Source organism: Pseudonocardia sp. ICBG1034 (assembly GCF_020131375.1).
Taxonomy (GTDB): Bacteria; Actinomycetota; Actinomycetes; order Mycobacteriales; family Pseudonocardiaceae; genus Pseudonocardia; species Pseudonocardia alni.
Map to the genome: position 1 here is coordinate 1,072,713 of NZ_JAHLEK010000015.1, position 115,343 is coordinate 1,188,055.

Genomic DNA, 115,343 nt, shown 5'->3' on the forward strand with positions numbered 1-115,343 from the left:
CACCGGGCTGGTCGCGGCCCGTGAGCTCGCCCGGGCGCACGCGGCGGGGGAGTCCGACGTCGCCGTCATCCACAACCTGATCACCTCGCGGGCGGTCCCCGAGCTGGTCGCCGAGCACGGCGGTCGTGCGGTCCGCACCCGGGTGGGCCACTCGTTCATCAAGCAGACGATGGCCGAGACCGGCGCGGTGTTCGGCGGCGAGCACTCCGCGCACTACTACTTCCGCGACTTCTGGAAGGCCGACTCCGGCATGCTCGCGGCGCTGCACCTGCTGGCCGCGCTCGGCGAGCACCGGGCGGCCGCCGCCGGCGCGACGGTGTCCGGGCTGATGGCGGGCTACGACCGCTACGCCGCCTCCGGGGAGATCAACTCGACGGTCGACGACCAGGCCGCGCGGGTCGCCGAGATCGAGGGCGTCTTCGGCCCGCGCGACGGCGTCGAGCTCGACCGGCTCGACGGCCTGACCGTCTCGCTGCCGGACGGATCGTGGTTCAACCTGCGGGCCTCGAACACCGAGCCGCTGCTGCGGCTCAACGTCGAGGCGGCCGACGACGCGGCCGTCCGTGCCCTGGTGGACGAGGTGCTGGCGGTCGTGCGCGCCTGATCGCGCGGCCCCGCACACCTGCGGTGATGGCGTCCGTACCCGGTCGGCTGCCGCGGAGTGTCGGTACCGGGTGGCAGCATCGAGAGCGCGACATGACGACGAGGAGAACCGTGGCCCTACAGCTCGACCCCCAGCTGCTGGAGATCCTGGCCTGCCCGTGCGACGCGCACGCGGTACTGACCCCGGGTGAGGACCGGCTGACCTGCACGACGTGCGGTCGCGCGTTCCCGGTGACCGACGGGATCCCGGTGCTGCTCCTCGACGAGGCGCTGCCCGGGACCGGGCCGGCGGGGGACGGACGGGACGACGGGTGAACGGGGTGCTCGACGACACGCTGCTGGCCGATCCCGAGGGGCTGGCGGCGCGGGACACCACGGGCGTCCTGCGGGCCGCCGCGACCGCGGGCGCCCAGGTCCGTTCCGCGCTGTACACCGCGGGCCAGGCCGGGCTGGACCGGCTGCGCGGGCACCGTCCGCGTGCGCTGGTGCTGCTGCACCGGCCCGGTGTCTCCGGGGTGGTGGCCGACCTCGTCACGGCCCTGCTCACCGACCGCTGTCCGGTGCCGGTCGTGGCCGCCGAGCGGATGCCGGGCTGGATCGGGCCGCTGGACGTCGTCGTCGCGCACTCCGCGGACCCCACCGACCCGGAGCTGGCCGAGTCGGTCGCCGTCGCGGTGCACCGCGGCGCCGAGGTCGTGCTGTCCGCGCCGGACTCCGGGCCGGTCGCCCAGGCCGGCGCCGGGCGCGCCCGGCTGGTCGAGCCGCGCATTCCGCTGCCGGAGGGGCTCGGGTTCGCCCAGGCGCTGACGGTGGCGCTGGTCGCCGTCGCCGAGCTGGACCTGCTGCCCGGGATGCGGAGCGAGGAGGTCCCGGCCCGGCTCGAGGCGCTGGCCGACGCGCTGGACGCCGAGGCCGAGCGCTGCCAGCCCGCGCACGAGCCGTTCGTGAACCCGGCGAAGGCGCTCGCGCTGCGGCTGGCCGAGCGGACGCCGCTGCTGTGGGGCGTGGACCCGGCCGCCGCCGCGGTGGCCCGGCACGGCGCGCTGGCGCTGGCCACCCACGCCGGTGTCGTCGCGCACGCCGACGGGCTCGCGCAGGCGGGCACCCTGGCCGGTCTGCGCGTCGCCGTCGACCTGTCCGAGCGGGGCGGGGGCGACATCTTCCACGACCCGTTCGACGACCCGGCCCCCGGTGGCGACGCGCCGCCGCCGCGGCTGGTGCTGCTCGGCACGGGGGAGGAGGACCCGCAGTCGGTGAGCCGCCGGGTGCTCGGCCGGGAGTGGCCGAACGCCGATCTGGCGCACCCGGTCGACGAGATCCCGCGCGGCACCCGCGACGCGGCGCTGCTGCGGGCCGGTGTGCTCGCCCTGCGCGCCGACATCGCCGCCGTGTACCTCGGCCTGGCGACCGGCGCCACCCTGATCACCTGACCCCGCGCACCTGACACCGGGAGACCCGTGGAACTGCTGGAGAACCCGATCCGCACCTACGCCTGGGGTTCGCGGACGGTCATCGCCGAGCTGCTCGGCGAGCCCGTCCCGTCACCGCACCCGCAGGCGGAGCTGTGGCTGGGCGCGCACCCGGCCGCCCCGTCGACGGTCGCCGGGGGCACCCGCCCGCTGCACGAGCTCATCGCCGCCGACCCGCTCGCCGCGCTGGGCCCGGGCCGCGACCGCTGGGAGGGACGGCTGCCGTTCCTGTTGAAGGTGCTGGCCGCCGAGGAGCCGCTGAGCCTGCAGGCCCACCCGAGCCTGGAGCAGGCCCGCGAGGGATGGGAGCGGGAGAACGCCGCGGGGATCGCGGTGGACGCGCCGGACCGCAACTACCGCGACGCCCACCACAAGCCGGAGCTGATCTGCGCGCTGACCGAGTTCGTCGCGCTGGTCGGGTTCCGCGAGCCGGCCCGCACGGTGGAGCTGCTGCGCGCCCTGGACGTCCCCGAGCTCGCCGCCTACACCGAGCTGCTCGCCGGCCAGCCGTGCCCGGACGGGCTGCGCGCGCTGTTCACCACCTGGATCACGCTGCCCCAGTCGGTGCTCGACGGGCTCGTGCCGGCCCTGCAGGACGGCGCGGTCCGGCTGCTGGAGCGCGGCACCGCCCAGGAGTGGACCGGCGAGGCGAAGACCGCGCTCGACCTGTCCGAGCGCTACCCCGACGACGCGGGCGTCCTCGCCGCGCTGCTGCTCAACCGGATCACCCTGGCCCCCGGTGAGGCGCTGTACCTGCCGGCCGGGAACCTGCACGCGTACCTGTCCGGGGCGGGCATCGAGGTGATGGCCAACTCCGACAACGTGCTGCGCGGCGGGCTGACGCCCAAGCACGTCGACGTGCCGGAGCTGCTGCGCGTCCTCGACTTCACCGCCCCGCCGCCGCCGGTCCGCGCCCCGGTCCCCGACCCCGGCGCCGACGGCTGGCACCGCTACGACGTGCCGGTCGAGGAGTTCCTGCTCCGCCGCGCGGTCACCGACGGCCGGGACAAGCTCGACGTCCCCGGCACCGGCGCCCGCATCCTGCTGTGTGTCGACGGTGACGCCGCGGTCGACGCCGGCGGTGTCACCGTCGAGCTGCCCCGCGGTCGCGCGGTGTTCCTCTCCGCGGCCGACAGCGGCGCCGTGCTGACCACCGGTGAGGACGGGGCCACCGTCTTCCTGTCCGGCGACGCGCTGTAGCCCACCGGCGCCGGCGGACCGGGTGCTGGCGCACGGCGTCGGGATCCCGCCGCTGCTGCGCGAGCAGGCGGGCCGGGCCCGCGAGCACCTCGACGCGGCGTTCGCCCCGCTCCGCCACGGCTACGACGGGGCTCAGTAGGTGTCGGGTGCGCGGTGGTGCTCGAAGATCAGCGATGTCCGGGTGCCCGCGACCTCCGCCCAGGCGTTGAGCGTCCCGACCAGGTCACGCAGTGCCACGGTGTCGGCGGTCGCGACCCGGATCATGTAGTCGTCGTCGCCGGCGAGGAAGTAGACGTCGCGCACCTCGGGGCGGCGGGACACGCGGGTCACGAACTCGGCGAGCCGGTCGCGGGCGTCGGACTGCAGGCGGACCGAGATCATGGCCTGCAGGGGGTGTCCGGTCGCCGCCGGGTCGACGTCGGCGTGGTAGCCGCGGATCACCCCGCGCTCGCGCAGGGTCCGGATGCGGCCGAGGCACGTCGACGGCGCGATCCCCGCGCCCGCGGCGAGTGAGTTGTTCGGTGTGCGGGCATCCCGCTCCAGCTGGCGCAGCAGGGCCCGGTCGACCCCGTCGAGCCGAACAGGGTTCGACGGTGACGGCCTGATCCGCCGCGGTTCCGAAGAATCATCGCTCATGAGAACCCTCCGAGAATCTTGTTCAGTTCTGTTGGAAGCCTATCGATGTTTCTTCACCATTGATGCAGTTGGCGGGCCGAGTGGAGGAGAGGGACATGCGCGTCGCGGTGCCGAAGGAGACCAAGGACAACGAGTTCCGGGTGGCGCTCACGCCCGCCGGGGTGCACGAGCTCGTCGGGCGGGGGCACGAGGTCGTCGTCGAGCACGACGCCGGCGCCGGGTCCGCGATCTCCGACGCCGACTTCAAGGAGGCCGGGGCGCAGATCGCGTCCGACGCCGCCGAGGTGTGGGGCTCGGCCGAGCTGCTGCTCAAGGTGAAGGAGCCGATCTCCTCGGAGTACGGCCACCTGCGCCCGGACCTGACGCTGTTCACCTACCTGCATCTGGCCGCGTCCCGTGCCTGCACCGACGCGCTGCTGTCGGCGGGGACGACCTCCATCGCCTACGAGACCGTCACCGACTCCCGCGGCCGGCTGCCGCTGCTCGCCCCGATGAGCGAGGTCGCGGGCCGGCTCGCCCCGCAGGCCGGCGGCTACCACCTCATGCGCTCGGCGGGCGGGCGCGGCATGCTCCTGGGCGGCGTCCCGGGCGCGCCGGGCGCCGACGTCGTCGTGCTCGGTGCCGGGGTCGCGGGGGCGAACGCCATCGCCATCGCCGCCGGCATGCGCGCGAAGCTGACCGTGCTCGACGTCGACGTGGACAAGCTCCGCGTGATCGACGAGCAGTACGCCGGTGCCGTGCGCACCCAGTACTCCACCGCGCTGTCCGTGCGCGAGGCGGTGACCGGTGCCGACCTGGTGATCGGTGCGGTCCTGCTGCCCGGGGCCAAGGCGCCCACCCTGGTGTCGAACGAGCTCGTCTCCCAGATGCGGCCCGGCGCCGTACTCGTCGACATCGCGATCGACCAGGGCGGATGCTTCGAGGACTCGCGGCCCACCACCCACGCCGACCCGACCTACCGGGTGCACGACACCGTCTTCTACTGCGTCGCGAACATGCCCGGTGCGGTGCCGCACACCTCGACCCGCGCCCTCACCAACGCGACGCTGCCCCACGTGCTGCGCCTGGCCGACCAGGGCTGGCGGGCCGCGACCGATGCCGACCCGCACCTCGCCGCGGGCCTGTCGACCCACGCCGGCACGCTGCTGTCGCACGAGGTCGCGCAGGCGCACGGGCTGCCGCACGGCACCCTCTGACCGACCCGGTTCGACGGCGCAACAGCATCGTGACCTCAAATCTGTGCACGGAGACGTGACGCAGGACGCAACGACGTCGTAGCTTCACCGCCCATGACGGTCACGAGCCGTGGTGGCGGCATGTTCCGCACCAAGACGGTCGAGCAATCCATCCGGGACACCGACGAACCGGACACCCGGCTGAAGAAGGACCTGGGGACGATCGACCTGATCGTCTTCGGGGTCGCGGTGGTCATCGGTGCCGGCATCTTCACCCTCGCCGCCAGCACGGCCGGCAACATCGCGGGTCCCGCGGTGTCGCTGTCGTTCGTGCTGGCCGCGGTGGCGTGTGGTCTGGCGGCCCTCTGCTACGCGGAGTTCGCCTCCACGGTGCCGGTCGCCGGCAGCGCCTACACCTTCTCCTACGCCACCCTGGGCGAGTTCATCGCCTGGATCATCGGCTGGGACCTGGTCCTGGAGTTCGCGGTCGGCTCGGCCTACGTGTCGAAGGGCTGGTCGGAGTACCTCGCCCAGACCCTCGGCCTGATCGGCATCGACATCTCGACCTCGTTCGAGCTGGGGAGCTTCTTCTCCTTCGACTGGGGTGCGCTGCTGCTCGTCGTCGTCCTGGCGTTCCTGCTCTACCGCGGTACGAAGCTGTCCAGCCGGGTCAGCCTGGTGATCACCACGATCAAGGTCGCGATCGTGCTGTTCGTGATCATCCTGGGCGCCTTCTTCATCAACGCGGCGAACTACACCCCGTTCGTCCCGGAGCCCGCGCCCGGCACCGTCGAGACCGGCACCGGCATCCAGCAGTCACTGCTGTCGTTCTTCGGGGGCGCCTCGTCGAGCGTGTTCGGCGTCTACGGCGTGTTCGCCGCCGCCGCGATCGTGTTCTTCGCCTTCATCGGCTTCGACGCCGTCGCGACGACCGCGGAGGAGACCAAGAACCCGTCGAAGGCGCTGCCGCGCGGCATCCTCGGCTCGCTCGCCATCGTGACCGTGCTCTACGTCGCGGTCGCCCTGGTGATCACCGGCATGGTGCCCTACACCGACCTGGCCACCCAGCCCGACGGCACCCGCGCCACCCTGGCCACGGCGTTCGCCTCGCTCGGCATCAACTGGGCGGCGACGATCATCGCCGTCGGCGCGCTGCTCGGCCTCACCACGGTCGTCATGGTGCTGATGCTCGGCCAGATCCGCGTCATCTTCGCGATGTCGCGCGACGGGCTGCTGCCGACCGCGCTGGCGAAGACCAACCGCTTCGGCACCCCGGGCCGCGCCACCTGGCTGATCGGCGTCGTCATCGCGCTGGTCGCGACGTTCTTCCCGGCCCAGGACCTCGAGCAGATGGTCAACATCGGCACGCTCTTCGCGTTCGTGCTGGTCGCGATCGGCGTGGTGGTCCTGCGCCGGACCCGGCCGGAGCTGCCCCGCGGCTTCCGCACCCCGCTGGTGCCGCTCGTGCCGATCCTGGCCGTGCTCGCCTGCGTCTGGCTGATGCTGAACCTGTCGGTCGAGACCTGGCTGCGGTTCATCATCTGGATGGTCATCGGCGTGATCGTGTACTTCGCGTACTCGCGGAAGAACTCGATCCTCGGCCGCCGCGAGCGCGGCGACCTGCCCGCCCAGGCGACGTCCTCCGACTGAGCTCACCCGCGACGGCGGCGTACCCGATCCCCGGGTGCGCCGCCGTCGCGCGTCGGACGGACAGAACGTCTCCCGGCCTCATGCGGTCGGCAGGGTGTAGTCCGCGAACCGCTCGCGCAGGGTCCTCTTGGAGAACTTGCCGACGCTGGTCTTCGGCACCTCGTCGACCAGCTCCAGGGCGTCGGGGAGCCACCACTTCGCGACCCGGTCGGCGAGGAACTCCCGCAGCTCGTCGAGGGTGAGGGACTGCCCGTCCTCGACGACGACGCAGGCCAGCGGCCGCTCCACCCACCGCGGGTGCGCGACGCCGATCACCGCGGCCTCGGCCACCTTCGGGTGCGCCATGATCTCGTTCTCCAGCTCGACGGTGCCGATCCACTCGCCGCCGGACTTGATCAGGTCCTTGGTGCGGTCGACCAGCCGGAACGAGCCGTACGGGTCGACGGTGGCGACGTCGCCGGTGCGCAGCCTGCCGTCGTCGGTGAACTGGGCGCCGCCGCCCTCACCGCGGTAGTACTCCTTCGCGATCCACGGCCCGGACGCCTGCACCTCCCCGGTGGCGTGGTCGTCCCAGGGCATCTCCTCGCCGGTCCCGGGGTCGGCGATCCGCATCTCCACCAGCGGCATCGGCCTGCCCTGGCGGACGCGGGCGGCGGCGAGCTCGTCGTCGGAGGCGCCGTCGAGGTGCGAGCCGAGCACGCCCATCGTGCCGATCGGCGAGGTCTCGGTCATGCCCCAGATCTGCAGCAGCGGCACCCCGAGCCGGACGCGGTACTCCTCGCACAGCGCCTTCGGCACCGCCGAGCCGCCGCAGAAGATCGTGCGCAGCGACGACAGGTCGTGGTCGCCGAGCAGCGGCAGGACGTTCATCCAGATCGTCGGGACCCCGCCGGTCACGGTGACCCGGTGCCGCTCGACGAGGTCGACGATCGCGCCGGGGGACAGGTCCGGGCCGGGGAAGACCAGGTCGGTGCCCGCGAGCAGACAGCCGTAGGGCAGGCCCCAGGCGTTCGCATGGAACATCGGCACCACCGGCATGACGACGTCGCGCTCGGCCAGCGCGGGACCGTCGGCGATCAGCGTGACGAGCGAGTGCAGCATCGTCGAGCGGTGGCTGTAGACCACGCCCTTCGGGTTCCCGGTGGTCCCGGACGTGTAGCACATCGCGGCGGCGGTGTTCTCGTCGTCGACGACGAACCGGCCCGCGTACGGCTCGGCCGCGGCCAGGAGCTCCTCGTAGGACCGGATCCGCGGGTCGTCGGGGACCGCGACGTCGGCGCCGTCGTCGAGCACCACCACGTGCGCGACGCCGGGCAGCCGGTCGACGTGCGGCCAGAACAGCGGCAGCAGGGACCGGTCGACGAAGACGACCTCGTCGCCGGCGTGCTCGGCGACGTAGACGAGCTGGTCGGGGTGCAGCCGGATGTTGAGCGTGTGCAGCACCCGGCCGGTGCACGGGGCGGCGAGGTACAGCTCCAGGTGCCGGGAGGTGTTCCAGCAGAACGTGCCGACCCGGCCGTCCGCGGAGACGCCCAGGGTGTCCAGGACGGTCGCGAGCCGCCGCACCCGTTCGGCCCACTGGGCCACCGTGACGACGTCCTCGGTGCCGTCCGGCCGAGCGGTCACCATCCGTTTGCGCGCGAACAGCTGCTCCGCGCGGTGGAACACGTGCGGCAGGGTCAGCGGGCGGTCCTGCATCAGTCCGAGCACGTCGATCAACCTACCTGCGGAGGTGACCGCGATCACCCACCTCTCGGGCAGGTGCGGGTCGCAACGGATCTGCTGCGGACACTCCCTGTGACCGCCCGACCTCGGTACGCTCGCCGTCCATGACCGACGCGTCGCCGGACGACCCGCACTCGCCCGCGGTCTGCCTCGACGTCGGCTCCTGCTGGACCAAGGCCGTGCTGGTGCTGCCCGACGGGACCCCGGCGGGGTTCGCCGAGCACCCCACCACGCCCGACGTGCTCACCGGGGTCGACGCGGCCGTCGCGGCCGCAGCGGCCGCCGCGGGCCGGGGCAGGCGTGCGGCGCCGCGGGTGCTGGCCTGCTCCTCGGCGGGCGGGGCGCTGCGCCTGGCCGTGGTCGGGGCCGAGACGTTGATCGCCACCGAGGCCGGGCACCGGGTCTGCCGCTCCGCGGGGGCCCGGGTGGTCGGGGTGCACCCCGGACCGCTGGAGACCGACGCGGTGCTGGAGCTGTCGAGCCGCCGCCCCGGGGCGGTGCTGCTGCTCGGCGGTGCAGATGGTGCCGACCCGGCGGTGCTGCTGCACAACGCGGGCAGGCTGGCCCGCACCCGAGGGCACTGGCCGGTGCTGCTCTCGGTCGACGACGACGACGCCCGCGCCGACGCGCTCGGCCTGCTGCTGGCCGGTGGGCGGGCGGTCACGACCTGCCCCAACGTCACGCCGCAGCCGGGCCGGATCGTCGCCGGGCCCGCGCGGGACGCCGTCGCCGCGCTCTACGCCCGGCACGTCCTCGGTGCGGGCACCGGCCGGTTCGGCGCGCTGGTCCACTCCGCCACGCACGCCGCGGTCGGCGCCGGGGCCGGGGTACTGGCCCGGCTGACCGGGACCGGTGTGCTCGTCGTCGACGTCGGGTCGGCGACCACCGACGTGCACCGCGGCGGTCCCGGGCCCGGCCCGGCGGCCGCGACGGTGGAGGGCGACCTCGGGGTGCGCGACGGCGCCGTCGGCGTCCTGACGGAGGCCCAGACCGAGGGCGTCGTCGACCCGGTGGAGGCCGACCTGCTCGGCCCGGCCGTCGCCGCGCTGCAGGAGTCGCGGGCCACCGTGCCCGCCGACCGGGGCGCGGCCGCCGAGGACCGCAGGCTGGCCGCGATCGCGGCGGTGGTCGCGCTGCGCAGGCACCTGCGCCACACCGGCGTCCTGGCCGACCCCGCGCACCCCGGGGCCGGCCCGGACACCCCCGGCGACGCGGGTGAGATCGGTCTCGTCGTGCTCACCGGGGGCGTGTTCCGCCAGCGCGACGCGGCCGGGCTGGCCGCGGCGGCCCGCACGGTGCGCCACGACGCCGTCCTGGCCCCGCTGCTGGCCCGGGCGGAGGTGCGGGTCGACAGCGAGTCCGTGCTGGCCCCGGCCGGGCTGCTGGCCGCGCACGGCCGCGAGGTCGCGGCGGGCGGGCTGCTCGCCGAGCACCTGACGGGCTGATCACCCCTGAGTTGACACCCCCGCGGTGGCTCGGAACCATGGAGGTCGCGACATCGCCGGGCGCCGAGAGGCGCTGCAGCGGCCGTCACCGGCCGCCACGCTCGGGCCCGGCCGGCACGGACGAGAAAGGGCGCCTGTCTCCGACGAGGAGGGAGGACGCCGTGACCCGTGTACGCCGCTCCTCCTCCCGGCCGGACCGCACCCGTCGTGCCGACGAGTACGACTCTTACGCCTGAGGAGGCGCACCCACCCCATGACCGATCACCCGAAGCTGCAGCACGCCGGCGGCCTGGACTTCGCGATCGCCGACATCTCCGAGGCGGAGTACGGCCGCAAGGACATCCGGCTCGCCGAGAACGAGATGCCGGGCCTGATCGACCTGCGCCGTGAGTACGGGGAGTCCAAGCCGCTGACCGGCGCGCGGATCGCCGGCTCGCTGCACATGACCACCCAGACCGCGGTCCTCATCGAGACCCTCGTCGCGCTCGGCGCCGACGTCCGCTGGGTGTCCTGCAACATCTTCTCCACCCAGGACTACGCGGCCGCCGCGACCGTCGTCGGCCCGCACGGCACCGCGGAGAACCCGCAGGGCGTCCCGGTCTTCGCCTGGAAGGGCGAGTCGCTGGAGGACTACTGGTGGTGCACCGAGCAGCTGTTCAAGTTCCGTGACGCCGACGGCAACGTCGTCGGCCCGAACATGATCCTCGACGACGGCGGCGACGCCACCCTGCTCGTGCACAAGGGCGTCGAGTTCGAGAAGACCGGCGTCGTGCCGAGCTTCGACGACGACGACCTCTCGGTCTCCGACGAGGAGCGGGTCGTGTTCGACACCCTGCGCCGCAGCCTCGCCGAGGACCCGCAGCGCTGGACGACGATCAACTCCGACATCCGCGGCGTCACCGAGGAGACCACCACCGGCGTCAACCGGCTGTACCAGCTGGCCGAGCGCGGCGAGCTGCTCTTCCCGGCGATCAACGTCAACGACTCGGTCACCAAGTCGAAGTTCGACAACAAGTACGGCATCCGCCACTCGCTGGTCGACGGCCTCAACCGGGCCACCGACGTGCTGCTCGGCGGCAAGGTGGCCGTCGTGGCCGCCTACGGCGACACCGGCAAGGGCTCGGTCGAGGCCCTCGCGGGCCAGGGCGCGCGCGTCATCGTCGCCGAGGTCGACCCGATCTGCGCGCTGCAGGCGCTGCTGGAGGGCCACCAGGTCGCGACCCTGGACTCGGTCATCGAGCAGGCCGACATCATCGTGACGGCGACCGGCAACAAGGACATCCTGACGGTCGACCTGCTCAAGCGGGCCAAGCACCAGGCGATCGTCGCCAACGTCGGTCACTTCGACAACGAGATCGACATGGCGGGCCTGGCCCGGGTCGAGGGCATCAAGAAGATCAACATCAAGCCCCAGGTCGACGAGTGGATCTTCCCGGACGGGCACTCGGTCATCGTGCTGTCCGAGGGGCGCCTGATGAACCTGGGCAACGCGACCGGCCACCCGTCGTTCGTGATGTCCAACAGCTTCTCGAACCAGGTGATCGCCCAGATCGAGCTGTTCACCAAGCACGAGGAGTACAACAAGGACGTCTACCGGCTGCCGAAGCACCTGGACGAGAAGGTCGCGCGGATCCACGTGCAGGCCCTCGGTGGCGAGCTGACCAAGCTCACCAAGGACCAGGCCGAGTACATCGGCGTGGACGTCGAGGGTCCGTACAAGCCGGAGCACTACCGCTACTGAGTTCTCCGTTCCGACGGCGCGGTGGTCCCTTCCCGGGGCGCCGCGCCGTCGGCGTACCAGGGGGTCACCGTCGGGATGACGATCGAGATCGGGTCGGGTGACGGCTGGGTGCACTGCGCCCGGGGTCACCGGCACTGGGGCCTGTTCGGCGCGGCCGGGCTGCTCGTGCGCCACCGCGACGACGCCGACCCGGCGGGCGTCGACCGGGTGCTGTTGCAGCACCGGGCGTCCTGGAGCCACCACGGCGGCACCTGGGGGATCCCCGGCGGCGCCCGGGACCGGGGGGAGTCCGCGGTGCGGGCGGCGCTGCGCGAGGCGGCCGAGGAGAGCACCCTCGCCGTCGCCGGGCTGGCGCCGGTGGAGGAGTTCGTCGACGACCACGGCGGCTGGAGCTACACCACGGTCGTCGTGCGGACGCCGGACGCGCCGCCGGTCCGGGTGCGCGGCGCGGAGAGCACCGAGCTGCGCTGGGTGCGCACCGACCGGCTCGATGAGCTGGACCTGCACCCGGGCTTCGCGACGACCTGGCCCACCGTCTCGGAGCTGGGTGCCTGACCTAGGCTCGACCGCCGTGGGGGAACTGGTGGTCGTCGAGGGACTGGACGGTGCGGGCAAGCACACGTTCACCACGGGGCTCGTCGCCGAGCTGCGCGCACACGGCGCCTCGGTCACCACGACGGCCTTCCCCCGCTACGACGACGACGTGCACGCCGAGCTGGCCCGCGACGCGCTCTACGGCCGGATGGGCGACCTCGCCTCCTCGGTGCACGCGATGGCGGTGCTGTTCGCGCTCGACCGCCGGGCCGCCGCGGCCGGGCTGCGTGCGGCGCTCGCCGCGCACGACGTCGTGCTCGTGGACCGCTACGTCGCCTCCAACGCCGCCTACAGCGCCGCCCGGCTCGGCCAGGACGCCGGCGGCGAGGTCGTCGGCTGGGTCCGGGCGCTGGAGATCGACCGGTTCGGCATCCCGGTGCCCGGCCACCAGCTGCTGCTGGCACCGCCCCGGGAGGTCGCCGCGGAGCGGGCGAGGTCGCGCGCGGCCACCGAGCCCGGCCGCGCCCGCGACGCCTACGAGAGCGACGACGGCCTGCAGGCCCGCACCGACGCCGTCTACCGGGAGCTGGCGGCGCGGTCCTGGCTGAGCGGCTGGACGGTGCTCGACGACCCCGCCGCGGCACCGTCGGCCCTCGTGCCCGCCCTGCTGCACCGGTGCTGATCACGGGGCTGGGATAGTGACGTCCATGAAGTCGCGCGTACTGGTGGTCGACGACGACCCGGCCCTGGCCGAGATGCTCACCATCGTGCTGCGGGGCGAGGGCTTCGAGACAGCGGTCGTGTCCGACGGGACGCGGGCACTGCCCGCCGTCCGGGACACCCAGCCGGACGTGGTGCTGCTCGACCTGATGCTGCCCGGCATGAACGGCATCGACGTGTGCCGGGCGATCCGGGCGGAGTCCGGCGTCCCGATCGTCATGCTGACGGCCAAGAGCGACACCGTCGACGTCGTGCTCGGGCTGGAGTCCGGCGCCGACGACTACGTCGTGAAGCCGTTCAAGCCCAAGGAGCTCGTCGCGCGGATCCGGGCCCGGGTCCGCCGCAACGACGCCGAGCCCGCCGAGCAGCTGTCCATCGGCGAGATCGACATCGACGTGCCCGCGCACCAGGTCACCCGGGAGGGCCGGCCGATCGCGCTGACCCCCCTCGAGTTCGACCTGCTCGTCGCGCTGGCCCGCAAGCCGCGCCAGGTGTTCACCCGCGAGGTCCTGCTCGAGCAGGTGTGGGGCTACCGGCACGCCGCGGACACCCGTCTGGTGAACGTGCACGTGCAGCGTCTCCGGTCGAAGGTCGAGCGCGACCCGGAGCGCCCCGAGGTGGTCCTGACCGTCCGCGGGGTGGGGTACAAGGCCGGTCCTCCGTGACCGGCGCGCCGCGGGTGGTGCACCGGCCGTGGTGACGCGGCGCCGCGGACTCCGCACCCGGCTCGCCCGGCTGCCCGGCGCCCGGCGGGTCGCCCGCGCGCTGGGCCCGCTGCGGGCGCAGGCGCACGAGCTGGGCGTGCTCATCGCCGCGGCCTGGCGGCGGTCGCTGCAGCTGCGGGTGGTCACCTCGACGCTGGCGCTGTCGTCGGCGGTCGTGCTGGTGCTCGGCCTGGTGCTGCAGAGCGAGATCGCCGAACGGCTGCTGCAGAGCAAGCTCGACGCCGCGATCTCCCAGTCGGACGCGAACCGGCAGGTCCTGGAGGGGCAGCTGGCGAGCGTCGACCCGGACCGCGAGGGCGTGCAGGAGACACTGGACACCGCCCTGGAACGGCTCACCGACACCACCGGCCCCGGCCGGGCCGGGACGGCCGGGGAGTTCAGCGCCGCGCTGACCACCGGGTCGGCGAACGGGCCCGAGGTGTCCGCCGGCGACGTCGGCCAGATCACCGCGCGCCAGCAGGACATCACCGCCCGCGGGTCGCTGGACAGCCTGAACCGCCAGTACACGACCGTCGACGGCGTCCCGAACCTCGTCATCGGGCAGAAGATCGCCACCGCGGGCCGGGAGCTGCAGTTCTACCTGCTGTTCCCGCTCAACGGTGAGCAGCTGACCCTCGGGCTGGTGCAGAGCACGCTGATCGTCGGCGGGCTGGTGCTGCTGGTGCTGCTGGCCGCGATCGCCAGTCTCGTCACCCGGCAGGTGGTCCGCCCGATCCGGCACGCCGCCGACGTGGCCGAACGCTTCGCCGGGGGACATCTCGACGAGCGGATGGCCGTGCGCGGCGAGGACGAGGTCGCCCGGCTCGCCGAGTCCTACAACGAGATGGCGGGCAGCCTCGCCGCGCAGATCGCCCAGCTCGAGGAGTTCGGGGCGCTCCAGCGGCGGTTCACCTCCGACGTCAGCCACGAGCTGCGTACGCCGCTGACCACCGTGCGGATGGCCGCCGACGTCCTCTACGCCTCCCGCGACGAGCTGCTCCCGGCGCTGCGCCGCAGCTCCGAGCTGCTGGTCACCGAGCTCGACCGCTTCGAGGAGCTGCTCGCCGACCTGCTGGAGATCTCCCGCCTCGACGCCGGCGTGGCCGAGCTGGGTGCCGAACGGGTCGACCTGTCCGCGGTGGTGCGGCGGGCGACCGACGCGGTGCGCGGCATCGCCGCCGACGCCGGTACCGACCTCGTCCTGGACCTGCCGGCGGGCGAGCTGATCGAGGCCGACCCACGCCGGGTGGAGCGCATCGTGCGCAACCTCGTCGCGAACGCGATCGACCACGGCGAGGGCCGCCCGGTGGAGGTGACGGTGGCCGGCGACGACGCCGCGGTCGCCGTCGTCGTGCGCGACCACGGCGTCGGGCTGCGGCCCGGCGAGGCCGACCTGGTGTTCAACCGGTTCTGGCGGGCCGAGGAGTCGCGGGCCCGGCGCAGCGGCGGAACCGGGCTCGGGCTGTCGATCAGCATCGAGGACGCCCGGCTGCACGGCGGCTGGCTGCAGGCCTGGGGCGAGCCGGGCAACGGCTCGGCGTTCCGGCTGACCCTGCCGCGCGAGGTGGGCGGGCACATCAGCGCCTCGCCGCTGCCGCTCGGCCCGCCCGCCGCCGCGGCCGGGGACCGGCGCAACGGCAGCTCGGTGCCGACCCCGCCGCAGGGGATCGGCCGCGACCTGCGCGAGGAGGACCTGTGGCGGCTGCGCCCCGAGGAGCACGCGCCGATGCAGCCCGCCGAGCGCGCCATCATCGACCCGGGCGGCGACCGGTGACCGCCCGCCGTGCGCTGGCGGCGCTGGTCGTGACGGTCGCCGCCGCCGTCGTCGCCGGGTGCGCGACGGTGCCCCAGCAGTCCGACGTGCAGGTGCTGCGCCAGGGCGAGCAGGCCGCCGAGCAGAACCTGAGCGGTCCGATCGAGGACGACGAGCCGCTCGGCCTGGTCCGCGGGTTCGTCTACCGTTCCGGCTCGCCCGACGACCGGCACGCGCAGGCCCGCCGCTACCTGTCGGCGTCGGCGTCGGACTGGGACGACGCGGCGTCGCTGACCGTCCTGGACGAGCGGTTCGACACCGTCGTGTCGCCGGACAACGGCACACCGGGCCCGGACCGGATGACGGTGCGGGTGCGGGGCACCCGGCTGGGCACGGTCGGGCCGGGCGGGGCGTTCGAGTCCTCCCCCCAGCGGGTCGAGGTCGACGTCGGCGTCGTCCGGGAGGGCGAGCGCTGGCGGATCGACCGGCCACCGCCCGGGGTGATGGTCCGGCTGTCGGACTTCCGCTCGCACTACCGCGAGCTGCAGGCCTGGTTCGTCGACCCGGTCCGCCGGATGCTGCTGCCCGACGGGCACTACATCCGCAGCGGGCGTCCCGGTGAGCTCGCGATGGACGCCGTCGACGTGCTGTTGCGCGGGCCGTCCACCGGCCTGGCCGGGGCCGCGGTGACGATGTTCCCGGCGACCGCGCGGATCCGCTCGGCCACGACCGACCCCGCGGCGGGCACCGCGTCGATCGAGCTGACCGGGGTGTCGGGGCTGTCCCCGCAGGACCGGGAGCTGCTCGCCGCGCAGGTCGCGCAGACCCTCGGCGGGGTGGGCGTGCCGCGGGTGGAGCTGCTGGCCGACGGCGGACCGCTGGTCCCCGCGACGCCGACGGTGTCGGCCGCGGACCAGGCCGACCTCGTCGCCGGCCCCGGCCGGGCCCCCGCGTTCCCCTACGTCGTCGACGGCGGCCGGGTCCGTCAGCTCAGCGCGACCGGCGTGGCGGCACCGGTCGCCGGGCAGGCCGGGAACGGCTCGTTCGACATCACCGAGGCCGCCGCCTCCGCGCGCAGCGGGCGGATCGCCGTCGTGTCCCGGGAGTCGACGGGCACCCAGCGGCTGCTCACCGGCCCGCTCGGCGGGGAGCTCACCGCCACCCCGGTGTCCGGCGCCGACGTCCGCTCGCTGAGCTGGAACGGGGCGGGTGACGAGATCTGGGCGGTCGTGAACGGCAGGCTGCGCCGGGTCCTCGTCCCGCCGTCCGGGCCGCCGGTCGAGGGCGCGGTGGACGCGGGCCGGCTGACGCCGCTCGGCCGGATCGGGGACATCGTGCTGGCGCGTGAGGGCGGCCGGATCGCCGTCGTCGCCGACGGTGCGCTCCTCGTCGGCCCGATCGTCCCGCTCGACGACGGCGAGGTCGCCGTCGGGCCGCTGCGGCGCCTGCGCCCCGGGGACCTCGACGACGTGGTGTCGATCGACTGGCACTCCGCGGACCGGATCGTGGTCGCGTCGGACTCGGACCGGCCCATGTCCGAGGTGAGCGCCGACGGCCTGCGGCTGGACCAGATCCCCGGCACGAACCTGACCGCGCCGCTGGGGGCGCTGGCCGCCGCCGAGGGGCGCCCGCTGTACGTGACCGACCGGACCGGCCTGTGGAGCTACTCCGGCGGCGAGTTCGACGCCTGGCAGCAGGCGGGCGGGACCGGAGCGGCCGCACAGCCGTTCTACCCCGGCTGAGCGCGTCCCAATGGCCGGGTCCCCGGCCTGTGGACAACTCCGGTGGTTGTGGACAACTCGGCCCGGGCGGGCTCCGGCGGGGCCGCGGCGACGGTGCCGGGGGCGAGTATCGGAGCCGTGACCCCGACCCGAGCCCCGTCCCCGGCCGCCGCCCTGCTGGACCTCCTCCTGCCCCGGACCTGCGGTGGCTGCGGTGCCGGGCCGCCCGGCAGCGGGGGCTGGTGCCCGGCCTGCGCGCAGGACACCGCGGGCCCGGTGCCGGTCCGCGTGCCCGGCGCCGGCCGGGTCGCGGCGGCCGGGCGCTACCGCGGGCCGCTGCGCCGGGCCGTGCTGGCCTACAAGGAGCGCGGCCGGCGGGACCTGGCGCCGGACCTGGCCGGGCTGCTGGTGGGCCCGGTGTCGGCGGTGCTCGCGCCGCGGGCCGACGGGACGCCGGACCCGGCCGCGGTGCGCCTGGTGCCGGCCCCGTCCCGGCCGTCGGCGGCCCGGGTGCGCGGTGGCGACCACGTGCTGCGGCTGTGCCGGGCGCTGGCGCCGCTGCTGACCGCTGCCGGGCTGCCCGCCCGCACCGACGCGGTCCTGGCCCTGCACCGCCGCGCCCGGGACTCCGTGGGGCTCGACGGTGCGGGCCGGGCGGCGAACCTGGCCTCGGCGCTGCATCCGGTCCGGGGCCGCGAGCCGGTGCCCGCGGCCCGGGGTGAGGCGGTGCTGCTGGTCGACGACGTCGTGACCTCCGGGGCGACCCTGCGGGCCTGCGGGGCGGTGCTCGCCGCATCCGGACTGCCCGCCGTGGGCGCCGTGGTGCTCGCCGACGCCTCGGCCCGCCGGCGCCGACCCAGCGACCGAATGTGATGGCGGTCACATATCTCGGCGGGTCCGCCGATCTCCCGGTCAGTCGTCCACAGTGGTCACCGGAAGCGCGATCCGGAGGTGAGCGCGCCGCTCCGCGGGTGACGGGTCACCCGGGTGCCGCAGGGTCGTCGCACACCGCGTCCGATGGCACCAGGGTGTCCACCCGACGGGTCGGCGAACGACCTGTCCCGGAGGCGGATTTCCCGATAACGTCCGCTGAACTCCGACCGCTACCACATCAGGAGGAACGACCGCGAGCCCACCCCCCGGGGCCGTCGTCGGGTCCCGGGTTCAGCACGACTGAAGCGAGGGATGTTCGAGTGGAGATCGTCGTCACCGGCCGGAACGTCGAGGTGCCGGAGCACTTCCGTGGCCTGGTCCAGGACAAGCTCAGCCGCCTGGAGCGCCACGACCACAAGATCGTCGGAATGGAGGTGGAGCTCTTCCACGAGCCGAACCGCCGTCAGCAGAAGTCCTGCCAGCGCGTCGAGATCACCGGGCGTGGCGGCTGCGGAGCCGTCGCCCGCGCCGAGGCCTCCGCCGCCGACTTCTACGCCGCGCTCGACATGGCCGTCGGCAAGCTCGCCGAACGGCTGCGTCGCTCCCACGACCGCCGCAAGCCCAGCCGCCGCGACCGCGTGGCCGCCTCCCGCGCCGCCGCCGACGCCTCGGCCGTCGCGCTGATGGAAGCGGCCCCTCCCGTCACCGACACCATCCCCGCACCGCGCAGCCACGACGAGTCGCTGACCGACGACGAGCTGGTCCGCCTCGAGCAGCAGTGGGAGGCCGAGTACCGGCCCGGACGCATCGTCCGCGAGAAGTCCCACCCGGCCACACCCATGAGTGTCGACGAGGCGCTGTCACGGATGGAGCTCGTCGGCCACGACTTCTACATGTTCGCCTGCAGTGAGACCGGCCGTGCCTCGGTCGTCTACCGCCGCCGCGGCTACGACTACGGCGTGATCCGGCTCGACGGCTGACCACCCGCGCCCGACGGTGCCCGTACCGCGGCGGGGAACGCCTCCCCGCCGCGGCGCGGGCCACCGTCGCCGGTGCCCGTACCATGGACGACGGGGTCGGCCCGCCGTGCGCGCCGGTGCCGTGCCGGTGCCGCCCGCGGCACCGGGTCGCGGCGCGGAGACCGTGGTGGGAGGCCCCGTGTCCTGACCGCGACGTGAATGAGGTCGGCAGTGCCCTTCCTGAGTCGACTCCTCCGGGCCGGCGAAACCAAGCTGGTGAAGCGGCTCGCGAAGATCGCCGCGCACATCGACGGACTGGAGCCCGATTTCGAGGGCCTCACCGACACGCAGCTGCGCGCCAAGACCGACGAGTTCCGCCGTCGCCACGCCGACGGCGAGTCACTCGACGACCTGCTGCCCGAGGCCTTCGCCACGGTGCGCGAGGCCGCCCGGCGCACGCTGGGCCAGCGCCCGTTCACCGTGCAGCTGATGGGTGCCGGGGCCCTGCACATGGGCAACGTGTCGGAGATGGGAACCGGTGAGGGCAAGACCCTGACCTCGACGCTGGCCGTCTACCTCAACGCGCTGCCCGGCGACGGCGTGCACGTGGTCACCACGAACGACTACCTCGCCAAGCGCGACTCCGAGACCATGGGCCGCATCCACCGCTGGCTCGGTCTCACCGTCGGCGTGATCCTGTCGGAGATGACCCCGGCGCAGCGCCGCGAGCAGTACGCCTGCGACGTCACCTACGGCACGAACAACGAGTTCGGCTTCGACTACCTGCGCGACAACATGGCGTGGAACACCGCCGACATGGTCCAGCGCGGGCACAACTTCGCCATCGTCGACGAGGCGGACTCGATCCTCATCGACGAGGCCCGCACGCCGCTGATCATCTCCGGCCCGGCCGAGCAGAGCGCCCGCTGGTACCAGGAGTTCGCGCGGCTCGCGCCGATGCTGTCCAAGGACATCCACTACGAGGTCGACGAGCGCAAGCGCACCGTCGGCATCACCGAGGAGGGTGTCGCGCTGATCGAGGACCAGCTCGGCATCGACAACCTCTACGAGTCCGCGAACACCCCGCTGGTCGGCTACCTGAACAACGCGGTCAAGGCCAAGGAGCTGTTCAAGAAGGACAAGGACTACATCGTCAACGACGGTGAGGTCCTGATCGTCGACGAGTTCACCGGCCGTGTGCTCGCCGGTCGCCGCTACAACGAGGGCATGCACCAGGCGATCGAGGCCAAGGAAGGCGTCGAGATCAAGCCGGAGAACCAGACCCTGGCGACGATCACGCTGCAGAACTTCTTCCGGCTCTACGACAAGCTCGCCGGCATGACCGGTACGGCCCAGACCGAGGCCGCCGAGCTCCACGAGATCTACAAGATGTCGGTCGTCTCGATCCCGCCGAACCGGCCGCGGGTGCGCGCCGACCAGGCCGACCTGATCTACAAGACCGAGCCCGCGAAGTTCGAGGCGGTCGCCGACGACATCGCCGAGAAGCACGAGAAGGGCCAGCCGGTCCTGATCGGTACGACGAGTGTCGAGAAGTCCGAGTACCTGTCGAAGCTGCTGCTGCGCCGCGGCGTGCCGCACGAGGTGCTCAACGCGAAGAACCACGCGCGCGAGGCGCAGATCATCGCCCAGGCCGGGCACGCGGGCGCCGTCACCGTCGCCACGAACATGGCCGGTCGCGGTACCGACATCATGCTCGGTGGCAACCCCGAGTTCCTCGCCGACCTGGAGCTGCGCAGCCAGGGCCTGGACCCGGTCGAGACCCGTGAGCAGTACGAGGCCGCGTGGGACGCGGTGCTCGACCGCATGCGCAAGCAGGTCAAGGCCGAGGCCGACGAGGTCCGCGCCGCGGGCGGGCTCTACGTGCTCGGCACCGAGCGCCACGAGTCCCGCCGCATCGACAACCAGCTGCGCGGCCGGTCCGGCCGGCAGGGCGACCCGGGCGAGTCCCGCTTCTACCTGTCCCTCGGCGACGAGCTGATGCGCCGCTTCAACGGCCAGGTCGTCGAGTCGATCATGAACCGGTTCAACCTGCCGGACGACGTGCCGATCGAGGCGGGGATGGTCACCCGCGCGATCCGCAGCGCGCAGACCCAGGTCGAGCAGCAGAACTTCGAGATCCGCAAGAACGTCCTCAAGTACGACGAGGTGCTCAACCAGCAGCGCAAGGTCATCTACGACGAGCGCCGCCGGGTCCTCGACGGCGAGGACGTGCAGCGCCAGACCCGCAACATGCTCGAGGACGTGATCCACGCCTACGTCGTCGGCGCCACCGCCGAGGGCTACTCCGAGGACTGGGACCTCGAGAAGCTGTGGACGGCGGTCAAGGGTCTGTACCCGATCCAGCTCGACTGGCGCACCGTCGCCGACGACATCGACGACCTGTCGGCCGAGGAGCTCGAGCGGATCATCCTGGCCGACGCCGAGACCGCCTACGCCCGGCGCGAGGCCGAGATCGACGCGCTCATCGGCCCGCAGGGCGGCATGCGCGAGCTCGAGCGCCAGGTCCTGATGCAGGTCATCGACCGCAAGTGGCGCGAACACCTCTACGAGATGGACTACCTCAAGGAGGGCATCGGGCTCCGGGCCATGGCCCAGCGCGACCCGGTGATCGAGTACCAGCGCGAGGGCTTCGACATGTTCTCCGCGATGCTCGAGGGCATCAAGGAGGAGACGATCGGGCACCTGTTCAACGTCGTCGTCCAGGTGCAGCAGCCGGCCGCCCCGGTCCAGGAGGCCGAGCCGGAGACGACCGAGATCCCGGTCGTGCGCCGGGTCCCGGCCGAGGACCCCGCCGAGTCCACCGTGGTCCTGCCGAACCTGTTCCGCACCAGCCCGCCGCAGAACCTGCAGTACAGCGGCCCGGGCGAGGACGGCGGCGTCGCGCGTCGCGGCGAGGGCGGGGCGGCCGCCCCGGGCACCGGTCGTACCGGTCGCCACCAGGTCCCGGCCCGTGGCCACGGGGCGTCCCCGAACGGCGACGACGGCGTCAACCGCGCCGAGCGGCGCCGCGCGGAGAAGGCCCGCCGGCGGCGCTGAGCTCCGGGCGCCGTCCGGCCGGGCTCGGTCGCGTCGCGCCTCACACGAGCCGGACGGCGGTGGCGAGCCACCGGCCGTCCGGCGCCCGGTCCAGCCGCAGCGCCAGGGCACGCACCCGCCCGGCGACGCTGACGGTCGCGCAGACCTCGGCGACGTCCGGCCGGGGCAGACCCACGTGCACCCGCGGCGCCCGGCGTGCGGTCGAGCCGCCCGGGCTCCCGCAGCCGGGGGCGCCGACCCGTCCTCCGGGACCCGGGCGGCCACGGGACGGGCGCGCCGGGTGCACGATCCGGGCCGCGGTCAGGTAGCGGCGCACCGCCGGGGTGGTGACGGCGGTGACCCCGTCCGGCGGGCGGCGCCCGGCGAGCACCTCGGTCAGCAGCCGGACGATCCCGTGGGCCGGGGCCCGGACCCGCTCGGCGTCGGCCGGGGAGGTGTCCTCGGGCACCGTCGGCGCCGGGACGGGTCGGACCGCCTCGCGCGGTGCGGGCGCCGGTCCGGAGGACATCCGGAACCCGCCCGGCAGGACGACGACGACCCCCGGTGCGAGCGGTTCCGGCACGTCGGCGGGGGTGCGGACCAGGAGTGCCCCGGGCCCGGGCGGTGGCGGAGCCTGCCCGGCGACGGCCCCGGCCTGCGCGGACGTGACCGGGGACCCGGACGCGTCGACGGCACCGGTGTCCGCGTCCGGTGCCGGGGCGACGGCGGGCGCCGCCGTCCCCACCTGCGAGGACGCGTGCCGCGCGTGGCCGGCCGTAACCGGGGCGGGGCGGGGCCGGTCACCGGGAGGCGGTGGCACGGGCGCGGCCTGTGTGCCGGGGGCGGTGTCGGTCCGCGGGCCGGAGGCACCCCCCGCCGGGGCGGTGCCGGTCGTCGTCGTGGTCACGGCGCCAGACTGCGACGGTCCCGGTGGCCGCGACGGGGCCCGGCCCGGATCCGCCACCGGATCGTCCGGTGCCGCACGATCCGGTGCCGCACGATCCGGCGCAGCACGAGCCGAGGGCGCACGTGCGGCCGGCGTGGTCCGGCGCCCCGACGGAGCCACGACGGAGCCACGGAGGCGAGCGGCGCCTGCGCCGCGGTCGTGAGCCGCCCTCCGGTGGGGGCCGGTGTTCACGAACGCGACCGGCCCCGCCCGACCGCCCCCGCCGGGCCCCGCCGCGTCCTACCCTCCCGCGATGCCCGCACCCCACCCACCGGGACGCATCGACCTCACCCCGCCCCGTCTCGTCGCCGCTCCCGACCCGGTGGACGGCCCCGCGGAGTCGCTGGCCGACCTCATCGTCCGGGCCGGGGCGGCGGTGCTCGCCGAACGCCGGCGGCGGACCGGGGGCCACGGCCTCGGTGTCACCGGGTTCGCCGTCCTCGACGTGCTGGAGCGGTGCGGCGGACTGGCCCAGCGCGAGCTCGCCGCCCGGGTCCGGGTCGCCCCGACCAGCCTGACCCCGGTCGTCGACGCGCTGGAGGCGGCGGGGCTGGTGGCCCGCCGCGGGGACCCGGCGGACCGGCGGGTCCGGCTCGTCACGCTCACCGACGCCGGGCGGGACCGGTGGCGCGACGCCCGCCCCGACGGGCGCGGACCGTGGCTGCGGGAGCCGGCGGACGGGCTCGACGACGCCGTCCGGGCCTACCTGCTCGCGGTGATCGCCGACCTGGAGCAGGATCGGCCCGACGTGACGTGATCGGCGGGGGAGTGCGATGGGACGGACCGCGGTCGAGGTGGTCGACCTGGTGAAGCGGTACCCGAAGGCGAAGGGCAACGCCGTCGACGGCCTGTCGTTCTCGGTGGCCGAGGGTGAGGTGTTCGGGCTGCTCGGGCCCAACGGCGCCGGGAAGACCACGACCGTCGGCGTGCTCACGACCCGCGTGGTGCCGACCTCGGGCACGGCCCGGGTCGCCGGGCTCGACGTCCGCGCCGACGCCGTCGCCGTCTGCGCGAAGCTGGCCGTCGTCCCGCAGCGCCAGAACCTGGACCGTTCCCTCGGTGTCCGCGACAACCTGGTCTTCCACGCCGCCTACCACGGCGTCGGGCGGGCGGAGCGCAACCGCCGCGCCGACGAGCTGCTGGAACGGATGGGGCTGACCGACAAGGCGAAGGCCGTCGCCGACGACCTGTCCGGCGGCCAGGCCCAGCGCGTCATGATCGCCCGCGGGCTCATGCACTCCCCGGAGGTGCTGTTCCTCGACGAACCCTCGACCGGCCTGGACCCGCAGGCCCGGCTGTTCGTCCACGACCAGATCAGCGGGCTGCGCGACGAGGGCGTGACCGTCGTGCTCACCACCCACGACATGGACGAGGCGCACAAGCTGTCGGACCGGATCGGGATCGTCGACCACGGGCGGCTGCTCGCGCTGGACACCCCGGACGCGCTGGTCCGGTCGCTGCCGGGCAGCGCGACCGTCGAGATCGTCGCCGACCACGGGGCCGGTGCGGCGGAGACGCTGCGCGTGGCGCTGGCCGGGTTGGGCGGTGTCGCGCGTGCCGAGACCCCGCCGGGCCGCGGCCCGGGGGAGAACGGCACCGTGTCGGCGTTCCGGCTGTCGGTCACCGCGGAGCCGGCGGCGCTGCTGGCGCCGGCCGTCGACCTGCTCGGGCGGCACGGCGCCACGGTGCGCGACGTCAGTCTGGGGCAGGCGACGCTGGAGGACGTCTTCATCGACCTGACGGGCAGGGACCTGCGATGACCGGGCGTGCCTTCCTGGCGGTGCTGCGCCGCGACCTGTTCGTCACCGGCCGGGAGCTGCCGTCGTTCCTCGCCCAGACGCTGGTGCAGCCGTTCTTCTTCCTGCTGGTCTTCGTCGTGGTCCTCGGCCGCGGCGGCTTCGTGTCGCCCGAGTACGGGCAGATCATGCTGCCCGGCCTGATCGCGCTGAACGCGATGTTCGGCGCCCTGCAGGCGGTGACGCTGCCGCTGGTGTTCGAACTGTCCTGGACCCGGGAGATCGACGACCGGCTGCTCGCGCCGATGCCTGTGTGGGCCGTCGCCGTCGAGAAGATCGCCTTCGCGGGGCTGCGCGGCCTGCTCGCCAGCCTGCTGATGGTGCCCATCGGTTTCGCGATGATCGACATCCGGTGGCCGGCCGAGGGGTTGGCCCCCGCGCTGCTGATGGTGGTGCTCGGGAGCCTGCTCGGTGCGGCGATGGGGCTCACCATCGGCACCGCGGTGCCGCCGCGGCGGATCAACATCCTGTTCGCCGTGATCTTCACGCCGCTGCTGTTCACCGGCTCGGTGCAGTACCCGTGGCTCACCCTGGCCGACCTGCGCTGGTTCCAGGTGCTGTCGGCGGTGAACCCGCTGACCTACGTCAGCGAGGGGATCCGCGCGTCGCTGGTGCCGCAGGTCCCGCACATCCCGCTGTGGGTGTGCGTGCTCGTCCCGGTGGCGGCGATCGTGCTGTTCACCCTGCTGGGGATCCGCGGCTTCCTGCGCCGGGCCCTCGACTGAGCCGCGGCGGTCGGGCGGCGACGCAGCAGCACCCCGCCGCGGAGCGCCCCGGGAGGCGGCGACACTCGGTACCGTCGGCCGGGTGGCGGACACCCGGACCCTGCGTGGCCTGATCGTCGACTACGGCGGGGTGCTCGACGACCCCGCCGACGGTGCCCTGCTGCTCGCCTATGTCCGTCGCGCCGCGGCGGCGGGGATCCGCACCGCACTGTTCTCCGGCGCGCACGCGGTGCCCGACGAGGTCGCCGCGGCGTTCGGCACGGTGCTCCTCGGTGCGGTCCGCGGGGCCCGCAAGCCGAGCCCGGACTCCTTCGCCGCCGCCGCGGCGGAGCTGGGCCTGCCCGCGGGGGAGTGCGTCGTCGTCGACGACATGGGGGCGTGCGTGCGCGGCGCCGCCGCGGCCGGGGCGGTCGGGGTGCGCCACACCGGCGCCGAGACCACCCTCGGCGAGCTGGAGGTCCTGCTCGGGGTGCCCGCCCGCGACTGAGCCCCGGGCGACCCGCGGCGCAGCCGGGGCGCCCCGGACATGCGGAGGCGCCGCCCGCAGCGTGCGGACGGCGCCTCGTGGGCTGCCCGGCGGTGGCCGGACCGGTCGTGCCCTGCTTACTGCTGCGGGGGCGGCGGCGGGGCCTGGCCCGGCGCGGGCGGCGGCGGGGCCTGGCCGTCCGGACCCGGCTGACCGGGGGGCGGCGGCGCGGCGGTGTCACCGGTGCCGGTCCGCTCGCGGGCGAACTTGGTCGCGGTGTCGATCTGACCGTCGTGACCGTACTTCTGCTTGGCCGCGTCGCCGACCTTGTTCAGGGCCTGGTCGACCTTGTCGTCGTGCTTGCCGAGCAGTTCCTTGGCCTTGTCCAGGAAACTCATGCGCCCCATGCTGGCCCCGTCAGCGCCGGGGCGCAGTGCCGGGCCGTCGCTCGTTCGGGTGGTGGTGGCCGCCGGTCGCCGAGCGGAGCCGGGCGTGCTCCGGGCGGAGGTCGTCCACCCGGGTGACGCCGAGCAGCTGCATCGTCCGCTCCACCTCGGCGCGCAGGATCTCCACCGCGCGGGACACCCCGGCCTCGCCACCGGCCATCAGCCCGTACAGGTAGGCGCGGCCCACCAGCGCCGCGCGGGCGCCGAGCGCGACGGCGGCGACGGCGTCGCCGCCGTGGGTGATCCCGGTGTCCACCAGGACCTCCGCGTCGTCGCCGAGCTCCTGCACCACCGGCTCGATCAGCTCGGCGGGCACCGGGGCCCGGTCCAGCTGCCGTCCGCCGTGGTTGGACAGCAGCACGCCGTCGGCGCCCGCGTCGGCGACGCGGCGGGCGTCGGTGACCGACTGGACGCCCTTGACCACCAGCTTCCCGGGCCAGGCCCCGCGCAGCCAGGTGACGTCGTCGAGGGTCAGCGCCGGGTCGAACACCCGGTTGATCACCTCGTAGGGGCTGCCGCCGCCCGCGGCGAGCGACTCGAACGTCAGCGGCTCGGTGGTGAGCAGGTCGAACCACCAGCGGGGGTGGCGGGCGCCGTCGACGAAGGTCCGCAGCGACAGCGCGGGCGGGATGGACAGGCCGTTGCGGGCGTCGCGGCGCCGGTTGCCGCCGACCGGGGTGTCCACGGTCAGCAGCAGCGTGTCGTAGCCGGCCTCCCGCGCCCGGGAGACGAGCTCGTGGGCGACCGAGCGGTCGCGCCACAGGTAGAGCTGGAACCAGTGCCGCCCGCCGCGGCCGGCCTCGGCGACGCCCTCGATCGTCGTCGACCCCATCGTCGAGAGCGCGTAGGGGATCCCGGCCCGCGCGGCGACGGCGGCGACCGCGCGCTCGCCCTCGGTGTGCATCATCCGCGTGAAGCCGGTCGGGGCCAGCGCGAACGGCAGCGACGAGCGACCGCCCAGGATGTCCCGGCCGGTGTCCACCCGCGAGACGTCGGTGAGCACGGTCGGCGAGAACTCCACCGAGGCCCACACCTCGCGGGCCCGGCGCAGGCTCACCTCGTCCTCGGCGGCCCCGTCGGTGTAGTCGAACACGGCCCGCGGCGCGCGCCGCCGCGCCAGCTCGCGCAGGTCACCGATGCTCGACGCGCGGGCGAGCCGGGCCGCCGTGCGGTCCAGGGTGAACGGGGCCGGCCGCAGCAGCGGCGCCAGCTCGGACGGGCGGGGAATGCGACGGCGCACCATCGCCCCGACACTAGGTGACCGGTCAGCGTCGGCGCAGCAGCTCGTAGGCGGCGACGGCTCCGGCGGAGGCGACGTTGAGCGACTCCACCCCGCCGTACATCGGCAGCGAGAGGATCCCGTCGAGCCGGGAACGGACGTCCTCGGTCAGGCCGTCGGTCTCGTTGCCCAGCACCAGCGCGACCCGGGGCGGGAGCGACGCCTCCAGCAGCGAGTCGCCGCCGGCGTCGAGCCCGAACACCCCGAACCCGGCGGCGTGCATGAGGTCGACGCCCTCGGTGGCGGTGGCGCAGCGCAGCACCGGCGCGGCGAACGCCACCCCGGCCGACGCCTTGATCACCAGCGGGTCGATGGCGGGCACCCCGCGGCGGGGCAGCAGCACGCCGTCCAGACCGGCGGCCGTCGCGCTGCGCAGGATCATCCCGACGTTCGACGGGTTGGTGACGGCGTCGAGCACCAGCACCGACGCCGGCCGCCGGGTGCCCAGGTCGGACAGGAAGTGCTCCAGCGGCGACATCCGCGGGGCGACGACGTCGGCCAGCACGCCCTGGTCGTGGCGGCCGTTGCCGGCCAGCACCTTCACCCGCTGCGCGGTCGCGCGCTGCACCGGCACACCGCGGCCGCGGGCGGCCGCGGTGATCTCGCGCTCCCCGCCACCGCGCACCGTGTCGGCCAGCACGACCTTGTCGACCTCCAGGTCGGGGTCGGCCAGCGCCTCCAGGACGGGCTTGCGGCCGTAGACCGTGATGAACCGGTCCTTCGGGGAGACCGCACCTGCATCGCTCACGGGGAGAAGCGTCGCACGTAGGATCGCGGCCATGCCGTCCCGGCTCTCCGCACTCGACGCGTCCTTCCTGTACCTGGAGGAGGCGACCACACCGATGCACGTCGGCGGGGTCGCCGTGTTCGACCGCCCCGACGACGGCTTCGACTACGACCGGCTGGTCGAGCTCATCGAGCAGCGCATCGCGCTGGTGCCGCGCTACCGGCAGAAGGTCCGCCACGTCCCGGGCAACCTCGCACGCCCGGTGTGGGTCGACGACCCCGAGTTCGACATCGCCTACCACGTGCGCCGCTCGGCACTGCCCCGTCCGGGCAGCGAGGAGCAGCTGACCGAGCTGGTCGGGCGCCTGATGTCGCGTCCGCTGGACCACACCCGCCCGCTGTGGGAGATGTACCTCATCGAGGGCCTCGCCCCCGCAGCGGACGGCCGCGGCGGCGACGGCGGCCGCGTCGCGATCCTCACCAAGACCCACCAGGCGATGGTCGACGGCATCTCCGCCATCGACATCGGCCAGGTCATCCTGGACGTGTCCGCCGAGCCGCGGGACACCCCGGACGAGCTGTGGATGCCGCGCCCGGAGCCGACCGACGGCCAGCTCGTGCTCGACGCGATCTCCGAGGCCGTCACCCGCCCCACCGAGATCGTGGACAACGTCCGGGTCGCCGCGGGCGACGCGCTGGCCACCGTCGGCAAGCTCGCCGGGGCCGCGGGCAAGGTCCTGAACATGGCCCGCACCGCGGGCCGCCGCGCGCCCGGGCTCCCGTTGAACGCCGAGATCTCCACCCAGCGCCGGTTCGCGATGGCCCGCACCGACCTGGAGGACTACCGCAAGGTCCGCGCCGCCTACGGCTGCGACGTCAACGACGTGGTGCTCGCCGTCATCGCCGGTGCCCTGCGCACCTGGCTGATGTCGCGCGGCGAGCCGGTCGCCGGGTCGTCGTCGGTGCGGGCGCTGGTGCCGCTGTCGGTGCGCGGGGAGGGCGACGTGCCCAGCTCGGCGACCGGCGGGTCGCTCGGGAACCGGGTGGCGTCGTTCCTGGTGGACCTGCCCGTCGGCGAGCCGAGCCCGCTGGTGCGGCTGCACCAGGTCACCCACCAGATGCGCGAGCACACCGACACCGGCGACGCCGTCGGCGCCGACACGCTGGTGCGGATCGGCGGGTTCGCCCCGCCGACGCTGCACGCCGTCGGCGCCCGCGCCGCGAACGGCATGGCCCGGCACTTCTTCAACCTGGTCGTGACCAACGTGCCCGGCCCGCAGTTCCCGCTCTACGCGGCCGGGGCGCGGATGCTGGAGATGTTCCCGGTGGTGCCGCTGGCGAAGGGTCAGGCCGTCTCCATCGGCCTGACCAGCTACGACGGTGGTGTGTACTACGGGCTGAACGGGGACAGGGACGCCATGGGCGACCTGGAGGTGCTCGCCGGGATGGTGGACGAGTCACTCGAGGAGCTCCTCGAGACACTGCGACAGACACCGATGACACCCGTCAGAGGAGACGACCGTTGAGGATCTACCTCCCCGCGACCTGGCCGATGCTGGCCCGCACGGTGAAGACCGGGAACTTCGAGCCGCTGGGCGGCACCGCGTTCGCACTCACCCCGAAGCTGCGCGAGTCCTACACCGCGGGCGACGACGAGGAGCTCGAGTACGCCGCGATGAACGAGGCGGCGAGGGCGTCGCTGCGGCTGCTCTCGGTCGAGTTCGGGCTGGGTGAGGACGACACCCCCGCCCGCCGGGTCGTGGTGTCCGCCGACACCGACGACGTCACGCTGCGCCCCGACCTCGACGACGGCGCGGTCCGGGTGACCGGCCCGGTGCCGATGTCGAAGATCGCCGCCGTGCACGTTGACCTGCCGGAGGCCGAGCACGCCGTCCGGGAGGCGGCCGGCGCGGTCGACAAGGCCGACCTGGGCGACATGGACGCCGAGTTCCTCGTCGGCGAGGCCGAGGACCACGAGCTGGCCTGGTACGACGGCAGCGAGCTGCCGTTCCTCGTCGAGCTGGGCTGAGCCCCGGCGGGCGGTCAGCCCGTCCCGGCCGGCGGCCCCGGTGCGGGATCGGCGAACACCGGGTCCCGCCCCTCCAGCCGCGCGGTCACCGCCTCGCGCTGGTTCGGGCTCGCGATCAGCGCACCGATCTCGGCCTGTTCGGCGGCGAGCTGCTCGGCGGGTGGGCGGGGCGCCGCGAGCAGCCGCTTCGCCGCACGCACGGCGTGCGGGTTGCGGGCGGCGATCTCGTGCGCGGTCGTCAGCGCGGCCGCCCGCGGGTCCTCGGCGGTACGGGTCGCGAGCCCCAGCGCGACGGCCTCGGTGCCGGACACCGTGCGCCCGGTGAAGGTCAGGTCGCGGGCGACGTCACGCCCGACCAGCTGCGGCAGCAGCAGCGTGCCGCCCATGTCGGGCACCAGGCCCCACACGATCTCCAGCACCGACAGCGTCGCGGTGGGCGCGACGATCCGCAGGTCCGCCCCCAGCGCGATCTGCAGCCCGCCGCCCAGCGCGTGCCCCTGCACGGCGGCGATCACCGGCACGTCCAGCTCGGCCCAGACGTGGGCTGCGCGCTGCCCGGTCGCGTGCGCCGGGGAGCCCTCGCGCGGCGGGGGCAGCTCGGCGGTGGCCGAGAGCCGTTCACCGGAGCGCATCGCGCGGAACATGTCGCGGTCCAGCCCGGCGCAGAAGTCCGGCCCGTCCGCCGAGAGGACCACCGCGCGGACGTCCGTGCGGTCGCGCAGCGCCTCCGCGGCGTGCACGATCGCGGTGAACTGGACGACGTCGAGGGCGTTGCGGCGCTCCGGGCGGGTGAGCCGCACCTCTGCGACGCCGTCGTCCACGGTGGTCCGGACACGCTCGCTCATGCACCGGACCGTAACCCGGATCGGAGGCCGGTATGGCGTTCGTCGCGCCGCAGCTGCACGAGGTGACCCGTGGGCTCGCGTTCCCGGAGGGCCCGGTGGCGCTGTCCGACGGGTCGGTGCTCGTCGTCGAGATCGCGGCCGGGCGGCTGACCCGGGTGCTGCCCGACGGCGGCCACGTCACCGTCGCCGAGACCGGGGGTGGCCCGAACGGCGCCGCGATCGGCCCGGACGGCGCCGTCTACGTCTGCGACAACGGCGGCTTCACCTGGCACACCCGCCCCGACGGCACCGTGTACCCGGGCAACCAGCCCGAGGACTACCGCGGCGGCGCGATCCTGCGCGTCGACCCCGACACCGGCGGCTCCGCGGTGCTCCACGACGGCCTGCGCGGCCCCAACGACATCGTCTTCGCCGCCGACGGCACCTTCTGGTTCACCGACCTCGGCAAGCGCCGCCCCCGCGAGGTCGACCTCGGCGGGCTGTACCACGCCCGTCCCGACGGCTCGGCGCTCACCGAGGTCGTGCACCCGCTCATGACCCCGAACGGCGTGGGCCTGTCCCCAGACGGGTCGCGGCTCTACGTCGCCGAGACCGCCACCGGCCGTGTCTGGTGCTGGGCGGTGACCGGACCCGGCACGCTCGCCGCGCCGCCGGAGCTGCCCGGCCCGCCCGGCCCCGGCGACGCCCGGCTGCTGCACGGCTTCGCCGGGTTCCGCAACCTCGACTCGCTCGCCGTCGACGGCGACGGGAACGTCTGCGTCGCCACCCTGGTCTCCGGCGAGGTCAGCGTGCTGTCCCCGGCCGGGGAGCTGCTCGGCACCGTGGCGCCGCCCGAGCACGACCCGCACGTCACGAACATCTGCTTCGCCGGCGCCGGGTCGCGCGAGGCCTGGGTCACCTCGTCGGGGTGGGGGCGGCTCTACCGCTGCACCTGGCCGGTCGACGGCCTGGACCTGGCGTTCCGCCGCTGAGGGCCCGGGTCAGCCGCGGACCGGCGGCTCGATGGTGATCGGGACGCCCCAGCCGTCGTAGCGGACGAGGACGTCGAGCGCCGCGCCGTCGGGGAGCTGCTGGCGGACCCGGCTGCGCAGTGGCCTGCGCTCGGCGTCGACCCAGATCTCCGCGCTCAGCCGGGTCAGCCCGGCCCGCTGCTGGGCCTGCAGCGCCGTGCGGCGCGCCGGGTCGGTCTCGGTCGCCGCGGCCCGGACCAGGTCGACGACCAGTGTGTAGTGCACGGTCGGGGTGCCGTCGACGGCGTCGTCGGCGGCCTCGGCGACGAGCACCGCGTCCGGGTAGCGCGCGACCGCCCCCAGCGGGTCCAGTCCGGCGGCGACGTTCGCGGCCAGCGTCGCGTGGGACATCTGCTCCGGGGGCAGCGCGACCCGGCCGGCCTCGCCCCAGCCGCGGTCGCCGGGGCGCAGCCAGGTCCGGCCGTCGATCCGGATGAGCTCCGTGCTCCGGGCGACCGCGCCGGACGGGCCGGAGCGCAGCAGCAGCCGCACCGCGGGGGCGTCCCCGTCCTGGTCGACCCGCAGGGCGCCGTCGCCGGTCACCGGGACGGTCGTGCCGTCGTGGGTCAGGGTGCCCGCCACCGACAGCGTCGAGCCGCCGTCGAGCCGGGTACGGGCCCGGACGTCGGTGATCAGCGGTGCCGGGTCGTAGTACTTCGGCAGGGCGGCGGGCGCGGCGGCGGGCGGTGCGGGGGTGTCACCGAGGGAACCGGGCCAGGCGCAGCCGGTCAGCCCGGGCACCAGCACCGCCCCGCACAGCAGCAGCGTCATCGCGCGCCGTCCCGGCACTACCCGCTCCCCGGCCGTCGTCGTGATGGTCAGAACCTGTCGCTCGCCAGCGCCACCAGCACGCGGCGCAACGCCTCGAGTCTGCCTCCTCCGAGTGCGCCGGAGGCGACCAGGTCGTCCAGTGCGCATTCCGGGTCGGCGGGCGGCCCGAGGTGCCCGCAGCCGCGCGGGCAGTCCTCGATCGCGGTGGCCAGGTCGCCGAACGCGGCGACGACGTCGTCCGCGCCGACGTGCGCCAGCCCGAACGAGCGCACCCCGGGGGTGTCGACCACCCAGCCGTCGGCGTGCGGGAACGCGAGCGCGGCGGTGGTCGTGTGCCGTCCCTTCCCGACACCCGACACGACCCCGGTGGCCTGCTCGGCGGCCGGGACGATCGCGTTGACCAGGGTGGACTTGCCGACCCCGGAGTGCCCGACCAGCGCGCACAGCCGTCCGGACAGCTCCTCGCGCAGCGCGTCCAGCCCGGACGGAGGCCCGGACTCCGAGCGCCCGGTCACCAGCACCGGCACGCCGAGCTCGCGGTACTGCGCCGCGAACGGCTCCGGGTCGGCGAGGTCGGACTTGGTCAGGCACAGCACCGGCTGCAGTCCACCGGCGAAGGCCGCGACCAGGCAGCGGTCGACGAACCCGCTGCGCGGCACCGGGTCGGCGACGGCGGTGACCACGATCAGCCGCTGTGCGTTCGCGACGACGATCCGCTCGTAGGGGTCGGTGTCGTCGGCGGTGCGGCGCAGCACGGTGTCACGCTCGGCGACCCGCACGATCCGGGCGAGGGTGTCCGGCTCTCCGGACAGGTCCCCGACGAGGTCCACCCGGTCCCCGACGACGACCGGCGTCCGGCCCAGCTCGCGGGCCCGCATGGCGACGACCTGGGGCAGGCCCGGGTCGGCGTCGACCGCGCAGGTCCACCGTCCCCGGTCGACGGCGGTGACCATCGCGCGGGTCGCGTCGGCGTGGGCGGGCCTGCGCTTGCTGCGCGGCCTGCTCCCGCGCCGTCCGGGGCGGACACGGACGTCGGACTCGTCGAGCCTGCTGATGTCGCGGGGCATGTCAGTTCCCGACCAGCGCCGCCCACCGCCCGGGGAAGTCCGGGATGGTCTTGTCGGTGCTCGCGACGTCGTCGATCTCGACGCCCGGCACCACCAGCCCGATGATCGCGCCCGCGGTCGCCATCCGGTGGTCGGCGTAGGCGCCCCACGGCCGGTCGGACCGCCCGGTGAGCGGCTTCGGCTCGATGACCAGGCCGTCCTCGGTCTCGGTGACGGCACCGCCGAGCGCGGTGATCTCGGTGGCGAGGGCGGCGAGCCGGTCGGTCTCGTGTCCCCGCAGGTGCCCGATCCCGCGCAGCCGCGAGGCGCCCGACGCCAGCGCGGCGACGGCGGCGACGGTGGGGGCGAGCTCGCCCGCGTCGTGCAGGTCGACGTCGACGCCGGTGAGCCGGTCCGGCCCGGTCACGGTGAGGCCGTCGGCCGTGTGCGTGACCGTGGCGCCGAACTGCTCCAGCACCGGCAGGACGTCGACGCCGGGCTGGGTGGTCTCGGCCGGCCAGCCGCGCACGGTGACCCGCCCGCCGGTCACGACGGCCGCGGCGAGGAACACCGAGGCGTTCGACAGGTCGGGCTCGACCGACCAGTCCCGCGCCGCGACCGGGCCGGGCTCGACCCGCCAGGTGTCGGGCTCGGCGTCGTCGACGGCCACCCCGGCGGCGCGCAGCATCTCCACGGTCATCGCGATGTGCGGCAGCGACGGCAGCGGCGCGCCCTCGTGGACCACGGTCACGCCGCGCTCGAACAGCGACCCGGACAGCAGCAGCCCGGACACGAACTGCGACGACGCCGACGCGTCGATCGTGACCTCGCCGCCCCGGACCGGGCCGCCGTCGAGCACGAACGGCAGCGCGTCGGCGGCGCCGTCGTAGGACACGGTGGCACCGAGTGCGCGCAGGGCGTCCAGCACGGTGCCCATCGGTCGCTCCCGGGCGCGCGGGTCGCCGTCGAAGCGGACCGCACCGGACGCCGTCGCCGCGGCCGGGGGGACGAACCGCATGACCGTGCCGGCGAGCCCGCAGTCGACCGCGGCGGGCGCCTCGGGGGTCCCGCCGCGCAGCCCGGGGTGCGCGCCGATCTCCACCGTGTCCCCGAGCGTGGTGACCGGGACGCCGAGCGCGGCGAGCGCCCCGGTCATCAGCGCGGTGTCGCGGGTGGGCGGGGCGCCGTCGACCCGGACGCCGCCGCCGGACAGGCCGGCGAGCAGCAGCGCACGGTTGGTCACCGACTTCGACCCGGGGACGGTGACGGTGCCGGTCACCGGCGACCCGGGCGTGGGGGCGGTCCAGTTGCTCACGCCTCCATCCTTCCCCACGTGGGAGGATGGGGCGCATGTGCGGCCGTTACGCCTCCACCAAGGCCCCCGCGGACCTGGCCGACGAGTTCCACGCCGTCGACGCGACCGAGGAGTCCTCGCAGCGTCCGGACTACAACGTGGCGCCGACCAAGGACATCACCGTGGTGGTCGAGCGCCACCCCCGCGACGAGAGCGGCGAGCCCGACCGGGACACCACCGAGCGGTCGCTGCGCACCGTCCGCTGGGGGCTGGTGCCGTTCTGGGCGAAGGACCCGTCGGCGGGTGCGCGGATGGTGAACGCCCGGTCGGAGACGATCACCGAGAAGCCCGCGTTCCGCCGCGCGGCCGCGTCGCGGCGCTGCCTGTTCCCGATGGACGGCTGGTACGAGTGGCAGCGCCACGACGCCGTCCCGAAGTCGCAGGGAGGGACCGGCAAGCCGACCAAGCAGCCGTACTTCACCCACTACGCCGACGGCGCCACGATGGCGATGGCGGGCATCTGGGAGTTCTGGCGCCCGAAGGGCGACGAGCTGACCGAGAAGTACCCCGACGGGCTCGTCACCGCCTGCGTGCTCACCACCGAGGCGGTCGGCCCGCTGGCCCAGGTGCACGACCGGATGCCGCTGCTGCTGCGCCCCGACGACTGGTCGGACTGGCTCGACCCGGACCGCGGCACCGGCGACGAGGGGGTGACCCGGCTGCTGGTGCCGCCGTCGCCGGAGCTGGTCTCCACCCTGGACATCCGGCCGGTCTCGCCGCAGGTCAACAACGTCCGCAACAACGCGCCCGAGCTGCTCGACCGGCTCCCCGACGACCAGGTGACCGAGCCGATCCAGCTCGACCTGCTCTCGTGACCGCGGCGCGCGAGGTCGACACCCCGCGCGGCCCGGCCCGGGTCACCCTGCACCGGGCGGGGTCCCCGCGCGGGCTGCTGCTGCTCGGGCACGGCGCGGGCGGTGGCGTCGACGCCCCCGACCTGGTCACCGCGACCGCGGCGGCCACCGCCGCCGGGTTCGACGTCGGCCTGGTCGAGCAGCCCTACCGGGTCTCGGGCCGGCGGGCCCCCGCCCCGGCCGGGCACCTCGACGAGGCGTGGCTCGCCGTCGTCGCGGCGGTGCGGCCCGGCCACGACGGCCCGCTGGTCGTCGGCGGCCGCAGCTCGGGCGCGCGCGTCGCCTGCCGCACGGCGACGACGGCCGGTGCCGCCGCGGTGCTGTGCCTGGCCTTCCCGTTGCACCCACCGGGCCGCCCGGAGCGGACGCGGGCCCCGGAGCTCGAGGCGGCCGGGGTGCCGGTGCTCGTGGTGCAGGGCCGCAGCGACCGCTTCGGCGTCCCCGGGGACGGTCCGGACCGCCGGGTCGTCCTGCTCGACGGCGACCACGGCCTGAGAAGGCAGCACGACCTGCTCGGGTCCGCCGTGGGGGAGTGGCTGGCGACACTCACCCGGTGAGTTCGTGAGGGTTGCCTACCCTCGATCTCGGCCTAGGTTCGGTTCGTGATGATCAGACCGTTCGCCCGGTTCGTGGCGGTGCTGCTGGTACTCGGGACGGCCGTCGGCTGCGGTGCGGGCACCGGCACCGGCACCGGGCCCGAGGAGCCGGGTGGCTACACCGTGACCCACGCGATGGGTGAGACCCGCCTGCCCGCACGCCCCGCCCGGGTCGTCGTCCTCGACTCCCCGCACCTCGACGCGCTGGTCGCGCTCGGGACCGTCCCGGTCGGCGCGAGCGTCTCCGCGGCCGGCGCCGGCTACCCGCCCTACCTCGCGGACCGGCTCACCGGCACCGAGCCCACCGGGCTGATCGCCGAACCGGACCTGGAGGCGGTCGTCCGGCTGCGCCCCGACCTGATCATCGGGTCGGCGGTCCGCCACCGCCCGCTCTACGAGCAGCTGTCCCGGATCGCTCCGACGGTGTTCTCCGTCGGCAGTGGCACCGACTGGGAGGAGCAGGCCCGGGTGACGGCCGACGCCGTCGACGCCCGGCCCCGGATGGAGGAGCTGCTGTCGGGCTGGCGCGAGCGCGCGGCCACGGTCGGACGCGAGGTCGGCGCTCCCGGCCGGACGGCCTCGATCGTGCGGTTCCGCCCGGAGTCGTTCCGGCTCTACGGCCCCCGCAGCTTCTCCGGTTCGGTGCTCACCGCGATGGGCTACGACCTCGGCGACCGTCCGTGGAACGAGTACTCGATGATCGAGAGTGCCCCCGAGCTGGCCGGGAGCATCGACGGCGACGTGGTGTTCTTCACCGATCGGGCGCAGGACCCGTCGTCGGGCTCCCGTGCCGCGGTCGCACGGCTGTGGGTCCCGCTGCCCGCGGTGCGCGCGGGAGCGGTGCACGAGGTCGACGACGAGACGTGGATGGTCGGGATCGGCGTGCTGGGCGCCGAGCGCGTCATCGACGAGGTCCGGGAGCGGGCCGCCGCGGGCTGAGCCCCGGGCCGCCGCCGGGCGCGGTGAGCCGGGCGGCGATCTCCGCGGCCGGGACCGGGCAGCCCAGGTGCCAGCCCTGCCCGACGTCGCAGCCCAGCTGGTGCAGCCGCCGGGCCTGACTCTCGGTCTCCACCGACTCCGCGACGACGGAGAGTCCGAGGGTGTGCGCCAGCTCGATCATCGCCGAGAGGATGACCGGGCTGTCGACGTCGCGCGGGGGGCCGCCGTCGTCGTCCGGGCAGGCGCCGCCCCGGCCGGTGACGAACGAGCCGGCCAGCTTGAGCACGTCGACCGGCAGCCGGTGCAGGTAGACCAGGTTGGAGTAGCCGGTGCCGAAGTCGTCGATGGCGATCCGCACCCCGAGCCGCGAGAGCTCCTCGAGCGCCTGCACCGGCCGCCCGGCGGCGGACATGAGGTCGCTCTCGGTCAACTCCAGCTGCAGCGACGACGCAGGCCACCCGGTCCGCTCCAGCACGTCGGCGATGCGGGCGACGGCATCGGGCCTGCGCAGCTGCTGGCCCGCCACGTTCACACTGAGCACGAGCCCCTCGTCGGCGCCCGCACCCACCCAGGAGCGGGCGTCGGTGCAGGCCCGCTCCAGCAGGTGCAGCCCGAGCGGCACGATGAGCCCGGTCTGCTCGGCCAGCGGGATGAACACGTCCGGGCCGAGCCGCTCGCCGTCGGCGGTGCGCCAGCGGGCCAGCGCCTCCACCCCGACGACCGAGCCGTCGTGCAGCGACACCAGCGGCTGGTACTCCAGGTGGAACTCACCGCGCTCCAGAGCGCCCGGCATCCGCCCGGCCAGCTCGAACAGATGCACGTCGTTGGCGTGACGGGCCGGGTCGAACACCGCGATCCGGTCCCGGCCGTCGCGCTTGGCCCAGTACATCGTGGTGTCCGCGGCCTGCATCAGCTCGGCCGCCCCCTCGGCACCGACGGCGCCGGAGTCCACCGCGAACGGCCGGTCGACGATCCCGATGCTGGCCGAGACCACGATCTCCCGGCCGCGCACGTTCACCGGCCGTCGGACGACCGCCAGGGCCTGCTCGGCGACCGCGGTCAGCTGCTCGACGCCGGCGCAGCGCTCCACCAGCACGACGAACTCGTCGCCGCCCATCCGGGCGACGGTGTGCCCGGCCGGGCGGAGCTCGGCGTCGAGGCGGTGTGCGACGGTGCGCAGGAGCTGGTCGCCCGCGTCGTGGCCGAGGGTGTCGTTGACGGCCTTGAAGCCGTCGAGGTCGAGGTAGCAGACCCCCACCGGGGCGGGGGAGCCGTACGGGCCGGCGAGCGCGGACTCGAGCCGGGTGAAGAACAGCGAGCGGTTCGGCAGCCCGGTGAGCGGGTCGTGCTCGGCCTGGTGGCGCAGCCGTGACTGCAGGCGGCGCCGCTCGGTGACGTCGGAGACCATCGCGACGAGGTAGCGGGGCTCGCCGTCGGGGGAGCGGACCAGCGAGACGGTCAGCTCGGTCCACACCTGGTCACCGTCGGCCCGGAAGTAGGACTTCTCCATCCGGGCGTGCCCGATCCGCCCGGCGAGCATGGCCTCGATCTGCGGCCACATCTCCGGGGTGTCCTCGGGGTGGATGAACTCGAACACCGAGCGGCCCACGAGATCGCCCGGCCGGTAGCCGAGCATGGCGGTCAGCGTGCGGTTGGCCTCCAGGATGCGGCCCTCGGTGTCGGCGACGCTGATGCCGAGCACGGAGCTCTCGAAGACGACCCCGTAGCGCGCCTCGGACTGCCATCGGGCGTCCTCGGCGGCGGCGCGCGCCGCGAACGCGGCGGAGCTGATCCGTTCCTGCTCCAACCGGGTGCGGTCGCGCAGCGTCCGGGCGTACCCCGTCGACAGCGCCCCGACCGCCGCGGTCCAGCGGCGGAACCGTTCCGGGTCCGGGGTGGGCCCGGCGAAGTGCCGGGCCAGGACGTCGATCGAGCAGCGCAGCGCGGCCGGGTCGGTGAGGTGCGCGGCGACCAGCTCGGCGCCGACCTCCTCGGCGATCGCCTCCTCCGCCCGTCCCTCGACGACGGCGGTGAACCACCAGGCTGCGCCGGACAGCACCGCGTACAGGTCGGCGCGGGCGGCGGAGACGAAGTTGCGGGCCTCGATGGCGCGCACCCAGGCGTCGGCCAGCGCCGACGGCCCCGGCCCCTGCCCACCGGGCAGGACGGGGACGGGCTTCGCCACGACGGCTCTCCCTCCGACGGTCAGATCCCGGGCTGCCCGGCGTGACGGGCGACGGCGGCGAGCCCGGGGTAGCGCTGCGCCTCGGGGCCCACCGGGGACTCCGGACGCCAGAGCGGGATCCGCACGACGCCGGGCTCGACCAGCTCCAGATCACCCAACAGCGCCGCGACCTCCTCGGTGTCGCGCATCCGCATCCGGTTCGGGGACCTGTCCCTGTTGTAGAGGTTCTGGGCCCGGCTCGCACCGGAGAGGCCCCCCTCGTCACTCGCGTGGCTGACGACCACGTGGCTGCCGGGGGCTGCCGCGCCGGCGTAGGCGGCGATGATCCCGGCCGGGTCCGCCTCGTCCGGGACGAAGTGCAGCACCGAGACGAGCAGCACCGCCACCGGCCGGGACAGGTCGAGGTGGGCCCGGGTCACCGGGTCGTCGAGGACCCGGAGCGGGTCGGTCAGGTCGGCGGCGAGGACGGCCGTCGACGGGTCGCCGTCGAGCAGCGCACGGCTGTGCGCGACGGCGATCGGGTCGTGGTCGACGTAGAGGACCCGGGCGTCGTCGCAGGCGGTCGCCGCGACCTCGTGCACGTTCCCGACGGTCGGGATGCCGGACCCGAGGTCGAGGAACTGGCGGATCCCGTGGGCGCACAGGTGGTGCACGGCCCGGCGCAGGAACGCCCGGTTGGCCTGCGCGACGGCCGCCATCTCGGGCAGCGCGTCGAGCACCTTCTCGGCGAAGACGCGGTCGGCCTCGAAGTTGTGCGACCCGCCCAGGTAGTAGTCGTAGACCCGGGCGACGCTCGGGCTGGTCATGTCCACCTCGTCGGGCGCCCATGCCGGTCGGTCCACGCGTGCTCCCCGTAGCTCGTCTCGGTCGGTGGGGACGGCGTCCTGCTGCCGTCGGTGATCGACCCTACTGGCGCGGTGCCCGGATCGGACCCCGTCCGGATGACCCTCTGCGGTCAGCCGGTTGCGATCGGTGCGACGACGGCGCCGGTGAGCGCCACCAGGTCCGCCGGGGCGAGCTCGATCTCCAGGCCGCGCCTGCCGCCGGAGCAGAACACCGTCGGGTGCTCCTGCGCCGAGGCGTCCAGGACGGTCGGCAGCCGCTTGCGCTGGCCCAGCGGGGAGATGCCGCCCGCGACGTAGCCGGTGGCCCGCTCGGCGTCGGCGACGTCGGCCATGACGGCCTTCTTCCCGCCCGCGGCGGCGGCCAGCGCCTTGAGGTCCAGCTGGGCCGACACCGGCACGATCCCGACCGTCATGGCCCCGTCGACGAGCGCGACGAGGGTCTTGAACACCCGGCGCGGGTCCTGCCCCATGACCGCGGCGGCCTCCTCGCCGTAGCCGGCGCCGTCGTTGTGGGTGTAGGTGTGCAGCTCGTGCGCCACCCCCCGCCTGCTCAGCAGTGCCGTCGCCGGGGTGCCCCTGCCCGCCATCGTCGGTGTCCTCCCGTCCCGCCCCGGGGCCGACCCGGGGGTGACGGCGAACCTACGGGAATGCCGTCCGGCGCCGCACCGTTGTTCCGGGTGTGACGACATCAGTGATGGAGAGGCCCGGGGCCGCGCCGCCGGACGGCCGTGAGCGGCCGGGGCGCGTACCCTCCGACGCGTCCGCCGTGCCGGTGACCCGCACCGGTGCGCGACTCGTGTCACTGGAGAGGGAACCTTTGTCAGTACAGCCGGATCAGCCGGACCAGCCGGAGACGGGCGCGGCAGGGACCGATCCCGCGGAGCTCGCCGCCCTGGTGGGTGTGGCCGACGCCGACGGCAACCGTGCGCCCGAGGACGAGAGCGTCTCCGACCGCACGGCCCGCTTCGAGCGCGACGCGATGCCGCTGCTCGACCAGCTCTACGGCGCCGCGCTGCGCATGACGCGGAACCCGGCCGACGCCGAGGACCTGGTGCAGGAGACCTTCCTCAAGGCGTACTCGGCGTTCGGGTCCTTCCGCCGCGGCACCAACCTCAAGGCGTGGCTGTACCGGATCCTGACCAACACCTACATCAACGGGTACCGCAAGCGGCAGCGTCAGCCCCTGCAGTCGCCGACCGACGAGATCACCGACTACCAGCTGGCCCAGGCCGGTGAGCACAGCTCGACCGGTCTGCGCTCGGCCGAGGTGGAGGCCCTCGACGCGCTGCCCGACAGCGACGTCAAGGAGGCCCTGCAGGGCCTGCCGGAGGACTTCCGCATGGCGGTCTACCTCGCCGACGTCGAGGGGTTCGCCTACAAGGAGATCGCCGAGATCATGGGCACCCCGATCGGCACCGTCATGTCGCGGCTGCACCGCGGCCGGCGTCAGCTGCGCGACATGCTGACCGACGTGGCCCGCGAGCGCGGATTCGTCCGCGACGGGGCCGCCGGCGCGACCGGGGACCGGGAGGTGACGGCATCGTGAGCGCCGCCGAGGGCTCGGGCGCACCGCTCGAGCGCAACCCCATGATCCAGGATCCGCCCGCGAACACCGGGTGCACCGAGGTGCTGGCCGAGGTGTGGCTGTTCCTCGACCACGAGTGCGACCAGGAGCGACGACGCCTGCTCCAGCAGCACCTCGACGAGTGCGCGCCCTGCCTGGCCGAGTACGGCATCGACGAGAAGCTGAAGGCGCTGCTGGCGCGCAAGTGCGGCGGCGAGGCGGCCCCGGCCGGGCTCAAGGACCGGCTGCGGTCGCAGATCCGCTCCGCGGTGCTCGAGCAGGCCCAGGTGACCGTGGAGAGCGGGCCGGACGGCACGAGCGTCTCGGTGTCGCACCAGCGCACCGAGTACCGCCGCTCCGGCGGCTGACCGGCGCCGCCGCTGCGGCGACACACGCGAGAGGGCGGGCACCCCACCGGGGTGCCCGCCCTCTCGCGTCGGTGTCGCCGAACTCAGCAGTTCGGCTTCTTGCCGTGGTTGGCGCCCTTCTTGGCGCGGTCACGGCGCTTGCGTGCACGCTTGGACATCTCGACCCTCCTTCCCGTCCGGGTCACGGTTCCGCGGCGTTGCCGCGGGAGCTTCGTACGCGCGATTCTCGCATGTGGTGGGATGGGCGATCGTGACCACGCTGAGCGAGCTGCTCGCCGAGCACACGACGATGGACGGCGAGACCGCCGATCACCTCCAGCGCGTGGTCGGCGAGTGGCAGTTGTTGGCCGACATGTCCTTCGCCGACTTCCTGCTGTGGGTGCCGCTGGACGACCTCCACGCGGGGACCGGCGGTGCCTCCCGGGCGGCGACCGCGCAGTTCCTGTGTGTCGCCCAGGCCCGGCCGACCACCGCACCGACCGCCCACCCGGACGACGTCGTCGGTCGCCGGGCGGTGCCGGTGGAGGTCGGCCAGCTGCGCCGGGCGGTGCTGGAGGGCCGGATCTGCCGCGACGACGACCCGCGCTGGCACCTGGAGGTGCCGGTGCGCCGGGAGACCATCCCGGTGCGCTTCAAGGGCCGCACGGTGGCGGTGCTGTCCCGGGACACCAACCTGTCCACCCCACGCGTCCCGAGTCCGCTGGAGATCGCCTACCTCGGCAGCGCCTCGGACCTGTGCCAGATGATCGTCGACGGGACGTTCCCGCCGCAGTCCGGTCCGCCCGGCTCGGCCGAGGGCAGCCCGCGCGCCGGGGACGGCCTGGTCCGCCTCGACGTGCACGGCAACGTGGCCTACGCCAGCCCGAACGCGTTGTCGGCGTACCACCGCATGGGCCACGCCAGCGACGTCGCCGGCGCCGACCTCGCGACCGTCACCAAGGCGCTCGTGCTGGATCCGTTCGACGCGAAGGACGTCGCCGGCCGGATCAACGAGGCCCTCGACGGCGCCCCGTCCACGCGGATGGAGGTCAAGGGCCGCCGGGCGACGATGCTCGTGCGCGCGCTGCCGCTGCGGCCCCGCGGCGACGCGGCGGGCGCGCTGGTGCTGGTCCGCGACGTGACCGACCTGCGTCGCCGGGACGCGGCGCTGATGAGCAAGGACGCCACCATCCGGGAGATCCACCACCGGGTGAAGAACAACCTGCAGACGGTCGCGGCGCTGCTGCGGATGCAGGCTCGGCGCAGCGAGAACCCGGAGGCGGGCCGGGCGCTGGAGGAGTCGGTCCGCCGGGTCACCTCGATCGCGCTGGTGCACGAGGCGCTGGCCTACTCCGTCGCCGAGGTCGTCGAGCTCGACGAGCTGCTGCCGAAGGTGCTGCCCGCCATCCGCGACGGCGCGACGACCGAGTCCCGTGCCCGGGTGCGCGTCGACTCCGGGTTCGGGGCGCTGCCCGCGGCGAAGGCCACCCCGCTGGTGCTGGTCCTGGCCGAGCTGACCCACAACGCGCTGGCGCACGCCTACGACCCCGGCACGGCGGGGGAGGTGGTCGTCAGCCCGGTGCGCTCGGCGAGCCGGCTGGAGGTGTCGGTGGCCGACGACGGCCACGGCATGCCGGTCGACTTCGACTTCGAGAGGTCCAAGGGGCTGGGTCTGCAGATCGTGCGGACCCTGCTGACCTCCGAGCTGGAGGCGACGATCGAGGTGCGGGCCCGGGAGGGCGGCGGCACGGTGGCGGTGGTCCGGGTACCACTCGGCGGCTCCTGAACGCCGCGGTGGGAGGGGCGGCGGGGCAACGGGTCCGCCGCCCGCCGTCCCCGGGCGGTCGCTGCGGTGCGGCGGGCGACCGATCCCGGTCACTCCCGGTGACCCGGGGCGTGGACGGGGGCCCGGAGGGCACCGGATACGCTCGTCCCGTGACCGTTGATCCCGGTGCCGTGGTCGCGCCGGCACCGTGGTCGACCCTCACGCCGGGGTGGCAGATCACCCCGAACGCACCTCGGGCCCGTGGCCGGTGGCGTCCGGCTACGGGCCCGAGGTCGGGGAGCTACTTCTTCTGCTGTGCGGAGCCGCTGTCCGGGACAGCCGTTCCTGCCGCATTCCGGGCGAGTGCCCGGGCGGGGCTGCCTACGCGGTGCGAGCGCGCGGACGGGTGCTGCGCCGCTTCAGGGCGCGCCGCTCGTCCTCGCTCATGCCGCCCCAGACACCCGCGTCCTGGCCGGACTCGAGAGCCCACTGCAGGCACGACTCGGTGACCGGGCAGCGCCGGCACACGCTCTTGGCCTCCGCGATCTGCATCAGGGCAGGGCCGCTGGTGCCGACCGGGAAGAACAGCTCCGGGTCCTCGTCGCGGCAGATCGCGTCGTGACGCCAGTCCATGATCACTTTCTCCTCTGGTGCGCGATCGGGGTCGCGCCGATCGTCTGTGCGCTTGATGTTACGTGCGTGTTTCGCAGCTTGTGAATACTTTCACGAGCCACCGCGGTCCTCAATGGGAAACTGCTCGCGGGATGCGTGAGCGCCCTCATAGGGAACGCACGCAGACAGACCAGTGCCCGGGACTTCGAGCCGCCCTGGGCCGGTTCCACGATCCAGTGTCCCTGTCCCACCCGGAATCGGCCACCCGAGAACGATGTCGACCCGGACACCCTCTGAGTGAGGGGGCCGGCCCGGTGGGACGGAACCTCCACGAGCGGCGTTGCTCGTGGCCTCGCTTGCGTAGGGACCACCTTGGATCACCGGTTTGGCCTGGTGTAAGCCCCAACGGGACCGACGGTCCGCTCACATCGGTGAATGGCGCGGTTACTCACTCCGGCGTGTGAGAGCGCCCGCACGATGCGCGACGAACCGTCCGTCTCACACGACGACGCGTAACGCTCCGGGCACGCTGAGGAATTCCACATCGGTGCGCATTCCGAGGTGGTCGCCGTCGAGCTGGAGAGCGAGAGGCTGTTCCGACGTGATCCGCACCCGGCCGACGGCGTCGTGCCGGACGATGTGCCGCCCGTGCGGGTCGCCGTCGGCGGCCAGGATCTGGCGCAGGGTCGAGGCGATCGTGCGCGGGCTCAGCCCGGTGAGCGCGAACAGCCCCAGCCCGCTGCCGAACGACGAGCGGGGGTTGGTCCGCACCGCGCGGCCGGACAGGAAGGTCCACGGGTCGGTGTTGGAGACGAACGCCAGCCGCACCCCGGTCAGCGGCGCCGCGTCGGGGAGCTCCACCGTCATCGACGGCGGACGGCGCAGCTGCGCGAGGTACTGGGCGATCGCGGTCAGCGCGTAGCGGCCGGGGCTGGCCTCGTGTCCCTGCGCGCGGGCGCGCTCGACCGCGGCCACCACCTCGGCGTCCCAGCCCATGCCGGCGTTGAAGGTGAACCAGCGGTCGTCCGCCCAGCCCAGGCCGACCAGCCGTCGCCGCCGGTGGGCCAGCGCGGTGAGCACGTGCCCGGTCGCCTCGACCGGGTCGCGCGGCATGTCCAGGGCGCGGGCGAACACGTTCGCCGAGCCGCCGGGGACCACCGCGAGCATCGCGGTCGCGTCCGGGTCCGGCCGGGGGGCGCCGCTGCCCGAGCCGGTCTGCGCGGCGAGCAGCCCGTTGACGACCTCGTTGACCGTCCCGTCGCCCCCGAGCGCGACGACGAGCTCGACGCCGTCCGCCACGGCCGCCGCGGTCGCCTCCGCCGCGTGGCCCCGGTAGCGGGTCTGCAGGACGTCGAGCTTCAGCTCGCTGGCCAGGGCCTTGGTCAGCACGTCCCGGCCGGCGGCGGTGGTGGACGTGGCCTGAGGGTTGACCACGAGCAGCGCGCGCACGGGGCGACTGTATCGACCGCGCACCGGCCGGTCCGTCGGCCGCCCGGCGGTGGCGGCCGCGGCGGGCGGCCTATCCTCGGTGGGTGGCCGATGACCGCGACGACCGCCCCGTGACGCGGGAGCGACCGCCGGAGAACGTGCGGGTGGCGGGGGTGCTCGTCGCGGCCGAGGGGCTCGTCGGCGCCGTCCTCGCGGTCGTGCTGGGCGTACGCGCCCTGGAGGCCGGTGGCGCCCGCCTCTACTACGGTCTCGCCGAGGCCGGGATCTTCGTGCTCCTGGCGGCCGCCGTGGCCGGTGTCGGCTACGGGCTGGTCCGCGGGGTGCACGGCTGCCGCACCCCGGCGATCGTCGTGCAGCTGCTGCTGTTCCCGGCCATCTACTACGCGCTGGGCCCCAGCCGTCAGCTGGTGTGGGGCATCGTCTGCGGACTGTTCGTGCTGTTCACGTTCCTGATGCTGATCAGCGAGCAGTCCCGGCGCTGGTCGATGGGCGACGAGTACCCCGAGGACTAGCGGGCCGCCGCCCCGCCGTTCCGCCCGGCCAGCGCGACGAGCGGGTCGCCGGTGAGCCGGTAGGTGGTCCACCCCTCGTTCGGCACCGCGCCGACGGAGCGGTAGAAGCCGATGGCCGGGGTGTTCCAGTCCAGCACGTTCCACTCCAGGCGCTTCCAGCCGCGCCGGGTGACCTCGGCGGCCAGCTCGGCGAGCAGGGCCGCGCCGTGCCCGCCGCCGCGGGCGCCGGGGGTGACGTAGAGGTCCTCCAGGTGGATCCCGGCGACGCCCTCCCAGGTGGAGAAGGTCCGGAACCAGATGGCCGTGCCGACGACCGCGCCGTCGTCGCCGGTGGCCACGAAGGCCCCGGCCGAGGGGTCCGGGCCGAACAGCGCGGCGTGCAGCTGGTCCTCGGTCAGCCCGCACTCGTGCGCGGCCTTCTCGTAGTCGGCCAGCTCGTGCACGAGCCGGACCATGACCGGCACGTCGTCGGGGGTGGCCGTACGGACGCTCACTGGTCCTCCGCGGGGGTGGGGCGCTGGTTGACGTGGTCGAGGCGGGGGACCCCGCGCTCGAACCCCAGCACGCTGACCCCGGCCGGGTCCATGCGGAAGTGCACACCGCCACTCGCGGGCAGCCCGATCCAGCGCGCCGTCAGCACCCGGGAGAAGTGGCCGTGTCCCACGAGCACGACGTCGCCGCCGCCGAGCAGGGCGCGCGCGTCGGCGAGCACGGCGTCGGCGCGGGCGGCGACGTCGCCGGGGGTCTCGCCGCCGGGCCACGGCCCGTCCCAGATCGTCCAGCCCGGCAGGGACTCGCGGATCTGCGGCGTGGTCCAGCCCTCGTTGTCGCCGTAGTCCCATTCGACGAGCCGGTCGTCGACCGCGTCCACGCGCAGCCCGGCCAGCTCGGCGGTGTCCCTCGCGCGCGTGCGCGGGGAACAGAGCACCCGGGCGGGCGGGGCGTCGTGGCGGACCAGGGCCAGTGCGTCGCGCACCCGGCGGGCGGCGGCCCGGCCCTCGTCGGTCAGCGGGACGTCGGTGCGGCCGGTGTGCTTCCCGGTGCGCGACCACTCGGTCTCGCCGTGGCGCAGCAGGAGGATCCGTCCGTCCGGATCGGCGTCGGTGCTCACGGGCGGCGACGCTAGTCGCGGACACTGCGGGACGCTCGCGGTGATCAGGTCACCCGGTCGGGTCGGATCCGGACCCGACCGGGCAGTCCGCCGGGCGCGCCGTACCCGCAGGGTGGCCGGATCGGATGGGATCCGTGGCGGACCACGAGCCGAGGAGCGTCATGTCGTCGCAGTTCTCCCGCCGCCCCGCGCGGCGGCGCATCGCCGGGATCGCCGCCGCGGCCGGCCTGGCGGTCACCGCCGCGCTCACCGCGCCCGCCGCCGCGGGCGTCGCGACGGCCGCCCCGTCCGCCCCGGCGGTGCAGGCCGGGGCGATCGGCCCGGGCGTGCAGATCGCCACCCCGGTCACCGGCGGCGCCGAGCTGTGCACGGCCAACTTCCTCTACACCCCGGCCGCCGGGCAGGACGGGCACCGCGACGAGCCCGGCGTCCGCGGTGCCGAGCACCAGGCCGCCCCGGCCGGGGTGCTCTACCTGGGCGCGGCCGCGCACTGCATGGCGGGCGAGGACGCGATGTCCTCGGTCGACGGCTGCCGTGAGCCGGTCATGCCGGAGGGCATCGAGGTCGGCATCCGCGGCCGCGACGGGAAGAACTACACCGGACGGGTCGCCTACAACTCCTGGGCGGTCATGCAGGACCGCGGCGAGACCGACTCGCAGCTGTGCCTCTACAACGACCTCTCGCTGATCCAGCTGAGCCCGGCGGCCGTCGCCGTCGCCGACCCGACGGTCCCCGGCTTCGGCGGCCCGACCGGGCTCGACACGGACGGCACCGAGCAGGGGGAGAAGGTCTACAGCTTCCAGCCCAACCAGCTCGTGGCGACGCCGTACAAGCAGGGCCTGAGCCTCGGGCAGCCGGAGGGGCCGCGCACGCACGTCGTCTCCACCACGCCGCCGGGGGTGCCGGGCGACTCGGGCTCGGGCTACCTCGACGCGCGCGGCCGGGCGTTCGGGCTGCTGTCGAGCCTGATGCTGCCGACCAACACCAACGGGGTCACCGACATCGCCCGGGCACTGGCCTACGCCCAGCGCTACGGCGAGGTCGGCGCCCTGGAGGTCGTCCCCGGCCGGGCCCCGTTCACGCCGGGTGTGCTGCCGCTGACCGAGCTGCCCAGCGGCCCGTCGCTGCCCGCGCTCCCGCTCCCCGACCTCACCCCGGCGCCGCTGCGCTGACCCGCTGACACGGCTCCCGGGACCGGCGTGCGGCGATCCGTACGCCCGTCGGTGTGCGGGTGGCCACTCCGGACGCGCCGGGTGACCGGTTCCCGGCGTCCACCCGGTTAGACTCGTCTCCAGATCCGACAGCTCGTCCCGGCTCGGCGCCCCTATCCCGGCGCTGTGCGCGGGATGGCCGTCCGGCACCGCGAGCAGGTCGACGTCAACCCGCGACGCCCGGTGCAACGGCAGGCGCGTCCGTGCGCCGCTCTCGTACCGCACCACCCGTGGAGTCTTCCCATGACGCTCGCCCAGGACCCGACCACCCGTTCCGCCCCCGACCGGCACGAGGTGTTCGGCGCGCACGAGGGCGGCAAGCTCGCGACCGGCCTGACCGCGCCGCTGGCCGACGAGCGCGACCTGTCGATCGCCTACACCCCCGGTGTCGCCGACGTCTGCCGGGCCATCGCCGACGACGCCTCGCTCGCCGCCCGTTACACCTGGGCGCACCGGCTGGTCGCCGTCGTCAGCGACGGCACCGCGGTGCTCGGTCTCGGCGACATCGGGCCGCGCGCGTCGCTGCCGGTGATGGAGGGCAAGTCGGCGCTGTTCAAGTCCTTCGCCGGGCTCGACTCGATCCCGCTCGTGCTCGACACCACGGATGTCGACGAGATCGTGGAGACCCTGGTCCGGCTGCGCCCGACCTTCGGCGCGGTCAACCTCGAGGACGTCGCCGCGCCGCGCTGCTTCGAGCTGGAGCGCCGCCTGGTCGAGGCGCTCGACTGCCCGGTCATGCACGACGACCAGCACGGCACCGCCGTCGTGCTGCTCGCCGCCCTCGACGGCGCCTGCCGGGTGCAGGGTCGCTCGCTGTCGGACCTGCGCATCGTGATCTCCGGGGCCGGCGCGGCGGGCATCGCCTGCGCCCGCATCCTGTTGACCGCGGGTGCCTCGGACGTCGTGCTGCTCGACTCGCGCGGGGTCGTCGACGCCGGTCGCGGCGGGGAGAAGGCCGCGCTGGCCGCCGTCACCAACCCGCGGGCGGTCACCGGCGGGATCGCCGAGGCACTGGCCGGTGCGGACGTGTTCGTCGGGCTCTCCAGCGCCACGCTGCCCGAGGAGCTGCTGGCCACGATGGCCCCGGACTGCATGGTCTTCGCGCTGTCCAACCCCGACCCCGAGGTGCACCCGGACGTCGCGGCCCGGCACGCCGCGATCGTCGCGACCGGCCGCAGCGACTTCCCGAACCAGATCAACAACGTGCTGGCCTTCCCGGGGATCTTCCGCGGCGCACTGGACGCGCACGCCCGCCGCATCACCGACGACATGAAGGTCGCGGCGGCCCGCGCCATCGCCGACGTCGTCGCCGACGAGCTGTCCCCGCAGAAGATCGTGCCCGGCCCGTTCGACCCGCGGGTGGCACCGGCCGTCGCCGCGGCGGTGGCCCGCGCCGCGGGCGACGCCGGCGTGACCGCAGGCTGACGGACGGCCATAACCCCGGTTACGAAACGTGTGCGACCGGGGTCTGCGCCGAACGGCACGGCGCGCTGTGAGCGGTCGAACACACACGGTCGGATCGGTTGCCACCGCTCGCCGAGCACGTCACACCCTTCACCCTCCGGCGACTACCTGTCACCACCTGTGAGTGACGGTCAGAGCAATGGCGTTGGGCCGAACGGTCCCGTCACTCGCTGTATCGGGTGGCTCGATCGGTCTACCCGCCCGGATCGCCCGGCACGGTGGCTCGTTGTTCCCCACGGAGCTGCCGAACGGAACGGAGGCGGGCGTGTCGGAGCAGGAATCGCGGGCGGGACACCGTCCGGGTGCATCGGTCGGGGACCCGGCCGGTGGACGCGCGGAGCAGGCACCGGGTGCCCGCCGTGACAGGGACCGGGACCCCGGTCTCGCCGGTGACCTCGCCCGGGCCTTCGCCGGTCCCGGTGGCACCCCGGCGGGCCGCGCCCGGCCCGCTCCCGAGAACGAGCCGCTCCTCGGCCGGGCGGAGGCCCTGAACCTCGCCGCCGCGCCGGACGCCGAGATCTCCGGCGCGGGCTTCGGGGAGCCGCCGTTCGGCAGCGCCCGCCGCCTCCCCGGTGCGCCACGCCCGGCCGGCCCGGCCCCGTCGGTCGCCGAGGCGGCCCCCGGCCCGGGGACCCCCGGGTCCGGGGCCGCGGGTGCCGACGGTGCCGACCACTCCGCGGTGCAGCTCCCGCCCTCGCCCGCGATGGTCTGCGACGCCGGGGGCGTCGTCGTCCACACCAACGCCGCGCTCCGCCGCCTCGCCGGCTCCGCCGACCCGACCGGCATGCGGCTCCCGCAGCTGCTCGTCGGCCCGGACTCCGACGCCCGTCTGGTCCGTGCCGACCGCCGTCTGGCCCGGGTCAAGGTCGTCCGCTGGAACCAGCCGGGTGACCGCACCGTCGTGCTGCTCACCCCGTTCCCCGACGCCGCGCCCGCGCCGTCGGACGAGGCCCCCGCGCTCGACCTCGAGCGCGCCACCCGCTCCGGCACCTGGACCTTCGACCTGCAGGCCGGGACGCTGACCCGCAGCGAGGGGCTCGTCGAGCTCTACCGCGCGCTCGGCGTGCGCCCCGACGGCCCCGACGGCCCCATCGAGGGCGAGCAGGTCGAGCGGGTCTGCCGGATGCTGCGCCGCGGCCCGGACGCCGCGCCGGAGCCCACCACCGCGCACAGCTCCGAGATCCGCCCCGAGGGCGGCGCGGTGCTGTCGTGCCGCACCCGGATCGACCGCACCCCCGGTGGTGCCCCGCTGCGCCTGATCGGGACCGTGCAGGACGTGTCCGACCGGCGCCGGGCCGAGTCCCGCGCGCAGCGCTCCGGGCAGCGGTTCGCCGACCTCGTCGCCGCCATCACCACCGGCGTCGCGATGCTCGACGGCCGCGGCCGGATCGTCGACGCCAACCCGGCGCTCTGCCAGCTGCTCGACGCCGACCTGGAGACCCTGCGCGGCGTCCCGGCACGCAGCCTGTCCGCCGAGCCCCAGTCCGACGGTCGCGGCGGCCTGCCGGACTGGCTGCGCGACCCGTCGCACCCCGAGCCGACCTACCGGATCGAGTCGCTGCCGCTGCTGCGCGCCGACGGGACCCGGGTCGACTGCGAGGTCGTGGTCAACGCCGCGCCCTCCGACGACGGCCGCCCCTTCTGGCTGCTCGTCGTCACCGACGTGGGGGAGCGCCGCCGCGCCGCCGACGTGCTCCGCGAGGCCGACACCGTCGACCCGCTGACCCGGCTGCCCAACCGGGCCGGGCTGCTGGAGCTCGCCGACCGGCTGCTGGCCGGGCCGGACGCCGGCCGGGTCGCCGTGGTCTGCGGCGACGTCGACGACTTCGCCCGCGTCAACACCGGCCTCGGCCACGACGCCGGCGACACCCTGCTCGTCGAGCTGGCCGGGCGGCTGCAGCGTGAGCTGCCGTACCACTGCACGGCCGGGCGGCTGTCGGCCGACGAGTTCGCGGTGGTCTGCGCCGACGTCGACGAGGTCGGCGGACCGCAGGCGCTCGCCGCCGTCGTCGCCGGGCTGCTGCGCGGCGACGTCACCGTGGCCGGCAGCCCGATCACGCTGACCGCCTCGGTCGGCGTCGCCGGTCGGGACGCCGCCGTGGCAGGCCCGCAGGCCGACGCCCGCGGCCCCCGCGGCGACGATCTGCTGCGCTCGGCCGAGGTCGCGGTGCGCGAGGCCAAGCAGCGCGGACGCGGCACGGTCGCCGTCGCCGAGCGGGGTGCCGTCGCCCCGGCGCGCCGCCAGCTGGAGCTCGAGGCCGAGCTGCGCGCCGCGATCGAGGGCGACGCGCTGCGCCTGGAGTACCAGCCGGTCGTCGCGCCGGACGGCACCGTGCTGTCCGCCGAGGCGCTGCTGCGCTGGTCGCACCCGGTGCACGGCGAGGTCTCGCCCGGCGAGTTCCTGCCGGTCGCCCAGCGCGGCGGCCTGCAGCGCGAACTGGACCTGTGGGTGCTGCGCACCGCGGCCACCGAGGCCGCGACCTGGCCCCGTGCCGGGCAGGCCGTCGCCGTCGCGGTGAACCTGGCCGGGCTGCTGCCGGCCGACCCGTCGTTCCTGGCCGACGTCACCGCCGTCGTCGAGGGCGCCGGGCTGCCGTGGAACCAGCTGGTGCTCGAGCTCGTCGAGACCAGCCTGGTCGCGCTGCCGCGCCCCGCGCTGGACGCGATGAGCGAGCTCGTGCAGCGCGGCGTCCGCTTCGCCGTCGACGACTTCGGCACCGGCTACTCGTCGCTGGCCCGGCTCAAGGAGCTCCCGGCGCAGACGGTCAAGGTCGACCGCGCGTTCGTCACCGGCGTCGGCACCGACCCGGCCGACTTCGCGCTGGCCCGCGCCGTCGTCGAGGTCGCGCGCGCGATGGGCCGCAAGACCGTCGCCGAGGGCGTCGAGACCGCCGAGCAGTTCCACGTCCTGCGGGGCCTCGGGGTCGACGCGTTCCAGGGCTGGCTGTTCGCCCGCTCGCTGCGCCCCGACGACCTGCACCGGGTGCTGCGCGGCGGCGGTCTGCCCACCCCGGCGACGAGCGCGACCCCGGCCGACGGGGCCCCGGGCGTCTGGTGAGCCGGTCGCGCCCGCCCGCCGCGGGCGCGACCGCCGTCGTCACCGCACGAACGCGCTCTGCCCCGTGATCGCCTTCCCGACGATCAGGGTGTTCATCTCCCGGGTGCCCTCGAAGGAGAACATCGCCTCGGCGTCGGCGAAGTACTTCGCGATCCGGTTCTCCAGCACCACCCCGTTGCCGCCCACGAGCTGACGCCCGAGCGCGACGGTCTCGCGCATCCGGGTCGCGCAGAACTCCTTCACCAGCGACGAGTGCGCGTCCGAGCCCCGGCCCTCGTCGAGCAGCTGGGCGTTGCGGACCGCCATCCCCAGCGAGGCGCTCACGTTGCCGAGCATCCGCACCAGCAGGTCCTGCATCAGCTGGAACCCGCCGATCGGGCGGCCGAACTGCTCCCGCTGGGCGGCGTAGGACAGAGCCAGCTCGTAGGCGGCCATCTGCACCCCGACCGCACCCCAGGCGGCGTTGGCCCGGGTGCGCTGCAGGACCAGGCCGGCGTCGCGGAAGGTGCCCGAGCCGCCGGAGAGCCGGTGCGACTCCGGCACCCGGACCCGGTCGAGCAGGATGTCGGCGTTCTGCACGATCCGCAGCGACTGCTTGCCCTCGATCTTCGTGATCGTCATGCCCTCCGACGGCGACGGCACGACGAACCCGCGGACCGCGCCGCCGGCGTCCGGGTCGGTGTCGCGGGCCCACACGATGATCAGGTCGGCGAAGGTGGCGTTGCCGATCCAGCGCTTCTCGCCGTCGAGGACCCACTCGTCGCCGTCGCGGGTGGCGGTGGTCTCCATGCCACCGGCCACGTCGGACCCGCCGTGCGGCTCGGTCAGCCCGAACGCACCGATCGAGTCCATCCGGGACATCGCGGGCAGCCAGCGCTCGCGCTGCTCGGGCGTGCCGCCGGCGTGGATCGAGCCCATCGCGAGGCCTGTGTGGACGCCGTAGAAGCTGTTGACCGACGGGTCCACCCGGGAGATCTCCGCGTGCAGGAACCCCAGGAACAGCCGCGACGCCGGCGGGTCGGCGTAGCCGGCCCCCGCGAGGTCGAGGCCCGCGAAGCCCTTCACGAGCTGCATCGGGAACTCGGCGCGGTCCCAGGCGTCGAGCACGACGGGGGCGACCTCGGCACGCAGGAACTCCCGCACCCGGCGCAGGTCGGCGCGCTCGGCGTCGGTGAGCAGGTCGGCGTAGTGGAACCAGTCCGCGACGTGCGGGTGGTCCGGGTCGAGGTCCAGTTCGGGCTTCGGCAGGCGCGTGGGCTCCTTCGGCATGACCCCACTGTTGCGCCGCGGCGCACCGGCCGCACGGCAGGGCGCCTACCGCAGGGCACGCAGCAGCGCCGCACCGGCCGCCGGGTCCCCGACCGGGCTGAGCACCACGTGGTCGGCGCCCGCGGCCCGGTGCTCGGCGACCCGGGCGGCGATGTCCTCGACGCCGCCGCGGGCGGAGACGGCGTCGAGCAGCCGGTCGGCGCGGGCGTCGACCTCGGCGTCGGTGAACCCCAGCCCGCGGACGGCGGCGCGGTAGCCCGGCACGCCGAGCAGGAACCCGGCCAGCTCGCGCAGGGCTGTCCGGTCGGTCCCGAGCACGGTCGGCAGCATCACCGCGAGCAGCCGGTCCGGGCCCAGCGCCGCCCGCGCCCGCGCGGTGTGCTCCGGGGTGACCAGCAGGGTCACCGCCCCGGCGCAGCGGGTGCCGGCGACGTCGAGCTTGCGCGGTCCGAGCGCGGCCAGCAGCCGCTCCGAGGAGGGCAGCCCGAGTGCGTCGAGCTCGTCGAGGTGGCGGTGCAGCGCGTCCAGCGCCCGCGGCTGCTGGGGCGCGCCCAGCCCGGTGAGGTAGCGCCCGGGATGACGGCGGGCCGCGTCGGCGTGCACTGCGGCGACGGCCGACGCCGGATACCGCCCGGTCGGCACGATGCCCGGGACGACGACGGCGTCCCGGGTGCCGTCGAGCAGCGCGGTCAGCCGGTCGAGCCGGTCGATCGCGCCACCGGCGAGCCACAGGGTGCGGGCACCGGCGTCCTCCAGGGCCGCGGCGTCGGCGGGAGCGGGTCCGGTGGCGACGCCGAGCGGGCCAGGAGCAGTGGTCAGGGTCATGTGCGCAGCGTCGGTGCTGAACCGGACTGCAGGTCAAGCGCGACGGGGTGCCGGTGACCTGCGGTCGACCGCTCGCCCGTCGCGCACGACCGGGTTAGTGTGCTGCGACCAAGCGGGGAGCAGGGGTCCCGCGCGACGGCAGGGGGAACCGCCGATGATCGAGTTCCGGGGCGTCACGAAGCGCTTCCCGGACGGGACGGTCGCGGTCGACGAGCTCGACCTCGTCGCGGAGCAGGGGCGGATCACGGTCTTCGTGGGCCCGTCCGGCTGCGGCAAGACGACCTCCCTCCGCATGATCAACAGGATGATCGAGCCGACCGGCGGTGAGCTGCGCGTCGACGGGCGCGACGTGCTGTCCGCCGATCCGGCCGAGCTGCGCCGGGGCATCGGCTACGTCATCCAGCAGGCCGGGCTGTTCCCGCACCGCACGATCGTCGACAACATCGCGACCGTGCCGATGCTCGTCGGGAGCAGCAAGAAGGCCGCGCGGGACCGGGCGATGGAGCTGATGGAGATCGTCGGCCTCGACAGCTCGATGGCCCGGCGCTACCCGGCGCAGCTGTCGGGCGGCCAGCAGCAGCGCGTCGGCGTGGCCCGCGCGCTCGCCGCCGACCCGCCCGTGCTGCTGATGGACGAGCCGTTCTCCGCGGTGGACCCGATCGTCCGGGAGAGCCTGCAGGAGGAGCTGCTGCGCCTGCAGTCCGAGCTCGGCAAGACCATCGTGTTCGTCACCCACGACATCGACGAGGCCATCAAGCTCGGCGACAAGGTCGCGGTGTTCCGGGTCGGTGGAAAGCTCGCCCAGTACGACGAGCCGGGCGTGCTGCTGTCCCGCCCGGTCGACGGTTTCGTCGACAACTTCGTCGGCCGCGACCGCGGCTACCGGGGCCTGGGCTTCCTGTCCTCGGACACCATCCCGCTCGGCTCGCTGCCGGTGCTCTCGGTCGGCGACCCCCTCCCCGACGACGGCTGGTCGGTCGTCGTCGACGGCTCCGCGCGGCCGCTGGGCTGGGTCGAGGCCGGTGAGGGCCGGGTGACCGAGGAGGCCATCGTCCCGGGCGGGTCGCTCTACGCCGTGGAGTCGGGCTCGCTGCGCGGCGCGCTGGACGCGGCACTGTCCTCACCGTCCGGTCAGGGCGTCGCCGTCGACGCCGACGGCCGGGTCGCCGGCTCGGTCACCGCCGACTCGGTGCTCGAGGCGCTGCCCGCGGCCCGCGACTCGCACAACGCCGCCTGAGGCCGCCGTGACCTGGGTGTTCGACAACCTCGACTCCGTGCTCGACGCGCTCGCCGAGCACGTCGTGTACGCCCTGATCCCGGTGCTGCTCGGGCTGGTGTTCGCGATCCCGCTGGGCTGGGTCGCCAACCGCAACGCGACGCTGCGCACGATCATGACCAACGCCGCCGGGCTGCTCTACACGGTCCCGTCGCTGGCGCTGTTCGTGTTCATGCCGCCGCTGCTCGGCACCCAGATCCTCGATCCGGTCAACGTGGTCGTCGCGCTGACGGTCTACACCGTCGCGTTGCTCGTGCGGACCGTGTCCGACGCGCTGTCCGCGGTGCCGGGCCACGTCGTCGACGCGGCGAACGCGATGGGCTACACCCCGGTCCGGCGCTTCGTCGGCGTCGAGCTGCCGCTCGCCGTGCCGGTGATCGTGGCCGGCCTGCGGGTCGCCGCGGTGTCCACGATCAGCCTGGTCACGGTGGGTGCGGTGATCGGCTTCGGCGGGCTCGGCCTGCTGTTCACCGAGGGCTTCAACCGCAGCAACGACGCCCAGATCGTCTCCGGCATCGTGCTGGTGCTGCTGCTCGCGCTCGTCGTCGACTCGGCCCTGCTGCTCGGCGGCAGGCTGCTCACCCCCTGGCAGCGGGCCCGTACCGGGAAGGCGGGGGCATGACCTACTTCGGCTGGCTGTTCGACGGGGCGAACTGGGAGGGGCCGACCGGCATCCTCGCCCGGCTCGCCGAACACCTCGGCTACACCGCGCTGACCCTGCTGGTCGCGGTGCTGATCGCGGTGCCCCTGGGCGCCTGGATCGGGCACACCGGCCGCGGCGGCTTCCTCGTCGTCGGCCTGGCGAACGGGCTGCGCGCCCTGCCCACCCTGGGCCTGCTGGTGCTGATCACCACGCTGGTCGGGCTGTCGCTGGTCGGCCCGATCATCACCCTCATCGTGCTGGCGGTGCCCGCGGTGCTCGCCGGCACCTACGCCGGCATCCGCAACGTCGACCCGGCCGTCGTCGACGCCGCCACCGGGATGGGCATGCGCGGGCCCGAGGTGCTGTGGAAGGTCGAGCTCCCCAACGCGCTGCCGCTGATCATCGGCGGGCTGCGCAGCGCGACCCTGCAGGTCATCGCGACCGCGACCATCGCCGCCTACGTCTCGCTCGGCGGGCTCGGCCGGTTCATCATCGACGGCCTCGGCCAGCGCGACTTCGGCATGATGATCGGTGGCTCGATCCTGGTCGCGCTGCTCGCGATCGTCGCCGACCTGCTCCTGGGCGGGTTGCAGAAGCTGATCGTCTCGCCCGGCCTGCAGGCCACCGGCCGGACCGCGCCGCGCCGGCTGCGCGCGGTGCCCACCCGTCCCGAACCCGTCCGCGAAGCGGCCTGACCCACCCCGCACGTCCCCGAGAGGACACCCACCATGAGACGCACCCGTCTGCTGACCGCCGTCGCCGCGACGGTGACCGCCGCGTTCGCGCTGACCGCCTGCGGTGGGGGCTCCGACCCCCTCGCCGGGGGCGGCCAGTCCGGCTCGGGCGACCAGAACACCGTCGTCGTCGGCGCCGCGAACTTCACCGAGAGCCAGATCCTGTCCTCGGTGTTCGCCCAGGCGCTGCAGGCCAAGGGCGTCACGGTCGAGACCCGACCGCCGATCGGGTCCCGCGAGGCCTACGTGCCGGCGCTCAAGGACGGCTCGATCGACCTCATCCCGGACTACAGCGGCACGTTGCTGCAGTACCTGGACAAGAACGCCGCGCAGACCGAGCCGGACGAGGTCTACACCGCACTGCAGTCCACGCTGAACACCGCGGCCCCGACGCTGACCGTGCTGAACCGGGCCGAGGCCGAGGACAAGGACGCCGTCGTCGTCACGAGGGAGACCGCGCAGCGGCTGAACGCGACCTCGATCGCCGACATCGCGTCGCGCTGCGGTGAGCTCGTGTTCGGCGGCCCGCCGGAGTTCCAGACCCGTCCCGACGGCATCCCCGGCATCCAGAAGACCTACAACTGCTCGTTCAAGTCCTACCGCTCGCTCGACGCCGGCGGCCCGCTGACCGTCGCGGCGCTCAAGAACGGCGACGTGCAGGCCGCGGACCTGTTCACCACCGACGCGGCGATCCCGGAGAACGACTTCGTGGTCCTCACCGACCCGCAGAACAACTTCGCCGCGCAGAACGTCGTACCGCTGATCAACAAGGAGAAGGCGACCCCGCAGGTCACCGAGATCCTGAACGCGGTCTCGGCGAAGCTGACCACGCAGGAGCTGCTCGGCCTCAACGAGGCCGCCGCCGCGCCGGACAAGCCGTCGGTCGACACCGTGGCGAAGAACTGGCTGACCGCACAGGGCCTGCTCTGATGGCCGGCGAGGTCCTGTCACTGCACCGCTACCCCGTGAAGTCGATGCTGGGGGAGGACCTCGCCGCCCTCGATCTCGACACGCACGGCGTCGTCGGCGACCGGGCGCTCGCCCTGACCGACCCGGACACCGGCCGGGTCGCGACGGCCAAGCAGCCCCGGCACTGGCGACGCCTGTTGACGTGCACCTCCGCGGGCGTCGGCGACGACGTGCGGGTCACGCTGCCCGACGGCCGCACCGTCGACGCCGGGCAGGCCGCCGGGCCGCTCGCCGAGCTGCTCGGCCGGCCCGTGGTCGTCGCTCGGCAACGGGCCGACGGCGCCGTCGTCGAGCGGCCGGACCCCGAGGACGTGCTGGCCCACGGCCTGGACGCGGACGTCGACGCGCCGACCCTGGAGATCGCCCAGGGCGCTCCCGGTGGCCGGTTCGTCGACCACTCGCCGGTGCACCTGATCACCACCGCGACGCTGGACGCGCTCGGTGTCGAGGCGCTGCGCTACCGGCCCAACGTCGTCGTCGCGACGCCGCCGGGTACCGAGCCGTTCGTGGAGAACGGCTGGCTCGGGCGCCGGCTCACCCTGGGCGAGGTCGTGCTGGTCCCGACCCTGCCGACCCCGCGCTGCTCCGTGCCGACGCTGGAGCACGGCGACCTGCCCCGCGCCCCGCACGCCCTGCGCGGGCCGGCCGACCGCAACCGCGTCGAGGTCGACGGCTTCGGGGTGCTGCCCTGCGCGGGCCTGTACGCCCGCGTCGAGCGCACCGGCACCGTGCGCGTCGGCGACCCGCTCGACGTGACCTGACCCCCGGGCGCACGAACGGGCCCCTCGTACGAACCTGTCGTACGAGGGGCCCGTTCGTGCGAGGAGGCAGGGAGCTGCGGGCGCCGCGGAGGGTCAGGTCAGGCGCGAGTACACGTCGGTGACCAGCAGGACCGCGAACAGCACCGAGGAGATCCCCAGGACCGCGTTGGACAGCCAGCGCGAGCGCGCCTCGCGGGCCACCATCGAGGTGTTCAGCAGCAGGAGCAGCGTCACCGCCAGGAACGGCATGAAGAACGAGCCCAGCACCCCGTAGACCAGGGTCAGCGCGAACGGCCGCCCGATCAGCAGCAGCGCCATCGGCGGGAACGTCAGCCACAGCAGGTACCCGCGGAAGGGCAGCGAACGCTCGGCGCGTGCCGCCTCGTAGGCGCCCGGCCGCCCGGGTCCGTCGCCGCGCTCGTCCCCGGCAGCGGCCGTGCCCCCGACGGCCGTACTCCCGGCGCCCCCGGCGGCGGTGCGCTCCTCCCCGGCGACGACGGCGTTCTCGACGTCCGGGCCGATCGCGGCCTTCGCGCCGTGCGGCAGCCGGATCGCCCGCACCCAGTCGGTGAACAGCAGCGACACGCCGTTCCACACACCCAGCAGCGAGGTGAAGGTGACCGACAGGAAGCCGACCAGGAACAGGATCCGCACCGGCTCGCCGTAGAGGGCGCCGAGCCGGTCGGCGAGGGTGAGCAGCCCGCTGTCGGACTCGGTGAGATTCTCACCGAGCAGGATCGTGGACCCGACGACGAGCATCGAGACCACGAAGATGCCGGTCATGATGTAGCCGGTCGCGTTGTCCAGCCGCATCATCGACAGCCACTTCGGGCCCTTCCAGCCCTTCGCGAACAGCCAGTAGCCGTACGCGGCCATGGTGATCGTCCCGCCGACGCCGCCGATCAGGCCGAGGACGTAGACCGTGGACCCCTCGGGCAGCCGGGGGACCAGGCCGTTCGCCAGCGCGGGCAGGTCCGGGCCGACCAGGATCGCGACGAACACGACCGTCGCGAACTTGATCAGCACGAGCACCGTCATGAACTTCTCGAACGCGTGGTAACGCTGCACCCAGACCAGCACCAGCCCGACGACGCCGGCGATCGCCGCCCATCCGCCGACCGGCAGCCCGCCGAACAGCGCGTTCAGCGGCAGGCCGACCGCCGACATCGCGGTGGCGCCGTAGACGAAGCCCCACACCACGATGTAGACGCCGAAGAAGCCCGTCGCCCAGTAGCCCAGCCGCCGCCAGCCGTCGAGCATGGTCGCGCCGGAACCGAGGTGCCAACGACCGACGGCCTCGCCGAGCGCGAGCTTGACCAGGGTCCCGACGACGGCGGCCCACAGCAGCACCGTCCCGAACGACGCCCCCGCCACCATCGTCGCGACGAGGTCGCCCGCGCCGACGCCGGTCGCCGCGGCGAGCAGGCCCGGCCCGATCGAGCGGATCTTCCGCGCGCCGGTGGGGGGTTCGAGGAAGTCCGTCTGCGGACCGGGGGAGGCCATCGTCACAGTCTCCGATCACGGCGTCGTGGGGGGGTCGCGCTGGTTCGCCGAGCACGCTAGGCGAGCGGGGCGGTGCATTCCAGCGCGGAAGGGTCACGAACGGACGTATCGGACCCCCCGATCGCGGCGACGGGCTACGACGCACGGCGCACCCGCCGTTGCAGGCGGTGCACGCCCGGCGCACCATGAACGGGTACCGGGACCGGCCGATAGATTGGCCGCGGCGTCGGCCGGGTCACGGTCGCCGCACGCGCACGCACGGAGGGTGGGCATGGCGAACATCGACGAGATCCGGGCCGGGATCGGGCGGGCCAACCAGCAGGCCACCGAGAGCCTCGGCGCGCTGCGGCACGCCCGCCAGGCCATCGAGGAGGCCGGCGCCGCGTTCTCGCAGAACATCTACGGCACCGCCCAGAACGACGCCGACGACGCCCGCGCCCGCTTCGCCGCGGCGTCGGAGAAGATCGACGAGGTCGAGCAGGCCCTGCACATCGCCATGCAGTCCGCCGACGACGTCGCCTCGCGGCTCTGACCGCGCCCGCCCGCCCCTGATGGCACGTCGTCCGAACCGTCGCGAGCGGATCCGGTCCGCCTTCGACGGGTTCCACCGGGCGGCGTCGCGGGCCCTGGGTGCCGCGGAGGGCCGCCGCGACCGGGCCGCGGCCCGGCACGCCGAGGTCATGGCGGAGCTGTGGCTGCGTGAGACCGGGCACGACGCCGCGCGCCGCGACCCGGGGCTGGCCCGGGTGCTCGGCAACCCGCGGCTCGCGGGCGTCCTCGCCCGGGTCGCCGAGGACCGGGCGCACGTGTTCGACCGCTGGCAGGGCGACTCGCCGCAGACGCTGTCGGAGATCGTCGCCGACGCCACCCCCGGCGCCGCCGGGGACGCCCCGGCGGACTGGAGGCCGGTCGCGGGCGCCGTCGAGCCGACCGGCCCGGTCCCGGAGATGTGGGTGCTGGGCACCGGCTCGGTGGAGGGCGGTGCCCCGTTCCGGGTCGCGGTCCCGCTGCTCGACGGCGCCCACCTGCAGGTGGTGTCGACGCCGCGCTCCCGCGACCGGGCCGAGGCGATGGTCGAGCAGCTGGTCCTGCGCACCGTGCGGTACTTCCGGCCCGGCGCGGTGAACGTGCACGTCTGGGACGTCGGCCAGCTCGCAGGCGCCCTGCCGGGTCTGTACCCGCTGACCCGCACCGGGCTGCTGACCGTGCACGACCCGACTCGGCTGGGGCGGCTGCTGGACCAGCTCGCGGACCGGATCCGCCGGGTGCAGACCCGGGTGCTCGCCGACGGCGCCACCTCGCTGCGCGAGCTCGCCGACCGCACGGGGGAGCGGCCCGAGGCGTGGCTGGTGGCGGTGCTCGTCGGCAACGGCCGCGAGCTGCCCGAGGCCGAGCTGCGCCAGCTGCAGCGGGTGGCGCGCGGTGGTGTCGCGGCCGGGGTGCAGCTCGTGCTGCTCGACGTCCCGGCGGCCCTGCCGCGTCCGGTGGAGACCGTCGACTTCGGGGACCCGCCGGGCGTCGACCCGGCCGACGACCGGCTGCCGGTCCCGGTGCGGACCTCGGTGACCGGGCCGCACGTGCTCGTCGAGCCGGACCCGCCGGTACCGGCCGACGACGTCACCGCGGTGTGCGAGGCGATCGCCGCCGGGCACGAGCAGTGGCGCGGACGGCTGGGCGCGTTCAAGGACATGCTGCCCCGGCGGCGCGGCGAGGGCCGCTCGCACGACGGGCTCAAGGTCGTCGTCGGGCACGAGGACGGCATCCCCGCCGAGCTGAGCCTCGACGACCACTCCCCGCACGCGCTCGTCGGTGGGCCCAGCGGGTCGGGCAAGACGAACCTGCTGCTGGCCTGGATCGCCGGTCTCGCCGCGCACTACGGCCCGGACGAGGTCGAGCTGTACCTGCTCGACTTCAAGGAGGGGGTGTCGTTCACCCCGTTCGCCCCGGACCCGGAGGGCCACCGCACCGACCGGCTCCCGCAGGCCCGGCTGATCGGCGTCAACATCAACACCGACCGGGAGTTCGGGCTGGCACTGCTGCGCCACCTGTCCGAGGTCATGCGCAGCCGCGCCGAGGCCGCCCGCCGGCACGGCGCGACCAAGCTGGCCGAGCTCCGGGTGGAACGTCCCGACCTGCGGCTGCCGCGGATCGTCGCCGTCATCGACGAGTTCCAGTTCCTGTTCACCGGTCGCGACGCCGTCAGCGCCGAGGCGACCGCGCTGCTGGAGGACGTCGCCCGGCGCGGCCGCTCGCAGGGGGTGCACCTGGTCCTGGCCAGCCAGGACGTCTCCGGCATCGACGCGCTGTGGGGCCGCTCGGCGATCTTCGAGCAGTTCGTGCTTCGGATCGCGCTGCCCCGCGCGCGGCGGATCCTCGCCCAGGACAACGAGGCCGCGCTGGCGCTCCCGCGCTGGCACGCGATCGTGAACCACGACTCGGGCGTCGCGCACGGCAACCACGTGGTCCGGCTGCCCGAGGCGGGCGGCCCGGTGGTCCGCGACGTCCAGGTCACCGCGTTCACCGACTTCCCCGACACCCCGGAGCCGGTCGTCTTCGACGGCGCCCGCGCCCCCTCCCACGACGCACTGGCCGCCCGGCTGCCCGCCGACGGCGTGCCCCGCGCGCTGGTCGGGCAGTTCGTCGACGTGCACGGCAGCCCCGCGGCCGCCGAGCTGTCCGACGGCCCAGGCCGCAACCTCGGGGTGATCGGTCCCGACGCCCGTGTCGCGGTCCCGCTGCTGTGCTCGGCCGTCCGCTCGGTGGCGGCGTCGCTGCCCGACCCGGCCGGCGCGCAGGTCCTGCTCGTGCCGCTGGCCCCGGACGCGGCGGCGGCCGCGGGCGCGCTCGCCCCGGACCTGCCCGGCACGGTGGAGAAGGTGTCCGCCGACGGGTTCGCCGCCCGCGTCGCCGAGCTGGCGGCGACGGTCCGCGCCCGGGCCGCGTCGGGCGGCGGTGGGGGACATGCGTCGTTGCTGGTCGTGGTGTTCGGCGCCGACGCGGCGGAGTCGATGCTGGACCGCACCGGCACCGAGGACCTGCGGGCGCTGCTGCGCCACGGGCCCGGGGTCGGGGTGCACGTGCTGGGCTGGTGGCAGGGCGCGCAGCGGCTGAAGACGCTGCTGGCCCCGCCGGGTGCGGCGATCGACGACCTGGGCGCCTGGGTGGCGACCGGCGTGCAGGGCACCGACCTGGTGCCGCTGCTGGGTGGACAGCCGCTGGACTGGACGCCGACGCCCGGGCGCGCGCTGTTCCTCGACCGCTCCCGGCACGGCCGCCCGCAGCTGGTCATTCTGACCGACGCGGGCGGGGGCGGCCCGGACACCGTCGCCGGAGGTGGGGTGTGAGTGCCGTGGAGCGCTACCGCGCGGTCGTGGCGGAGCTGGCCGGCGCCGTCGTCGACCTGCGGGAACGCGACGCCCGGCGGGCCGAGGAGCTGCGCCGTGAGCTGCGCGGAACCGAGCGGGAGCTGCGCGACGCCGCGGACCGGCTCACGCTGGCCCGCGGCATGTTCGAGCTCCGCTGGGAGGCGGCGTTGCAGCTGATGTGGTCGGCCGAGGAGCCGGGGCGGCCCCGGCCGCGACCCGACCCGCGGGCCGACCCCGATGAGCACGCCGCGCTGGAGGAGGCCGCCGACGAGGCCCTGCGCGAGCTGCGCTCCTCGGGCGACCGGCGGCTGTTCCGCCTGCGCCGCGACGACGACTGACCCCGCTCCGCACGCCGCACCCGCCGGGCCGGATACGCCGAGATGCAGCCCGGGGCCGGCCCCGCGGGTGGCGGGCAGCCCCGAGCTGCATCTCGACGGTCGTGCCGGGGGTCCGGGGCCGGTGGTCGCCGTCCGCCCCTCCCCGGCGTACCGCGTGTGCGGCACCGGATCGTGGGCGGGCGGTCAGCCCAGCGGGACGACGCCCAGCAGCAGCGCGACCCCGAGCATCACCAGCGAGCAGAGCGCGGCCCGCCAGATCACCCTGCGGTGGTGGTCGGCCAGGTTGACCTTCGCGAGCGAGACGAGCAGCAGCAGCGCCGGGACCAGCGGGCTGGTCATGTGCACCGGTTGGCCGATGATCGAGGCGCGGGCCATCTCCACCGGGGCGATGCCGTAGTGGCCCGCGGCCTCGGTGAGGATCGGCAGGATGCCGAAGTAGAACGCGTCGTTGGTGAGGAAGAACGTCAGCGGCATGCTCAGCACACCGGTGATCACCGCGAACCAGGAGCCGACCGACGGCGGTACGGCCGAGACGATCCCGTTCGCCATCGCCGTCACCATGCCGGTGCCCGACAGGACCCCGACCAGGACCGCGGCGGCGAACACCATGGACACGACGCCGACGATCGAGGTGGCGTGCGAGGTCACCGCCCGGAGCTGGTCCTCGGGCCTCGGGAAGTTCACGACCAGGGCGATCGCGGCGGCCGCGACGAACACCAGCGACAGCGGCAGGACGTCCATGCCCAGCAGCACCAGCAGCGCGACGGTGAGCCCGAGGTTGAACCAGATCAGCTTCGGCCGCAGCGTCGGACGGTTCGGGTCCAGCGTGCCCTCCAGCGCGTCCCCGGCATCGGCTCCGTCGGCGGGGCCCCCGCCCGAACCGGTGGCCGGGCCGTCGGTGCGGGTGCCCCCGCCGACCAGGGCGGGCTCGCGCACCGCCACCATCTCGTCGGCGACGACCGACAGCGTGCGGCCCGAGGCCAGCAGCCGCTTGCGCTCGGAACGGCCCAGCTGCCAGGCCAACAGCAGCACGGTGGCGATGCCGGCCACCATGCCCGGAACCATCGGGTTGAACAGCTCCGAGGGCGACACGTTCAGCACCGTCGCGGCGCGGATCGTGGGGCCGCCCCAGGGCAGGATGTTGAGCACGCCGTTCGCGAGGTTGGCGACGACGGTCAGCACCACCGGGCTCAGCCCGAGCCGCAGGTAGATCGGCAGCAGCGCGGACACCGTGATGATGAAGGTGGTCGAGCCGTCGCCGTCGAGGGAGACGACACCGGCGAGCACCGCGGTCAGCACGACCAGGCGCACCGGGTCGTTGTCCACCGTGCGCAGCACGAAGCGGATGAGCGGGTCGAACAGCCCGACGTCGATCATCGTGCCGAAGAAGATGATCGCGAAGAACAGCAGCACGGCCGTCGGCGCGAAGTCGGAGAACGCCGACGAGATCGAGTCGACGACTCCGTCCTCACCCGGTTCGGACAGGCCGGTGCCGGTCGCCACGAGGGCGAAGGTCAGGGGGACGAGTACCAGCGCCAGCGTCGGTGCGAGCCGCTTCGCCAGGATCAGGTACATGAAGACCGCGATCATCGCGGACCCGAGAACGATGAGCATCGGTGCTCCTCCTCGACGGATGTGTCGAGGAGCAACGCTAGGTCCGGGGCCCGGCTCCGGTCCCGCTTGCGGACACAGCCCACGTAGTGGTCGCTGCGTGCCCTGTGGTCGTTGTGGTCACGGGGCTACTCGTCGTCGGCGTCGTCGCGCGCGAGGAAGCTCGACAGCCGCTCGACGGCGGTCTCGAACTGCGGGTTCGCGTCGACGAAGGCGCGGAGCCGGTCGGCCAGCCACTCGACGCTGACCTGCTCGTCGCCGCGCCGGTCGACGAGCTCCTCGATGCCGCGGTCGGTGAAGTACATGCCGGCGAGGATACGGCGGCCGCCGCTTGACCCGGACGCGACGGCATCGTTTCCGATGGGTCTCCCACCGCCCCGTGAGGAGATCCCATGTCCACCGCGCCGCCCGCCGCGACCGTCGCCCCGACCCCGGTGAGCGACCGTGCGCTCGCCCCCGACCTCGCCCGGGGCGCGATGCTGCTGCTGATCGCACTGGCCCACGCGCCCTGGTTCGCCTACACCTCCGAGCTGGGGGCCACGCTGCTCCACGCCGCGGACGGCGGGCCCGCCGACCGGATCGCCCAGGTCGTGACCATCACCGCCGTCGACGGCCGCGCCTGGACGCTGTTCGGGTTCCTGTTCGCCTACGGCATCGGGCAGCTCTACGCCCGCCGGATCGCCGGCGGCGGCACCGACGCGCAGGCGCGGCGGCTGCTGCGCACCCGGCACTGGTGGCTGCTCGCCCTCGGCCTGCTGCACGCGGCCCTGCTGTGGCAGGGCGACATCCTCGGCACCTACGGCGTCCTGGGCCTGGTGCTGGTGCCGCTGCTCCTGCACCGCAGCGACCGCACCCTGCGGATCGGGGCCGGGGTCCTGGTCGGTCTCGCCGTGGTCGTCCCCGCGGTGACGGGCGTGCTGGCGCAGTTCACGGGTGGCGCGACGCCGACGGCCGCCGCGCAGCAGCTCGCCCTCGCCACCCCGGGCTGGTTCGCGACGCTGCCGCTGCGGCTCGCGCTGTGGGTGTCGGCGATCCCCGGGGCGTTCGTGACACTGGTGATGCCCGCCGCGGTGCTGCTCGGGCTGCTCGCCGCGCGGCACCGGGTGCTGGAGGAACCGGGCGCGCACCTGCCCCTGCTGCGCCGCACGGCGGTCGTCGGCATCGCCGTCGGCTGGTCGGCCGGACTGGCCCAGGCCCTCGTGCACGTCGGCGTCGTCGCGCTGCCGGACCCGGGTGCGTTCGCCGGTCTGCACATCGCCACCGGGATCTTCGCCGCGCTCGGCTACGCGGCGGTCTTCGGCCTCGTCGCGCACCAGCTGGGAACCCGTCCGACGGCGCCGCTGCCGGTCCGGGCCCTGGTCGCGCTCGGCCGTCGCTCGCTGAGCGGCTACCTGGCGCAGTCGCTGCTGTTCGTGCCGCTGCTCACCGCGTGGGGCCTCGGGCTGGGCGCGCACCTGTCGGGCTGGTCGGCGTCGCTGGTCGCGGTCGGGGTGTGGCTGCTGACCGTCGTCGTCGCGTACCGGCTCGACCGGGCCGGCGTGCGGGGGCCCGCCGAGACGCTGCTGCGCCGCCTGACCTACGGGCCGTCGCCGCGGAGCGCTCGGTAGCGTCGACGGACCGCCGCGCCCGCGGCCCCGCCGTCCCCCCCGATCCGGAGTTCTCATGGCACTCACCCCTCCCGTGGCCCGCACCCTGCACGACGTCGGCCTGGCCGCCTGGTTCGGCGGCTCGCTGATGGGCGTCACCGGCCTCAACGGCGCACTGGACGCGGTCGGCGACCCGGCCGAGCGCGAACGGCTCGCCGGCGCGGGCTGGGGCGGGTGGGGCCGGATCGGCACCGCCGCGACGGCGGCGCACCTGCTGGGCGGGGCGGGCCTGCTGGCGCGCGACGCGGTCCGCCGGCGCGAGCCGGGCGTCGCGGCCGCGGCGGCGACCCGGACCGCGCTGACCGGTGCCGCGCTCGCCGCGAGCGCCTGGGCCGGGGCGCTGGGCCGCCGCGCCGCGACGCCGGAGGGCCCGGATGCCGCGCTGCGCCGCCGGATCCGGGTGGCGGAGTGGGCCGTGCCGGTCGTGACCGGCGCCGCGGTCGTCGCCGGGGCGCTGCGCCGCTCCTGACCCGTGGGACACGGACGGCCCGGCCGGGGAGATCCCCGACCGGGCCGTCGTCGTGCGTGGTGTTACCGGGCGAATGCCTTGTCGATCAGCTCGGCCTGCTCGACCTCGTGCACCTTCGACGAGCCGGCGGCCGGGGCCGCCATCCGGCGCCGGGACACCCGGGTGAAGCTGCCCTGCAGCTGGGGCAGCTTCTGCGGCAGCTCCAGGCCGTAGTACGGCCACGAGCCCTGGTTGGCCGGCTCCTCCTGGACCCAGCGGACGTCACCGGCGGCCTCGGGGTAGCGCTCGAGGACGGCGGCGATCTCCTCGGCCGGCATCGGGTAGAGCCGCTCGACGCGGACCAGCGCGGCCTCGTCCACCGTGGTGTCGCCGTTCTTGCGGCGCTTGTCGCGGGCCGCGGCCAGCTCCCAGTAGATCTTGCCGGAGCAGAACAGCACCCGCTTCACACCGGAGACGGTGTCGCCCTTGCCGGCGTGCTCCGGGTCGTCGATGACCGGGCGGAACCGGCCCTCGGTGAAGTCGGACAGCGGGCTGACGACCTGCTTGGCGCGCAGCATCCACTTCGGCGTGAACACCACCAGCGGCCGGCGCACCCCGTCGAGGGTGTGCTGGCGCAGCAGGTGGAAGTAGTTCGCCGGGTCCGACGGCAGCGCGACGGTCATCGAGCCCTCGGCGCACAGCTGCAGGAAGCGCTCGATGCGCCCGGAGCTGTGGTCGGGGCCCTGGCCCTCCAGGCCGTGCGGCAGCAGCAGCGCGACGTCGGAGAGCTGGCCCCACTTGGCCTCACCGGAGGAGATGAACTCGTCGATGATCGACTGGGCGCCATTGACGAAGTCGCCGAACTGGCCCTCCCACATGACGAGCGCGTCGGAGTTGGCGACCGAGTAGCCGTACTCGAAGCCGACCGCGGCGAACTCCGAGAGCGCCGAGTCGTAGGGCAGGAACCGGCCCTGCCCCTCGGCCAGGTTGCGCAGCGGGAAGTACTCCGCACCGGTGTGCCGGTCGATCAGGACCGAGTGCCGCTGCACGAAGGTGCCGCGACGCGAGTCCTGACCGGACAGCCGGACCAGCCGGCCGTCCATCGCCAGCGAGCCGATGGCGAGCAGCTCGGCGAAGGCCCAGTCGACGTCGCCCTCGCGGGACATCTTCTCGCGCTTGCGCAGCACGGGCTCGACCCGCTTGTGCACGGCGAACCCCTCGGGGAGGTTGGCGTGCACGTCGCCGATCCGGTGGACGACCTCGAGCGGGACCGAGGTGTCGAGGTCGGACGGGACGAGCTGCTCGGACTCGATCGACGGCGAGATCACCGGCGGGGTCTTCTCGAGCTCGCGCACCTCGTTGAAGACGTGCTCGAGCTGGTTGGAGAAGTCCTTGAGCGCCTGCTCGGCCTCCTCCATGGTGATGTCACCACGGCCGATCAGCGACTCGGTGTAGATCTTCCGGACGCTGCGCTTGGCGTCGATGATGTCGTACATCGACGGCTGGGTCATCGAGGGGTCGTCGCCCTCGTTGTGGCCCCGGCGCCGGTAGCAGATCATGTCGATCACGACGTCGTTGTTCCAGCGCTGGCGGTACTCCACGGCCAGCTTGGCGACCCAGACGCAGGCCTCCGGGTCGTCGCCGTTCACGTGGAAGACCGGCGCGCCGATCATCTTCGCGACGTCGGTGCAGTACTGCGAGGAGCGCGAGTGCTCCGGCGCGGTGGTGAAGCCGACCTGGTTGTTGACGACGACGTGCACGGTGCCGCCGGTGCGGTACCCGCGCAGCAGCGCGAGGTTCAGCGTCTCGGCGACGACACCCTGGCCGGCGAACGCCGCGTCGCCGTGCATGAGCACCGGCAGCACGGTGAAGCCGCCGTCGCCCTTGTCGAGCAGGTCCTGCTTGGCGCGGACGATGCCCTCCAGCACCGGGTCCACGGCCTCCAGGTGCGACGGGTTCGCGGTCAGCGAGACCGCGGTCTCGCCGTCGCCGAACATGCGGAAGTACTTGCCCTCGGCACCGAGGTGGTACTTCACGTCGCCGGAGCCGTGTGCCTGGCCCGGGTCGAGGTTGCCCTCGAACTCGCGGAAGATCTGGCTGATCGGCTTGCCGACGATGTTGGCCAGCACGTTGAGCCGGCCACGGTGCGGCATGCCGATGACGACCTCGTCGAGCTCGCGCTCGGCGGCCTTGTCCAGCACGGCGTCGAGCAGCGGGATGACGGTCTCGCCGCCCTCCAGCGAGAACCGCTTCTGCCCGACGTACTTGGTCTGCAGGAAGGTCTCGAAGGCCTCGGCCGCGTTCAGCCGGGACAGGATGTACTTCTGCTCCGAGGAGTCCGGCTTGACGTGGGCGACCTCGATGCGCTCCTCGAGCCACTTGCGCTGCTCGGGGTCGGCGATGTGCATGTACTCCGTGCCGATGGTGCGGCAGTAGGAGTTGCGCAGCAGGCCGAGCACGTCGCGCAGCTTCATGTGGCTCTGCCCGCCGAACCCGCCGACCGCGAAGTCGCGGTCGAGGTCCCACAGGGTCAGGCCGTGGCTGAGCACGTCGAGGTCGGGGTGCCGGCGCTGGCGGTAGTTCAGCGGGTCCGTGTCGGCCATCAGGTGGCCACGGGTCCGGTAGGACTCGATCAGCTCCAGCACGCGGGCGGTCTTGTCGACCTCGCCCTCGGGGAAGTCCTGCACCCAGCGGACCGGCTCGTACGGCACCCGCAGCGAGGCGAAGATGTCGTCGTAGAAGCCGTCCTCGCCGAGGAGCAGCTGGTGGATCCGGCGCAGGAAGTCGCCCGACTCGGCGCCCTGGATGATCCGGTGGTCGTAGGTCGAGGTCAGCGTGATGATCTTGGAGATGCCGAGCTCGACGAGGCGCTCCTCGGAGGCGCCCTGGAACGCGGCCGGGTACTCCATCGCGCCGACGCCGACGATCGCGCCCTGGCCCACGGTCAGTCGCGGCACCGAGTGGTTGGTGCCGAGCGTGCCCGGGTTGGTGAGGCTGATCGTGGTGCCGGAGAAGTCCTCGGCGGTCAGCTTGCCCTCGCGGGCCTTGCGGACCATGCCCTCGTAGGACTGCCAGAACTGCGCGAACGACAGGTTCTCGCAGCCCTTGATCGACACGACGATCAGCGTGCGGCTCCCGTCCTTGCCCGCCATGTCCATGGCCAGGCCGAGGTTCACGTGCTCCGGCGTCGCGACCGAGGCCTTGCCGTCGGTCTCGACGAAGTGCCGGTTCAGGTTCGGGAAGTCGGCCAGGGCCCGGACCAGCGCGTAGCCGATCAGGTGGGTGAACGACAGCTTCCCGCCGCGGGTCCGCTTGAGGTGGTTGTTGATGACGATGCGGTTGTCGGCCAGCAGCTTGGCCGGGACCGCACGGACGCTGGTCGCGGTCGGCAGCGTGAGGGACGACGTCATGTTCTTGGCGATGGCGTTCGCGGCACCGCGCAGCGGGGTGGTGGTCGCGCCACCCCCGTCCTGCGCCGGCTTCGCGGCCTTGGAGCCGCTGCCCGCGGCGGGCTTGGCCGGTGTCCCGTTCGACGACGCCGGGGCCGGTGCGCTCGCGGTGCGCAGGCGCTCCTCGGCGGGCGGCGGCTCGGCCTTCGGGGTGACCGGCGGCGGGACGTCGCGGGAGGTGGCGGTGCCCTTGCCGCCGGCCTTCCCGCCGTTCGTCACGGCCTTCTGGGCCGGGGCGTCGCCGGAGCCGGCCGCGCCGGTCCCCGTGCCGCTCCCGCTGCCCTGGTCGTCCTCGGTGGCCGCGCCTCGGGTGACCCCACCCGAGGCGGCCGCCGGGGCGGACCCGTTGCCGGCGGAGGTGTCGGCCGGCTCCTCGGTCCCGACGGACGACGAGGAGGCCTTCTCACCGTCCTTGCCGTAGTCGGCGAAGAACTCGTGCCAGGCCGGGTCCACGGCCGACGGGTCCTCCTGGAAGCGCTGGTACATCTCCTCGACGAGCCACTCGTTCGGACCGAAGTCGCTCGCCTGATGGGAGGTACTGCTCGATGACACTCTGCGTCAACCGCCTTGATAGCTGCTCGATTTGTCGCGACCGGCTACCAGGTTAGTCCCCTCGGCGCGAGACCGGGCAGTGTGCCGGGTCCCACTTCGTGATCGTTTCGTGATCGACCGCACGCGGACGGCGAGCGGCACGATTCAGAAGCCGGGCGGGGACCCGAGGACGCCGACCACCGCGGTCTGCGTCGCCGACTCGGCGACGACCGTCCCGACCGGCGGGCCGACGCGTGCCGGGCGGCGGACGGTGTCGCGCTCGCCGGCGTACTGCCCGTCGACGGGGGAGATCAGCAGCTCGGTGCGGACCGGCCCGTCGTCGTGGACGAGGGTGGGGTGCCGCTCGCCGTCGAGGTTGTCGGTCTCGCCGAGGGAGACGGCCGGCATCCGGCGCAGCGCGGCGTAGAGCACCGCGCGCAGCTCGGCGGGAACGCGGCAGGTCCGCAGCGCGTCGACCGCGCTGGGGAACGGGCCGGTGTAGCCGCGGCCCGGCGGGCTGTCGGCGATCAGCCGGTCCAGCATCGCGGCCGGGTCGCGGGGCAGGCCCGCGAGGAACGCCTCGGTGGGGTTGGCCCACGAGCCGACCTTCGCGGCGGGCCGGTGGCCGTGGAGCGCGGCGTAGAAGTCGCCGTGCGGGGCGCGGAAGCGGCCGGTGGGCCACTGGTCGGCGATGTCGAAGCCCTCCTCGATCGCGGCAGCGCCGTCGCCGGACAGCCAGTGCACGCGGCCGGTCAGCTCGCGGTCGAGCAGCCAGTCCTGGGCCGGGTCGAGCGGAGTCCACTGCTGGAGCAGGTGCTCGCTGTAGTGGACGCAGAGCTCGTCGCGGGCGAAGCAGGTCCCCATCCACCAGGCGTGCGTCGCCGTGTGCCGGTACTGACCGGGGGAGATCGGCTCGTCGGAGGTCCGGATGGCGAGCTCCAGCAAGTCGGGCTCCTCGTCATGTCGCGAGTCCTGTCGCGGGTGCCCCGGCAGGGGTTGCCCGGGGCGCCGTGAACCGTGGATGACGTCACACATTCTCTACGCCCTGCCTACGAGCCGTGACGCGACCCCCCGGTACTGGGCCGAACGGCGCAATGCCGCAGGTCCCCTCGTCGGGGGATGGCGTGGTGCTCACGCGACCGCGCCGCGGCCGGACAGCCGGAACCCGCGGTAGCCGTCGGCGGCGACGTCGGCGCAGGTCGCGGCGTAGCGGGCGAACCCGCCGGCGTAGGGCATGAACACGCTCGGCTTGCCCGGCACGTTCGCGCCCAGGTACCAGGACGACGCGGCCCGCGGCAGCAGCGTCGCGTCGGCGGCGGCCCGGTTGTGCTCGCCCCAGTCGCGCTCGGCGACCGGGTCGGCCTCGATCCGGTCCCGGCCGGTCGCGCGCAGGTGTGCCAGGCAGCCGGCGATCCAGTCGACGTGCTGCTCGATCGAGGTCGGCATGTTCGTGAGCACCGACGGGCTGAACGGCCCGGTGACGGTGAACAGGTTCGGGAAGCCGGACACGGCCAGCCCCAGGTAGGTCCGGGGGCCCTCGCGCCAGGCGTCGCTCAGCGCGGTGCCGTCCGGGCCGACCGGGTCCAGCCGCAGCAGTGGACCGGTCAGCGCGTCGAAGCCGGTGGCGAACACCAGGTCGTCCACCTCGTGCAGCGCGCCCGAACGCAGCCGCAGGCCACCCGGCTCGACGCCCTCGACCGGGTCGGCCCGGACGTCGACGAGCGTCACGTCGTCGCGGTTGTAGGTCTCGAAGTAGTGGGTGTCGATCGGCGGCCGCTTGGTGGCGAAGCCGTGGTCGTGCGGGAGCAGCGCCTCGGCGGTGGCCGGGTCCTCGACGACCTCCCGGATCCGGTCGCGGATGAACTCCGAGGCGGTGGCGTTGGCGGCCTCGTCGGCGAGCAGGTCCCGGTAGGCCGCGCGGAACCGCAGCCCGCCGCGCTCCCAGGCGGCCCGGTACACCCGCTCGCGCTCGTCGTCGGGGTCGTCGAGGGCGGAGCGGTCGTCGATCGTGAACGGGTGCCCGTTGGTGGACCCGGCCTGGATCTCGCGGATGTGGTCGTAGTCGGCCTTGTAGGCGCGCGACTCGTCCTCGGTCAGCGGGCCGTTGCGGGCCGGGATCGAGTAGTTCGGGGTGCGCTGGAAGACGGTCAGGTGCGCGGCCTGCTCGGCCAGCACCGGGATCGCCTGGATCCCGGTCGAGCCGGTGCCGACGACGCCGACCCGCCGCCCGGCGACGTCGACGCCGCCGTGCGGCCAGCTGCCGGTGTGGAACCAGCGCCCGGCGAAGTCGTCCAGGCCCGGCAGGTCCGGCACGTTCGCCGCGGACAGGCAGCCGACCGCGGTGACGAGGAACCGGCAGCGCAGGTCGGGGCCGTCCTCGACGGACACGGTCCAGCCCCGGCCGTCGGCGTCGGCGCGGGCCCCGGTGACGGTGGTCGAGAGCCGGATGTCACGGCGGAGGTCGAACCGGTCGGCGACGTGGTCGAGGTAGGCCCTGATCTCCGGCTGGCGCGGGTAGCGCTCGGTCCAGGTCCACTCCTGCTCCAGCGCGGGGTCGAAGGAGTAGCAGTAGTAGTAGCTCTCCGAGTCGCACCGCGCGCCCGGGTAGCGGTTCCAGTACCAGGTCCCGCCGACGCCGTCGGCGCGTTCCAGCACGACGGCGGACATCCCGAGCCCGCGCAGACGGTGCAGCATGTAGAGCCCGGCGAACCCGGCTCCGACCACGACCGCGTCGAACTCCCCGAGGGCGACGTCCTGACCAACAGCGCTGTCGACCATGTCACCCAGATGAGCACGCCCGCGCGGGCCCGGCAAGCCCGGACCTAGGACATCCAGGTCTTGAGCTTCTCGAACGTGTGGTTCACGTCGTCGGTCATCGGGTTCACGTGCAGGTGGGTGATCCCGTTCTCCCGCAGCGCCGCGATCCGCTCGCGGACGTGGCCCTCGGAGCCGATCAGGGTGACCTTGTCGATGAAGTCGTCCGGGAGCGCGGCCATGGCCTCCTCCTTCTTCCCGTCCAGGTAGAGGTCCTGCACGGTCTTCGCCGCGTCGGCGTAGCCCTGCTTGGCGAAGACGGTGTTGTAGAAGTTCTTGCCGCGCGCGCCCATGCCGCCGATGTAGAGCGCGTAGAGGCCGCGGGCGGCCTGGCGGGCCGGCTCGAAGAACTCCTCCTCGAGCGCGACGATCCCGCCGCCGGTGATCTGCAGGGGGCCCAGCTCGGGGGCGCGCTTGGCGTAGCCGGCCTCCAGGGCGGGCCCGAAGACCTCCTGGATCTTCTCCGGCAGCACGACGTGCGGCAGCCAGCCGTTCGCGAGCTCGGCGGTCATCTGCAGGTTCTTCTCGCCCAGCGCGGCCACCCAGATCGGGATGTCGGCGCGCCGGGGGTGGTTGATGATCTTCAGCGGCTTGCCGAGGCCGGTGCCGCCGGGCAGCGGGATCGGGTAGAGCCCGTCGTTGGTGAGCTTCTCCTCCCGCTTCCAGACCTTACGGCAGATCTCGATGATCTCCCGGGTGCGCCCGATCGGCTTGTCGTAGGCGACGCCGTGGAAGCCCTCGATGACCTGCGGGCCGGACGCGCCGAGGCCGAGGCTGAACCGGCCGTCGGACAGGGCGTCGAGGCCGGCCGCGGTCATCGCGGTCAGGGTCGGGGTGCGCGAGTAGATCGGCAGGATCGCCGAGCCGATCTCGAGTCGCTCGGTGCGTGCGGCGAGGTAGCCGAGCAGGGAGACGGCGTCGAAGGAGTAGGCCTCGGCGGCCCAGACGACGTCGAGGCCGGCGCGTTCCATGTCGGTGACGGCGTCCGCGTTGCGGATCGGGTCGTCGCCGTAGGGGAGGACGGTGGAGAGCTTCACTCCCCGTTCAGTACTCACAAGTTACTCGTCGGTCAAGTCCGGACCGGGGAGCGGAACCCGAATCGCAACAGGGGGGTTAGCCGCACTGTCCGGTGGGTAGTGCCGCCGGGACAGTGGAGCCATGACGCTCGAGGCCGCACCCCCCCGCAGCACGTCCGCGAAGCGGACGCCCGCGCCGATCGTCGACGGGCAGCGCCCGCCCGGCGCGATGTTCCTGGTCGGACTGTTCGTCGTCCTCCCGACGCTCGCGCTGTTCGCCGCCGTCCCGCTCGCGTGGGGCTGGGGCCTCGGATGGGTCGACGTCGCGCTGTTCGTGGTGTTCTACCTGGTCAGCGGCCTGGGCGTGACGGTCGGTTTCCACCGCTACTTCACCCACGGCTCGTTCAAGGCGAACCGGCCGCTGCGGATCGCGCTGGCGATCGCCGGCAGCATCTCGCTGCAGGGCAGCGTGCTCGACTGGGTCGGCGACCACCGCCGGCACCACGCGTTCTCCGACAAGGAGGGCGACCCGCACTCGCCGTGGCTCTACGGCACCGGCGCGAAGGCGCTGGTCAAGGGCTTCTGGCACTCGCACATGGGCTGGATCTTCAACCGCGACCTCACGAACATGAAGCGGTTCGCCCCGGACCTTCTCACCGACCGCGACATGATGCGCGTGGAGAAGGCGTTCCCGCTGATCGTCGTGTTCAGCCTGGCGGGCCCGGCGCTCGTCGGCGGTCTGGTCACCATGTCCTGGTGGGGCGCGTTCACCGCGTTCTTCTGGGCCGGCCTGGTCCGCGTCGCGGTGCTGCACCACGTCACCTGGTCGATCAACTCGATCTGCCACATCTGGGGCGAGCGCCCCTTCGCCTCCCGTGACAAGTCCGCCAACGTCTGGTGGCTGGCGGTCCTGTCCTTCGGCGAGTCCTGGCACAACCTGCACCACGCCGACCCGACCTGCGCCCGGCACGGTGTGAAGAAGGGCCAGATCGACATCTCGGCCGTCGTCATCCGGGGCTTCGAGAAGCTCGGCTGGGCGACCGCGGTCCGCTGGCCCACCACGCGCCGCCTCGAGAAGCTCTCGAAGAAGCCGGCCGCCACCGCGGCCTGACCCCTCCGCGTCATACGTCCGACGCCCCCGGTGCCCCGTGCACCGGGGGCGTCGTCGTGTCCGGGGTGCTAGCGGCGACGCCGGGCCGGTCGCCGCTTCCCCGCCGTCGACGGGGGGCGCGGTGCCGGCGCCGCCGGGGGCTCGCTGCGGCGGGTCCGGGCGCTGTGCGCCGAGCGGCCGCGCACGATCCCGATGAACTCCTCCATCAGGTCGCTGTTCTCCGCGTCCGGCCAGGTCAGCGCGACGCCGGAACCCGGGGCGTCGACCAGTGGCCGGTAGGTGAGGTCCCGGCGGTGGTGCAGCCGGGCCAGCGACTGCGGGACGACCAGCACCCCGACCCCCGCGGCGACGATCTCGACCGCCTCGGCCGTCGTCGGCGGGGCGTACTCCGCGGCCCGGCCGGGCGGCCCGTCGGGCCAGTCGAGCGTGTCGTCGCCGGTGCGCAGGACGATCTCGTCGGCCAGGTCGGCGACGGTCACCTCGTCGGCCGCGGTCACCACGTGCTCCTTCGGGACGACCACCACGGTGGTCTCGGTGTAGAGCGGGATCGCGTGCAGCCCGGTCCGGTCGATCGGCAGCCGGGCGACGGCGGCGTCCACCGTGCCCGCGCGGACCAGGTCCGCGGCCTCGGCGGCGGTCACGGTGTGCAGCTCCAGGGGGACCCCGGGGCGGCGCTCGGCCCACATCCGGGTCCACTTGCCGGGGGTGACGCCCGGGACGTAGCCGAGGTGGAAGGACGTGGCGGTCACCGGTCGAGGCTAGCCGCATAGCCTGGTGACATGACGCGCCAGAGGTCCGCACAGACGATGAAGCCCGCGACCGCGGCGAAGAAGCTCGGCGTGCTCCTCGACGCCACCCCGGCCGACTTCCGCGAGGGGGTCGTCTCGCGCGACGAGCTCGACGCCCTGCAGGCCGACCCGCCGGAGTGGCTGCGCGAGCTGCGTACCACCGGGCCGCACCCGCGCCCGGTCGTCGCGGACCGGCTCGGGGTGTCGATCTCGGGGCTGGCCCGCGCCGGGATCACCGAGCCGCTGACCACCGAGCAGATCGCCGCGATCAAGTCCGAGGAGCCCGAGTGGCTCGCGCGCGAGCGCGCCACCCGCGCCGAGAGCCAGCGCGAGGCCGCGCGGTTGAAGGCGCAGCAGCAGAAGAAGTAGGACGAGGACCGGAACCGTCCTCGTCCGCCGCCAGGCTCGCGGTATGACGAGCTACCTCCTGGTCCCCGGCTTCTGGATCGACGCGACGGCGTGGAGCGCGGTCGCGGACGACCTGCGCGCCCGCGGGCACGACGTGGCCGCGCTCGACCTCGGCCACGAGCCCGGTGCGACCGCGGAGACCCGCGTCGACGAGGTGCTCACCGCACTCGGGGACGCGGGCGACCCGGTCGTCCTGGTCGCCCACAGCGGTGCGGGCCCCGTCTGCGCCGCGGTGGCCGAGCGCGCCCGGGGCCGGCTCGCGCACCTCGTGTTCGTCGACACCGGACCGCTGCCCGACGGCGTCGCACAGATCGACTTCACCCCGCCCGACGCGCAGGCCGCGACCCGGGCGACCCTCGCCGGGCACGGCGCGCTGCCGATGCCGGCCCGTGCCGAGCTCGACGCCGCCGGCAGCAGCACCGCCGGCGTCCCGGACGCCGTGTTCGACGACGTCCGTGCCCGCTCGGTGGCCGAGCCGGCCGGGGTGGTGCTCACCGGCGCGCGTCGCGGGACGCCCGACCCCTCGCTGCCCAAGACCGTCGTGGCCTGCAGCTTCGCTCCCGACGACGTCCGGGAGCTGATCGACGCGGGCGTACCCGGGTTCGCGGAGATGGGTGGTCCGGAGTGGACGATCGTCGCGCTCCCGACGGGGCACTGGCCGATGCTGTCCGAGCCCTCGGGGCTCGCGGGGGTGCTCGACGGGCTGGGGTGACCGGCCGCGCGCGTGCCGCCGGCACCCTGCCAGGCGGTACCGGGCCCCGGGTCGATCGCGACGGAGGTGCCCGGCCCGGTGTGCGGCGAGGGCCCGGACACGACGACGCCCGGACCGGTGACCCGGCCCGGGCGTCGTGACGCGCTGCTACGCGACGATCAGACGTCGTAGCGGTCGGCCATCATGACCTTGTCCCACGCGGCGACGAAGTCGCGGACGAACTTCTCCTTCGCGTCGTCGGAGGCGTAGACCTCGGCGACGGCGCGCAGCTCGGAGTTCGACCCGAAGACCAGGTCGGCACGGGTGCCGGTCCACTTCACGTTCCCGGAGGCGTCGACGGCCTCGAAGGAGTCGTCGTCACCGGCGACCGAACGCCACTGGAGGTCGGAGCCCAGCAGGTTGGTGAAGAAGTCGTTGGTCAGCGTGCCGACCTTGTCGGTGAACACGCCGGCCGTCGACCCGCCGGTGTTGGCGCCCAGCACACGCAGGCCGCCGACCAGCACGGTCATCTCCGGGGCGGAGACGCCGAGCAGGTTCGCGCGGTCGACGAGCAGGAACTCGCCGGGCAGGGTGTGGCCCTTGCCGCGGTAGTTGCGGAAGCCGTCGGCGGTGGGCTCCAGGTAGGAGAACGACTCGACGTCGGTCTTCTCCTGGGTGGCGTCGGTGCGGCCCGGGACGAACGGCACGGTGATGTCGTGCCCGCCGTCCTTGGCGGCCTTCTCCAGCGCCGCGGCACCGGCCAGGACGACCAGGTCGGCGAAGGAGATCTTCTTGCCGCCGGTCAGCGAGGCGTTGACGTCGGACTGGAGCGACTCCAGCGCCGAGACGACCTGGCGCAGCGTGTCGGGGTCGTTGACCTCCCACTGCAGCTGCGGCTCCAGGCGGATGCGGCCGCCGTTGGCGCCACCGCGCTTGTCCGACTGGCGGAACGACGAGGCCGCGGCCCAGGCGGTCTTGACCAGGTCGGTGACCGACAGGCCGGACTCGAGGACCTTCGCCTTGATCGATGCGACGTCGTCGGCGTCCACCAGCGGGTGGTCGACGGCCGGGACGGGGTCCTGCCAAAGGAGCTCCTCCTGCGGCACCCAGGCGCCGATGTAGCGCTCCTTCGGGCCCATGTCGCGGTGGGTCAGCTTGTACCAGGCGCGACGGTAGGTGTCCTCGAACTCGGACGGGTTGTCCAGCCAACGGCGGGTGATCTCGCCGTAGGACGGGTCGACGCGCAGCGCGACGTCGGTGACCAGCATCGTCGGCTTGCGGTTCGGGTAGCCGGGCTCCGGGTCGGGGATGATCTCCGGGGCGTCCTTGGCGACGAACTGCTTGGCACCCGCCGGGGACTCGGTCAGCTCCCACTCGTAGGCGTAGAGGTGCTTGAGGTAGTCGTGGCTCCACCGGTTCGGGGTGCGGGTCCAGATGACCTCGAGCCCGGAGGTGATGGCGTCACGGCCCTTGCCGGACCGGAAGTTCTGCTTCCAGCCCAGGCCCTGCTCGGTGATGTCGGCGGCCTCCGGCTCGGGGCCGACGTTGCCGTTCTCGTCCGGGTTGGCGGCGCCGTGGGTCTTGCCGAGGGTGTGCCCGCCGACGATCAGCGCGGCGGTCTCCTCGTCGTTCATCGCCATCCGGCCGAAGGTCTCGCGGATGTCGCGGGCCGCGGCGATCGGGTCACCGCTGGCGTCGGGGCCCTCCGGGTTGACGTAGATCAGACCCATGTGCGACGCGCCGAGCGGCTTCTCCAGCTCGCGGTGGGCGAAGTCCTTGCTGCCGCCGTAGCGCGCCTCGTTGCCCAGCCAGACGTTCTCCGAGCCCCAGTAGACGTCCTCCTCGGGCTCCCACACGTCGGCGCGACCGCCGGCGAAGCCGAACATCGGGAAGCCGGAGATCTCGTGCGCGCGGTTGCCCGCGAAGACCATCAGGTCGGCCCAGGAGACCTTCCGGCCCCACTTCTGCTTGACCGGCCACAGCAGCCGGCGGGCCTTGTCGAGGTTGCCGTTGTCGGGCCAGCTGTTCAGCGGGGCGAAGCGCTGCATCCCGGCACCGGCGCCGCCGCGGCCGTCGTAGGTCCGGTAGGTGCCGGCCGAGTGCCAGGCCATCCGGATGAAGAACCCGGCGTAGCTGCCGTGGTCGGCGGGCCACCAGTCCTGCGAGGTGGTGATGACGGCGTCGACGTCGCGGGCGAGCTCGTCCAGGTCGACGGTCGCGAACTCCTTCGCGTAGTCGAAGTCCGGCTCCATCGGGTCCGAGGCGGGGGCGTGCTTGCGCAGGATCTTCAGGTTGAGCTGGTTCGGCCACCAGCTCTGGTTGCCGCCACCCTCGGTGGGGTGCGCGATGCGGCCGGCGGCGACGGGGCAACCGCCGTCCTGCTCGCGGTTCATCTCGCTCTCGACGGTGGGGTGCTCGTCAGACACGGGACATCCTCTCGGGATCAGTGGATGAGCAGTCGGGGCACCGGCCCCAGTAGACGACCTCGGCCTCGTCGATCACGAAGCCGTTGTCGTCGGAGGCGGTGAGACAGGGTGCGGAGCCGACGGCACAGTCGACGTCGGCGATGGCGCCACAGGACCGGCACACCACGTGGTGGTGGTTGTCGCCGACCCGCGCCTCGTACCGCGCGACGGAACCGGTGGGCTGGATCCTGCGGACCAGCCCGGAGGAGTGCAGCGCACGCAGGACGTCGTAGACGGCCTGGTGCGACACCTCCCCGAGGTCCTCCCGCACGACACGGATGATCGACTCCGTGTCCGCGTGCTGGTGGGAGTGCACCGCCTGCAGCACGGCCAGGCGAGGACGCGTCACGCGCAGCGACGCTGCGCGCAGCATGCCCTCGTAGTCCGATGCGTTCGACACGGCGGCGAGACTGCCCGCTTTTCTTGAGTCGGTCAAGTTTCGGCGTGTCTCAGTATGAGACCGGCGCCACGTCAGACGGTGCTGCGCTCCCGGCCCGCCCAGAACGGTGCCCGGAGATCCTTCTTGAGGATCTTGCCGGTCGGGTTGCGGGGGAGCTCCGGCAGGACGTCGACGGTCTTCGGACACTTGAACGACGCCAGGTGGGCGCGCGCGTGAACGAGCAGCTCCTCGGGGTCGACGGTCGCCCCCGGTGCGGCCACCACGCAGGCCTTCGGGACCTCGCCCCACCGGTCGTCGGGCACTCCGATGACGGCGACGTCGCCGACGGTCGGGTGCTCGGCGAGCACCCGCTCGATCTCGGCCGGGTACACGTTCTCGCCGCCCGAGACGATCATGTCCTTGATCCGGTCGGTGACGTAGACGTAGCCGTCGGCGTCGATGTGGCCGCCGTCACCGGACCGCAGCCACCCGTCCGGGGTGATCGCCGCCGCCGTCGCCTCCGGCTTGTCCCAGTAGCCGCTCATCAGCTGGTCGGTCCGCACCCAGATCTCCCCGGGCTCGTCCGTGCCGAGCCGCTCGCCCGTCGCCGGGTCGCGCACCTCGATCGTGCAGCCGGTGATCGGCCTGCCCGCCGACACCAGCCGGTGCTCGACGGCCGGGTCCCCGTGGTCCTCCGGGCCCAGCGAGCTGACCACGCCGCAGGCCTCGGTCATCCCGTAGACCTGGTGCAGCTTCGGGCCGAACAGCGCCAGCGACGCCCGCATCACCGGCAGCGGCATCGGCGAGGCGCCGTAGGAGATGGCCCGCAGCGACGTGTAGTCGCGGTCGGCCGCGCCCGGCACCTGGGTCATCGCACCCATCAGCGCGGGCACCCAGAACGTGTGCGTGATGCCCTCCGCGGCGACCATGTCCAGCAGCGCCGCCGGGTCGGGCATCCGGGCCATCACGATCCGCGCGCCCTGGGCCAGCGCGAGGAAGGCGTAGCTGGTCCCGCCGACGTGGAACAGCGGCATCGCGACCTGCACGACGTCGGTCGGCGTCAGCTCGAAGTCCGCGGCGACGTGCGCGGCGTGCGCCAGCATCGCGCCGTGGGTGAGCATCGCGCCCTTCGGGAACCCGGTGGTGCCCGAGGTGTAGAGCTGTACGAAGCAGTCGCCGGGGCCGGCGTCGTAGGGGTCGGTGTCCGGCTCGTGCGCGGCGAGGAACGCCTCGTACTCGTCGGCCTCCCCGCCCACGTGGAGCACCCGCTCCACCGCGGTGAGCTTCTCCCGCAGCTGCCCGACCGCCCCGGCGAACTCCGGGCCGACCAGCAGCAGCCGCGCCCGGGCGTCGCCGATCACGTAGACGATCTCCGGCGGGGCGAGGCGGAAGTTCACGACCGCGTTCGCCGCCCCGATCCACGCGCACGCCAGCGACAGCTCCAGGCACGACGGGTGGTTGAGGTCCAGCACCGCGACCCGGTCGCCCGGGCCGATGCCCTCCGCGCGCAGGGCCGCCGCGAGCCTGCGCACCCGGACGTCGAGCTCGGACCAGGTGCGGCGGACGTCGCCGAAGCGCAGGGCCTCGTCGTCCGGGCGCCCGGTGGCGTGGGTGCGCAGCAGGGAGGACACGGTGCTGGTCGGGTCGATCACGGGGCGGCTCCTCGGGGCTCGTCGCTGAGCGTGTGACGCACGCCATTCAAGTCCGTTTCGTCGGTCTCGCGCCAGTGCCGACCGGATCGGTCCGATCCCGGGTCCTCAGGTGCGGGCGGGAAGGGGCGGGCGCAGGTCGAGAGGGCGATGTCGTCGCTGTGGCCAGCGACGAGGTCGCCACCGCGACGGAGGAGATCGCGGCCGGGGTGCCGTCGGCGACGTGGCCGGTCGACGACCGTTCGCCGGAACGCAGGCGTTCCGTCGGTCGCTAGGGTGACGGGGTGACCGTCCGACGAGCCACCACCGGCGGAGCGGTGCTGCGGCCTCGTGTCACCGAGGCGATCGTGTCCGCGACCTTCGCCGAGCTGGCCGCGTGCGGGTACGCCCGCCTGTCGATGGAGGCCGTCGCCCGGCGTGCGGGTGTGGGCAAGGCCGCGCTGTACCGCCGCTGGTCGTCGAAGCAGGAGATGCTGGCCGACCTAGTCCGTCAGGCCGTCGCCGACACGTTGCCACCCGCTCCGTCGACCGGCGCGTTCCGCAGCGACCTGCGGGAGCTGCTCGGGGAGCTGCGTGACCAGGTGGCCGCCCCGGTGGTGGCGGACGTGGTCCCGACGCTGCTGGCCGAGCTCCGCCACACCCCGGCCCTCGCCGAGGTGATGCGGGCGGACGTGGCCGGCCCCCGGCGGGAGGTCGGCGTGGAGATGCTGCGGGCGGCGGTCGAGCGGGGGGACCTCCCGCCGTCGGTGGACGTCGATCTCGCGGTCGACCTCCTGATCGCTCCGCTGCTGTTCCGGGTGCTGGTCACCGGGGCGGCGTGCGACGACGCGTACCTGGACACGCTCACCGCTGCGGTCGAGGCGGCGGTGCGCGCCACCGCGTAGCGGTCGTGGCCCCGGCCGCCGCCGTCGGGCCGGTCCCGCGCCGGGGCCGCCTCCCGGCGGGATCCCGGTCTGGGTGAGGATGGCCGGCAGGCGATGCCCCGGTGCGAACCGGGGCGCGACGCGAGAACGGCGGGAGGCCGGAGTGCAGGAGACCGCGTCCACGGACCCGGCGACGGCGGCCGGGAGCGGGCGGATCGTCGTCGAGGGTCTGGGCAAGAGGTTCGGCCCGGTCGAGGCCGTGCACGACCTGTCGTTCACCGTCGAGCCCGGCTCGGTGACCGGGTTCCTCGGACCCAACGGGTCGGGCAAGACGACGACGCTGCGGATGATCCTCGGCCTGGTCGTGCCCGGCACCGGGCGCGCGCTCGTCGACGACGTCCCGTTCTCCGCGCTGACCTCGCCCGGCCGCGTCGTCGGCGCGGTCCTGGAGGTCCAGGGCGTGCACCCGCGGCGCACGGCGCGTGCGCACCTGCGCGCCGCGGCCGCCGCGATCGGCGTCCCCGACTCGCGGGTCGACGAGGTCCTCACGCTGGTCGGCCTGGCCGCCGCCGCGGACCGCTCGGCGGGCGGGTTCTCGCTCGGCATGAACCAGCGCCTGGCCCTGGCCGTCGCGCTGCTCGGCGACCCGCGCATCCTCGTGCTCGACGAGCCGGGCAACGGCCTCGACCCCGACGGCATCGCCTGGCTGCGCTCGTTCCTGCAGGCCTTCGCCGCGTCCGGGCGCAGCGTGCTCGTCTCCTCCCACCAGCTGGCCGAGATGGAGCTGACCGCGCAGCGCCTGGTCGTCATCGACCGTGGTGCCTGCCGTTTCGACGGCACCGTCGCCGAGCTGCGCGCCGGCCACGGCTCGCGGGTGCTCGTGCGCGCCGCGGACCCGGCCCGGCTGGCCGAGGCGCTCGCCACGGACGGGATCACCGAGATCGACCGCGTCGACGACGGCGTGCTGGCCGTCGGCGGGGCCGACGCGGTCCGCGTCGGGGACCTGGCGCTCGCCGCGGGCGTCGCCGTGTACGGCATGAGCGAGGAGCGCGCCGGGCTGGAACAGATGTTCCTGCGCCTGCTCGCGGGGGAGGAGCAGCGCTGATGGCGACCGTGAGCCTCGACCGCTTCCGCGCGGTCCTGACCGCCGAGGTCCGCAAGACCCTGTCCACCCGGGTGTGGTGGCTGCTGTTCCTGCCGGTGCTGCTGCTCGCGCTGGCCCAGAGCCTGCTCGGCAGCATCCTGCAGCTGCTCGTGCCGCAGGCCACCGACACCTCGGCGATCCTGATGCTCGCCGGGCTGGCGTCGGCGCTGACCATGACCGCGATCGTCGGCGGCGCCTTCGGGACGCTGCTGGGCACCGGCGACTTCCGGCACCGCACCGTCACGCTGGCCTACCTGACCGGGTCCCGTGGCCAGGTGCTCGCGGCCAAGGCGCTGATCGCCGCCGTCGTCGCCGGGCTGTACGCGCTGTTCCTCGTCGTGGTCGGTCCGCTGCTCGGCGGTGCGGCGCTCGGCGGCCAGCAGCTGCCCGACCTCGGACAGCTCGCCGGGCTGGGCGCGATCGGCATCCTGGTGTGCGCGCTGTGGGGGGTGCTCGGCGTCGCCGTCGGGACCCTGGTGACCAACCAGGCCGGGGCGATCGCGCTCACCGTCGGCTACCTGCTCATCGGCGAGAACCTGATCGCCGGGGCGCTGCGCGCGGGCGACGGGTCCTCGCTCGGCGACCCGTCGGTGTTCGCCCGGCTGACGCCGTTCCTGCCCGGCAACGCCGGTGACCTCGCGATCTGGGAGCCGGTCGTGAGCTCGGCCGGGCTGGGGGCGCAGTCGCAGTTCGTCCTGGAGTTCCTGGCCGGGGTCAGCGCCCCGCCGCCCGGCTGGGTCGGGCTGCTGGTCCTGGCGGTCTGGACGGCCGCGGGGATCGCACTGGCCGCCGTCGTCGGGGCGCGTCGGGACATCACCTGAGACGAGCCGGCGGCCCCCGGGTCCGGCGCCGCCGGGCGTACGGGACCCCGCTCGCGCGGTGAGCACCGCCGTAGGCCCTGCCGACCGGCGCACGAGCGTCGTCCGCCCGGCCCCCGGCCGCGCCCGTGTACTGATCGACGGGGCGGGTCCGGGGCGACGAGGTGGCGGCGCAGGGGCCGCGGTGGCCGGGTCCGGTGGGCGGTGCGGGAGAGGCCGTCGTCGACGGCGGGTGTCCGCCGGCCCCGCGCCGGGCGGCGTCGCCGGGCCGGTTGTCGGGGGGCGGGCATAGCCTGGCGACGTGCCCTCTCCCCACCCCTCCGCACGCCCCGGCTGGATCCGCAGACTGGCCACGGCCTGCATGCGGCACCGCCGTGTCACCGTCGGTGCGCTCGTCGCGTCGATGCTCGGCGTCGGGCTGGAGGCGATCGGTCCGCTGCTGATCCGCGAGGGCGTGAACGGCGCGATCGGCGGGGACACCGGCGTGCTCACGCCGGTCGTCGGCGGGCTCCTGGTGCTGGGCGTGCTGAAGTTCGTCGGCGCGTTCGTGCGCCGCTACCTCGGCGGCAAGATGGCACTGAACGTGCAGCACGACCTGCGGCGCGCGGTGTTCGGCGCGGTGCAGCGCATGGACGGCGTCCGCCAGGACCGGCTGCGCACCGGCCAGGTCGCCTCGCGGGCCATCTCCGACCTGCAGCTGGTGCAGGGCTTCCTGTCGATGGTGCCGCTGTCGGCGGGCACCGTGGTGCTCGTGGTCGTCGCGATCGTCGCGATGCTGTACCTCTCGCCGCTGCTCACCGTGGTCGCGCTGGTCATGCTGCCGCTGGCGTTCCTGGCGACCAACAGCATCCGGCGCAGGCTCTTCCCTGCCACCTGGTCCGCGCAGCAACGGGCCGCCGAGATCGCCCAGCAGGTCGAGGAGACCGTCACCGGCGTGCGCGTGGTGAAGGGATTCGGGCAGGAGGCCCGCGAGACCGCCACGCTGGAGGGACGGGCCCGCCGGCTCTACGGCGAGCGGCTGCGGGCCGCCGGGCTGACCGCGCGGCTCAACCCGATGCTGCTCGCGCTGCCCGGGCTGGGGCAGGTCGCGGTGATCGGCGTCGGTGGCGCGATGGCGGCCCGCGGCACGATCGACCTCGGCACGTTCCTGGCGTTCACCACCTACGTCGGGATGCTCGTCGGGCCCGCCCGGCTGATCGGCGCGCTCGTGGTCACCGCGCAGCTGACCCGGGCCGGGGCGGAGCGTGTCTTCGAGATCGTCGACGCCGCACCGGAGATCGTCGACCCGGAGCGTCCGGCCGCGCTGCCCGAGGGCCCGCTGACCGTCGAGCTGGACGACGTCCGGTTCGGCTACGAGCCCGCGGGTTCCGGCCCGGACGGCGACGCCGCCCCCGATCCGGTCCTGGACGGGCTCTCCCTGCGCGTCGAACCCGGCGAGACCCTCGCCCTGGTCGGTCCGCCCGGCTCGGGCAAGTCGACGGTCGCCCTGCTGCTGCCCCGCTTCTACGACCCGCAGGCCGGGCGCCTCGCGATCGGCGGGGTGGACCTGCGCGACCTGCGGCTGCACGACCTGCGCGCCGAGCTCGGGGTGGTGTTCGAGGAGGCGTTCCTGTTCTCCGACAGCATCCGCAACAACATCGCCTACGGCCGGCCCGACGCCGGCGAGGACGAGATCCGCGCCGCCGCCGAGGCCGCACAGGTGGCGTCGTTCGTCGAGGACCTGCCCGACGGCTACGACACCGAGGTGGGCGAGCGCGGCCTCACCCTGTCCGGCGGTCAGCGGCAGCGGATCGCGCTGGCCCGGGCGATGCTGACCCGGCCGCGGGTGCTCGTGCTCGACGACGCGACCTCCGCGGTCGACACCGCGACCGAGGCCGCGATCCACGAGACCCTGCACGAGCTCACCGCCGAGCGGACCACGCTGCTGGTCGCGCACCGGCGGTCCACCCTGGCGCTGGCCGACCGGATCGCGGTGCTGGACAGGGGCCGGGTCGTCGACACCGGCACCGAGGACGAGCTGCGCGGCCGGTGCGCGCTGTTCCGTGAGCTGCTCGCCACCGGCCCCGCCGACGAGCTCGGCGGCGGTACCCGCGAGCCCGCCGCCCACGAGGCGGCACCCGGCACCGATACCGGCAACGGCGTCCTCGCCGAAGCAGCGGCGGGCCCGGCCGTCACCCCGGAGCTGTGGCCGCGGGTCAGCATCGAGGAGGACCCGGACCGGGCCCTGACCCGCGACGGCGGCGGCGGCGCGGCCGGCTGGGCCGGTGGGATCAGCGCGACCCCCGAGCTGCTCGAGTCCGTCGCGAAGCTGCCCCCGGCGACGGAGTCCCCCCGGCTGCGCGGCGACGACGACCCGACCGCCCCCGATCCCGCGTTCCGGCTCTCCTCGCTGCTGCGCCCCGTGCGGTGGCTGCTGGTGCTCGGCGTCGCGTTGATGACCGCGGACGCGCTGGCGACCCTGGCCCTGCCCAGCATCGCCCGGATCGCCGTCGACGACGGCATCGCCGACGGCGCCACCCGGGTCCTGCTGCTGGCGGCGCTGGCCGGGCTGCTGATCGTCGTGCTGGACGCGGTCGTCGTCGGGTTCCAGACATTGGTCACCGCCCGGGCCGGGGAGAGCCTGCTCTACCTGCTGCGGCTGCGCAGCTACGCGCACCTGCAGCGGCTCGGCCTCGACTTCTACGAGCGCGAGCTGTCCGGCCGGATCATGACCCGGATGACCACCGACGTGGACGCGCTGTCCACGTTCCTGCAGACCGGGTTGGCGCAGGCCGTCGTCAGCCTCCTGACGATCGGCGGGGTCGCGACCGCGCTGGTGCTCACCGACCCGCAGCTCGCGCTGTACGCGCTGGGCTGGCTGCTGCCGCTGCTCGCGGTCGGCACCGTGGTGTTCCGCCGGTTCTCCTCCCGCGCCTACGCCGAGGCCCGCGAGCGGGTCAGCGTGGTCAACGCCGACCTGCAGGAGAACGTGTCCGGGGTGCGCATCGCGCAGGCCTACGTCCGCGAGGAGCTGAGCTACGACCGCTTCGGCGAGCGTTCCGACGCCTACCGCCGGTCGCGGTTGCGCGCGCAGCGCTACATCGCCACCTACTTCCCGTTCGTGGCGTTCCTGTCCGACATCGCCACGGCGGTCGTGTTGTTCGTCGGCGGGACCCGCATCGTCGGCGGGGACATCACCCCGGGCGTGCTCACCGCGTTCCTGCTGTACCTGACCCTGTTCTTCGGCCCGGTGCAGCAGCTGTCGCAGGTGTTCGACGGCTACCAGCAGGCCCGTGTCGGCCTGAACCGGATCTCGGAGTTGCTGCGCACGCCCACCTCCGTCCCGGACGAGCCCGAGCGGCCGGCGCCCGTGCCGCCGCGGCTGCGCGGCGAGGTCGAGCTGGACCACGTGACGTTCCGCTACCCGGGGGTGGACGCCCCCGCCCTCGACGACGTGTCGCTGCGCGTCGGGGCGGGCGAGACCGTCGCGCTGGTGGGCGCGACCGGTGCCGGCAAGTCGACGCTGATCAAGCTGATCGCCCGGTTCTACGACACCGGCGACGGCCAGGTCCGCGTCGACGGCGTCGACGTGCGCCGCTTCCCGCTGGCCGGGTACCGCGCGCGGCTCGGGGTGGTCCCGCAGGAGGCGCACCTGTTCACCGGTGACGTCGCCTCGAACATCGCCTACGGCCGCCCGGACGCCCCGCCGGAGCGGATCGAGGCCGCGGCCCGCGCGGTCGGGGCGCTGGGCCTGGTGCGGTCGCTGCCGCAGGGGTTCCGCACCCCGGTGGGGGAGCGGGGGCAGGGCCTGTCGGCGGGGCAGCGGCAGCTCGTCGCGCTGGCGCGGGCCGAGCTGGTCGACCCGGACGTCCTGATCTTCGACGAGGCGACCGCGGCACTGGACCCGGCCACCGAGGCCACCGTGCTGGCGGCGGGGGAACGGGTGGCGTCGCGGCGGACCGCGTTCGTCGTCGCCCACCGGCTGCAGACCGCGCGGCGGGCGGACCGGATCGTGGTGCTGTCCGGCGGTCGGATCGCCGAGGAGGGCACGCACGACGAGCTGGTCCGCGCGGGCGGTCGCTACGCGGCCCTGTGGCGTGCGGGAGAGCTGGAGCCCGAGCCGGACAGCCCGCTGGCCGCACAGACCTGAGCGCGGCGGGTCAGTCCCGCAGGTGCTCGGCCCGTGCGGCGACGGCGGCGCGGCGCGGGTCGTCCCGGTCCAGCAGGTCCAGCAGCAGCTCGTGCGCCTCCAGGTCGTCGGTCCCCAGCGGGTGCACGACGAAGCGGTGCAGGAGCGCGACGTCGTCCGAGGCGAGCACGGCGTGCCGCAGCCCGACCACGAGCTCGTCGCGCAGCTCGCGCACGGCGGGCGCGTCGGACCGGGGCAGCAGCTCGCCGTGACAGGAGTCGAGCGCGTCGGACACCCGGCCGTCGCGCAGCGCCGCGCGGATCCGCAGGAAGTCGGCCTGGGGCCCGGCCGCCAGCCGGTAGGGGCGGGTGAGCAGCAGCTCCGCGCCCAGCGACGACCGTAGCCGGTGGATCTCGCCGCGGACGGTGGTCGGGTTGCCGTCCTCGCCGTAGAGCATCAGGGTCAGCTGCTCGCCGGAGAGCCCGTCGGGGTGCAGCGCCAGCGCGGTGAGGATCTCCGCCGGGCGCAGGGTGGCGGCGAACTCTTCGCCGTCGAGGGTGACGCGCGGACCGCTCCCGCCGGTGAAGCGCAGCTCCAGCGGGCGGGGCGCACCGGTCGGCGCCGTCGGGACGACGCGCCCGCGCCGCCGCGACGGCGGCACCAGCAGGTAGCCCTCGGCCAGCCTCTCGACGGCCATCTCCCGGCCGTCGCCGAGCTGCACCCGGTCGACGCCGTCGTCGAGCCGGATCCGCTCGGGGAACAGGCCGTAGGGCTCGCTGGCGATGACCCGGCCGCTCGCGGACAGCAGGGCGCCCTCGGAGCCGCGCAGCGCCGCGAGGTGCGGCATGTTCTTGACCCGCAGCCGCTCGTCGGCGATCGCCAGCCGCACCCGCAGCTGGTTCTCCGCGAGGTGCGCGGTCGCCGTCACCAGCTGCACCAGCGCGGGGTGCACGGTGTGCAGCGGCCCGGAGATGTCGATCGCGCCGATGGTGTCGCCGGTGTCGGGGTCGTGCACGGGGGCCGCGACGCAGGTCCAGTCGTGGTAGGCCCGGACGAGGTGCTCGGCGGAATGGATCCGGACCGGCTCGTCGACGGCCAGCGCCGTCCCCATCGCGTTGGTGCCGATCGTCTCCTCGGCCCAGCGGGTGCCCTCGACGAGTCCGACGTCGTCGGCGGAGTGCAGCAGGCCGTGCGCGCCGTCGCGCCACAGGACGGTGCCGTCGGCGTCGGTCACGAGCATCACGTGCATCGCCTCGTCGGCGATGCTCACGAGGGTGGAACGGAGCAGCGGCATCACCGCGTGCAGCGGGTGGCCGGTCCGGACCTCCTTCAGCTCGTCGGCGAGATAGATGAGCGGGGGGAGCCGGCCCTCCGGGTCGACGTGCGCGGCCAGGCTGCGCTGCCACGAGTCCGAGACGACCGGGCGGGGGGTGCCCGCCGAACCGCCGGCGCCGAGACCGTCGTCGTAGATGCGCCGCAGGCGATGTGCGTCGGCGACCATCTCCTCGGGGGACGTCCCGCCCTCGGCTCCGCTCACGTCGCCTCCCGACACGGCTGGGGGCACGTCGTGCCCTGCTCCCACGTGATGTCCCGCGCCGGCGCGGGACCGTCCCGGAATCGGTGGTCCGTCCCGGGGTCGTGAGCATACCCGCTGCTCGGGGGCTCGACCCCTCGTGACCGGGGCGGGATGCGACGTCGCTCGATCGCGCGCAACGTGGGGGCAACGTGGCGCTCCTTACGGTTTGCCGCATCGGGACGCCGGGTGGCGTTCCTGCGATGACGCAACAGATCCACCGGAGGACAGCGATGACGCTCGAAGCCGTTCGTGAGGCCACCGATCTGCGTGCCGGCCGCGGGGCCGACGGCGCGGATGTGATCCGCCGCGCGGCCCGGGTACTCGTCGTCGACTCCGAGCCGGTCGTCCGGCACGGGCTGCGCGCCCTGCTGACCGCCGAGCCCGACCTGGCCCCGGCCGGCGAGGCCGCCTCCCCGCGCGACGCCCTGATGGCCGCCGAGCGCGCCCGCCCCGATGCGATCATCGTCGACATCGAGTTCGCCCGCGACGAGCGGCCCGGCCTCGACCTGGTGCGTGCGCTGCTGGAGCGCTGCCGCGGGGTGAAGATCCTCGTGCTGACCGGCTGCCGTGACCGCGACTCGATGATGCGCACCGTCCGCCTGGGTGTCCACGGCTACCTGCGCAAGGGTGCCGACACCGCCGAGATCGTGCGGGCGCTGCGCACGGTCCTGCGCGGCGAGGGCGTCTTCGACCCGGGCACCGCGAGCGCCGGCCCGCTGCAGGTGCTGCGCGACACCGACCCGGCGCCGTCGCCCACGCCGGACCTCTGCAAGACCTCGCTGCTGACCGACCGCGAGAACCAGGTCCTGCGGCTGCTCGCCGTCGGCCTGTCCAACCGCGAGATCGGGACCCGGCTGCGGATCTCCGAGGCCACCGTGAAGTTCCACGTGCGGAACCTGCGCGACAAGCTCGAGGTCCGTCGTCGCACCGAGATCGTCTACACCGCCGCCCGCCAGGGCATCGTCTGATCCCGCCGGGCCGGGGCGAGGCACCAGCCCGCCCCGGTCCGTGCCCTCGTCCAGCGCACGCTCGACCGGCGCGGTCACCCGACGGGTGGCCGCGCCGGTCGCGTTGCGTGGTCGACACCACCCCTTCCGGGGATGCGTTCACCCGGCGGCCACCTTCTCCTCACCCCACGGGAGAACGGGGGTGCTGGGATGCGGAGGAAACGGACGGTTCCGAACGGACCGGACCGGACCGCGTCATCCCACCACGACCCCAGGAGGACGACCGTGGCCCACAGCTGCCCCGGCGACGCCCCCCAGGCCGGCCCCCGCCGTGCCCTCCCGCTCCTCGACCGCGTGCGGCACGGACGTCAGGGCCTCACCTGCCGCTACCGGTGCGGCGACGCCTGCTCCCGGCCCGAGCCCAACCCGTCGTCGAACGCCTACTTCGGTGACGTCATGCAGGCCGTGCTCGACCGGCGCGGGATGCTCCGCGCCGGTGCGGTGCTCGGCCTGGGCGCCGGGGCCGGTGTGGCCCTGGCCGGCACCGCCTCGGCGGCCGAGCCCACCCCGGCCGCGCCGGCCCACCCGCTCGGTGCCGACGTGGCCGCGCCGGCGCAGGCCCGGCCCCCGCGCGGGCTGCAGTACGAGACGGTCGCGCCGAACCTCGACGACGCGATCCGCGTGCCGGTCGACTACGCGAGCAACGTCGTGATCCGCTGGGGCGACCCGATGTTCCCGGACGCGCCGGAGTTCGACTTCGAGAACCAGACCGCCGCCGCGCAGGCCCGCCAGTTCGGCTACAACAACGACTTCTGCGGGATCCTGCCGATCGACGGCCCCGGCCGCCGCTACGTCATGTTCTCCAACCACGAGTACACGCTCGAGCCGCTGATGTTCCGCGGGTACGACGAGGACGCCCCCACCCCCGAGCAGATCCGGATCGGCATGGCCGCGCACGGCGGCGGCGTCGTCGAGGTGACCCGCGACCTGCGCACCGGCGAGCTGCGCTACGACCGCGCCGGGAGGCTCAACCGGCGCATCACCGCCGACACCGAGATGGTGCTCGACGGCCCGGCCGCCGGGGCCGAGGTGCTGCGCACGAAGGCCGACCCGACCGGGCGCAGCGTGCAGGGCATGATCGGCAACTGCGCCGGTGGCACCACTCCGTGGGGCACCTTCCTGTCCGGCGAGGAGAACTTCGACGGCTACTTCGCCTCCGGCCCGGTCACCGACGACCGGGCGAAGCGCTACGGCATCTCCGAGGGGCCCTCGGAGCGCCGGTGGGAGACCGTCGACCCGCGCTGGGACCTCGCGCAGGAGCCGAACGAGGCCAACCGGTTCGGCTACATCGTCGAGGTCGACCCGCACGATCCGCGCTCGAAGCCGGTCAAGCACACCGCGCTCGGCCGCTTCAAGCACGAGGGCGCCACTGTCGCGCTCACCCGTGACGGGCGCCCCGTCGTCTACATGGGCGACGACGAGCGCTTCGACTACGTCTACAAGTTCGTGTCGGACAAGCGGATGCGCCGTGGTCACAGCCGGGCCGCACGCGAGCACAACGCCACCCTCCTGTCGTCGGGCACGCTCTACGTCGCGACGTTCACCGGGGACAGCCCGGCCGCGGAGATCACCGGCACCGGGGCGCTGCCGCGCGACGGCCGCTTCGACGGCTCCGGGCAGTGGAAGCCGCTGGCCTCGACCACGACGTCCTACGTGGACGGCATGAGCGTCGCCGACGTCTTCGTGTTCACCCGGCTCGCCGCGGACAGGGTCGGCGCGACGAAGATGGACCGCCCGGAGGACGTGGAGCCCAACCCGCGCACCGGGAAGGTCTACATCGCCTGCACCAACAACTCCGACCGCGGCAAGGCGGGCGCCAAGGCCGGTCCGGACGAGGCGAACCCGCGCAACGCCAACCAGCACGGCCACGTCATCGAGCTCACCGAGACGCGCGACGACCCGGCGGCGACGACGTTCGCCTGGAACATCCTGCTGGTCTGCGGGAACCCCGACGACCCGTCGACCTACTTCGGCGGGTTCGACAAGTCCCAGGTCAGCCCGATCACCTCGCCGGACAACGTGGCGTTCGACCCCTACGGCAACCTGTGGGTCTCGACCGACTCCAGCCAGGCGCTGGAGATCAACGACGGCCTCTACGGCGTCGTGCTGGAGGGGCCGCAGCGCGGCTCGACCCGGCTGTTCGCCAGCGTCCCGGTCGGCTCGGAGTGCTGCGGGCCGGTCGTCACCGAGAACTTCGTGCTGGTCTCCGTGCAGCACCCGGGCGACGTCGACGACGCCTCGCCGGAGAAGCCCGCGTCGCACTGGCCCGACGGCGGCGCCGCGCAGCCGCGTCCGGCCGTCGCCGCGATCCGGCACCTGAAGGACGGACGCCCGGCGAAGATCGGCGTCTGAGACCACCGCCGCCCGGTCCGTGCACCGCCGCGGACCGGGCGGCGGGTCAGGCGCAGCGGCCGAGGTCCGGCTCGCCGGACCCGGCGCGCTTGTCGAACGAGATGTGCACGTGGTCGTAGTGGTTCGCGGTGTCGCCGCCGCGGTCCTCCATCGTCGACCACCCGGAGCCGTCGTTCATGCGCTGCTCCCAGATCACGTACTTCACGCCGAGCTCGTCGGCGTTGGCCAGGGCGCAGTCGGCGATGCGGTCGCCCTTCTGCCCGCGCACCATGATGTCCAGGGCGTGTCCGGTCGGGTGGTCGGAGGCGTTCGCCCGGTTCGCGACGCCGATCAGGTCGGTCTCGCCGTAGGCGCAGCCGAGGAACTCCGCGGCGTCGGAGACCCAGGCCTTGACCCGGCCCAGGTCGTCGAGGTCGAGCCCGCACGACGGATCGCCCAGCCCGCGGGCGGCGAGCTCGGCGGCGGTCCTGGCCTGCTCGGCGGCCTCCTGCGCGAGGTCCTGGGCCTTGCGGGCCGCGGCGAGGCTCGCGTCCGCGGCGGGGTCGAGCAGGCCCGCGTCGCGGACGATCTCGGCGCCGAGCACGGGTGTGTCCCGCAGTCCGTCGGCGGCGGCCGAGGCCTCGGCGAACGGAGCGCCGGCGCCGTCGTCGTCCCGGCCGTCGGACACGTCCTGTGCGGCCAGGCGCAGATCGGCCTCGGCCGGCCCGAAGCCGAGCCCGGTCACGGGCGTGACGACGGCGAGCGTGCCGCTCGCGACGGCGGCCGCGGTGGCGACGTGACGCAGACCGGGCCGAAGCCCGGCCTGCGCCCGATGTCGGTGTCGGGGCACGACGGTCTCTCCTCCGGCACGCGGACCGGCCGGGCTGCGGGGGAGCGTCGGGATCGGGGGATCCCGGCCCGTCGGGGGTACCGGACCGCGTGTTCAGTGACCGGACGGTAGCGAATGTCCCGTGATGTCCGATCTTCGCGGACCGTTCGTGGCGGCGACCGCACCCGGCCGTGCGACGAGTGGCGCGGATCGGGCACCCCGGACGTCTTTACCCGACCGGACGTTCGGTGCAAAGTAGCGCTGTCCGGGACACCGCCGTCCCGGGTCAGGGGAGGACGCATGACCGAGCAGCAGGCCGGGCCCGGCGCGGGCCCGACGAGTGCCGCCGACACGACCGGCTCCGCGCCCGGGCAGGTGCGCCGGGTCGCCGCGACGAGCGCGATCGGCACGACGATCGAGTGGTACGACTTCTTCATCTACGCCACGGCCGCGGCCCTGGTGTTCAACAGCCAGTTCTTCACCACGATGTCCGCGGCCTCGGGCACCCTGGCCGCGTTCGCGACCCTCGGGGTCGGCCTGGTGGCGCGTCCGCTCGGCGGCATCGTGTGGGGGCACTTCGGCGACCGCCTCGGCCGCAAGAAGATGCTGGTCTTCTCGCTGCTGCTGATGGGCGTGGCCACCGTCGGCGTCGGCCTGCTGCCCACCTACGGCCAGATCGGCGTCGCGGCGCCGGTGCTGCTCGTCGTGCTGCGCCTGCTGCAGGGCCTCTCGGCCGGCGGTGAGTGGGGCGGCGCCGCGCTGATGGCGGTCGAGCACGCCCCGCCCGGCAGGCGCGGGCGCTACGGCTCGTTCCCGCAGATCGGGGTGCCCGCCGGGCTGATCCTGGCCCAGCTGGTGTTCCTCGTCGTGTCCAACCTGACCACCCCCGAGCAGTTCGCCGCGTGGGGCTGGCGGATCCCGTTCCTGCTGTCGATCCTGCTGGTCGTCGTCGGGCTCGTGATCCGGCTGCGGGTGGAGGAGAGCCCGGTCTTCGCGATGCTGCGCCAGAACCGCGGCCGCAGCCGCGCCCCGATCCTGGAGGTGTTCCGGCACCGTCCGCGCGAGCTGGTGCTGGCCTCAGTCAGCTTCGTGGCGAACAACGCGATCGGCTACATCTTCCTGGCCTACCTGCTCTCCTACGGCACCCAGGTGCTCGAGGTCCCGCGGAACACCATGATCGTCGTCGTGATCATCGGCTCGCTGAGCTGGCTGGTCAGCATCGTCGCCGGCGCGGTCTGGTCCGACCGGGTGGGCCGCAAGCGCGCCTACCTGGTGGGCTCGGTGCTACTCGTGGTGTGGCCGGTGCCGTTCTTCCTGCTGCTCGACACCACCGGGTTCGCCGCGATGGTCGTCGCGGTCGTCGTGCTCACGGTGGGACTGGGCCTGTCCTACGGCCCGCAGTCCGCGTTGTTCGCGGAGATGTTCGAGGCCCGTTTCCGCTACAGCGGCGCCTCGTTCTCCTACGCCGTCGGCGCCGTGCTGGGCGGCGGGTTCGCACCGCTGATCGCCGCCGCGCTGCAGCAGGGCTACGGGACGTCGATGGCGGTCGCGGCCTACATGGTCGTCGTCGCCGTGATCTCGCTGGTCGCGGTGCTGCTCATCCGGGAGACGCACCGCCCGGACGCGCCGGCCCGGCTGTCCTGACGACGACGGCGCCCCGGACGTGGTGTCCGGGGCGCCGGACCGGCCTAGATCGAGCGGTGCCGGCCGTTGCCGAGCGGGGCCGAGAGGTCCCGGGCCCGGCGACGCCCGGCCACGGTGCCCTCGGCGGGCCGCTCGTCGACGGTGCCGGGGCCGCCGGAGGACATCGAGCGGGCCTGCTCGGCCAGCTCGCGGGTCACGCAGGGCCAGGTGGCGCTGACCCCCGTCGCGTCCCGGCACTCACGGCAGAAGCCCTGCGCGTCGGGGGTGTGTTCCGCCAGGGTCCGCTCCAGCAGATCCGGCATCTCGGACAGGATGTTCGCGAGTGCCACGACTCACCTCCAGGTCGAATGCGGGCGACAGTAGTGGTCGGGTTCACCCGACCCCGGCGGGGCGGGGGCCCGTCGTCCGGGGTGCGTCGGTCCACTCAGGACCGGGCGTTCCCGCTGTTCGCGAGGGGTGTGCGGAGTCGCGCCGGGGCCCACCGGCGGTTCAGCCGCCCGGTGTGACGCCGCCCGGTCGGCACAGCGCGGCCCCGTCCGCTCGGTGAACCGTGCCGCCGATCGGCGACCGGTCCCGGCGACACGACGACACGCACCACCGCTGCGCCGGACGTGTGATCGGCTCACCCGTCGTCGCCGCCGGACGGCCCAGTGGACCAGCCCCCGTCCGGACCCCGGGGTGCTGCGGCGTCCGCGTCGCGCCCCGCGGCCGGGCCGCCCTCAGCCGGCCGGGACCTCGCGTTCGATCTCGTCCAGCCAGATCGTCGCCGACAGGTCCGAGGGCGCCCGCCAGTCCCCGCGGGGTGACAGCGCGCCGCCCGCGGACACCTTCGGTCCGTTCGGCAGCGCGGAGCGCTTGAACTGCGCGAACTGGAAGAACCGTCGCGCGAAGACCTGCAGCCAGCGCCGGATCTCGGCGGGGGAGTAGGCGGGCCGCTCGTCGTCGGGGAACCCGGGCGGCCACTGGCCCGCGGCGGCGTCGGACCAGGCGTGCCCGGCCAGGAACGCGATCTTCGACGGCCGGAAGCCGTGCCGCAGCGTGTACCAGAGCGTGAAGTCCTGCAGCGCGTACGGACCGACGGTGGCCTGGCTGGACTGCACCTCGGTCGTCCCGTCCGAGGGCACCAGCTCCGGGGTGATCTCGGTGTCGAGCACCGAGCGCAGCACCGCCGACACCTCGGGCGGGAACTGCTCGGAGGAGACCACCCAGCGGATGAGGTGCTGCATCAGCGTCTTCGGGACGCCGCCGTTGACGTTGTAGTGCGACATCTGGTCGCCGACGCCGTAGGTGGACCAGCCGAGCGCGATCTCCGACAGGTCCCCGGTGCCGAGCACGATCCCGCCGCGCTGGTTCGCCAGCCGGAACAGGTAGTCGGTGCGCAGCCCGGCCTGGACGTTCTCGAAGGTGACGTCGTAGACGGGCTCCCCCCGGCCGAAGGGGTGGTCGATCTCCGACAGCATCGTCCGCGCGGTGCCGGTGATGTCGATCGTGGCGAAGGTGACGCCGAGGGCCTCGGACAGTGCGACGGCGTTGTTGCGGGTGTGGTCGGAGGTGGCGAAGCCGGGCATGGTGAAGGCGAGGATGTCGGTGCGCGGGCGGCCGAGCCGGTCCATCGCCCGCGCCGCGACGATCAGGGCGTGGGTGGAGTCGAGCCCGCCGGACACACCGATCACGACCTTCGGCTGGCCGATCGCCCGCAGCCGCTGCTCCAGCCCGGAGACCTGGATCGAGTAGGCCTCGAAGCAGTCCTGCTCCAGCCGCGCCGGGTCGGCGGGCACGAACGGGAAACGCTCCACGGTGCGGCGCAGACCGATGTCGTGGCCGGGCGGGTCGAGCCGGAACGCCACCGTGCGGAAGGCGTCGGTGCGGGCGGCGTGGGTGCGGCGGTTGTCGTCGAAGGTGCCCTGGCGGCGCCGCTCGCCGGCGATCAGGTCCAGGTCGACGTCGGCGACCGCGTGCCGCGCGCCCTGCGGGAAGCGCCCGGACTCCGCGAGCAGCACGCCGTTCTCGTAGATCATGGTCTGGCCGTCCCACGAGACGTCCGTGGTCGACTCGCCCTCACCCGCGGCGGCGTAGACGTAGGCGGCCAGGCAGCGCGCCGACGCCGAGCGCGACAGCAGGTGCCGGGTGTCGGCCCGGCCGACCGTGATCGGTGAGCCGGACAGGTTCGCCAGCACCGTCGCCCCGGCCAGCGCCGCCTCCGCCGACGGCGGGATCGGCACCCAGTAGTCCTCACAGACCTCGGCGTGGAGCACGAGGCCGGGCAGGTCCTCGGCGGCGAAGAGCAGGTCCGTGCCGAAGGGGACGTCGGTGGCGCCGAGCCGGATCGAGGCGCCGCGGACGTCGTCCCCGGGGGCGGTCTGGCGACGCTCGTAGAACTCGCGGTAGGTCGGCAGGTAGGACTTCGGGGCGACGCCCAGGATCCGGCCCCGGTGGATCACGACCGCGCAGTTGTAGAGGCGGTGGCGGTACCGCAGCGGTGCCCCGACCACCAGCACCGGCAGCAGGTCCGCTGTCGCCTCGACGAGGGAGAGCAGCCCGGTCTCGACGGTCTCCAGCAGCGTGTCCTGCATCAGGACGTCCTCGATGGAGTAGCCCGAGAGCGTCAGCTCGGGGAACACCACCAGCCCGACGCCGTCGTCGGCGCAGGTCCGGGCGGTCTCCAGCACCGCGGCGACGTTGGCGGCCGGGTCGGCCATCGTGGTGTGCAGGGTCGCCGCGGCGGTGCGCAGGAAGTGGTGGCGGTAGACGGAGCGGAAGTCCACGCCGTCATTCTGACCGGTGGGTGGTCAGCTCCGCCGACCCGCCAGCATCCGCGCCGCCGCGCAGGCGACCCCGGTGGCGAGGAGCAGCCCGAGCAGCACCGCCCAGCCCGCCCCGACCGACCCGCCGGCCAGCACGACCCCGAGCGAGCCCAGCCATGCCAGCGGCACCAGCAGCCACAGCGCCAGGCCGTGCAGCACCCTCGGTATCTCCCCGACGCCGGCCGCGATCACGATCCACACCACCCCGGCGAGCAGCCCGCCGACGAGCAGCAGGGTGCCGACTCCCTCCCAGACCACGTGTGTCTCCTTCCTAGGGGTCGGGCACCGGCAGCACACGCTGCGGCACGCCGGGCCCGTCGTCGATCGTGACACCCGCCGGCGTCGCGGGCGGGACCAGCGGCCCCAGCAGGTGCGCACCCAGCCAGTCCACCAGGTCCGGCAGCTGCGCGCGGACGGCGTTCTGGTTGTGTCCGCCACCCGGGTAGAGCCGGGTGTCGACGGTCACCGGCGGCGCGGCGGCCGCGCGGATCCGGTCCGCGGCGGCCCGCTCCTCGGGCTCGTCGGAGCCCGCGGTGACCAGCATCGCCAGGGGCGCGGGCCGCTCGCCCAGCAGCGCGACGACGTCGTTGGCGGCGGCCAGGTCGGGCCGCCCGGCGAACAGCTCCCCGGTGACGACGTCGTCGGGGGTGCGGTCGTAGCCGCTCTGGCTGACCGCGAGCGCGTAGGTGCGCGGGTGGCGCAGCGCCAGGTTCATCGCGCAGTAGCCGCCCGAGGACCAGCCGGCCAGCGCCCAGGCGCCGCGGTCGGGCCGCACCCTCAGGTGCCGGGTCGTCCAGTCGACGAGGTCGGTGGTCAGGTAGGTGTCGTCGGCCGCGCCGTGCTGGGCGTCGACGCACTCCTGGTCGTGGCCGAACCGGGGCTCGCCGTTGATGTCGGGGACCACCATCACGACCGGCGGGATGCGGTGCGCGGCGATCGCGGCGTCGAGGACGTCGGGCACCTTGAACAGCGCGGCCACCTCGCGGGGCTCGCCGGGGAACCCGGGCAGCCACTCGACGACCGGGAACCGCGCCCGCGGGTGCTCGGTGTAGCCGGGCGGGAGGTAGACGTCGGCGTCGCGGTCGATGCCGGACACGGCCCCGTGCAGGGTCATGTGCAGCGTGGAGCCCAGCCCCTGCGCGGAGCGGGCGGCGACCAGCGGCATCGCCGCGTCGAGGCCCGCGCCGTCCGGGCCGATGTCGGCGACCGAGCCCTCGCCGGGGTCGGGGGAGGACCCGATCAACGACCCGACGGTGGGGAAGAAGCCGCCGAGCAGGTTGGCCCCGGCCCCGGCGGCCGCGAGCACGGCCACGGCCGAGACGGCCACGAGCAGCGTCCGGGCCACCCGGCGCAGCCGGTGCCACGCCCCACCGGTGAGGACGAGCAGCAGCACCGCCGCCACCGCCGGCACGACCACCGCGGCGACGACGTCGAGGCGCAGCTCGGAGGCGTGGATCACGGCGCCGCCCCCGCGCGGACCCGGCTCACCGGCGCAGCAGCCGCAGCAGCGCCGGCGGTCGGCCGCCGAAGCCCTCGGCCTCGAGCACGACGAACAGCACCCGCGGCAGGTCGCGGACGGCGGGGAACAGCACGTAGCGCGGGTACCAGCTCGGGCGGAACTTCGCGTTGAACCGGTAGAGCGAGTCGATCTGCCACCAGCGCGACGCGATCCGCAGCACCCGGGCCCAGCCGCGGGCGACCGGTCCGGCGCCGATCCGCTCGCCGCGCTCCAGGGCGGAGCGGAACATCGCGAAGTTCAGCGACACCCGCTTCACGCCGTGGTCCTTCGCGGCCGCCATCAGTTCGGCGATCATCAGCTCGTTGACCCCGTTGTCGGCGTCGGCGTCGCGGACCATGAGGTCCAGCGAGAGCCCGTCGCGGCCCCAGGGGACCAGCTGCAGCATCCCGGACGGCTCGCCGTCGCGGAGCGCGGTGACGATCACCGCGTCCGGATCGGAGGGGTCCGCGACCCGCGAGGACGCCATCGAGAAGCCGCGCTCGTCCTCGGCGCCGCGCCAGCGGTGCGCGCGCTCGGCGACCCGCATCCGTGCGGTCTCGTCGAGGTCCCGCAGCCGCGTCACCTCGACGGTGTGCCCGCTGCGCTGCATCCGGTTGACGGTCTGGCGGACCCCGCGCATGGGGCGTCCGTCCAGGCTGAACGACGCCGTCTCCAGCACCGCCTCGTCGCCGAGCTCGAGGGCGTCGAGACCGGCCTTGGACCAGGCGGTCGCGCCCCGCTCGGAGCAGCCCAGCACCGCGGGCGACCAGCCGTAGCGGGTGCAGATGCCGAGGAAGGCCTCGATCGCGCCGGGCCAGGCGCCGACGTCGCCGACGGGGTCGCCCGAGGCCAGTGCGACCCCGGCGAGCACCCGGTAGGACACCGCGGACTTGCCGCCGTGGGCGAACACCGCGGCCTTGTCCCGGCGCAGGGCGAAGTAGCCCAGCGAGTCGCCGTCGCGCTGGTCGAGCAGGGCGCGCAGGCGCTGCTCGTCGTCGGGGTCGAGCGACGGGCGCGGCTCCGGCGAGCGCAGGAGGTGGTACCCGGCGACGACGAGCGCGACCACCCCGAAGGTCAGCCCGATCGCCGAGGTCAGGTCGTCGAGCCACACGGCGCGCTGCTGGAACTCGACCGGTCCGGTCACCCCGATCAGCGACAGCGCCGCGTGCGCGGCCTGCGCGGCGATCGACGGGTCACCGACGAGCCGGCGCGGGTTGAGCGCGAGCAGCACCCAGACGATGAGGAAGCCGGACAGCCCGAACTGCAGCAGCGACCGGACCGACCGGCCGAGCCCTCCCGGGTCCTGCCGGGCGACGAAGTAGCGGCGCGTCGCGATCAGCGCCGCCAGCAGCGCGACGACCAGCACCGCGGGCCCGATGCCGCGCCGCTGGTCCAGTACGTGGAGCAGGTTGACCACGACGAGGAACGTCGTCGTCGCGGTCGCCACCCACCAGGCGCGCTGCTTGCGCCGGCGCAGCCCGGTGGCCAGCAGCAGCAGGCCGACCCCGGCGAGCGCGGTCACGACCAGCGACGCCAGCCCCAGACCCGCGGGCAGGCCCAGGGTGCTGCGCAGCTCGCTGCCGATGACCCGGCGGGGCGCGGGCAGCACCGCCGCGGCGACGGTCAGCGCACCGACGATCCGGGCCGCCCACACCACGGCGCGGACGACGGCGGCCTCGGACAACCGTCGTCTGCGGGCCTCCGGGTCCGGCGCCGGCGCCGCTCCGCGGGTGCGGACGTCCCCGTGCTCGTCCCCGGTGGTCCCGGGCGGGCCGGAGCCCTCAGAGCCCGTCACGCGTTCCTCCTGTCGATCCCGTCGCCGGTGGCGGACCACCGGCGACGCCCGAGCGGACCACCGGAGCCGGCAGCCGGGCACCGAGCGCGTCCAGCTCCGCGGCGACGACGGCGGCCGCCGGTGTCCCGGGCGCCGCGGTCACCGACCCCGACGCTAGCGCCGGGCCCGGCGGCCGCGAGTCCGGCACCGGGTCATCCTGCGTCGCCGCGGTGCGCACGACGACCAGGTCCAACGGATCGGGCGAACCGGACGCGGGGGCCGGGCAGCCGTCGCCGCCGGGTGGCCCGGCGGCCGTCGCGACGTCGGCGCGCTCGGCGAGCGCCCGGCCCAGCGGGCACCCGGGGCCCTCGGGCGGACCGGCGAGGGCCCACGCGGCCCGGTCGGTCCGCAGCACCGGCGAGCCGGCCGCGACCGCGGCGGCGCGCAGCCGGGACACCGGGACCCGGTCGGTCCACAGCACCACGACGGCCGGCATCCGGCCCGCGGTGACCGCGGCGTCGACGGCGGCGTCGACCGCGGCCGATCCGTCCGCGGGCCCGGTCCACACCAGGACGGGGTGGGCGAGGTGGTCGTCGTAGCCGGGCGGCAGGTGCGCGGGCACGTCGACGCCGTCGACGGGCAGCACGGTGTCCCGGCCGGGGCCGGTGACCGGCGGGGCGGGTGGCGCGGGCAGCCCGCCGCGGTCCGGTCCGGCGGCGAGTGAGGCGGGCGTCGGGTAGAAGCCGAACCAGGCGTTCGTCCCCACCGCGAGGGCGAGCACGACGAGCGCGACCACGGCCGGCAGCGCGGCCGCCCGCACCGCGGGCCGCCGGCGGGACCAGCCGCGCACGAGCAGTACGAGGGTGAGCGCGGCCGTGCCCGCGACGGCGGTGACGGTGACGGCCGACCCGAGCGGGAGCAGTGCGGTCCCGGCGAGCACGTCACCACGATTCCACGCCCGTCCCGGGGACCCGGCGGCGGGATGATCCGTCCCCGTCGTCGGGATCGTCCTAGATCAAGTCCAGAACAGACTGTCCCAAACATGCCGTCCGGGGTCGCCCGCGACGGGAACGCGCTACACCCAGCGTTGTCGCACAAGCGATCCCGTGGGGCCGGGTGGATGACGACGGTCACACGGACGACGGGGAACGGGGCGTCCGCCGCATGCCGGGGCGGTTCCGGGTCGACTCCACCGGTGTTCGACAGCATTCGCACCGAGCCACGGAGGACAACAGCATGATCACGAAGGACATGACCCGGGAGCTCATCGGTCGTCAGGTCGTCGACAACCACGGCGAGAAGGTCGGCAAGATCGGCCAGATCTACCTGGACGAGCGCAGCGGTGACCCGACCTGGGCCACGGTCAACACCGGGCTGTTCGGTACCAAGGAGAGCTTCGTGCCGCTGCAGAACGCCGACGTGCACGACCGCGACGTCGCGCTGGGCGTGGAGAAGAAGGCGGTCAAGGACTGCCCGCACGTGGGCCGCTCCGACGAGCGCCTGACCGGGTCGGAGGAGGACGAGCTCTACCGCCACTACGGCATCGGGCACGGCAACGGCAACGGCCGCACCGACGCCCGCCACGCCACCGGTGAGCGCGCCGACCGCGACCGCACCGACCGCACCGACCGCACCGGCGACGACGCGATGGTCCGCCACGAGGAGAACCTGCGCGTCGGCACCGAGACCGAGGAGACCGGCCGCGTCGCGCTGCGCAAGTACGTCGTGACCGAGGACCAGACCGTCACCGTCCCGGTGTCGCACGAGGAGGTCCGCCTCGAGCGCGAGCCGATCGACGGCACCGAGGCGAAGGCCCGCCCGGGCGCCATGGGCGAGGCCGAGCACGAGGTGACCCTGCACCGCGAGCGCCCGGTCGTCGACAAGGCCACCGAGGCCGTCGAGAAGGTGCGCCTGGGCACCCGCACCGTCACCGAGGACGAGAAGGTCTCCGACACCGTGCGCAAGGAGCGCATCGAGGTCGACGACCCGCAGCACGCCCTGCCCCGCGACGAGCGCCGCAGCTGAGCGACGCACCGCGCCACCGGCGCGTCACCGGAGCCCGCATCTCGGGCCCGGTGACGCGCCGGGCCCATGTCGGGGGTCGGTCGGGTCGCGCCGAGCAGGGCGAACGCCGTCCGTAGCGCGCCGGCGGCCTCGGCGACGGCCTGGCGGGGCCGCGCCCCGATCCCGAGCGAAATCGCGAAGCCGTGCACGAGGTCGGGGTGGCGGCGCAGCGTCGCCGGGACGCCCGCCTCCCGCATGCGGGTGACCGGATGCTCGCCCTCGTCGCGCAGCGGGTCGAACCCGGCGGTGGCGGCGTAGGCGGGCGGCATCCCGGCCAGGTCGCCCTCGGCGATCCGCAGTCCCGGGTCGTCGCGCATCGCCTCGGGCACGTATGAGCCCGCCATCGCCTCGATCGCCTCGCCGGTGAGCAGGAACCCGTCGCCGGACAACTCGCGTGAGCGGGTGTGCCCGTCGAGCGCGGTGACCGGGAAGAACGCCAGGCAGAACACCGGACGCCCGGCCGGGGCGGCGCCGTCGCGGCTGGTCTCGCGGGCCACCGTCAGCGCCAGGCCGGCCCCGGCGGAGTCCCCGCCGACCGCGATCCGGCCCGGGGCCGCCCCGAACTCCTCCGGCGGCGGGACGGGCTGCGGCCGGCGCGGGGTGAGCAGTCGCAGCAGGAGCTGGATGTCGAGGTCGAGCTGCTGGCCGTCGCGCCGGACGGGCGGGCCGGCGATAGCCCGCTTCACCGGCTTCGGCAGGGCCAGCACACCGCGCAGGGCTCCTCGTGCGACACGTACCCGGTGATCCGCGGTGGCCTCCCGCGCCCACCCGATCGTCACCGTCGATTGCGGCACCGGGTGCCGTTGCGTGCCGCTCGTCGCGGCACGGATCACCGGCGGAGTGGCGCCGGAGCGCGGGACGAGCCGCCGCACGCCGCGCCGCAGCGTCGGGTCGCAGCGCCGAGCCCGTCGACAGCGACGGAACGGTGCCCGTCGCGACCATGTCGCAACGTCCGGTCGCGGTGCCGCCCGTTCCCCGGCGGACGGGTGCTCGTTCAGTCCAGTGGAGATCATCTGCGGAGGGGGACGGGCATGAGGACGAGGCTGCGCGCGACGGTCGTGGCGGGGGTGGTGGCGGTCGTCGCGGCGGTGGTCGCGGTGCCGCAGGCACTGGCCTCGCCGGACGGGCCGGGGGGCGAGGCTGCGCCGGGTGACGTCGTGTCCGCGGAGCGGGTCCTCACCCCGACGGTGCCCGCCGCGACGGCGACCCGGATCCTCTACCGCAGCCTCGACACCGACGACCGCCCGGTCACGGTGAGCGGGATCGTCCTCACCCCGCTCGTCCCGGCGCCCGGGCCGACCCGGGTCGTCGGCTTCGCCGCGGGGACCCAGGGGCTCGCCGACCGCTGCGCGCCGTCGCGGCAGCTGCAGGCCGGCACCGAGTACGAGGCCCCGGCGATCGGTGCGCTGCTGACCAGCGGCTACACCGTGGCCGTCACCGACTACGAGGGCCTGGGCACGCCCGGCGAGCACACCTACGTCAACCGCGCGGCGCAGGCGCACGCCCTGCTCGACGTGGCGCGCGCCGCCCAGCGGGCCGGCGTCGGCGTGCCGGAGGACGCCCCGACCGCGCTCTACGGCTACTCCCAGGGCGGTGGCGCGTCGGCGGCCGCGGTCGAGCTGGCCCCGGAGTACGCCCCCGAGCTGAACCTCGTCGGCGCCTACGCGGGCGCGCCTCCCGCCGACCTGCGCGCCACCGGCCGGGCCCTCGACGGCGGCCCGTCCGTCGCGCTGCTCGGCTACGCCGTCTCCGGGTTCGACGCCGCCTACCCCGACCTGGGGGTGCAGGACCTGCTCAACGACCGCGGCCGGCAGGTGGTCGCCGAGCTGCGCGAGCAGTGCACCCAGGACTCCGCGCTGCGCTACCCGGGCCTGCGCTCGGAGACGCTGTCCGCCGACGGACGCCCGATCTCGGCGTTCCTCGACGAGGAGCCCTTCGCGAGCCGGGTCGACGAGCAGCTGATCGGGCGTCGCACGCCCGGGGCGCCGGTGCTGATCGTGCACAGCGTCGCCGACGACATCGTGCCGTTCGGCCAGGGCGAGGAGCTCGCCGAGCGCTGGTGCGCCCGCGGCGCCGACGTCGAGTTCCGGCCGTCGCCCGTCCCCGGTCACCTCGGCGGGTACCCCGACGGCCAGGCCCGCGCGCTGGCGTTCCTGCAGGCCCGTTTCGCCGATCTGCCGACGACGCCCACCTGCGGCTGACGACCATGGCGGGAGTCCCTCCCGCCATGGTCAACGTATAACGCACCGGGGGACTTGCGGCAAGACCCGGGGACCGCGCCAGACTCTGCGCCCGGCGCCGTGACCTGCGGCGTCGTGGTGACACGGGGGTGGGAGTGCGCGAGGTGCTGCTGCAGTTGGGCGAGGTCGGCCGGGACCGGGTCGGCGTCGTCGGGGGGAAGGCCGCGCACCTGGGGGAGCTGACCCGGACGGCGGGGGTCGCGGTCCCGGGCGGCTGGTGCGTGACCACCGGCGCCTACCGGGCCGTCGTGGGGGGTGCGCCCGGGTTCGACGCGTTGCTGGACCGCCTGGCCGGTCTGCCCGCCGACGACGCCGACGGGCTCGCCGCGGTCGCCGCCGAGCTCCGCGGGCTGGTGGCGTCCCGGCCGGTCCCCGACGACGTCGCGGCGGCGGTCGCCGCGGCGGTCGGCCGGGCCCCGGCCGGGACGGCGTGGGCGGTGCGCTCCAGCGCGACCGCCGAGGACCTGCCGACGGCGTCGTTCGCCGGGCAGCAGGACTCGTACCTGAACGTGGTGGGCGCCGACGCCGTGCTCGACCGGGTGCGGGACTGCTGGGCGTCGCTGTTCACCGACCGCGCCGTGGCCTACCGCCGGCGGCGCGGCCTGGACCACCGCGCCGTCGCGATGGCGGTGGTGATCCAGGAGATGGTCGTCCCGGATGTGTCCGGGGTGCTGTTCACCGCCGACCCGGTGACCTCCGATCGGACCGTGACCTTCGTCGAGGCGGTGCCCGGGCTGGGGGAGGCGCTCGTGTCCGGCCTGGTCGCCGCGGACGCGTGGACGGTCCGTGCCGACACCGTCGTCGACACGCGGATCGCACCGCGGACGGTCGCGGTGCAGCCGGCGCCGGGCGGCGGCACCCGCACCGAGCGGCTCGACCCGGACGGCCCGCCCCTGCTCACCGAGGACTGGGTACTGGAGCTGGTCCGGCTCGGCCGGACGGTCGAGGCCGGGCTGGGGAGCCCGCAGGACATCGAGTGGTGCCTGTCCGGCGGCCGGTTCCAGGTCGTCCAGAGCCGCCCGATCACCACGCTGTTCCCGGTCCCCGACACCGGCGATGACCACCTCCACGTCTACCTGTCGGTCGGCTACCAGCAGATGATGACCGACGCGATGCGTCCGCTCGGGCTGTCGTTCTGGCAGATGACGACGCCGCGCCCGATGGCCGAGGCGGGCGGGCGGCTGTTCGTCGACGTCACCGCCGCGCTGGGCACCCCCTCCGGACGGGCCGGCCTGCTCGCGGTGATGGGCCGGTCGGACCCGCTGATGACCGACGCGCTGCGCACCGTGCTCGACCGCGGCGCGGTCCCGCTCGGTGAGGATCCGGCGACGCCCGCCCCGGTGCACGGCGCGCCGACCACCGAGCCGCTGGACCCGGACCCGGCACTGGTCGCCGAGCTGGTCGCCGAGGGACGGGCGTCGGTGGCCGACGCGGCGCGACGGATCCACGGCCGCGTCGGACCGGAGCTGTTCGTCGCGATCCGCGAGGACATCCCCGAGCTGCGGGCGCGGCTGAGCAACCCGCGCAGCACCCGGGTGTTCATGACGGCGATGGACGCGGCGTACTGGATCGACGAGCACGTCGGCGAGTGGCTGGGGGAGCGGCCGTCGGACGTGCTGACCCGGTCGGTGCCCGACAACGTGACCTCGCAGATGGGTCTCGCGCTGCTCGACGTCGCCGACGCGGTCCGCCCGCACCCGGCGGCGGTGGCGCTGCTGCGCGAGGCCGGGGACGACGTGCTCGACGCGCTGGGGTCGGTGGAGGGCGGCGCGGTGGCCCGCGACGCGATCGTCGGCTGGCTCGACGCCTACGGGGCCCGCTGCGTCGGCGAGATCGACATCAGCCGGCCGCGGTGGCACGAGCGCCCGGCCGCGCTCGTGCCGCTGATCCTCGGTCACGTCGACGGCGAGGAGCCCGGCGCCGGGCGCCGTCGGTTCGAGGAGGGGCGCCGCGCCGCCGAGGCGACCCGCGACGACCTGCTGGCCCGGCTGCGGGCCGGGGCCGACGGCGAGGCACGGGCCGCGCGGACGGCGCTGATGATCGACCGGCTGCGGACCTTCATCGGCTACCGCGAGTTCCCCAAGTTCGGCATGGTCTCGCGCTACGCGGTCTACCGGGCCGCGCTGCTCGCCGAGGCCGACCGGCTCGTCGCCGCACGCGTGCTCGACGACCGCACCGACGCCTACTACCTGCGGTTCGACGAGCTGGAGCAGGTCTCGCGCACCGGGCACGCCGACCTCGCGCTGGTGCGCGCCCGGCGGGCGGAGTTCGCCGCGTACGAGGCGCTGACCCCGCCGCGGGTGCTGACCTCCGACGGCGAGTGCCTGCAGGGCTCCTACCACCGCGACGACGTGCCGCCCGGAGCGCTCGCCGGGCTCGCGGTGTCGGCCGGGACGGTCGAGGGCCGCGCCCGCGTCGTCGCCGACCTGTCCGGGGCCGCGCTCGAACCCGGGGACGTGCTGGTCACCGCCTACACCGACCCCAGCTGGACGCCGGCGTTCGTCACGGTCGCGGGGCTGGTCACCGAGGTCGGCGGGCGGATGACCCACGGCGCCGTCGTCGCCCGCGAGTACGGCCTGCCCGCCGTGGTCGGGGTGGAGGGCGCGACCCGGCTGATCCGGGACGGTCAGCGGGTCCGGGTGGACGGCGGGAGCGGGCTGGTCGAGATCCTCGGCTGACACATGTCGAGAACCGGGGACCGGCTCCGTCCCCGGGGCGGACGCGGCCACCGGGGCCGCGCGATCGGGAGGATGTCATGAGCGTGCTGCGGATGGACAACGTCGGCGTCGTCGTCACCGACCTCGACGAGGCGGTCGCGTTCTTCGGCGCGCTCGGCCTGGAGGAGGAGGGCCGGGCGACGGTGGCGGGCCCGGACGTGGACCGGCTGGTCGGGCTCGACGGCGTGCGGTGCGACATGGCCGTCGTGCGGACGCCGGACGGGCACGGCCGGCTGGAGCTCATGCGGTTCGTGTCACCGTCGTCGCCGTCCGGGGACCCGGGCGCCGCGGTGAACGTGCTCGGCATCCGGCGGATCATGTTCGCGGTCACCGACGTGGCGGAGACCCTCGCCCGGCTGCGCGGACACGGCGCCGTGCCGGTCGGCGACGTGGTGCCGTTCGGCGGCGCGCACGTGCTCGCCTACGTGCGGGGACCGGACGGCATCCTCGTCGCGCTGGCCGAGGAGACCGGCTGACGGAGACCGGCCCACCCGGTTCTTGACAGTGGCGGCCCTCGCCGTCACCCTCTTTCACCGTGAACCTGTCAGACAGCCAGACAGCCGGACAGCGTGGTCCCCGTCGCGTCAGCGCCATGGAGGCCGTGCTGTCCCACCTGCGAGCCACCATCGAGCGGGGTGAGTACGAGGTCGGTGACAAGCTGCCCGCCGAAGCGGCGCTCAGCGCGGAGTTCGAGGTCAGCCGGTCGGTGGTCCGCGAGGCACTCCGGGGCCTGCAGGCGCTCGGGCTGACCGAGTCGCGCACCGGGCGCGGCACCTTCGTCGTCGCGACCGGTCCGACGGACGACCCGACCTTCGGCGACTACAGCGCCCGCGACCTGTTCGAGGTCCGCAGGCACGTCGAGATCCCGGTCGCGGGCTACGCCGCCGTGCGGCACGACGACGCCGACCTCGACGAGCTGTGGCACCTGGTCGGACGGATGGACGCCGAGACCGACGACGCCACCTGGGTCGCCCTGGACTCGCTGTTCCACATCACGATCGCGCGGGCGTCGCGGAACCCCGCGTTCGCCAAGGTCATCGAGGAGATCCGGGAGGCGCTGGCCGCGCAGTCGTCGTTCCTGAACAAGCTGGGCGACCGGCGCGAGCAGTCCAACGCCGAGCACCGGCGGATCGTCGCGGCGATCGCCGAACGCTCCTCCGAGCGCGCCGTCGCCGAGATGACCGCCCACCTGGGCCACGTGGAGCAGACCCTGGCCGGGATCGTGCGCGAGGGCGGGGTGACCCGGTGACCGGGACGCGACCCGCCCCCGTCGCCGACCCCGGCGACTCCGGCTACCGCAAGGACCTGCGGGCCCGGCACATCCACATGATCGCCATCGGTGGGGCGATCGGGACCGGGCTGTTCCTCGGTGCCGGCGGCCGTCTGGCCCAGGCGGGACCGGCGCTCGCGCTGGTCTACGCGGTCTGCGGCGTCGTCGCGTTCCTCGTGGTCCGGGCGCTCGGTGAGCTGATCCTCCACCGGCCCTCGTCGGGTGCGTTCGTGTCCTACGCCCGGGAGTTCATGGGGGAGAAGGGCGCCTACGTCGCAGGCTGGATGTACTTCCTCAACTGGTCGACGACCGGGATCGCCGACATCACCGCGATCGCGCTCTACGCGCACTTCTGGTCGTTCTTCACCCCGGCCCCGCAGTGGGTCCTCGCCCTGGTCGCGCTGGCCGTCGTGCTGGTGGTCAACCTGGTGTCGGTGCGGCTGTTCGGCGAGCTGGAGTTCTGGTTCGCCATCGTCAAGGTCGGCGCCCTGGTGGCGTTCATGCTGCTGGGCATCTGGCTGCTGGCGACGCAGACCCCGGTCGACGGGGTCACCCCCGGACCGTCCCTGATCACCGGGAACGGCGGGATCCTCCCGGCCGGGCTGCTGCCCGCGGTGCTCATCGTGCAGGGCGTCGTGTTCGCCTACGCCGCGATCGAGATGGTCGGCGTCACCGCCGGCGAGACCGAGCACCCGGAGAAGGTCATGCCGCGGGCGATCAACTCGATCGTCTGGCGGATCGCGCTGTTCTACGTCGGCTCGGTGGTGCTGCTGACGATGCTGCTGCCGTGGACGGAGTACTCCGCCGGGGAGAGCCCGTTCGTCACGGTGCTCGCCCGGCTCGGGCTGCCCGGCGCGGACAGCATCATGAACCTGATCGTGCTCACCGCGGCGCTGTCCAGCCTCAACGCCGGCCTCTACACGACGGGCCGGATCCTGCGCTCGATGGCGGCGTCGGGGTCGGCACCCCGCTTCACCGGGGTGATGAGCCGGCGCGGGGTGCCCTACGGCGGGATCCTCCTGACCTCGTCGATCTGCGTGCTCGGCGTCGGGCTCAACGCGGTGGTCCCGGCGCAGGCGTTCGAGATCGTCCTGAACTTCGCCGCGATCGGCATCCTCGGCACCTGGGGAACGATCATGATCAGCAACCTGCTGTTCGTGCGCCGCTGCCGGCGCGAGGGCGTCGAGCGGCCCGGGTTCCGGCTGCCGGGCGCGCCGTACACGCACGTCGCGACGCTGGTGTTCCTCGCCGCCGTCGTCGTGCTCATGGCCTTCGACGAGGTCGGCCGGATCACCCTCATGGGGCTGCCGGTGATCGTCGGCGCCCTGGTCGCGGGCTGGTACGCCGTCCGCAACCGCATCGACATGTCCGCGTTCGACCGGACCGGTTTCGGCGCGGACGACACCACGGACCACAGCACGGACGACAGCACCGACCACAGAGAGGACGACACGGTATGACCCAGCTGGCCGCCCCGCCGAGGATCGGGGTACCGGCCCACGAACCGCTGGTGCACCTCCTGCGCGACGGCATGGTGGAGGGGGTGCACCACGGCTCGGTCGTGGTGCTCGCCCCGGACGGCTCGACGCTGTTCGCCGCGGGGGACCCGGACGTCGCGTTCTACCCCCGCTCGACGGCGAAGCCGCTGCAGGCCGCGGCGATGGCCCGGCTCGGGCTGCGGCCCGGTCCGTCCGGGTTCGCGATCGCCGCCGCGAGCCACTCCGGCGAGCAGGCCCACCTCGGCGCCGTCCGGGCGCTGCTCGGCCCGATCGGCGTCGGCGCGCTGGGCAACCCCGCCGACCTGCCCTACGACCCCGAGGAGCGGGACGCCTGGCTCGCCGCGGGCCGGTCCGCGTCGCAGCTGGCGCAGAACTGCTCCGGCAAGCACGCCGCGATGCTGCGGACCTGCCTGCTGCGCGACTGGCCGACCGAGGGCTACCTGGACCCGCGGCATCCGCTGCAGACCGCGATCCGGGGGACCGTCGAGGACCTCACCGGCGCCCCGGTCGCCCGGACCGCCGTCGACGGCTGCGGGGCACCGCTGTTCGCGGTCTCGCTGCGGGGGCTGGCCG

General features: G+C 74.4%; 99 protein-coding genes and 1 pseudogene (2 of these 100 cut by a window edge). 60 read left to right on the plus strand and 40 right to left on the minus strand.

From position 1 onward, the window contains the following. The 4 genes from KPF22_RS06770 to manA form a co-directional block, all read left to right on the plus strand. Positions 1-604 carry the 3' end of a phosphomannomutase/phosphoglucomutase gene (locus KPF22_RS06770; RefSeq protein ID WP_073576345.1) on the plus strand. Its footprint begins 809 nt before the window's first position, so only the last 604 of its 1,413 coding nucleotides appear in the window; its start codon lies off the left edge, out of view; it ends in the stop codon at positions 602-604. 110 nt (positions 605-714) lie between these two features. Beyond that, positions 715-918, plus strand: coding sequence for a Trm112 family protein (locus KPF22_RS06775; protein ID WP_073576344.1), 204 nt, complete (start codon positions 715-717; stop codon positions 916-918). Continuing rightward, complete coding sequence (locus KPF22_RS06780) at positions 915-2,033, plus strand: SIS domain-containing protein (RefSeq protein WP_139282868.1); 1,119 nt, start codon at positions 915-917, stop codon at positions 2,031-2,033. Before KPF22_RS06775 ends, KPF22_RS06780 begins: the two co-directional genes overlap by 4 nt. 27 nt (positions 2,034-2,060) lie before the next feature. Continuing rightward, complete coding sequence (gene manA, locus KPF22_RS06785) at positions 2,061-3,272, plus strand: mannose-6-phosphate isomerase, class I (RefSeq protein ID WP_208821688.1); 1,212 nt, start codon at positions 2,061-2,063, stop codon at positions 3,270-3,272. A gap of 132 nt (positions 3,273-3,404) precedes the next feature. Here manA and KPF22_RS06790 read toward each other — a convergent pair whose 3' ends face one another. Then, positions 3,405-3,908, minus strand: coding sequence for an Lrp/AsnC family transcriptional regulator (locus tag KPF22_RS06790; RefSeq protein ID WP_208821686.1), 504 nt, complete (start codon positions 3,906-3,908; stop codon positions 3,405-3,407). Between the two features lie 95 nt (positions 3,909-4,003). Here KPF22_RS06790 and ald point away from each other — a divergent pair, with 95 nt between their 5' ends. Both ald and KPF22_RS06800 read left to right on the plus strand, forming a co-directional pair. Further along, on the plus strand, positions 4,004-5,104 hold the full coding sequence (gene ald, locus KPF22_RS06795) for an alanine dehydrogenase (RefSeq protein WP_208821684.1): 1,101 nt from the start codon (positions 4,004-4,006) through the stop codon (positions 5,102-5,104). 93 nt (positions 5,105-5,197) lie between these two features. Continuing rightward, positions 5,198-6,733 carry an amino acid permease gene (locus KPF22_RS06800; RefSeq protein WP_208821682.1) on the plus strand — a complete coding sequence of 512 codons (1,536 nt, stop codon included), beginning with the start codon at positions 5,198-5,200 and terminating at the stop codon, positions 6,731-6,733. A 78-nt stretch (positions 6,734-6,811) separates the two neighbouring features. Here the strand turns inward: KPF22_RS06800 and KPF22_RS06805 are convergent, their stop codons facing one another. Further along, positions 6,812-8,443, minus strand: coding sequence for a long-chain fatty acid--CoA ligase (locus KPF22_RS06805; protein WP_208821680.1), 1,632 nt, complete (start codon positions 8,441-8,443; stop codon positions 6,812-6,814). Between the two features lie 119 nt (positions 8,444-8,562). Between KPF22_RS06805 and KPF22_RS06810 the strand changes: the two genes are divergently transcribed. The 10 genes from KPF22_RS06810 to secA all read left to right on the plus strand — a co-directional run bounded on the left by KPF22_RS06810 (position 8,563) and on the right by secA (position 21,965). After that, positions 8,563-9,903 (plus strand): glutamate mutase L, encoded by a 1,341-nt coding sequence (locus KPF22_RS06810; RefSeq protein ID WP_224401502.1) that lies wholly within the window; start codon positions 8,563-8,565, stop codon positions 9,901-9,903. Positions 9,904-10,156: 253 nt separating this feature from the next. Next, positions 10,157-11,644: an adenosylhomocysteinase gene (ahcY, locus tag KPF22_RS06815; protein ID WP_208821674.1), complete on the plus strand. Its 1,488-nt coding sequence runs from the start codon at positions 10,157-10,159 to the stop codon at positions 11,642-11,644. Positions 11,645-11,719: 75 nt separating this feature from the next. Continuing rightward, positions 11,720-12,199: an NUDIX hydrolase gene (locus KPF22_RS06820; protein ID WP_224401503.1), complete on the plus strand. Its 480-nt coding sequence runs from the start codon at positions 11,720-11,722 to the stop codon at positions 12,197-12,199. Positions 12,200-12,215: 16 nt separating this feature from the next. Next, complete coding sequence (locus KPF22_RS06825) at positions 12,216-12,860, plus strand: dTMP kinase (protein WP_208821667.1); 645 nt, start codon at positions 12,216-12,218, stop codon at positions 12,858-12,860. Between the two features lie 25 nt (positions 12,861-12,885). Next, positions 12,886-13,563: an MtrAB system response regulator MtrA gene (gene mtrA / locus KPF22_RS06830; protein WP_020622190.1), complete on the plus strand. Its 678-nt coding sequence runs from the start codon at positions 12,886-12,888 to the stop codon at positions 13,561-13,563. 28 nt (positions 13,564-13,591) lie between these two features. Further along, a complete protein-coding gene (gene mtrB / locus KPF22_RS06835) occupies positions 13,592-15,376 on the plus strand; it encodes an MtrAB system histidine kinase MtrB (RefSeq protein ID WP_374107463.1) in 1,785 nt (594 codons plus the stop codon). Further along, entirely contained in the window at positions 15,373-17,097 is a 1,725-nt protein-coding gene (locus tag KPF22_RS06840) for an LpqB family beta-propeller domain-containing protein (RefSeq protein ID WP_208821664.1), read from the plus strand. The genes mtrB and KPF22_RS06840 overlap by 4 nt, the downstream gene beginning before the upstream one ends. Positions 17,098-17,214: 117 nt before the next feature. Then, the gene (locus KPF22_RS06845) at positions 17,215-17,949 is read left to right on the plus strand and encodes a ComF family protein (RefSeq protein WP_224401504.1); all 735 of its coding nucleotides are present in this window, start codon (positions 17,215-17,217) and stop codon (positions 17,947-17,949) included. 320 nt (positions 17,950-18,269) lie between these two features. After that, positions 18,270-18,929 (plus strand): ribosome hibernation-promoting factor, HPF/YfiA family, encoded by a 660-nt coding sequence (gene hpf / locus KPF22_RS06850; RefSeq protein ID WP_062397537.1) that lies wholly within the window; start codon positions 18,270-18,272, stop codon positions 18,927-18,929. A gap of 210 nt (positions 18,930-19,139) precedes the next feature. After that, positions 19,140-21,965, plus strand: a complete 2,826-nt coding sequence (gene secA, locus KPF22_RS06855) for a preprotein translocase subunit SecA (protein WP_224401505.1) — start codon at positions 19,140-19,142, stop codon at positions 21,963-21,965. 40 nt (positions 21,966-22,005) lie between these two features. Here secA and KPF22_RS32980 read toward each other — a convergent pair whose 3' ends face one another. Then, positions 22,006-22,851, minus strand: coding sequence for an Rv3235 family protein (locus tag KPF22_RS32980; protein ID WP_224401506.1), 846 nt, complete (start codon positions 22,849-22,851; stop codon positions 22,006-22,008). A 292-nt stretch (positions 22,852-23,143) separates the two neighbouring features. On the opposite strand from KPF22_RS32980, the gene KPF22_RS06865 reads away from it, so the two are divergent. From KPF22_RS06865 to KPF22_RS06880, 4 genes are all read left to right on the plus strand, one after another. Beyond that, positions 23,144-23,647 (plus strand): MarR family winged helix-turn-helix transcriptional regulator, encoded by a 504-nt coding sequence (locus KPF22_RS06865; protein ID WP_224401507.1) that lies wholly within the window; start codon positions 23,144-23,146, stop codon positions 23,645-23,647. 16 nt (positions 23,648-23,663) lie between these two features. Then, positions 23,664-24,650 carry an ABC transporter ATP-binding protein gene (locus KPF22_RS06870; RefSeq protein ID WP_208824091.1) on the plus strand — a complete coding sequence of 329 codons (987 nt, stop codon included), beginning with the start codon at positions 23,664-23,666 and terminating at the stop codon, positions 24,648-24,650. Continuing rightward, positions 24,647-25,411, plus strand: a complete 765-nt coding sequence (locus KPF22_RS06875; RefSeq protein ID WP_178376074.1) for an ABC transporter permease — start codon at positions 24,647-24,649, stop codon at positions 25,409-25,411. The genes KPF22_RS06870 and KPF22_RS06875 overlap by 4 nt, the downstream gene beginning before the upstream one ends. Positions 25,412-25,493: 82 nt before the next feature. Next, on the plus strand, positions 25,494-25,898 hold the full coding sequence (locus tag KPF22_RS06880; RefSeq protein WP_224401508.1) for an HAD-IA family hydrolase: 405 nt from the start codon (positions 25,494-25,496) through the stop codon (positions 25,896-25,898). 116 nt (positions 25,899-26,014) lie between these two features. On the opposite strand, the gene KPF22_RS06885 is transcribed toward KPF22_RS06880, so the two are convergent. From KPF22_RS06885 to KPF22_RS06895, 3 genes are read right to left on the minus strand one after another with little or no spacing between them, the layout of a single operon-like run. Then, entirely contained in the window at positions 26,015-26,275 is a 261-nt protein-coding gene (locus KPF22_RS06885; protein WP_073576330.1) for an antitoxin, read from the minus strand. Between the two features lie 19 nt (positions 26,276-26,294). After that, a complete protein-coding gene (locus KPF22_RS06890) occupies positions 26,295-27,566 on the minus strand; it encodes an alpha-hydroxy acid oxidase (RefSeq protein WP_224401509.1) in 1,272 nt (423 codons plus the stop codon). A 22-nt stretch (positions 27,567-27,588) separates the two neighbouring features. After that, entirely contained in the window at positions 27,589-28,383 is a 795-nt protein-coding gene (locus KPF22_RS06895) for an RNA methyltransferase (RefSeq protein WP_062397518.1), read from the minus strand. Here KPF22_RS06895 and KPF22_RS06900 point away from each other — a divergent pair. Further along, entirely contained in the window at positions 28,382-29,854 is a 1,473-nt protein-coding gene (locus KPF22_RS06900; protein WP_208824093.1) for a wax ester/triacylglycerol synthase family O-acyltransferase, read from the plus strand. The genes KPF22_RS06895 and KPF22_RS06900 overlap by 2 nt on opposite strands. After that, a complete protein-coding gene (locus tag KPF22_RS06905; RefSeq protein WP_208824094.1) occupies positions 29,851-30,357 on the plus strand; it encodes a hypothetical protein in 507 nt (168 codons plus the stop codon). The genes KPF22_RS06900 and KPF22_RS06905 overlap by 4 nt, the downstream gene beginning before the upstream one ends. 14 nt (positions 30,358-30,371) lie before the next feature. Here KPF22_RS06905 and KPF22_RS06910 read toward each other — a convergent pair whose 3' ends face one another. Then, positions 30,372-31,202, minus strand: a complete 831-nt coding sequence (locus KPF22_RS06910) for a crotonase/enoyl-CoA hydratase family protein (RefSeq protein WP_208824095.1) — start codon at positions 31,200-31,202, stop codon at positions 30,372-30,374. A gap of 32 nt (positions 31,203-31,234) precedes the next feature. Here KPF22_RS06910 and KPF22_RS06915 point away from each other — a divergent pair, with 32 nt between their 5' ends. Beyond that, on the plus strand, positions 31,235-32,173 hold the full coding sequence (locus KPF22_RS06915) for an SMP-30/gluconolactonase/LRE family protein (RefSeq protein ID WP_208824097.1): 939 nt from the start codon (positions 31,235-31,237) through the stop codon (positions 32,171-32,173). 9 nt (positions 32,174-32,182) lie between these two features. Here the strand turns inward: KPF22_RS06915 and KPF22_RS06920 are convergent, their stop codons facing one another. The 3 genes from KPF22_RS06920 to aroA are packed head-to-tail and all read right to left on the minus strand — an operon-like array spanning position 32,183 to position 35,344. Then, positions 32,183-32,983: a hypothetical protein gene (locus tag KPF22_RS06920; RefSeq protein WP_208824099.1), complete on the minus strand. Its 801-nt coding sequence runs from the start codon at positions 32,981-32,983 to the stop codon at positions 32,183-32,185. Positions 32,984-33,030: 47 nt separating this feature from the next. Beyond that, positions 33,031-34,050, minus strand: coding sequence for a ribosome small subunit-dependent GTPase A (gene rsgA / locus KPF22_RS06925; protein WP_208824101.1), 1,020 nt, complete (start codon positions 34,048-34,050; stop codon positions 33,031-33,033). A 1-nt stretch (position 34,051) separates the two neighbouring features. Then, the gene (gene aroA, locus KPF22_RS06930) at positions 34,052-35,344 is read right to left on the minus strand and encodes a 3-phosphoshikimate 1-carboxyvinyltransferase (RefSeq protein WP_208824103.1); all 1,293 of its coding nucleotides are present in this window, start codon (positions 35,342-35,344) and stop codon (positions 34,052-34,054) included. Positions 35,345-35,379: 35 nt separating this feature from the next. Between aroA and KPF22_RS06935 the strand changes: the two genes are divergently transcribed. From KPF22_RS06935 to KPF22_RS06945, 3 genes are read left to right on the plus strand one after another with little or no spacing between them, the layout of a single operon-like run. Beyond that, complete coding sequence (locus tag KPF22_RS06935) at positions 35,380-36,198, plus strand: SOS response-associated peptidase (RefSeq protein WP_208824105.1); 819 nt, start codon at positions 35,380-35,382, stop codon at positions 36,196-36,198. Beyond that, the gene (locus KPF22_RS06940; RefSeq protein WP_224401510.1) at positions 36,195-36,794 is read left to right on the plus strand and encodes an alpha/beta family hydrolase; all 600 of its coding nucleotides are present in this window, start codon (positions 36,195-36,197) and stop codon (positions 36,792-36,794) included. The genes KPF22_RS06935 and KPF22_RS06940 overlap by 4 nt, the downstream gene beginning before the upstream one ends. Positions 36,795-36,842: 48 nt before the next feature. After that, positions 36,843-37,772 (plus strand): ABC transporter substrate-binding protein, encoded by a 930-nt coding sequence (locus tag KPF22_RS06945; RefSeq protein ID WP_224402389.1) that lies wholly within the window; start codon positions 36,843-36,845, stop codon positions 37,770-37,772. Here the strand turns inward: KPF22_RS06945 and KPF22_RS06950 are convergent. The 3 genes from KPF22_RS06950 to ybaK form a co-directional block, all read right to left on the minus strand. Next, positions 37,735-39,957, minus strand: a complete 2,223-nt coding sequence (locus KPF22_RS06950) for a bifunctional diguanylate cyclase/phosphodiesterase (protein ID WP_224401511.1) — start codon at positions 39,955-39,957, stop codon at positions 37,735-37,737. The two genes, KPF22_RS06945 and KPF22_RS06950, sit on opposite strands and share 38 nt — an antisense overlap. Positions 39,958-39,977: 20 nt before the next feature. Beyond that, positions 39,978-40,799, minus strand: a complete 822-nt coding sequence (locus tag KPF22_RS06955; RefSeq protein ID WP_208824114.1) for an SAM-dependent methyltransferase — start codon at positions 40,797-40,799, stop codon at positions 39,978-39,980. A 113-nt stretch (positions 40,800-40,912) separates the two neighbouring features. Continuing rightward, positions 40,913-41,389, minus strand: a complete 477-nt coding sequence (ybaK, locus tag KPF22_RS06960) for a Cys-tRNA(Pro) deacylase (RefSeq protein ID WP_224401512.1) — start codon at positions 41,387-41,389, stop codon at positions 40,913-40,915. A 314-nt stretch (positions 41,390-41,703) separates the two neighbouring features. Between ybaK and KPF22_RS06965 the strand changes: the two genes are divergently transcribed. Both KPF22_RS06965 and rsrA read left to right on the plus strand, forming a co-directional pair. Continuing rightward, complete coding sequence (locus KPF22_RS06965) at positions 41,704-42,348, plus strand: sigma-70 family RNA polymerase sigma factor (RefSeq protein ID WP_062403710.1); 645 nt, start codon at positions 41,704-41,706, stop codon at positions 42,346-42,348. A 41-nt stretch (positions 42,349-42,389) separates the two neighbouring features. Beyond that, positions 42,390-42,734, plus strand: coding sequence for a mycothiol system anti-sigma-R factor (rsrA, locus tag KPF22_RS06970; RefSeq protein WP_062403708.1), 345 nt, complete (start codon positions 42,390-42,392; stop codon positions 42,732-42,734). Positions 42,735-42,817: 83 nt separating this feature from the next. Here rsrA and KPF22_RS33575 read toward each other — a convergent pair whose 3' ends face one another. Next, positions 42,818-42,892 carry a 50S ribosomal protein bL37 gene (locus KPF22_RS33575; protein WP_369804880.1) on the minus strand — a complete coding sequence of 25 codons (75 nt, stop codon included), beginning with the start codon at positions 42,890-42,892 and terminating at the stop codon, positions 42,818-42,820. 92 nt (positions 42,893-42,984) lie between these two features. On the opposite strand from KPF22_RS33575, the gene KPF22_RS06975 reads away from it, so the two are divergent. Further along, positions 42,985-44,499 carry a sensor histidine kinase gene (locus KPF22_RS06975; RefSeq protein WP_073576822.1) on the plus strand — a complete coding sequence of 505 codons (1,515 nt, stop codon included), beginning with the start codon at positions 42,985-42,987 and terminating at the stop codon, positions 44,497-44,499. A 360-nt stretch (positions 44,500-44,859) separates the two neighbouring features. Here KPF22_RS06975 and KPF22_RS06980 read toward each other — a convergent pair whose 3' ends face one another. Together KPF22_RS06980 and KPF22_RS06985 are read right to left on the minus strand one after the other, a co-directional pair. Next, the gene (locus tag KPF22_RS06980) at positions 44,860-45,111 is read right to left on the minus strand and encodes a WhiB family transcriptional regulator (protein WP_043277332.1); all 252 of its coding nucleotides are present in this window, start codon (positions 45,109-45,111) and stop codon (positions 44,860-44,862) included. Positions 45,112-45,588: 477 nt separating this feature from the next. Then, the gene (locus KPF22_RS06985) at positions 45,589-46,539 is read right to left on the minus strand and encodes a diacylglycerol kinase family protein (RefSeq protein WP_062397493.1); all 951 of its coding nucleotides are present in this window, start codon (positions 46,537-46,539) and stop codon (positions 45,589-45,591) included. Between the two features lie 83 nt (positions 46,540-46,622). Between KPF22_RS06985 and KPF22_RS06990 the strand changes: the two genes are divergently transcribed. Then, positions 46,623-47,051: a hypothetical protein gene (locus KPF22_RS06990; protein WP_100878641.1), complete on the plus strand. Its 429-nt coding sequence runs from the start codon at positions 46,623-46,625 to the stop codon at positions 47,049-47,051. Here KPF22_RS06990 and KPF22_RS06995 read toward each other — a convergent pair. Both KPF22_RS06995 and KPF22_RS07000 read right to left on the minus strand, forming a co-directional pair. Further along, entirely contained in the window at positions 47,048-47,506 is a 459-nt protein-coding gene (locus KPF22_RS06995) for a GNAT family N-acetyltransferase (protein WP_062403706.1), read from the minus strand. The genes KPF22_RS06990 and KPF22_RS06995 overlap by 4 nt on opposite strands. 35 nt (positions 47,507-47,541) lie before the next feature. After that, positions 47,542-48,162: a histidine phosphatase family protein gene (locus tag KPF22_RS07000; protein ID WP_208824116.1), complete on the minus strand. Its 621-nt coding sequence runs from the start codon at positions 48,160-48,162 to the stop codon at positions 47,542-47,544. A 161-nt stretch (positions 48,163-48,323) separates the two neighbouring features. Here KPF22_RS07000 and KPF22_RS07005 point away from each other — a divergent pair, with 161 nt between their 5' ends. From KPF22_RS07005 to KPF22_RS07015, 3 genes are all read left to right on the plus strand, one after another. Next, entirely contained in the window at positions 48,324-49,334 is a 1,011-nt protein-coding gene (locus KPF22_RS07005; protein ID WP_224401513.1) for a serine protease, read from the plus strand. A 282-nt stretch (positions 49,335-49,616) separates the two neighbouring features. Then, positions 49,617-50,798, plus strand: coding sequence for an NADP-dependent malic enzyme (locus tag KPF22_RS07010; RefSeq protein ID WP_208824120.1), 1,182 nt, complete (start codon positions 49,617-49,619; stop codon positions 50,796-50,798). Between the two features lie 304 nt (positions 50,799-51,102). Continuing rightward, complete coding sequence (locus KPF22_RS07015; RefSeq protein ID WP_224401514.1) at positions 51,103-53,895, plus strand: bifunctional diguanylate cyclase/phosphodiesterase; 2,793 nt, start codon at positions 51,103-51,105, stop codon at positions 53,893-53,895. A 39-nt stretch (positions 53,896-53,934) separates the two neighbouring features. Here the strand turns inward: KPF22_RS07015 and KPF22_RS07020 are convergent, their stop codons facing one another. Then, complete coding sequence (locus KPF22_RS07020) at positions 53,935-55,164, minus strand: acyl-CoA dehydrogenase family protein (protein ID WP_208824153.1); 1,230 nt, start codon at positions 55,162-55,164, stop codon at positions 53,935-53,937. 45 nt (positions 55,165-55,209) lie between these two features. Further along, positions 55,210-55,989 (minus strand): LLM class F420-dependent oxidoreductase, encoded by a 780-nt coding sequence (locus tag KPF22_RS07025; protein WP_224401515.1) that lies wholly within the window; start codon positions 55,987-55,989, stop codon positions 55,210-55,212. Positions 55,990-56,143: 154 nt separating this feature from the next. Here KPF22_RS07025 and KPF22_RS07030 point away from each other — a divergent pair, with 154 nt between their 5' ends. From KPF22_RS07030 to KPF22_RS07050, 5 genes are read left to right on the plus strand one after another with little or no spacing between them, the layout of a single operon-like run. After that, positions 56,144-57,226: an ABC transporter ATP-binding protein gene (locus tag KPF22_RS07030; protein WP_208824125.1), complete on the plus strand. Its 1,083-nt coding sequence runs from the start codon at positions 56,144-56,146 to the stop codon at positions 57,224-57,226. 7 nt (positions 57,227-57,233) lie between these two features. Beyond that, the gene (locus KPF22_RS07035; RefSeq protein WP_224401516.1) at positions 57,234-57,887 is read left to right on the plus strand and encodes an ABC transporter permease; all 654 of its coding nucleotides are present in this window, start codon (positions 57,234-57,236) and stop codon (positions 57,885-57,887) included. Continuing rightward, on the plus strand, positions 57,884-58,603 hold the full coding sequence (locus tag KPF22_RS07040; protein WP_224401517.1) for an ABC transporter permease: 720 nt from the start codon (positions 57,884-57,886) through the stop codon (positions 58,601-58,603). Before KPF22_RS07035 ends, KPF22_RS07040 begins: the two co-directional genes overlap by 4 nt. A gap of 33 nt (positions 58,604-58,636) precedes the next feature. Continuing rightward, positions 58,637-59,572 carry an ABC transporter substrate-binding protein gene (locus tag KPF22_RS07045; protein WP_208824132.1) on the plus strand — a complete coding sequence of 312 codons (936 nt, stop codon included), beginning with the start codon at positions 58,637-58,639 and terminating at the stop codon, positions 59,570-59,572. Beyond that, positions 59,572-60,372 (plus strand): MOSC domain-containing protein, encoded by an 801-nt coding sequence (locus KPF22_RS07050; protein WP_224401518.1) that lies wholly within the window; start codon positions 59,572-59,574, stop codon positions 60,370-60,372. The genes KPF22_RS07045 and KPF22_RS07050 overlap by 1 nt, the downstream gene beginning before the upstream one ends. A gap of 93 nt (positions 60,373-60,465) precedes the next feature. Here the strand turns inward: KPF22_RS07050 and KPF22_RS07055 are convergent, their stop codons facing one another. Beyond that, positions 60,466-61,875, minus strand: coding sequence for an Nramp family divalent metal transporter (locus KPF22_RS07055; protein WP_224401519.1), 1,410 nt, complete (start codon positions 61,873-61,875; stop codon positions 60,466-60,468). A gap of 271 nt (positions 61,876-62,146) precedes the next feature. Between KPF22_RS07055 and KPF22_RS07060 the strand changes: the two genes are divergently transcribed. The 3 genes from KPF22_RS07060 to KPF22_RS07070 are packed head-to-tail and all read left to right on the plus strand — an operon-like array spanning position 62,147 to position 65,578. Beyond that, on the plus strand, positions 62,147-62,407 hold the full coding sequence (locus KPF22_RS07060; RefSeq protein ID WP_020623160.1) for a hypothetical protein: 261 nt from the start codon (positions 62,147-62,149) through the stop codon (positions 62,405-62,407). Between the two features lie 19 nt (positions 62,408-62,426). Further along, positions 62,427-65,219 (plus strand): FtsK/SpoIIIE domain-containing protein, encoded by a 2,793-nt coding sequence (locus tag KPF22_RS07065; protein WP_208824139.1) that lies wholly within the window; start codon positions 62,427-62,429, stop codon positions 65,217-65,219. Further along, the gene (locus tag KPF22_RS07070) at positions 65,216-65,578 is read left to right on the plus strand and encodes a hypothetical protein (RefSeq protein WP_208824141.1); all 363 of its coding nucleotides are present in this window, start codon (positions 65,216-65,218) and stop codon (positions 65,576-65,578) included. The genes KPF22_RS07065 and KPF22_RS07070 overlap by 4 nt, the downstream gene beginning before the upstream one ends. A gap of 183 nt (positions 65,579-65,761) precedes the next feature. Here the strand turns inward: KPF22_RS07070 and KPF22_RS07075 are convergent, their stop codons facing one another. Together KPF22_RS07075 and KPF22_RS07080 are read right to left on the minus strand one after the other, a co-directional pair. Continuing rightward, positions 65,762-67,192 carry a CitMHS family transporter gene (locus KPF22_RS07075; protein ID WP_208824143.1) on the minus strand — a complete coding sequence of 477 codons (1,431 nt, stop codon included), beginning with the start codon at positions 67,190-67,192 and terminating at the stop codon, positions 65,762-65,764. A gap of 125 nt (positions 67,193-67,317) precedes the next feature. Next, positions 67,318-67,494, minus strand: coding sequence for a DUF6104 family protein (locus KPF22_RS07080; RefSeq protein ID WP_020623156.1), 177 nt, complete (start codon positions 67,492-67,494; stop codon positions 67,318-67,320). 87 nt (positions 67,495-67,581) lie between these two features. On the opposite strand from KPF22_RS07080, the gene KPF22_RS07085 reads away from it, so the two are divergent. After that, entirely contained in the window at positions 67,582-68,796 is a 1,215-nt protein-coding gene (locus KPF22_RS07085; RefSeq protein WP_224401520.1) for a DUF418 domain-containing protein, read from the plus strand. Between the two features lie 55 nt (positions 68,797-68,851). Further along, the gene (locus KPF22_RS07090; RefSeq protein ID WP_224401521.1) at positions 68,852-69,304 is read left to right on the plus strand and encodes a hypothetical protein; all 453 of its coding nucleotides are present in this window, start codon (positions 68,852-68,854) and stop codon (positions 69,302-69,304) included. A gap of 62 nt (positions 69,305-69,366) precedes the next feature. Here KPF22_RS07090 and KPF22_RS07095 read toward each other — a convergent pair whose 3' ends face one another. The 4 genes from KPF22_RS07095 to KPF22_RS07110 all read right to left on the minus strand — a co-directional run bounded on the left by KPF22_RS07095 (position 69,367) and on the right by KPF22_RS07110 (position 77,114). Continuing rightward, a complete protein-coding gene (locus KPF22_RS07095) occupies positions 69,367-73,284 on the minus strand; it encodes a multifunctional oxoglutarate decarboxylase/oxoglutarate dehydrogenase thiamine pyrophosphate-binding subunit/dihydrolipoyllysine-residue succinyltransferase subunit (protein WP_224401522.1) in 3,918 nt (1,305 codons plus the stop codon). A gap of 144 nt (positions 73,285-73,428) precedes the next feature. Next, complete coding sequence (locus tag KPF22_RS07100) at positions 73,429-74,208, minus strand: hypothetical protein (RefSeq protein WP_208820476.1); 780 nt, start codon at positions 74,206-74,208, stop codon at positions 73,429-73,431. 186 nt (positions 74,209-74,394) lie between these two features. After that, positions 74,395-76,041: an NAD(P)/FAD-dependent oxidoreductase gene (locus tag KPF22_RS07105; protein WP_224401523.1), complete on the minus strand. Its 1,647-nt coding sequence runs from the start codon at positions 76,039-76,041 to the stop codon at positions 74,395-74,397. Between the two features lie 44 nt (positions 76,042-76,085). Next, positions 76,086-77,114: an LLM class F420-dependent oxidoreductase gene (locus KPF22_RS07110; RefSeq protein ID WP_208820480.1), complete on the minus strand. Its 1,029-nt coding sequence runs from the start codon at positions 77,112-77,114 to the stop codon at positions 76,086-76,088. A 121-nt stretch (positions 77,115-77,235) separates the two neighbouring features. On the opposite strand from KPF22_RS07110, the gene KPF22_RS07115 reads away from it, so the two are divergent. Beyond that, positions 77,236-78,204 carry an acyl-CoA desaturase gene (locus tag KPF22_RS07115; RefSeq protein WP_073578549.1) on the plus strand — a complete coding sequence of 323 codons (969 nt, stop codon included), beginning with the start codon at positions 77,236-77,238 and terminating at the stop codon, positions 78,202-78,204. 68 nt (positions 78,205-78,272) lie between these two features. Here the strand turns inward: KPF22_RS07115 and KPF22_RS07120 are convergent, their stop codons facing one another. Continuing rightward, on the minus strand, positions 78,273-78,953 hold the full coding sequence (locus KPF22_RS07120) for a LysR substrate-binding domain-containing protein (protein WP_374107464.1): 681 nt from the start codon (positions 78,951-78,953) through the stop codon (positions 78,273-78,275). Between the two features lie 30 nt (positions 78,954-78,983). Here KPF22_RS07120 and KPF22_RS07125 point away from each other — a divergent pair, with 30 nt between their 5' ends. Then, the gene (locus KPF22_RS07125; protein WP_062397456.1) at positions 78,984-79,361 is read left to right on the plus strand and encodes a DUF5997 family protein; all 378 of its coding nucleotides are present in this window, start codon (positions 78,984-78,986) and stop codon (positions 79,359-79,361) included. A gap of 43 nt (positions 79,362-79,404) precedes the next feature. Next, the gene (locus KPF22_RS07130) at positions 79,405-80,112 is read left to right on the plus strand and encodes a triacylglycerol lipase (protein ID WP_224401524.1); all 708 of its coding nucleotides are present in this window, start codon (positions 79,405-79,407) and stop codon (positions 80,110-80,112) included. Between the two features lie 158 nt (positions 80,113-80,270). Here KPF22_RS07130 and katG read toward each other — a convergent pair whose 3' ends face one another. From katG to KPF22_RS07145, 3 genes are all read right to left on the minus strand, one after another. After that, positions 80,271-82,517, minus strand: coding sequence for a catalase/peroxidase HPI (gene katG, locus KPF22_RS07135; protein WP_374107465.1), 2,247 nt, complete (start codon positions 82,515-82,517; stop codon positions 80,271-80,273). Beyond that, positions 82,510-82,929 (minus strand): Fur family transcriptional regulator, encoded by a 420-nt coding sequence (locus KPF22_RS07140; RefSeq protein ID WP_073578604.1) that lies wholly within the window; start codon positions 82,927-82,929, stop codon positions 82,510-82,512. Before KPF22_RS07140 ends, katG begins: the two co-directional genes overlap by 8 nt. 98 nt (positions 82,930-83,027) lie before the next feature. Then, positions 83,028-84,587, minus strand: a complete 1,560-nt coding sequence (locus KPF22_RS07145; protein ID WP_208820486.1) for a long-chain-fatty-acid--CoA ligase — start codon at positions 84,585-84,587, stop codon at positions 83,028-83,030. 281 nt (positions 84,588-84,868) lie between these two features. Here KPF22_RS07145 and KPF22_RS07150 point away from each other — a divergent pair, with 281 nt between their 5' ends. The 4 genes from KPF22_RS07150 to KPF22_RS07165 all read left to right on the plus strand — a co-directional run bounded on the left by KPF22_RS07150 (position 84,869) and on the right by KPF22_RS07165 (position 91,538). Continuing rightward, entirely contained in the window at positions 84,869-85,468 is a 600-nt protein-coding gene (locus KPF22_RS07150; protein WP_208820488.1) for a TetR/AcrR family transcriptional regulator, read from the plus strand. Positions 85,469-85,610: 142 nt separating this feature from the next. Then, positions 85,611-86,552, plus strand: a complete 942-nt coding sequence (locus KPF22_RS07155) for an ATP-binding cassette domain-containing protein (protein ID WP_224401525.1) — start codon at positions 85,611-85,613, stop codon at positions 86,550-86,552. Beyond that, on the plus strand, positions 86,552-87,412 hold the full coding sequence (locus KPF22_RS07160) for a hypothetical protein (RefSeq protein ID WP_208820492.1): 861 nt from the start codon (positions 86,552-86,554) through the stop codon (positions 87,410-87,412). Before KPF22_RS07155 ends, KPF22_RS07160 begins: the two co-directional genes overlap by 1 nt. 358 nt (positions 87,413-87,770) lie before the next feature. Next, on the plus strand, positions 87,771-91,538 hold the full coding sequence (locus tag KPF22_RS07165) for an ABC transporter ATP-binding protein (protein ID WP_224402390.1): 3,768 nt from the start codon (positions 87,771-87,773) through the stop codon (positions 91,536-91,538). A 10-nt stretch (positions 91,539-91,548) separates the two neighbouring features. Here KPF22_RS07165 and KPF22_RS07170 read toward each other — a convergent pair whose 3' ends face one another. Further along, entirely contained in the window at positions 91,549-93,054 is a 1,506-nt protein-coding gene (locus KPF22_RS07170) for a GAF domain-containing protein (RefSeq protein WP_224401526.1), read from the minus strand. Positions 93,055-93,323: 269 nt separating this feature from the next. Here KPF22_RS07170 and KPF22_RS07175 point away from each other — a divergent pair, with 269 nt between their 5' ends. Together KPF22_RS07175 and KPF22_RS07180 are read left to right on the plus strand one after the other, a co-directional pair. After that, positions 93,324-94,061: a response regulator transcription factor gene (locus tag KPF22_RS07175; protein ID WP_062397435.1), complete on the plus strand. Its 738-nt coding sequence runs from the start codon at positions 93,324-93,326 to the stop codon at positions 94,059-94,061. 264 nt (positions 94,062-94,325) lie between these two features. Then, positions 94,326-96,452, plus strand: coding sequence for a PhoX family phosphatase (locus tag KPF22_RS07180; RefSeq protein ID WP_224401527.1), 2,127 nt, complete (start codon positions 94,326-94,328; stop codon positions 96,450-96,452). A 46-nt stretch (positions 96,453-96,498) separates the two neighbouring features. On the opposite strand, the gene KPF22_RS07185 is transcribed toward KPF22_RS07180, so the two are convergent. After that, positions 96,499-97,281 carry a hypothetical protein gene (locus KPF22_RS07185; RefSeq protein ID WP_224401528.1) on the minus strand — a complete coding sequence of 261 codons (783 nt, stop codon included), beginning with the start codon at positions 97,279-97,281 and terminating at the stop codon, positions 96,499-96,501. A gap of 279 nt (positions 97,282-97,560) precedes the next feature. On the opposite strand from KPF22_RS07185, the gene KPF22_RS07190 reads away from it, so the two are divergent. Then, positions 97,561-98,904, plus strand: a complete 1,344-nt coding sequence (locus KPF22_RS07190) for an MFS transporter (RefSeq protein ID WP_224401529.1) — start codon at positions 97,561-97,563, stop codon at positions 98,902-98,904. A gap of 44 nt (positions 98,905-98,948) precedes the next feature. Here the strand turns inward: KPF22_RS07190 and KPF22_RS07195 are convergent, their stop codons facing one another. The 6 genes from KPF22_RS07195 to KPF22_RS07220 all read right to left on the minus strand — a co-directional run bounded on the left by KPF22_RS07195 (position 98,949) and on the right by KPF22_RS07220 (position 105,920). Then, positions 98,949-99,233, minus strand: coding sequence for a hypothetical protein (locus tag KPF22_RS07195; protein WP_208820499.1), 285 nt, complete (start codon positions 99,231-99,233; stop codon positions 98,949-98,951). Between the two features lie 390 nt (positions 99,234-99,623). Beyond that, on the minus strand, positions 99,624-101,669 hold the full coding sequence (locus KPF22_RS07200) for an NAD(+) synthase (protein ID WP_208820500.1): 2,046 nt from the start codon (positions 101,667-101,669) through the stop codon (positions 99,624-99,626). Between the two features lie 24 nt (positions 101,670-101,693). Next, positions 101,694-101,966 carry a hypothetical protein gene (locus tag KPF22_RS07205; RefSeq protein WP_208820501.1) on the minus strand — a complete coding sequence of 91 codons (273 nt, stop codon included), beginning with the start codon at positions 101,964-101,966 and terminating at the stop codon, positions 101,694-101,696. 13 nt (positions 101,967-101,979) lie between these two features. Beyond that, entirely contained in the window at positions 101,980-103,167 is a 1,188-nt protein-coding gene (locus KPF22_RS07210; RefSeq protein ID WP_224401530.1) for an esterase family protein, read from the minus strand. Positions 103,168-103,192: 25 nt separating this feature from the next. Further along, positions 103,193-105,001 (minus strand): GNAT family N-acetyltransferase, encoded by a 1,809-nt coding sequence (locus KPF22_RS07215; protein ID WP_307799207.1) that lies wholly within the window; start codon positions 104,999-105,001, stop codon positions 103,193-103,195. Further along, positions 104,988-105,920, minus strand: a complete 933-nt coding sequence (locus tag KPF22_RS07220; RefSeq protein ID WP_224401531.1) for a hypothetical protein — start codon at positions 105,918-105,920, stop codon at positions 104,988-104,990. The genes KPF22_RS07215 and KPF22_RS07220 overlap by 14 nt, the downstream gene beginning before the upstream one ends. Positions 105,921-106,216: 296 nt before the next feature. Between KPF22_RS07220 and KPF22_RS07225 the strand changes: the two genes are divergently transcribed. Next, positions 106,217-107,005 (plus strand): PRC and DUF2382 domain-containing protein, encoded by a 789-nt coding sequence (locus tag KPF22_RS07225; protein ID WP_224401532.1) that lies wholly within the window; start codon positions 106,217-106,219, stop codon positions 107,003-107,005. A gap of 233 nt (positions 107,006-107,238) precedes the next feature. Here the strand turns inward: KPF22_RS07225 and KPF22_RS32985 are convergent. Continuing rightward, positions 107,239-108,057: pseudogene (locus KPF22_RS32985) on the minus strand (alpha/beta hydrolase fold domain-containing protein); the annotation flags it as partial. Between the two features lie 18 nt (positions 108,058-108,075). Between KPF22_RS32985 and KPF22_RS07235 the strand changes: the two are divergent. The 6 genes from KPF22_RS07235 to KPF22_RS07260 form a co-directional block, all read left to right on the plus strand. Next, positions 108,076-109,245 (plus strand): lipase family protein, encoded by a 1,170-nt coding sequence (locus KPF22_RS07235; RefSeq protein ID WP_208820504.1) that lies wholly within the window; start codon positions 108,076-108,078, stop codon positions 109,243-109,245. 143 nt (positions 109,246-109,388) lie between these two features. Then, the gene (rph, locus tag KPF22_RS07240; protein WP_224401533.1) at positions 109,389-111,962 is read left to right on the plus strand and encodes a rifamycin-inactivating phosphotransferase; all 2,574 of its coding nucleotides are present in this window, start codon (positions 109,389-109,391) and stop codon (positions 111,960-111,962) included. 77 nt (positions 111,963-112,039) lie between these two features. After that, positions 112,040-112,477, plus strand: coding sequence for a VOC family protein (locus tag KPF22_RS07245; protein WP_224401534.1), 438 nt, complete (start codon positions 112,040-112,042; stop codon positions 112,475-112,477). Positions 112,478-112,593: 116 nt separating this feature from the next. After that, the gene (locus KPF22_RS07250; protein ID WP_062397410.1) at positions 112,594-113,250 is read left to right on the plus strand and encodes a FadR/GntR family transcriptional regulator; all 657 of its coding nucleotides are present in this window, start codon (positions 112,594-112,596) and stop codon (positions 113,248-113,250) included. Between the two features lie 77 nt (positions 113,251-113,327). Beyond that, positions 113,328-114,731 (plus strand): amino acid permease, encoded by a 1,404-nt coding sequence (locus tag KPF22_RS07255; protein WP_224402391.1) that lies wholly within the window; start codon positions 113,328-113,330, stop codon positions 114,729-114,731. Further along, positions 114,728-115,343, plus strand: the 5' portion of a protein-coding gene (locus KPF22_RS07260) for an asparaginase (RefSeq protein ID WP_224401535.1). Its footprint extends 344 nt past the window's final position; the window shows 616 of its 960 coding nt (coding positions 1-616); its start codon is at positions 114,728-114,730; its stop codon lies off the right edge, out of view. The genes KPF22_RS07255 and KPF22_RS07260 overlap by 4 nt, the downstream gene beginning before the upstream one ends.

What these genes read in the sequence shown, in the direction of transcription:
- KPF22_RS07160 (WP_208820492.1), top strand. Translation starts at nt 86,552, where the DNA reads ATGGCGACCGTGAGCCTCGACCGCTTCCGCGCGGTCCTGACCGCCGAG.
- rsgA (WP_208824101.1), bottom strand. Translation starts at nt 34,050, where the DNA reads ATGCCCCGCGACATCAGCAGGCTCGACGAGTCCGACGTCCGTGTCCGC.
- KPF22_RS07125 (WP_062397456.1), top strand. Translation starts at nt 78,984, where the DNA reads ATGACGCGCCAGAGGTCCGCACAGACGATGAAGCCCGCGACCGCGGCG.
- KPF22_RS06980 (WP_043277332.1), bottom strand. Translation starts at nt 45,111, where the DNA reads ATGGACTGGCGTCACGACGCGATCTGCCGCGACGAGGACCCGGAGCTG.
- ahcY (WP_208821674.1), top strand. Translation starts at nt 10,157, where the DNA reads ATGACCGATCACCCGAAGCTGCAGCACGCCGGCGGCCTGGACTTCGCG.
- KPF22_RS07140 (WP_073578604.1), bottom strand. Translation starts at nt 82,929, where the DNA reads ATGCTGCGCGCAGCGTCGCTGCGCGTGACGCGTCCTCGCCTGGCCGTG.
- KPF22_RS06935 (WP_208824105.1), top strand. Translation starts at nt 35,380, where the DNA reads ATGTGCGGCCGTTACGCCTCCACCAAGGCCCCCGCGGACCTGGCCGAC.
- KPF22_RS07020 (WP_208824153.1), bottom strand. Translation starts at nt 55,164, where the DNA reads ATGCCGAAGGAGCCCACGCGCCTGCCGAAGCCCGAACTGGACCTCGAC.
- KPF22_RS06995 (WP_062403706.1), bottom strand. Translation starts at nt 47,506, where the DNA reads ATGGTCCGGCTCGTGCACGAGCTGGCCGACTACGAGAAGGCCGCGCAC.
- KPF22_RS06945 (WP_224402389.1), top strand. Translation starts at nt 36,843, where the DNA reads ATGATCAGACCGTTCGCCCGGTTCGTGGCGGTGCTGCTGGTACTCGGG.
- KPF22_RS06800 (WP_208821682.1), top strand. Translation starts at nt 5,198, where the DNA reads ATGACGGTCACGAGCCGTGGTGGCGGCATGTTCCGCACCAAGACGGTC.
- KPF22_RS06885 (WP_073576330.1), bottom strand. Translation starts at nt 26,275, where the DNA reads ATGAGTTTCCTGGACAAGGCCAAGGAACTGCTCGGCAAGCACGACGAC.
- KPF22_RS07045 (WP_208824132.1), top strand. Translation starts at nt 58,637, where the DNA reads ATGAGACGCACCCGTCTGCTGACCGCCGTCGCCGCGACGGTGACCGCC.
- KPF22_RS07130 (WP_224401524.1), top strand. Translation starts at nt 79,405, where the DNA reads ATGACGAGCTACCTCCTGGTCCCCGGCTTCTGGATCGACGCGACGGCG.
- KPF22_RS07255 (WP_224402391.1), top strand. Translation starts at nt 113,328, where the DNA reads ATGATCGCCATCGGTGGGGCGATCGGGACCGGGCTGTTCCTCGGTGCC.
- KPF22_RS07085 (WP_224401520.1), top strand. Translation starts at nt 67,582, where the DNA reads ATGTCCACCGCGCCGCCCGCCGCGACCGTCGCCCCGACCCCGGTGAGC.
- KPF22_RS07235 (WP_208820504.1), top strand. Translation starts at nt 108,076, where the DNA reads ATGAGGACGAGGCTGCGCGCGACGGTCGTGGCGGGGGTGGTGGCGGTC.
- KPF22_RS07040 (WP_224401517.1), top strand. Translation starts at nt 57,884, where the DNA reads ATGACCTACTTCGGCTGGCTGTTCGACGGGGCGAACTGGGAGGGGCCG.
- KPF22_RS07250 (WP_062397410.1), top strand. Translation starts at nt 112,594, where the DNA reads ATGGAGGCCGTGCTGTCCCACCTGCGAGCCACCATCGAGCGGGGTGAG.
- KPF22_RS07075 (WP_208824143.1), bottom strand. Translation starts at nt 67,192, where the DNA reads ATGCTCATCGTTCTCGGGTCCGCGATGATCGCGGTCTTCATGTACCTG.
- KPF22_RS07065 (WP_208824139.1), top strand. Translation starts at nt 62,427, where the DNA reads ATGGCACGTCGTCCGAACCGTCGCGAGCGGATCCGGTCCGCCTTCGAC.
- KPF22_RS06820 (WP_224401503.1), top strand. Translation starts at nt 11,720, where the DNA reads ATGACGATCGAGATCGGGTCGGGTGACGGCTGGGTGCACTGCGCCCGG.
- KPF22_RS07175 (WP_062397435.1), top strand. Translation starts at nt 93,324, where the DNA reads ATGACGCTCGAAGCCGTTCGTGAGGCCACCGATCTGCGTGCCGGCCGC.
- KPF22_RS07165 (WP_224402390.1), top strand. Translation starts at nt 87,771, where the DNA reads ATGCGGCACCGCCGTGTCACCGTCGGTGCGCTCGTCGCGTCGATGCTC.
- KPF22_RS06790 (WP_208821686.1), bottom strand. Translation starts at nt 3,908, where the DNA reads ATGAGCGATGATTCTTCGGAACCGCGGCGGATCAGGCCGTCACCGTCG.
- KPF22_RS07030 (WP_208824125.1), top strand. Translation starts at nt 56,144, where the DNA reads ATGATCGAGTTCCGGGGCGTCACGAAGCGCTTCCCGGACGGGACGGTC.
- ybaK (WP_224401512.1), bottom strand. Translation starts at nt 41,389, where the DNA reads ATGGCGGGCAGGGGCACCCCGGCGACGGCACTGCTGAGCAGGCGGGGG.
- KPF22_RS07080 (WP_020623156.1), bottom strand. Translation starts at nt 67,494, where the DNA reads ATGTACTTCACCGACCGCGGCATCGAGGAGCTCGTCGACCGGCGCGGC.
- KPF22_RS07025 (WP_224401515.1), bottom strand. Translation starts at nt 55,989, where the DNA reads ATGACCCTGACCACTGCTCCTGGCCCGCTCGGCGTCGCCACCGGACCC.
- KPF22_RS07225 (WP_224401532.1), top strand. Translation starts at nt 106,217, where the DNA reads ATGATCACGAAGGACATGACCCGGGAGCTCATCGGTCGTCAGGTCGTC.
- KPF22_RS07055 (WP_224401519.1), bottom strand. Translation starts at nt 61,875, where the DNA reads ATGGCCTCCCCCGGTCCGCAGACGGACTTCCTCGAACCCCCCACCGGC.
- rsrA (WP_062403708.1), top strand. Translation starts at nt 42,390, where the DNA reads ATGATCCAGGATCCGCCCGCGAACACCGGGTGCACCGAGGTGCTGGCC.
- KPF22_RS07090 (WP_224401521.1), top strand. Translation starts at nt 68,852, where the DNA reads ATGGCACTCACCCCTCCCGTGGCCCGCACCCTGCACGACGTCGGCCTG.
- KPF22_RS07105 (WP_224401523.1), bottom strand. Translation starts at nt 76,041, where the DNA reads ATGGTCGACAGCGCTGTTGGTCAGGACGTCGCCCTCGGGGAGTTCGAC.
- mtrA (WP_020622190.1), top strand. Translation starts at nt 12,886, where the DNA reads ATGAAGTCGCGCGTACTGGTGGTCGACGACGACCCGGCCCTGGCCGAG.
- ald (WP_208821684.1), top strand. Translation starts at nt 4,004, where the DNA reads ATGCGCGTCGCGGTGCCGAAGGAGACCAAGGACAACGAGTTCCGGGTG.
- KPF22_RS07245 (WP_224401534.1), top strand. Translation starts at nt 112,040, where the DNA reads ATGAGCGTGCTGCGGATGGACAACGTCGGCGTCGTCGTCACCGACCTC.
- KPF22_RS07010 (WP_208824120.1), top strand. Translation starts at nt 49,617, where the DNA reads ATGACGCTCGCCCAGGACCCGACCACCCGTTCCGCCCCCGACCGGCAC.
- KPF22_RS07115 (WP_073578549.1), top strand. Translation starts at nt 77,236, where the DNA reads ATGACGCTCGAGGCCGCACCCCCCCGCAGCACGTCCGCGAAGCGGACG.
- KPF22_RS07050 (WP_224401518.1), top strand. Translation starts at nt 59,572, where the DNA reads ATGGCCGGCGAGGTCCTGTCACTGCACCGCTACCCCGTGAAGTCGATG.
- KPF22_RS06895 (WP_062397518.1), bottom strand. Translation starts at nt 28,383, where the DNA reads ATGGCCGCGATCCTACGTGCGACGCTTCTCCCCGTGAGCGATGCAGGT.
- KPF22_RS06890 (WP_224401509.1), bottom strand. Translation starts at nt 27,566, where the DNA reads ATGGTGCGCCGTCGCATTCCCCGCCCGTCCGAGCTGGCGCCGCTGCTG.
- KPF22_RS06810 (WP_224401502.1), top strand. Translation starts at nt 8,563, where the DNA reads ATGACCGACGCGTCGCCGGACGACCCGCACTCGCCCGCGGTCTGCCTC.
- KPF22_RS06875 (WP_178376074.1), top strand. Translation starts at nt 24,647, where the DNA reads ATGACCGGGCGTGCCTTCCTGGCGGTGCTGCGCCGCGACCTGTTCGTC.
- KPF22_RS06915 (WP_208824097.1), top strand. Translation starts at nt 31,235, where the DNA reads ATGGCGTTCGTCGCGCCGCAGCTGCACGAGGTGACCCGTGGGCTCGCG.
- KPF22_RS06865 (WP_224401507.1), top strand. Translation starts at nt 23,144, where the DNA reads ATGCCCGCACCCCACCCACCGGGACGCATCGACCTCACCCCGCCCCGT.
- KPF22_RS06920 (WP_208824099.1), bottom strand. Translation starts at nt 32,983, where the DNA reads ATGACGCTGCTGCTGTGCGGGGCGGTGCTGGTGCCCGGGCTGACCGGC.
- KPF22_RS07190 (WP_224401529.1), top strand. Translation starts at nt 97,561, where the DNA reads ATGACCGAGCAGCAGGCCGGGCCCGGCGCGGGCCCGACGAGTGCCGCC.
- KPF22_RS07060 (WP_020623160.1), top strand. Translation starts at nt 62,147, where the DNA reads ATGGCGAACATCGACGAGATCCGGGCCGGGATCGGGCGGGCCAACCAG.
- KPF22_RS06910 (WP_208824095.1), bottom strand. Translation starts at nt 31,202, where the DNA reads ATGAGCGAGCGTGTCCGGACCACCGTGGACGACGGCGTCGCAGAGGTG.
- KPF22_RS06900 (WP_208824093.1), top strand. Translation starts at nt 28,382, where the DNA reads ATGCCGTCCCGGCTCTCCGCACTCGACGCGTCCTTCCTGTACCTGGAG.
- KPF22_RS06870 (WP_208824091.1), top strand. Translation starts at nt 23,664, where the DNA reads ATGGGACGGACCGCGGTCGAGGTGGTCGACCTGGTGAAGCGGTACCCG.
- KPF22_RS07005 (WP_224401513.1), top strand. Translation starts at nt 48,324, where the DNA reads ATGTCGTCGCAGTTCTCCCGCCGCCCCGCGCGGCGGCGCATCGCCGGG.